The 115,343-nt window shown below is 40.6% G+C and carries 98 protein-coding genes, 1 tRNA gene and 2 rRNA genes (1 of these 101 running past the window's edge); 63 read left to right on the forward strand and 38 right to left on the reverse strand.

Translation table 11 applies throughout. The features are described from left to right. Both L0657_RS00005 and rrf read left to right on the forward strand, forming a co-directional pair. Positions 1–139: ribosomal RNA gene (locus L0657_RS00005) — 23S ribosomal RNA — on the forward strand; the annotation flags it as partial. 131 nt (positions 140–270) lie between these two features. Beyond that, positions 271–382, forward strand: a 5S ribosomal RNA gene (rrf, locus tag L0657_RS00010). A gap of 215 nt (positions 383–597) precedes the next feature. Here the strand turns inward: rrf and L0657_RS00015 are convergent. Both L0657_RS00015 and L0657_RS00020 read right to left on the reverse strand, forming a co-directional pair. Beyond that, on the reverse strand, positions 598–1,020 hold the full coding sequence (locus tag L0657_RS00015; protein ID WP_235150406.1) for a secondary thiamine-phosphate synthase enzyme YjbQ: 423 nt from the start codon (positions 1,018–1,020) through the stop codon (positions 598–600). A gap of 346 nt (positions 1,021–1,366) precedes the next feature. Further along, positions 1,367–5,935 carry a carbohydrate-binding protein gene (locus L0657_RS00020; RefSeq protein WP_235148273.1) on the reverse strand — a complete coding sequence of 1,523 codons (4,569 nt, stop codon included), beginning with the start codon at positions 5,933–5,935 and terminating at the stop codon, positions 1,367–1,369. Between the two features lie 346 nt (positions 5,936–6,281). Between L0657_RS00020 and L0657_RS00025 the strand changes: the two genes are divergently transcribed. The 5 genes from L0657_RS00025 (at position 6,282) to L0657_RS00045 (ending at position 10,450) form a co-directional block, all read left to right on the forward strand. Continuing rightward, the gene (locus L0657_RS00025; RefSeq protein WP_235148274.1) at positions 6,282–6,863 is read left to right on the forward strand and encodes a hypothetical protein; all 582 of its coding nucleotides are present in this window, start codon (positions 6,282–6,284) and stop codon (positions 6,861–6,863) included. A 144-nt stretch (positions 6,864–7,007) separates the two neighbouring features. After that, positions 7,008–7,430: a response regulator gene (locus L0657_RS00030; protein WP_235148275.1), complete on the forward strand. Its 423-nt coding sequence runs from the start codon at positions 7,008–7,010 to the stop codon at positions 7,428–7,430. Positions 7,431–7,444: 14 nt separating this feature from the next. Then, positions 7,445–7,990: an O-acetyl-ADP-ribose deacetylase gene (locus tag L0657_RS00035; RefSeq protein WP_235148276.1), complete on the forward strand. Its 546-nt coding sequence runs from the start codon at positions 7,445–7,447 to the stop codon at positions 7,988–7,990. 163 nt (positions 7,991–8,153) lie between these two features. Then, positions 8,154–9,413, forward strand: coding sequence for an MFS transporter (locus tag L0657_RS00040; RefSeq protein ID WP_235148277.1), 1,260 nt, complete (start codon positions 8,154–8,156; stop codon positions 9,411–9,413). Between the two features lie 113 nt (positions 9,414–9,526). Beyond that, a complete protein-coding gene (locus L0657_RS00045; RefSeq protein WP_235148278.1) occupies positions 9,527–10,450 on the forward strand; it encodes an alpha/beta hydrolase in 924 nt (307 codons plus the stop codon). Between the two features lie 79 nt (positions 10,451–10,529). Here L0657_RS00045 and L0657_RS00050 read toward each other — a convergent pair whose 3' ends face one another. Continuing rightward, a complete protein-coding gene (locus tag L0657_RS00050) occupies positions 10,530–11,342 on the reverse strand; it encodes an alpha/beta hydrolase family protein (RefSeq protein ID WP_235148279.1) in 813 nt (270 codons plus the stop codon). Between the two features lie 252 nt (positions 11,343–11,594). Here L0657_RS00050 and L0657_RS00055 point away from each other — a divergent pair, with 252 nt between their 5' ends. Then, positions 11,595–12,368: an SHOCT domain-containing protein gene (locus L0657_RS00055; RefSeq protein ID WP_235148280.1), complete on the forward strand. Its 774-nt coding sequence runs from the start codon at positions 11,595–11,597 to the stop codon at positions 12,366–12,368. Between the two features lie 99 nt (positions 12,369–12,467). On the opposite strand, the gene L0657_RS00060 is transcribed toward L0657_RS00055, so the two are convergent. The 4 genes from L0657_RS00060 to L0657_RS00075 all read right to left on the reverse strand — a co-directional run bounded on the left by L0657_RS00060 (position 12,468) and on the right by L0657_RS00075 (position 15,917). Next, positions 12,468–12,941, reverse strand: coding sequence for a PA2169 family four-helix-bundle protein (locus L0657_RS00060; RefSeq protein ID WP_235148281.1), 474 nt, complete (start codon positions 12,939–12,941; stop codon positions 12,468–12,470). 186 nt (positions 12,942–13,127) lie between these two features. Then, positions 13,128–14,093, reverse strand: a complete 966-nt coding sequence (locus L0657_RS00065) for a lipid A deacylase LpxR family protein (protein ID WP_235148282.1) — start codon at positions 14,091–14,093, stop codon at positions 13,128–13,130. A gap of 55 nt (positions 14,094–14,148) precedes the next feature. Then, complete coding sequence (locus L0657_RS00070) at positions 14,149–15,252, reverse strand: DNA topoisomerase IB (protein WP_235148283.1); 1,104 nt, start codon at positions 15,250–15,252, stop codon at positions 14,149–14,151. 218 nt (positions 15,253–15,470) lie between these two features. After that, positions 15,471–15,917, reverse strand: coding sequence for a response regulator (locus L0657_RS00075; protein ID WP_235148284.1), 447 nt, complete (start codon positions 15,915–15,917; stop codon positions 15,471–15,473). A 311-nt stretch (positions 15,918–16,228) separates the two neighbouring features. On the opposite strand from L0657_RS00075, the gene L0657_RS00080 reads away from it, so the two are divergent. The 17 genes from L0657_RS00080 (at position 16,229) to L0657_RS00160 (ending at position 33,337) form a co-directional block, all read left to right on the forward strand. Further along, a complete protein-coding gene (locus tag L0657_RS00080; RefSeq protein ID WP_235148285.1) occupies positions 16,229–16,792 on the forward strand; it encodes a DUF4142 domain-containing protein in 564 nt (187 codons plus the stop codon). 201 nt (positions 16,793–16,993) lie between these two features. Further along, positions 16,994–18,430, forward strand: coding sequence for an NAD(P)/FAD-dependent oxidoreductase (locus tag L0657_RS00085; protein ID WP_235148286.1), 1,437 nt, complete (start codon positions 16,994–16,996; stop codon positions 18,428–18,430). A gap of 25 nt (positions 18,431–18,455) precedes the next feature. Then, entirely contained in the window at positions 18,456–19,535 is a 1,080-nt protein-coding gene (locus tag L0657_RS00090) for a formylglycine-generating enzyme family protein (protein WP_235148287.1), read from the forward strand. A 184-nt stretch (positions 19,536–19,719) separates the two neighbouring features. Beyond that, positions 19,720–20,274, forward strand: a complete 555-nt coding sequence (locus tag L0657_RS00095; protein WP_235148288.1) for an alpha/beta hydrolase — start codon at positions 19,720–19,722, stop codon at positions 20,272–20,274. Between the two features lie 152 nt (positions 20,275–20,426). Further along, complete coding sequence (locus tag L0657_RS00100) at positions 20,427–21,035, forward strand: YceI family protein (protein ID WP_235148289.1); 609 nt, start codon at positions 20,427–20,429, stop codon at positions 21,033–21,035. 220 nt (positions 21,036–21,255) lie between these two features. After that, on the forward strand, positions 21,256–22,407 hold the full coding sequence (locus tag L0657_RS00105) for a glycoside hydrolase family 130 protein (protein WP_235148290.1): 1,152 nt from the start codon (positions 21,256–21,258) through the stop codon (positions 22,405–22,407). Between the two features lie 143 nt (positions 22,408–22,550). Next, entirely contained in the window at positions 22,551–23,111 is a 561-nt protein-coding gene (locus L0657_RS00110; protein WP_235148291.1) for a fasciclin domain-containing protein, read from the forward strand. A gap of 397 nt (positions 23,112–23,508) precedes the next feature. Continuing rightward, positions 23,509–24,270 (forward strand): DUF1080 domain-containing protein, encoded by a 762-nt coding sequence (locus L0657_RS00115; protein ID WP_235148292.1) that lies wholly within the window; start codon positions 23,509–23,511, stop codon positions 24,268–24,270. Between the two features lie 63 nt (positions 24,271–24,333). Then, positions 24,334–25,185 (forward strand): sugar phosphate isomerase/epimerase, encoded by an 852-nt coding sequence (locus L0657_RS00120; protein ID WP_235148293.1) that lies wholly within the window; start codon positions 24,334–24,336, stop codon positions 25,183–25,185. Between the two features lie 104 nt (positions 25,186–25,289). After that, positions 25,290–26,117: a sugar phosphate isomerase/epimerase gene (locus L0657_RS00125; RefSeq protein ID WP_235148294.1), complete on the forward strand. Its 828-nt coding sequence runs from the start codon at positions 25,290–25,292 to the stop codon at positions 26,115–26,117. 154 nt (positions 26,118–26,271) lie between these two features. Next, entirely contained in the window at positions 26,272–27,090 is an 819-nt protein-coding gene (locus tag L0657_RS00130) for an alpha/beta fold hydrolase (RefSeq protein ID WP_235148295.1), read from the forward strand. A gap of 86 nt (positions 27,091–27,176) precedes the next feature. Beyond that, positions 27,177–28,253 carry an aldose 1-epimerase family protein gene (locus L0657_RS00135; RefSeq protein WP_235148296.1) on the forward strand — a complete coding sequence of 359 codons (1,077 nt, stop codon included), beginning with the start codon at positions 27,177–27,179 and terminating at the stop codon, positions 28,251–28,253. 22 nt (positions 28,254–28,275) lie between these two features. Next, positions 28,276–29,490, forward strand: coding sequence for a class I mannose-6-phosphate isomerase (locus L0657_RS00140; protein ID WP_235148297.1), 1,215 nt, complete (start codon positions 28,276–28,278; stop codon positions 29,488–29,490). Positions 29,491–29,639: 149 nt separating this feature from the next. Further along, complete coding sequence (locus L0657_RS00145) at positions 29,640–30,674, forward strand: sugar phosphate isomerase/epimerase (protein WP_235148298.1); 1,035 nt, start codon at positions 29,640–29,642, stop codon at positions 30,672–30,674. Between the two features lie 39 nt (positions 30,675–30,713). After that, positions 30,714–31,874, forward strand: coding sequence for a Gfo/Idh/MocA family protein (locus L0657_RS00150; protein WP_235148299.1), 1,161 nt, complete (start codon positions 30,714–30,716; stop codon positions 31,872–31,874). A 171-nt stretch (positions 31,875–32,045) separates the two neighbouring features. Further along, positions 32,046–32,498, forward strand: coding sequence for an IS200/IS605 family transposase (gene tnpA / locus L0657_RS00155; protein ID WP_235148300.1), 453 nt, complete (start codon positions 32,046–32,048; stop codon positions 32,496–32,498). Between the two features lie 263 nt (positions 32,499–32,761). Next, positions 32,762–33,337 (forward strand): DUF4136 domain-containing protein, encoded by a 576-nt coding sequence (locus tag L0657_RS00160; RefSeq protein ID WP_235148301.1) that lies wholly within the window; start codon positions 32,762–32,764, stop codon positions 33,335–33,337. Positions 33,338–33,407: 70 nt separating this feature from the next. On the opposite strand, the gene L0657_RS00165 is transcribed toward L0657_RS00160, so the two are convergent. Together L0657_RS00165 and L0657_RS00170 are read right to left on the reverse strand one after the other, a co-directional pair. Continuing rightward, entirely contained in the window at positions 33,408–34,211 is an 804-nt protein-coding gene (locus L0657_RS00165; protein WP_235148302.1) for a DUF2490 domain-containing protein, read from the reverse strand. Between the two features lie 169 nt (positions 34,212–34,380). Beyond that, a complete protein-coding gene (locus L0657_RS00170; protein WP_235148303.1) occupies positions 34,381–35,841 on the reverse strand; it encodes a hypothetical protein in 1,461 nt (486 codons plus the stop codon). A gap of 240 nt (positions 35,842–36,081) precedes the next feature. Here L0657_RS00170 and L0657_RS00175 point away from each other — a divergent pair, with 240 nt between their 5' ends. Beyond that, positions 36,082–39,033: an FAD-binding and (Fe-S)-binding domain-containing protein gene (locus tag L0657_RS00175; RefSeq protein WP_235150407.1), complete on the forward strand. Its 2,952-nt coding sequence runs from the start codon at positions 36,082–36,084 to the stop codon at positions 39,031–39,033. On the opposite strand, the gene L0657_RS00180 is transcribed toward L0657_RS00175, so the two are convergent. Further along, complete coding sequence (locus tag L0657_RS00180; RefSeq protein ID WP_235148304.1) at positions 39,034–39,288, reverse strand: hypothetical protein; 255 nt, start codon at positions 39,286–39,288, stop codon at positions 39,034–39,036. A 217-nt stretch (positions 39,289–39,505) separates the two neighbouring features. Here L0657_RS00180 and L0657_RS00185 point away from each other — a divergent pair, with 217 nt between their 5' ends. Then, positions 39,506–40,270: a hypothetical protein gene (locus tag L0657_RS00185; protein WP_235148305.1), complete on the forward strand. Its 765-nt coding sequence runs from the start codon at positions 39,506–39,508 to the stop codon at positions 40,268–40,270. A gap of 88 nt (positions 40,271–40,358) precedes the next feature. On the opposite strand, the gene L0657_RS00190 is transcribed toward L0657_RS00185, so the two are convergent. Both L0657_RS00190 and L0657_RS00195 read right to left on the reverse strand, forming a co-directional pair. After that, positions 40,359–41,819: a SusD/RagB family nutrient-binding outer membrane lipoprotein gene (locus L0657_RS00190; protein WP_235148306.1), complete on the reverse strand. Its 1,461-nt coding sequence runs from the start codon at positions 41,817–41,819 to the stop codon at positions 40,359–40,361. Positions 41,820–41,843: 24 nt separating this feature from the next. Next, positions 41,844–44,987: a SusC/RagA family TonB-linked outer membrane protein gene (locus tag L0657_RS00195; RefSeq protein WP_235148307.1), complete on the reverse strand. Its 3,144-nt coding sequence runs from the start codon at positions 44,985–44,987 to the stop codon at positions 41,844–41,846. Positions 44,988–45,637: 650 nt separating this feature from the next. Here L0657_RS00195 and thrA point away from each other — a divergent pair. The 6 genes from thrA (at position 45,638) to L0657_RS00225 (ending at position 51,390) form a co-directional block, all read left to right on the forward strand. Then, the gene (gene thrA, locus L0657_RS00200) at positions 45,638–48,094 is read left to right on the forward strand and encodes a bifunctional aspartate kinase/homoserine dehydrogenase I (protein WP_235148308.1); all 2,457 of its coding nucleotides are present in this window, start codon (positions 45,638–45,640) and stop codon (positions 48,092–48,094) included. Between the two features lie 43 nt (positions 48,095–48,137). Continuing rightward, complete coding sequence (locus L0657_RS00205) at positions 48,138–48,488, forward strand: nucleotidyltransferase domain-containing protein (RefSeq protein ID WP_235148309.1); 351 nt, start codon at positions 48,138–48,140, stop codon at positions 48,486–48,488. Then, entirely contained in the window at positions 48,485–48,877 is a 393-nt protein-coding gene (locus L0657_RS00210; RefSeq protein WP_235148310.1) for a HEPN domain-containing protein, read from the forward strand. Before L0657_RS00205 ends, L0657_RS00210 begins: the two co-directional genes overlap by 4 nt. Beyond that, the gene (locus L0657_RS00215; RefSeq protein ID WP_235148311.1) at positions 48,874–49,812 is read left to right on the forward strand and encodes a homoserine kinase; all 939 of its coding nucleotides are present in this window, start codon (positions 48,874–48,876) and stop codon (positions 49,810–49,812) included. Before L0657_RS00210 ends, L0657_RS00215 begins: the two co-directional genes overlap by 4 nt. Positions 49,813–49,924: 112 nt before the next feature. Continuing rightward, complete coding sequence (locus L0657_RS00220; RefSeq protein ID WP_090342161.1) at positions 49,925–50,251, forward strand: iron-sulfur cluster assembly accessory protein; 327 nt, start codon at positions 49,925–49,927, stop codon at positions 50,249–50,251. A gap of 239 nt (positions 50,252–50,490) precedes the next feature. Then, positions 50,491–51,390 carry a sugar phosphate nucleotidyltransferase gene (locus L0657_RS00225; protein ID WP_235148312.1) on the forward strand — a complete coding sequence of 300 codons (900 nt, stop codon included), beginning with the start codon at positions 50,491–50,493 and terminating at the stop codon, positions 51,388–51,390. A gap of 76 nt (positions 51,391–51,466) precedes the next feature. Here L0657_RS00225 and L0657_RS00230 read toward each other — a convergent pair whose 3' ends face one another. The 4 genes from L0657_RS00230 to modA all read right to left on the reverse strand — a co-directional run bounded on the left by L0657_RS00230 (position 51,467) and on the right by modA (position 54,588). After that, positions 51,467–52,144, reverse strand: coding sequence for an SGNH/GDSL hydrolase family protein (locus tag L0657_RS00230; RefSeq protein WP_235148313.1), 678 nt, complete (start codon positions 52,142–52,144; stop codon positions 51,467–51,469). 92 nt (positions 52,145–52,236) lie between these two features. Further along, positions 52,237–53,127, reverse strand: coding sequence for an ABC transporter ATP-binding protein (locus tag L0657_RS00235; RefSeq protein WP_235148314.1), 891 nt, complete (start codon positions 53,125–53,127; stop codon positions 52,237–52,239). Then, a complete protein-coding gene (modB, locus tag L0657_RS00240) occupies positions 53,108–53,782 on the reverse strand; it encodes a molybdate ABC transporter permease subunit (protein ID WP_235148315.1) in 675 nt (224 codons plus the stop codon). The genes L0657_RS00235 and modB overlap by 20 nt, the downstream gene beginning before the upstream one ends. A gap of 59 nt (positions 53,783–53,841) precedes the next feature. Further along, positions 53,842–54,588, reverse strand: a complete 747-nt coding sequence (gene modA, locus L0657_RS00245; RefSeq protein WP_235148316.1) for a molybdate ABC transporter substrate-binding protein — start codon at positions 54,586–54,588, stop codon at positions 53,842–53,844. 231 nt (positions 54,589–54,819) lie between these two features. Here modA and L0657_RS00250 point away from each other — a divergent pair, with 231 nt between their 5' ends. From L0657_RS00250 to L0657_RS00260, 3 genes are all read left to right on the forward strand, one after another. Beyond that, positions 54,820–55,977, forward strand: a complete 1,158-nt coding sequence (locus L0657_RS00250) for a pyridoxal phosphate-dependent aminotransferase (protein WP_235148317.1) — start codon at positions 54,820–54,822, stop codon at positions 55,975–55,977. 63 nt (positions 55,978–56,040) lie between these two features. Then, entirely contained in the window at positions 56,041–56,898 is an 858-nt protein-coding gene (locus L0657_RS00255) for a prephenate dehydrogenase (protein ID WP_235148318.1), read from the forward strand. Between the two features lie 54 nt (positions 56,899–56,952). Then, positions 56,953–57,519, forward strand: a complete 567-nt coding sequence (locus L0657_RS00260) for a Uma2 family endonuclease (protein ID WP_235148319.1) — start codon at positions 56,953–56,955, stop codon at positions 57,517–57,519. Positions 57,520–57,590: 71 nt separating this feature from the next. Here L0657_RS00260 and L0657_RS00265 read toward each other — a convergent pair whose 3' ends face one another. Beyond that, complete coding sequence (locus L0657_RS00265) at positions 57,591–60,068, reverse strand: YfhO family protein (protein WP_235148320.1); 2,478 nt, start codon at positions 60,066–60,068, stop codon at positions 57,591–57,593. Between the two features lie 318 nt (positions 60,069–60,386). On the opposite strand from L0657_RS00265, the gene pfkA reads away from it, so the two are divergent. Further along, positions 60,387–61,361 carry a 6-phosphofructokinase gene (gene pfkA, locus L0657_RS00270; RefSeq protein ID WP_090342129.1) on the forward strand — a complete coding sequence of 325 codons (975 nt, stop codon included), beginning with the start codon at positions 60,387–60,389 and terminating at the stop codon, positions 61,359–61,361. A 98-nt stretch (positions 61,362–61,459) separates the two neighbouring features. Here pfkA and L0657_RS00275 read toward each other — a convergent pair whose 3' ends face one another. Beyond that, positions 61,460–62,230 carry a YdcF family protein gene (locus tag L0657_RS00275; protein WP_235148321.1) on the reverse strand — a complete coding sequence of 257 codons (771 nt, stop codon included), beginning with the start codon at positions 62,228–62,230 and terminating at the stop codon, positions 61,460–61,462. A 104-nt stretch (positions 62,231–62,334) separates the two neighbouring features. Between L0657_RS00275 and L0657_RS00280 the strand changes: the two genes are divergently transcribed. After that, complete coding sequence (locus L0657_RS00280) at positions 62,335–63,744, forward strand: TlpA family protein disulfide reductase (protein WP_235148322.1); 1,410 nt, start codon at positions 62,335–62,337, stop codon at positions 63,742–63,744. Between the two features lie 89 nt (positions 63,745–63,833). Here L0657_RS00280 and L0657_RS00285 read toward each other — a convergent pair whose 3' ends face one another. Then, on the reverse strand, positions 63,834–64,937 hold the full coding sequence (locus L0657_RS00285; RefSeq protein WP_235148323.1) for a lactonase family protein: 1,104 nt from the start codon (positions 64,935–64,937) through the stop codon (positions 63,834–63,836). A gap of 286 nt (positions 64,938–65,223) precedes the next feature. On the opposite strand from L0657_RS00285, the gene L0657_RS00290 reads away from it, so the two are divergent. The 11 genes from L0657_RS00290 to L0657_RS00340 all read left to right on the forward strand — a co-directional run bounded on the left by L0657_RS00290 (position 65,224) and on the right by L0657_RS00340 (position 76,210). Beyond that, positions 65,224–67,461 (forward strand): heavy metal translocating P-type ATPase, encoded by a 2,238-nt coding sequence (locus tag L0657_RS00290; RefSeq protein WP_235148324.1) that lies wholly within the window; start codon positions 65,224–65,226, stop codon positions 67,459–67,461. Between the two features lie 74 nt (positions 67,462–67,535). Then, positions 67,536–68,750 carry an alginate lyase family protein gene (locus L0657_RS00295; protein WP_235148325.1) on the forward strand — a complete coding sequence of 405 codons (1,215 nt, stop codon included), beginning with the start codon at positions 67,536–67,538 and terminating at the stop codon, positions 68,748–68,750. Positions 68,751–68,860: 110 nt separating this feature from the next. Further along, positions 68,861–69,448 carry a Uma2 family endonuclease gene (locus tag L0657_RS00300; RefSeq protein WP_235148326.1) on the forward strand — a complete coding sequence of 196 codons (588 nt, stop codon included), beginning with the start codon at positions 68,861–68,863 and terminating at the stop codon, positions 69,446–69,448. A gap of 145 nt (positions 69,449–69,593) precedes the next feature. Next, entirely contained in the window at positions 69,594–69,806 is a 213-nt protein-coding gene (locus L0657_RS00305; protein WP_235148327.1) for a heavy-metal-associated domain-containing protein, read from the forward strand. A gap of 77 nt (positions 69,807–69,883) precedes the next feature. Beyond that, positions 69,884–70,348, forward strand: a complete 465-nt coding sequence (locus L0657_RS00310) for an HYC_CC_PP family protein (RefSeq protein WP_235148328.1) — start codon at positions 69,884–69,886, stop codon at positions 70,346–70,348. 83 nt (positions 70,349–70,431) lie between these two features. Continuing rightward, a complete protein-coding gene (locus L0657_RS00315) occupies positions 70,432–72,666 on the forward strand; it encodes a TonB-dependent receptor (protein WP_235148329.1) in 2,235 nt (744 codons plus the stop codon). 58 nt (positions 72,667–72,724) lie between these two features. Beyond that, the gene (locus tag L0657_RS00320) at positions 72,725–73,306 is read left to right on the forward strand and encodes an AraC family transcriptional regulator (RefSeq protein ID WP_235148330.1); all 582 of its coding nucleotides are present in this window, start codon (positions 72,725–72,727) and stop codon (positions 73,304–73,306) included. A 26-nt stretch (positions 73,307–73,332) separates the two neighbouring features. After that, a complete protein-coding gene (locus L0657_RS00325; RefSeq protein WP_235148331.1) occupies positions 73,333–73,578 on the forward strand; it encodes a heavy metal-binding domain-containing protein in 246 nt (81 codons plus the stop codon). Positions 73,579–73,608: 30 nt separating this feature from the next. Further along, positions 73,609–73,953 carry a heavy-metal-associated domain-containing protein gene (locus tag L0657_RS00330; RefSeq protein WP_235148332.1) on the forward strand — a complete coding sequence of 115 codons (345 nt, stop codon included), beginning with the start codon at positions 73,609–73,611 and terminating at the stop codon, positions 73,951–73,953. A 16-nt stretch (positions 73,954–73,969) separates the two neighbouring features. Beyond that, the gene (locus tag L0657_RS00335; RefSeq protein ID WP_235148333.1) at positions 73,970–75,367 is read left to right on the forward strand and encodes a hypothetical protein; all 1,398 of its coding nucleotides are present in this window, start codon (positions 73,970–73,972) and stop codon (positions 75,365–75,367) included. Between the two features lie 99 nt (positions 75,368–75,466). Then, positions 75,467–76,210, forward strand: a complete 744-nt coding sequence (locus L0657_RS00340) for a class I SAM-dependent methyltransferase (protein ID WP_235148334.1) — start codon at positions 75,467–75,469, stop codon at positions 76,208–76,210. On the opposite strand, the gene L0657_RS00345 is transcribed toward L0657_RS00340, so the two are convergent. The 3 genes from L0657_RS00345 to L0657_RS00355 form a co-directional block, all read right to left on the reverse strand. After that, positions 76,211–76,732, reverse strand: a complete 522-nt coding sequence (locus L0657_RS00345; protein WP_235148335.1) for a YeeE/YedE family protein — start codon at positions 76,730–76,732, stop codon at positions 76,211–76,213. A 28-nt stretch (positions 76,733–76,760) separates the two neighbouring features. After that, entirely contained in the window at positions 76,761–77,336 is a 576-nt protein-coding gene (locus L0657_RS00350) for a YeeE/YedE family protein (RefSeq protein ID WP_235148336.1), read from the reverse strand. Positions 77,337–77,414: 78 nt separating this feature from the next. Next, positions 77,415–78,806 carry a rhodanese-like domain-containing protein gene (locus tag L0657_RS00355; protein WP_235148337.1) on the reverse strand — a complete coding sequence of 464 codons (1,392 nt, stop codon included), beginning with the start codon at positions 78,804–78,806 and terminating at the stop codon, positions 77,415–77,417. Positions 78,807–79,234: 428 nt separating this feature from the next. On the opposite strand from L0657_RS00355, the gene L0657_RS00360 reads away from it, so the two are divergent. Further along, positions 79,235–84,616: a S8 family serine peptidase gene (locus L0657_RS00360; RefSeq protein ID WP_235148338.1), complete on the forward strand. Its 5,382-nt coding sequence runs from the start codon at positions 79,235–79,237 to the stop codon at positions 84,614–84,616. A gap of 108 nt (positions 84,617–84,724) precedes the next feature. Here L0657_RS00360 and L0657_RS00365 read toward each other — a convergent pair whose 3' ends face one another. Continuing rightward, a complete protein-coding gene (locus tag L0657_RS00365; RefSeq protein WP_235148339.1) occupies positions 84,725–86,110 on the reverse strand; it encodes an MATE family efflux transporter in 1,386 nt (461 codons plus the stop codon). Between the two features lie 333 nt (positions 86,111–86,443). Between L0657_RS00365 and hflX the strand changes: the two genes are divergently transcribed. The 4 genes from hflX (at position 86,444) to L0657_RS00385 (ending at position 89,927) form a co-directional block, all read left to right on the forward strand. Further along, positions 86,444–87,694 (forward strand): GTPase HflX, encoded by a 1,251-nt coding sequence (hflX, locus tag L0657_RS00370; RefSeq protein WP_235148340.1) that lies wholly within the window; start codon positions 86,444–86,446, stop codon positions 87,692–87,694. A 79-nt stretch (positions 87,695–87,773) separates the two neighbouring features. Further along, a tRNA-Arg gene (locus tag L0657_RS00375) sits at positions 87,774–87,845 on the forward strand. Positions 87,846–88,032: 187 nt separating this feature from the next. After that, positions 88,033–88,851, forward strand: coding sequence for a hypothetical protein (locus tag L0657_RS00380; RefSeq protein WP_235148341.1), 819 nt, complete (start codon positions 88,033–88,035; stop codon positions 88,849–88,851). A gap of 509 nt (positions 88,852–89,360) precedes the next feature. Continuing rightward, the gene (locus tag L0657_RS00385; RefSeq protein WP_235148342.1) at positions 89,361–89,927 is read left to right on the forward strand and encodes a hypothetical protein; all 567 of its coding nucleotides are present in this window, start codon (positions 89,361–89,363) and stop codon (positions 89,925–89,927) included. A gap of 19 nt (positions 89,928–89,946) precedes the next feature. On the opposite strand, the gene L0657_RS00390 is transcribed toward L0657_RS00385, so the two are convergent. Continuing rightward, a complete protein-coding gene (locus L0657_RS00390) occupies positions 89,947–90,306 on the reverse strand; it encodes a hypothetical protein (RefSeq protein WP_235148343.1) in 360 nt (119 codons plus the stop codon). A 56-nt stretch (positions 90,307–90,362) separates the two neighbouring features. Beyond that, positions 90,363–90,770, reverse strand: a complete 408-nt coding sequence (locus L0657_RS00395) for a hypothetical protein (protein WP_235148344.1) — start codon at positions 90,768–90,770, stop codon at positions 90,363–90,365. Between the two features lie 184 nt (positions 90,771–90,954). Here L0657_RS00395 and L0657_RS00400 point away from each other — a divergent pair, with 184 nt between their 5' ends. Further along, positions 90,955–91,668: a YqjF family protein gene (locus tag L0657_RS00400; RefSeq protein WP_235148345.1), complete on the forward strand. Its 714-nt coding sequence runs from the start codon at positions 90,955–90,957 to the stop codon at positions 91,666–91,668. Positions 91,669–91,704: 36 nt separating this feature from the next. Here the strand turns inward: L0657_RS00400 and L0657_RS00405 are convergent, their stop codons facing one another. From L0657_RS00405 to L0657_RS00415, 3 genes are all read right to left on the reverse strand, one after another. Continuing rightward, positions 91,705–92,130 (reverse strand): hypothetical protein, encoded by a 426-nt coding sequence (locus tag L0657_RS00405; RefSeq protein WP_235148346.1) that lies wholly within the window; start codon positions 92,128–92,130, stop codon positions 91,705–91,707. Between the two features lie 461 nt (positions 92,131–92,591). Beyond that, entirely contained in the window at positions 92,592–93,284 is a 693-nt protein-coding gene (locus L0657_RS00410) for a DUF2461 domain-containing protein (protein ID WP_235148347.1), read from the reverse strand. A gap of 10 nt (positions 93,285–93,294) precedes the next feature. Continuing rightward, on the reverse strand, positions 93,295–94,194 hold the full coding sequence (locus tag L0657_RS00415; RefSeq protein WP_235148348.1) for an EamA family transporter: 900 nt from the start codon (positions 94,192–94,194) through the stop codon (positions 93,295–93,297). A gap of 291 nt (positions 94,195–94,485) precedes the next feature. Here L0657_RS00415 and L0657_RS00420 point away from each other — a divergent pair, with 291 nt between their 5' ends. Further along, a complete protein-coding gene (locus L0657_RS00420; RefSeq protein ID WP_235148349.1) occupies positions 94,486–95,679 on the forward strand; it encodes a L,D-transpeptidase family protein in 1,194 nt (397 codons plus the stop codon). Here L0657_RS00420 and L0657_RS00425 read toward each other — a convergent pair. Further along, positions 95,637–96,422: a murein L,D-transpeptidase catalytic domain family protein gene (locus L0657_RS00425; RefSeq protein WP_235148350.1), complete on the reverse strand. Its 786-nt coding sequence runs from the start codon at positions 96,420–96,422 to the stop codon at positions 95,637–95,639. The two genes, L0657_RS00420 and L0657_RS00425, sit on opposite strands and share 43 nt — an antisense overlap. A 416-nt stretch (positions 96,423–96,838) precedes the next feature. Here L0657_RS00425 and L0657_RS00430 point away from each other — a divergent pair, with 416 nt between their 5' ends. The 4 genes from L0657_RS00430 to L0657_RS00445 all read left to right on the forward strand — a co-directional run bounded on the left by L0657_RS00430 (position 96,839) and on the right by L0657_RS00445 (position 99,966). Next, positions 96,839–97,516, forward strand: coding sequence for a response regulator transcription factor (locus L0657_RS00430; RefSeq protein ID WP_235148351.1), 678 nt, complete (start codon positions 96,839–96,841; stop codon positions 97,514–97,516). A gap of 114 nt (positions 97,517–97,630) precedes the next feature. Next, complete coding sequence (locus tag L0657_RS00435) at positions 97,631–98,146, forward strand: hypothetical protein (RefSeq protein WP_235148352.1); 516 nt, start codon at positions 97,631–97,633, stop codon at positions 98,144–98,146. A gap of 130 nt (positions 98,147–98,276) precedes the next feature. Further along, entirely contained in the window at positions 98,277–99,041 is a 765-nt protein-coding gene (locus L0657_RS00440; protein WP_235148353.1) for a 5'-nucleotidase C-terminal domain-containing protein, read from the forward strand. After that, entirely contained in the window at positions 99,013–99,966 is a 954-nt protein-coding gene (locus L0657_RS00445) for a bifunctional UDP-sugar hydrolase/5'-nucleotidase (RefSeq protein ID WP_235148354.1), read from the forward strand. Before L0657_RS00440 ends, L0657_RS00445 begins: the two co-directional genes overlap by 29 nt. Positions 99,967–100,044: 78 nt before the next feature. On the opposite strand, the gene L0657_RS00450 is transcribed toward L0657_RS00445, so the two are convergent. Next, complete coding sequence (locus tag L0657_RS00450) at positions 100,045–100,356, reverse strand: EthD family reductase (protein WP_235148355.1); 312 nt, start codon at positions 100,354–100,356, stop codon at positions 100,045–100,047. Between the two features lie 87 nt (positions 100,357–100,443). Beyond that, a complete protein-coding gene (locus L0657_RS00455; protein ID WP_235148356.1) occupies positions 100,444–101,673 on the reverse strand; it encodes a multidrug effflux MFS transporter in 1,230 nt (409 codons plus the stop codon). Positions 101,674–101,871: 198 nt separating this feature from the next. Here L0657_RS00455 and L0657_RS00460 point away from each other — a divergent pair, with 198 nt between their 5' ends. After that, the gene (locus tag L0657_RS00460; protein ID WP_235148357.1) at positions 101,872–104,013 is read left to right on the forward strand and encodes an ATP-binding protein; all 2,142 of its coding nucleotides are present in this window, start codon (positions 101,872–101,874) and stop codon (positions 104,011–104,013) included. Positions 104,014–104,084: 71 nt separating this feature from the next. Then, complete coding sequence (locus tag L0657_RS00465; RefSeq protein WP_235148358.1) at positions 104,085–106,874, forward strand: DUF5686 and carboxypeptidase regulatory-like domain-containing protein; 2,790 nt, start codon at positions 104,085–104,087, stop codon at positions 106,872–106,874. Between the two features lie 9 nt (positions 106,875–106,883). On the opposite strand, the gene L0657_RS00470 is transcribed toward L0657_RS00465, so the two are convergent. The 4 genes from L0657_RS00470 to hxlB form a co-directional block, all read right to left on the reverse strand. Beyond that, complete coding sequence (locus tag L0657_RS00470; protein ID WP_235148359.1) at positions 106,884–108,005, reverse strand: ATP-binding protein; 1,122 nt, start codon at positions 108,003–108,005, stop codon at positions 106,884–106,886. A gap of 100 nt (positions 108,006–108,105) precedes the next feature. Next, positions 108,106–108,315 carry an alkylphosphonate utilization protein gene (locus tag L0657_RS00475; RefSeq protein ID WP_235148360.1) on the reverse strand — a complete coding sequence of 70 codons (210 nt, stop codon included), beginning with the start codon at positions 108,313–108,315 and terminating at the stop codon, positions 108,106–108,108. Between the two features lie 184 nt (positions 108,316–108,499). Next, positions 108,500–109,129, reverse strand: coding sequence for a 3-hexulose-6-phosphate synthase (gene hxlA / locus L0657_RS00480; RefSeq protein WP_235148361.1), 630 nt, complete (start codon positions 109,127–109,129; stop codon positions 108,500–108,502). Between the two features lie 44 nt (positions 109,130–109,173). Beyond that, a complete protein-coding gene (gene hxlB, locus L0657_RS00485) occupies positions 109,174–109,773 on the reverse strand; it encodes a 6-phospho-3-hexuloisomerase (protein ID WP_235148362.1) in 600 nt (199 codons plus the stop codon). 220 nt (positions 109,774–109,993) lie between these two features. Between hxlB and L0657_RS00490 the strand changes: the two genes are divergently transcribed. Next, positions 109,994–110,854 carry a helix-turn-helix domain-containing protein gene (locus L0657_RS00490; protein WP_235148363.1) on the forward strand — a complete coding sequence of 287 codons (861 nt, stop codon included), beginning with the start codon at positions 109,994–109,996 and terminating at the stop codon, positions 110,852–110,854. A 4-nt stretch (positions 110,855–110,858) separates the two neighbouring features. On the opposite strand, the gene L0657_RS00495 is transcribed toward L0657_RS00490, so the two are convergent. From L0657_RS00495 to L0657_RS00505, 3 genes are all read right to left on the reverse strand, one after another. Further along, entirely contained in the window at positions 110,859–111,197 is a 339-nt protein-coding gene (locus L0657_RS00495; protein WP_235148364.1) for a DUF6984 family protein, read from the reverse strand. A 14-nt stretch (positions 111,198–111,211) separates the two neighbouring features. Further along, positions 111,212–112,249, reverse strand: a complete 1,038-nt coding sequence (locus tag L0657_RS00500; protein ID WP_235148365.1) for a hypothetical protein — start codon at positions 112,247–112,249, stop codon at positions 111,212–111,214. A gap of 180 nt (positions 112,250–112,429) precedes the next feature. After that, a protein-coding gene (locus L0657_RS00505; protein WP_235148366.1) for a HEAT repeat domain-containing protein crosses the window boundary here: on the reverse strand, positions 112,430–115,343 show its 3' portion. Its footprint extends 503 nt past the window's final position; 2,914 of the gene's 3,417 nt are visible here — the last part of the coding sequence; the start codon falls outside the window, past its right edge; it ends in the stop codon at positions 112,430–112,432.

The following is a 115,343-nucleotide window of genomic DNA, read 5'->3' on the forward strand; positions in this document are numbered from 1 at the left end:
AAGCATCTAAGTGCGAAACTAGCCCGAAGATGAATCTTCCACACAAGGGTCGTTGTAGACTACGACGTTGATAGGCTGCAGGTGTACGTGTAGAAATACATTCAGCTGAGCAGTACTAATTACCCAACAGCTTGCACAACTTTTTTCTCATTCTCTTTTGCTTCCAATATGACATGAAATTCAATGTCGAATGATATAATGAGTGAATGATAGAATACATTCAAAATTCACTCATTCAAAATTCAACCATTGTACACTCACAAAGATCTTGTTGGTGACTATTGGCCTGGTGTTCACCTCTTCCCATCCCGAACAGAGAAGTTAAGCCCGGAACCGCCGATGATACTTGGGTCAAACCTGGTAAAGTAGGTAGTCGCCACAATACTATTAAAACTAATCCCATCTTCACAAGAGATGGGATTTTTCGTTTATCGCCACCGCCTAAGGGACGCGCAGTCACAGGCTTCGCGGACTGGCTACGTTCATTGCCTAAGCGCCGGGATTCCACTCTGATTTTACCTCTTTTGCGACTCTGAGTTTAGTAGGAATGGTACAGCTGGTTTTGAAACATCCATCTTATTAAATATTCATGGTAATTTAAATACCCCAAGCCGAAACAACTATACTTCGTGAGCCACCAAAATCCCGATGCTCGCACAGATATATCCCCTGCCATGTTCCCAACGCTAACCGTCCATTTTGAATTGGAATTATGACTGAGCTGCCCAGAAGAGAAGCTTTTAAATGAGCTGGCATATCGTCAGAACCTTCATAATCGTGCTGGTAATCCGTATCATTTTCCTTAACGGTTTTATTGAAGAACATTTCAAAGTCTTCTCTAACCGTAGGATCTGCGTTTTCGTTGATAGTCAGTGAAGCAGAGGTGTGCTGAATAAAAACCTGAAGCATGCCCATTTTTATTTCATTGATCCCCGGCATTGCCTGAATAATTTCCCTCGTAATCAAATGAAAACCTCTTCTTTTCTCTTTTAAAGCAATAATCTCCTGGAACATTTTCATACCTTCTGATGCTTGCAACTTTATTGTTAAGTAATTCTTTAATTACGATTACAGGTCATTTACAAAAGAGTAAGTCTCTTTGCTACTTTTTGTACCTGAAATTAAAATTTTATAATTACTGAGGTATCCTTAACGTGTCCCGATCTCAATTTAATCAAAGCAGGCCTAAATAATTGATACAGTAATTTTATTTGTGTTTCATTTATCCATGTTCGATCACCATTGCTTTAAGCAGGGCAATTTAGTAAAGTTGTTAGAAGCACAGTGATATAATCTAACTTTTTATAACACAAAACGGGATTCCAGATTTTAATTTCCGAAATCCCGTTTTTGATATAAAAAAATATTATATACCCTTCACAATCTTCCTGAAAGCACGATCATTTCCTTGTTTGATTTCAAGAATATAAATGCCTGTTGGTAAGGTTGAAATGTCGATTTTCTCTAACTCAGAGGCACTTCCAGTCTGAATATGTACTTTCTTATGAAGCCTCCCAACTCCGGCATCAAATAAATTGATTTCGATCGGAACGTTGTTCTTATTTTTCATATTCACTGTAATATGGTTTACCGTTGGATTTGGATAAACGGTCACAGAATTGTGTAAACTGAAAGGCTTTTTTTCCGTAGCAAGGGGATTTACCGACAAGGCGGAATCAACAGCGGCTTGTCTGGCATTTGAGACCGATGATGGCATAATAAAAGTTGGCGTTTCCGTAGCAGAAATGGATAAATTTCCACCTAAGGCTTCGACTTCTTCCATATCCATATTATCGCTTCCAGCTTTTGGACGGTAAACTTTGGCACCATTAAAATCACCAATATTTAATGTATAATTCGCAGTTCTGCCTTTTTCATCAGGAACCGTCAAAATGTAGAGCGATTTTCCATTTAGTTCATAACGGTCAACAATGGGGTCCTGATTCGTTGTTTCTCTATAAGCATACTCGCCGAACAGTTTGTTCACCTGATGAAAATAATCAGCAGCGGGCCGGCGGGACAGATCTCCATTGATAAGTCCGGAAGTGCCAAACATTCCTCCTGAGTTATTGTCATCATACATTTGATAAAAGAATACCTTAGAAATACCATGACGAGCTGAAAATAAAGAAGTTCTCAAGATCCAGTCACCTTGCGTTTCCATAGCTGTTTTATTCCCAATCGGAATTGCTTTTAACGGGCTACTCTGATGCACGTCATAACCTGCCTCTGTGATCCAAACAGGCATATCTTGCGAGACGTCATGGGAAACCTCTACAAATTTATCAAGGATCGTGTTGGCATTGGTTACTTCCGGCGCCGCGCCACGTGTGGAAGTTCCACTTTGGGAAGATGACGCGTCGTCAGTATATAAATGGAAGTTTACAATATCCCAGCATAAGTTGACCGATCCATCCGCCTTGTATCCGCGGAATTGTTTACACCAGTCTACCATTCCTTTTACATAATCTGAACCTGTTACCAGCCCTGCAATAACGACTTTCATATTTGGATCAGCATTTTTTACACCAACAGCCGTACCCATCGTATTTTTGTGCCCATCATAAAATGCCGATAGGTTTGCGGCATATTCTCTCGCAGTTTGATATCCTTTACGACCCTTCCACCATTTATCCCGCTCGTTGTCACACTCGATATATTTAATCAGGTTCAAACCTATTTTGACAGAATTAGGCGTATCTCCAAACCAACGAGGCGTTGTGTGAACACTCAGCAAAGCAGGATCCACGTTCGTATTGCTTCCATATCGCGCTGCGTATTGAAATGCAATTTTTGCCTGTTCGATATAGGATAAAGGGTCTGCAAAATCTTTCCCAAATCTAACTGGTACGTTTTCGTTGTCTTGCTGGTCAGCAGGATATGTTTCTTTCATCCATCCCGGAATCGTTTTCAAATCAGCCAAAACTTCGATGTTGGCAGCTTTACAACGTTCGTAAATGGCGTCGTAATTCCAACCACCGCTAAGCGTAGGATTATATGAAAACACTCCTTCCGATGGTTCAAGTTTTTCCCAGTCCATGTAATGTCTTATGCCGGTAAAACTTTTGGCGACATTCATTTTGTCCTCGTTAATCTGCCATGGACTATTGCCATCTTCAAAATTCCATTCATAGGCATTTACACCGAACATATCCCGAAGTCTGATATTTTTTGCTGGGATTGGCGTAACAGGTTTTGTTCCGCCCGAATGAGATCCATACAATTCAATTTCAGTTGGTAATCCGCTTTTAATGTTGATAACCAGGTAACGGATATTGGAAACAGGATGATCCAAATTAAACTGGGCATTCCCAGAGAGATTTCTATCCGGATACGGCCCTACCCAGCCATTGTAAACCTGCCCTGTGAAAGTAGCAACAGGAATACGTTCCCATTGATCTGTAATCACAGACAAGGTCATTGGATTTTCCTGGAAATTGCCTGTGAAGTCGAAAAATTTCAGACTTTCCAACGTTATTTGCTCTCCATCCAACAAGGGATAGTAGGCATCCCATGAACTTAATGCCAAACCCCATCCAAGCTGAACCTCTGTTTGGGTATCGCCGTCAAAAAGGCCGTCCATACCTCTGGCAGTATTATTCAACTGATACCAACGTTTTGGATCCAAAGTAATCTTTTCTCCTTTTAAAGGTACATCAGGTGCAGAAGCAGGTTGAATTACCTGGTTTCTTGTCACATTTCCAGCAGCCAGAAAGTTGGTGCTTTCAGCCTGTGAAGCTGAAATAGTTACCGTGCCTTCCGTATGAATGGTGGCTTTCCAACTCCCTGATTCATTAGATACTGAAACGATTGCCGGATTTGAAGAAGTGAAAATGATCGGTGTTTCGTTATTTGTACTATTTGCCACAAGATCGAAGACCCCTGATCCAGCATTTCTTGGAGGAAGTTCTGCGAATGTGATTACAGACTGTGTTTTTTCCGGCGCAGATTCATCTGTTGAAACTTCAAACCAGTTGAAATTAAAAGCACCTTTATTTGCATAAATTCTCAGGATCTGGCTTCCGGCATTTAAGTTTGCAGTTGTACTAAGCGTAATATAAGATTCCCATCCGCCGGTACGCGGCACATTTACGTGACCTAATACACTTCCTAGAGAATTTTTTATTTCGATTAGCCCATCGCCGTAACTATTCGCAACCCGAAAGTTGAAAGCATAAGTGCCAGAAGAAGTTACGTTGACATTATAATCCATAAAATCTCCATCGTCAATATAACTCACATTTTTTCCACCGCCGATATCCCCGGTATCATCTGTTCTGATATCGCTGGATAGGTCATAATTTTCTGCTTCGATTTTTCCAGGCAGAGGTTTTGAACTTACCGATTCAAACCAGTTCAGGCTAAAAATTCCCTTTTTTGCATATACGCGGATTACCTGATCTCCCGCTGGCAAAGATGCGGTTAAATAGGACGTGCCCCAGCCTTGCATCCCTCCCGTACGCGGAAGGTTATTGATAGTTCCTAAAACAGTTCCATCAGCGGCGCGAAGTTCAAGTGACGCATCATCACTAAATCCATTTGCAATCCGGAATTTGAAAGAGTAAATCCCAGCTGTTGCTACTTTTACATTATAATCCACCCAGCCATTGTCGCTGATCCAGCCAACATCCAGTCCTCCGTCTGCATCAGCAGTTTGTTCTGTTCCTGCTCCACTTGTTGCAGAAAAATCTTCTGCTTCGATTTTTCCTGGAATAAGATTGGCCTTTTTAATATCCAGCCAATTAAAATTGAAGGATCCACGATTTGCATAAATCCGAATAACCTGACTTCCTTCTGTCAAGGAAGCCGTTGTGCTTACATTAATATACGTTTGCCATCCACCGGTGCGAGGTATGTCGACACTGCCAAGGACAGCTTCGGTAGCATTTTTTATCTGGATGTTGCCATCTCCCCAGCTGTTGGCAACTCGAAAATTGAAGGTGTAATTTCCGGCAGAAGTCACGTTGACATTGTAATCCATGTAATCGGCATCATCGATATAGCTGACATTTTTTGCGCCGTCCGCATCTCCGGTATCTTCTGTTCTTACGTCGCTAGACACGTCAAAATCCTCTGCCTCAATCCTGCCCGGTATAGATTTAGAGCCTTTTGCTTCAAACCAATTTAAGCTGAAAACTCCTTTTTTTGCAAAAACACGTAACGTTTGCGTGCCTGCTGGTAACAATGCAGTCAGGCTGGCTTGTCCCCAACCTTGCATACCGCCTGTTCTTGGAAGATTGTTTATTTCGCCTAATACTGTTCCATCTGATGATTTCAAAGAAAGCGAAGCGTCGTCACTGAATCCGTTTGCAACACGAAACTTGAAAGTATAAATTCCGGCTGTTAATACTTTTACTTCATAATCCATCCAGCTATTATCACCGATCCAGCCGATATCCAGTCCACCGCCGGCATCTTCAGTATTTTCTGTATTCGCGTTATATATTTCAGAATAGGCTTCGGCCTCAATTTTTCCCGGAATGAGGTTTTCCTGAATAGCTTCAAACCAGTTAAAATTAAATAGACCACTTTTAGCAAAAACTCTGATGGTTTGAACACCAACAGGCAGTACCGCTTGTGTGCTGATGGTAATGTAGTTTTGCCAGCCGCCTGTTTGTGGAATATTTACCTGTCCAAGCACTTCGCCAGCGACATTCCTAAGTTCTAAAATTCCGTATCCATAACTGTTGGCAACACGGAAATTGAAGGTATATGCGCCAGCTCTGGTAACGTCAACTTGATAATCCATCCAGTCGCCGTCTTCGATATAACCAACGTTTTGTCCGCCGCCGGTATCTCCGGATGTTTCAACTACCACTCCATTCATTTGTGTAAAGCTCTCTGCTTCCAGCCTGCCTGGGAATGAGGAGATTGTCTGAGCAAAACTCAGAGATGCAGCAAAAATAAGTATTACGCAGAGCAGAAGTTTTTTCATAGATGATCTGTTTAATTTTTTTTCTAAGAGACTCTTATTTTTGAATTTTTGTAGACAATATTACGTATTTGTAGAAAGAATTCGCTATGTCGAGTAAAATAAATGCATGATTTAATTCATCAAACGGCATGTGACGAAACCAGACGCTTTTAGGATTTATACTTGGAGATCAAAACCTGAGATTTTATTATTTTCAGACAAGCGTTTGCAAATAATTGGCAGTCTTTATTACCAGTATTTGACGCTATTATATGTCCGTATGCGGATCAAATGTATAGGAATTTACAGCCATAATTTTTGCCGCAGAAAGGTTATCTTTGTAAAAAATTTTGAAATTGAATTAACTATGCTATTTAAACAAAAACACCTCGAAGGAATTAAGGCAGGCACTATTTCAGTAGCGTTCCGTAAGTGGAAAAAGCTGACTGCAAACGCTGGAAGCCTGATAAAAACCAGCGTTGGTGTGATTAAAATTATTTCAGTTAAGGATATATCTTTAAATGAAATCACTGATACTGAGGCAAAAAAAGCTGGCTTTGCTACCGCGCAAGCTCTGATAAATCTTTTAGAAAGTCAGAAGGAAGGATTGATTTATAAAATTGAAGTTGCATTTGATTCTGAAGACCCTCGAATTGAACTTAGAGAAAATGTAACACTGGAAGAGGAAGAATTTGAAACGCTTAAAGCGACGCTTGAGAATCTGGACAAATTCAGCAAAGTGGGTAAATGGACCACCAAAACGTTGCAGGTCATTCAGGAAAATCCAAAGATGAAGGCAGCTGATCTTGCCGTTAAAGCGAAGAAAGAAAAAGAATGGCTCAAATTAAACATCAGGAAACTAAAAGGACTTGGACTCACGATTAGTCATGAGCCTGGTTACACATTGTCGCCAAGAGGTGAAGAATATTTGAGATTAATAAGCCAATAATTGTGAAGCCGGATTTTGTTCGGCTTTTTACATTTATATGAATAAACGTAATTGAGTTTCTTTTAATCTGATTTTAATTTGGAATGGTTATTTTAAGTATCAAATCATAAATGGTTCTGATAACTTAATTAAACATGTCAGGGTATGAATAATGACGGACCGATAATAGTCATTGAGGATGATTTGGAAGACCAGTTTTTAATAGGAGAAACATTTAAGAATTTAGCATACACGAATCCGGTTTTGTTTTTTGAGGATGGTGTGAAGGCACTTAATTATTTAAATGAAACTGATGCAAAGCCGTTATTGATTTTGTCGGATATTAATCTGCCGAGGATTAATGGTATGGAAGTGCGGGATCAGGTGAAGCAAAACGATCAAATTGATGTGAAGTGTATACCTTATTTGTTTTTTACAACTTCCCCAAATCATAAAATAGTAGTTGATGCATACTGTTCTTCGGTGCAGGGTTTTTTCCAAAAGCCGGCTTCTTTTCAGGATTTTGAGAAGACAATACAAATCATTGTAGATTACTGGAAAGTTTGTATCCGACCAGACGAATGTTAATCAATCAGCGCACTATGAAAACATTAAGTTCCAGAATTGAAATTATCCAAGGCGACATCACAAAGCTTGATGTGGACGCAATTGTTAATGCGGCCAACTCGTCGCTCCTGGGTGGAGGAGGCGTGGATGGAGCCATTCATAGGGCAGGCGGCTCAGAAATTTTGGAGGCTTGTAAGAAAATTGTCTCCGAACAGGGCGGCTGCCAGACTGGTGAAGCGGTTATTACCTCAGCCGGAAACCTGCTATCAAAGTTTGTTATCCATACCGTGGGGCCCGTGTGGCATGGAGGAAAAAATGGCGAACATGATAAGCTGGCTTCCTGTTATATCAATTCACTACAACTGGCGGTCATAAACGATTGCAAGTCAATCGCTTTTCCCAACATTAGTACCGGAGTTTATGGATATCCCAAGGCACAGGCCGCACAGATTGCTGTTAGTACTGTTTCTGGTTTTCTATCAAAAAATGGTGAAATTGAAAAAGTAATTTTTGCCTGTTTCGACGAAGAAAATTATCGCCTTGTTCAGCAGCAATTAGACGTGTTAATCATGTATTCCTGATTATTATATTTTTTTATTGATTTTTTGAACTATAAAAATATAATTCCTGAAAACTGTTTGACAAACAAAAACAAAGCGAAAATCAAGAACTCAGATTGATTATTATTGTTGTTTAAATATAGGTTAACCAATTTATATTCAGGTTTGCTTTTATTTAAACAATTTGAACGACACGTTGAAATTACCCGAAAAACACGACGCATACTCCGCACTTCGTTTTCCCGAATTCCGTTATTTTCTTGCCAATAGTTTTTTATACCGTTCTGCACTTCTTATTCAGGAAGTTATAATTGGCTATGAACTTTACCGATTAACCCATGATCCGCTGGCTCTGGGAATGATTGGTCTGGCAGAAGTCGTACCGTTTATTACAGTTTCGCTTTTTGGAGGTCATGTGGCTGACCGTTATGACAGGAGGATTATTCTTCGTATCAGTTTGTGCGTGATTATCGCCGGTTCTGCTATTCTGTATTTTTTATTCCAACCTGAATGGCTTGCAGCGCTCAATAAAAACCAGCATTTATGGTCCGTTTATGCCGCATTTTTTCTGATCGGACTGGCAAAAGGATTTTATTCTCCTGCTTCCTCTTCTTTAAAACCGTTTCTCGTTCCGCGGGAATTTTATTCGAATTCATCTACCTGGAGCAGTACTTTTTCGCAGGCAGGCGCAGTGTTAGGGCCAGGTATTGCCGGATTTCTATATGTGTATCTCGGCTTAACGGAAACGCTTTTGGGCATTATGCTGACCATGGTGTTTTGTCTGGTATTAATCACACTTATAAAAACGAATCCGGTCAATATTCGTAATGCAGGAATTTCGATCTGGGAAAGTCTTCGTGATGGTCTGAGGTTTGTTTTCAGGACCAAAATCATTTTGTATGCGCTTTCGCTCGATATGTTTTCGGTATTATTTGGCGGGGTAATTGCTATTCTACCGGTTTTTGCTGAAGATATTCTTCACGTTGGGCCAGAAGGTTTGGGATTATTGAGAGCCGCTCCGTCGGTTGGTGCTTTGATCACCATGTTTGCCATGGCGCATTTTCCACCAACCCATCAGGCATGGCGCAATATGCTGATCGCTGTGGCAGGTTTTGGTGTTTTCACAATCATTTTCTCCTTATCGACAAATTTCTGGCTGTCTTGCGTCGCGCTTTTCGCGACCGGTGTCTGTGACAGCATCAGCGTAGTGATTCGCCAAACAATCATGCAGATTTTTCCTCCCGATGAAATGCGCGGGCGAGTTGCCTCAGTGAGTGGAATTTTCGTAAGCTCTTCTAATGAGCTGGGTGCTTTTGAATCCGGATTAGCTACGAAAATTGCCGGTCCGATTCCCACTGTTTTTGCAGGCGGGGCGATAACACTTCTGGTTGTTACCTATGTGTATTTAAAGTCGAAAGATTTGTTTGCAATGCGATTGACGTGATTCAGTTTATATCCTAATTGTATGAAATTTTATCGTTGAGGAGAATCAATGATACAGATCGAATATCGCCAAAATAAAAATTCCACATTAACGTAATGCAAATCAGCCTGAGAATGAAGAAAATGCTGCTATTCGTGACGCTGCTTTTTACCGTTTATTCTGTTTCAGGACAGAAAATATACATCAAGACTTTTGGCGATAAGAATAATAAACCTATCATATTTATTCACGGCGGCCCCAGTGGAAACGCCGTGCAATTTGAAGCTACAACTGCTAAAAAACTAGGTGAAAGAGGCTTTTATGTGATTGTTTATGATCGAAGAGGAGAAGGGCGCTCGGTTGATGAAAATGCTAAAATCAACTATCAGGAGGCTTTTGATGATTTAAATAATCTTTACAAAAAGTATGGACTCAAAAAGGCAAATCTGATAGGATTCAGTTTTGGGGGTTTGGTAACCACGCTCTATGCAGAAAAATATCCGGAGAAAATTAATTCGATCATTCTGGTTAGTGCGTTGTTTAATCAACAAGAATCTTACGACCACATTTTAAGTTCAGTCAGAAAAATATATACGGAAAAAGGTGAAACTGAAAAGCTTAAAAAAGTTGCCGAAGTAGAAAATTTGGATAAAAATTCGGCTAAGTACCGTGGAGAATGTTTTGCCTTGGCTTCGGAAAATGGATATTTTAAAGTTGTAAACCCTGATAAAGAAGCAGTAAAAATTTATAATGACTATGAAACGGGAGACTTATATAAAAGCAATATTAGAAATAAAAACGCACCTGGGCTTTTCTACAAAAATGAACCGAAGAATAACATTAATGTAAAACCTGTTTTAGAACACCTAAGGAAAAAAGGTATGGGTATTTATGCATTGTATGGCAAACAGGACGGTATTTTTTCGCCGTCACAAATGATAGGTATAAAAAATCTGGTTGGAGATAAAAATTTCAAATTCTTGAATAATTGCTCCCATTACCTTTACGCTGATCAACAAATGACGTTTTTAGATAGTATTGAAGGTTGGTTGAGGTAGTGTTTTCAATCAGAATTGATTACGATAATACTGAGGAACCAGCTCCTGTAAGGTTCTACAAGAGCTGGTATATGTCTGATTAGGAAGCTTTAAAAAACTTCGAAAAGAATAAAACCTGGTAACCAATCGCGTTGCTCCAATATTCCCAGTTGTGAGCCCCTTTGCGGCTAATGAAATCATGTGGAATATTTGTTTCCAGAAGTTTGCTGTGCAATTTCACATTGACAGGATAAAAGAAATCTTCCGAGCCGCAGTCAATAATTAATGGCAATGTTTTAGCAGTCAGTAAATGCGTGAGATTAATGACGCTATTATTATCCCATCGCTCAGGAAATTCTGAATAAGATCCCAGTCTTTTTGAAAGTTCCCAATTTAATGGAAACGGCCTCAGATCTACACCTCCGCTCATACTTCCTGCTGCTCCAAAAATATCCTGATGTTTAAATGCCAGATACAATGCACCGTGGCCGCCCATGCTCAAACCTGTGATTGCGCGTCCGGAAGGCGTATTATTCGTTTTATAATGTGAATCAATCCACGCCGGAAGTTCAGTGCTGACATAAGTTTCATACTTCCAGCTTTTGTCAACCGGACTGTCAAAATACCAGCTTGAAAAATTCCCATCCGGGCAAACAATGATCATTTTATATTGATCGGCATAATCTGCTACGGTTTTTACTTTACTGATCCAGTCGGACTGATTGCCGCTGTAACCATGAAGAAGATATAGAACCGGTAGTTTTTCGCCCGAATTTGAAACGTCTGGTGTAATGACGACAGCCTTAATACTTTTCTTCATAGAATTGCTATATGTCATCACGGTATCAACTTTGGATGCGTTGGCGGAAATGAAACCGGATAAGAGGAATACGAATGCAATCAGTCTTTTCATTTTAAATGTATTGATTAGGGATAATGAAAGTATAAAAATTTTATTTGAGTATTTGTTTTAGGTTCAACCTGGAAATGTAAAGAAAATTAAAGTTTTACCACCTAATAAGGCAATCATTTATGGTAGATTGAAATCATTCCCACAAAGTCGAATTTTAGTGTTTGTCTATTAAAATGTTAAGCAACTTATTCAAATGGCACCATTTTTGATGAACTAAACTAATAGTATTGTTTAAGTTAGATAAAAATGAATATGAAATCACTCACAAAAGAAGGCGAGAAAAAAATAGAAGATATAGCGGCCCGGTATGAATTGAGTCAAGACAGCGTAAAGTCATTGTTAGACGCGATCATTCAGGGAAATGCTTCTATGGCTCAGTTTAATATCCCCGAACTTGGCGGTCACGGTCAATGGATGAAAGGTGGAATGACAATGGTTGGAGACATGTCTAATCGGTCACTGAAAATCACGGTTGATGCTCTTTGTACTGAACTTGCAACTTTGGTAACGACGGAAATTCTGTTTGAAAAATCGGAAAAGTTGGATAGTTTAGATAAGACTGAAATTAAATCGGCTAAGCCTTGGCCATCTGTATTTGGGACGCCAACAACCAGCGGTTCACAGAATAATTTTCGATACGCGTATTTTGCACAGGTTCATCGCTTAATTATTGAGAAAGACGGAACTCGTTCAATTTATGATACGAAACATCATCAGATCTCAGGGGTTTCGCAACAACAAGGTTCCGGGCAATCATTTGTTTTGTCAAGCCATGATGGACCGGTAGACATTTCGAGTTTGACCCTAATTTCGGAACCAGGAACCTTGGAGCAGCCAACGCCGGAATTGCAATATGATGTGGTGAAATCTTCGGGAGCGAAGGAGGATAACACTAGACAATCTGCGCCAATTTCAGAAGATGATATTTTTGCGAAGATCGAAAAACTTTCTGGCTTATATGAAAAAGGTCATATTACAGAAGAGGAATATAAAACGAAAAAATCAGAGCTACTTGCTAGGTTATAAGAACAGAATAGTCTGTCTGTTTTTATAAGTGTTAGAATAATAGTTATAAAAAAAGCGCCTGGCTGATAAATTCAGCCAGGCGCTTTTACTTATTTATTGTTACAAGCTATTTACAGCCTTATGTGCATCACGGTATTTTTTAATAAGATTGTGTGATGTAAGCAATGATGCTTTCTGATCAGTGATCATTTGTCTGATCGAAACTGGCAGATCTGCATCAGTCGCTAGTGCGTCATCGTATGCTTCCTGTGCAGCATCTTCTCCATATTCACAACTCTCAAGAACCGATTGTCTGTCGTGACCTGAGAATGTCGCTTTGATATCCATCCATACGCGGTAGATTTTACCAGAATTTGTAGTACCAGTCGCTACATCTCCTCCAAGACCAGCAACTTCACTTGTTAATTCAGACACGTATTCGCGGCTTTCATTTGCCATTTTCTGAAATAAACCTTGAAGGTCTACATCAATATCATCAGTCTCCTTAATCGCTTTTTCATAACCGTCAATACGGTCATTGTTAATACGGATAAGGTCATTTAATGTTTCTATAAGATTTTCGTTCGTTGACATGATATGTGTAATTTAAATGAATAATAATCAGATACTTAAAAACTCTATGCCATATTATGATAAGCGAAAAAGTGCCATTTTTTAGAGTTATCGGATTCAAAGTGTTGCTGATTTTTCCCGATGATGCGTAATCCGTGCGCTTCTCGTGTAAGTCATTCCCGGGGAAGAATTATCACTTATTCTTTTTTAGAATGCCAGGCCAATTCTCACGCCACCCCACTGGTGTGGCATACCTTCCTTGAATTCTTTGCTAAGGAAAACATGATTAAATTCCAGATAAATATTTCTGAAATTAAGTACAGCTCCAATCGAATTTTGGTAGACCAATCTGTTAATCTCGTTCGCTTTTAAAGTGTATGGGCTATCCCGATTGAATACGCCGCCCTGCATTGTAGCATCGTAACCTACCAGATTGATCAGCGGCTGAAAATAAAGATATAGTTGGAAATTCTGTTTTGTTAGCTTCTCTCTTGCTTCAAATGGAGAATCAAATTTTCCCAGTGTTAGCGTTGCACCGGCTTGTAGTTTATCAGAGAGCGTTCCTAGGCGAATCTGGGAATTTGTATTTAGCGAAATGATGTTGGGAACGTTAAATAATTCTTTTTCATAATTAACCTCATAGTTAATTGCAGCATCATTTTTAATCTGGAATTGCCAGCCCATTGGTTCATTGTCACCCGTCCAGCTGTGGATTTTCTTTTGCATTGGTCCGGCAAAAGCGACGGGCCCGATCATACCAGTGCTCAGCACAGAGGATAATCGGGAACGATGAATTGTATCAACAGAAATGGAGAAACTTTTTAACAATATAACACCTGCATACGGACGATCTTTATACAAAATCGAGCTGCTTGCTATAATGGTTGGGGTAAATCCGTAATGTTCAAGTGCAATACCATATTTTACCCTGCTGTTTTTAAGCTTTAACAAGTTATGAGCAAGCGGATTGTTTTTTAAGGCCGGGTTTACAAATTCCAGATTATATCCCTGTGTATAATAATAGTCAGATTTCCCCCAGAAATCGTTATCATAATGGAGTCTGATATATTTTTCTCCGCTGATATTCCTGAAAGAGACAAGATTGTCTATTCTCTGCCCTGACGACAGCAGTGGAAATAAAAATAGCAGCAATCCTGAAATGAGTTTTCGCATATTTGATATACGATTTCAGGATCACTGCGGATTGTTATCTAACTTTTTAGGTTAATTATAATGTCGGGTGGGCAAGTAGGGATTTTACATGTTGCTCATTTCCTGACAGATAAGGAAGGTCGCTCACCTCTTTGTTCAGAATTCGTTTTAATTTCCCTTTTTCATAGGCCAGAAAAACAGCGGGATGGACATAATATTTTTTGCAAACTGTCCGCGTATTCCCCAAGTGAGCAGCCACAGCATCCAGACATGTATTTACTGTTTTGGTATATTCCCGTTTCGTTTTATATTCCAAACGCTCGCTCAGAAATTCGAAAGCGGTTACTGTGCCCATCCAGGTTCTGAAATCTTTCGCAGAAAAACTCGCGCCCGTATGAATCCTGATATATTCATTAACGTGACTTGCCGATAAAGCACATTTTTCACCATTATCATTGACATATTGAAAAAGTCTGCGGCCCGGCATTTCCTTACACTGTTTCACCAAACGAGCTAGCTGAACATCCTTTAAGGTAATATCCTGCTTGATTCCCTTTTTGCCTGTGAACATAAACCGGATCGTTTTGCCTTTAATTGTAGCATGCCGTGCATCCAAAGTCGTGATTCCCGAAGATCCATGCTTAATTTTATAACGCTGATTTCCAACACGGATACAGGTTTTGTCCATCAACTTAATGACCAAAGCTATTGCCTTGTCCATATCAAAAGTATGTCTTCGCAAATCGGCTTCCACTCGTTCACGAAGTTGGGGAAGAGAGTCAGAGAAAGTAAGCAAACGGAAATATTTAGCCTGGTTTCTCACGAGATTCCAGTGTGGATGATACCGATATTGTTTGCGCCCAGCTTCATCAATGCCTGTCGCCTGCAAATGACCGTTTATATCTTTGCTGATCCAGACTTCCTGCCATGCCGGAGGCAATACCAGAGATTTTATTCTTTTAATTACATCTTTATCCTTACACCTGCTTCCGTCTTTGTCGGTATAATAAAATTTGGGTGCTTTTCCTTTTCTCAAATATCCCGGAGCATCACTGCCAGATATATAGTTGAGGCCCGCAGCAGCAGCAGTGAGTGCAGGATCTTTTTTTAACTTTTTAAATTGTCTTGGAGAAATGACTGGCATTTCTGTCAATGTTCCTACGGATGCGGATACAGACATGATTTCGGTACATTTATTTGAATTACTAATATGTACCAAATCAATACCAAATGAATAATTTAAAATGAGTAAGCGTTTTTATTATAGTAAGTTCCAGTTTATCAACATATTATATATAAAATCAGAATTTTTAATTCTAAATAATCTTCGGTAATGTGTTGCGCTTGCGGAAGTATCTACTCAATATTTAAAAGTGGGGATTTTAGAAAGTCAAACTTCTATTCATTTGAGATTAGAAATTCCGACAATTCCGGTCTGTTGATCAAGCAGCTTTTTTTTAGCAGACATTTTTTTAAAATTGTCACGAGATTAGAAAAACTTGTGGGTTTTTGAATGTAGAGGTTTGCTCCTGCATTGTAAGCTTCTTCAAGCAGATAACCCGCTATCGATGTGGAAAGAATAACAACCGGCGTTGCGTCGTATGAAGTTGAGCTGCGTAATTCCAGTAGACATTCCAGACCATTTTTAACAGGCATGTTCATATCAAGAAAAATGAGATCTGGCACAAGTGCTGAAGATCCCAGCTTTCTCATCAGCTCCATCCCATTTTCAGCAATTATCAGTTCGGTCGGTACAGGGAGTTGTCCAAGTGCTTCTTTGAAAAGAAAAGTATCATCTTCGTCATCATCTGCCAAAAAAATATTGCAGGTCTCGTTCAAGTTCATGGTTTACGTATTGGATCGTCTTTCTTGTCAAGTATGAGTTAAAATTAATACAACTTTTCTCAATAAAATATTCCAGGCTTGACTTTATGCGGCCTTAACAATAGAATGCTGTACTAAGTTAATCAAGATTTGCGTGAAGTTCTTGTTCATTTTAATGCTGAGATATATCAACACTGTGGGACACGGAATATTCATTTAGGTAAATCATGAAAAGTGTATGACTGCTTGATTTTGGAGTATGGTCATATTTGAGGGTTTGGCACAACTTTTGTCTATATCTTAACATAATATCACCTAAAATGAAAATAATTATGAAAAAGATAACATTAAGTGCCCTATTTCTTGCGAGTATAATCACTTTTTCATCTTGTAACAGTACAGAGAAAAAGGATAGTACAGAAGTTGCTGAGGATTCAAATGAGGCTAAATTCGATGATTCAAAGCTAGAAGACGATACTGAATTCGCAGTTGCTGCGGCTGACGGTGGAATGTTCGAAGTAGAATTGGGAAAACTTGCTGAGAAAAACGCAGTTTCTAAGGATGTAAAAGATTTCGGCGCTATGATGGCGAAAGATCATTCGAAAGCCAATGATGAGTTAAAGGCTTTGGCTTCACAAAAAAATATAACATTACCAGATTCGCTTAGCGAAGACAAACAGAAAAAATATAATGATCTGGCTGAGAAAAAAGGCTCAGATTTTGATAAGGCATATGTTTCTCTAATGGTAGACGACCATAAAGAAGATATTAAAGAATTTGAAGAAGCTTCGAAAGACGCAAAAGATGCGGAAGTGAAAGCTTGGGCAGCTGGTAAATTGCCAACGCTTAACCAACATCTTGAAACGGTTCAGGCCTTGAAAGATAAATTGAAGTAATAGATAGATAGCTTCAAATTGGAAAAGAGGGACGGTTGAAAAACTGTTCCTCTTTTTTGTGTTTATGCGTCAGTCAGGAGTTTTACACAAAATAAAATTTGTTTTTTGAAGGCATATCAATTTAATTTGTCTACTACTTTTATAGAGTATTGTTATGCCTGGTTTTGTCATAACATGCTTGACATTTGAATTGATGTAATTGTGCGAAAAACGGAATATGACGCCATTGTAATAGGTTCAGGTCCAAACGGATTCGCGGCTGCTATTACATTACAGCAACAGGGACTTTCGGTCTTGCTGATAGAAGGTAAAAAAGATATTGGTGGCGGAATGCGGACCAAGGCCCTGACTTTACCCGGGTTTATCCATGACGTTTGTTCGGCCGTTCATCCAATGGCTGTCTTATCGCCGTTCCTGAATAGTTTGTCGCTGGAAAAGTTTGGTCTGGAATTAATTCAGCCAAAATATGCCGCGGCGCATCCTTTTGATGATGGAACGGCTGGCATTTTGCATGGTTCTGTGGAGGATACTGCCAATGGACTTGGCGAAGATAAAGAGACATACCTGAAATTTATGGGGCCGGTTGTTCGTGACTTGCCCAAACTCTTACCTGACGTGCTGGGGCCATTTCCGATACCGAAATATCCGTTCGCTTTGGCTGAGTTTGGCCTAAAAGCACTGCCCTCGGCGACTTGGATAGCCAAAAGATTTAAAACAAAACAAGCCCGTGGATTATGGGGTGGAATGGCTGCACATGCCATTCAGCCTCTTGAAAATCTGACTACTGCGGCAATCGGATTGATGCTTATGGCAGGAGGACATGTGGCCGGCTGGCCAATTCCCAAAGGTGGTTCCCAATCTCTTGCCAATGCTTTGGCAGCCGTATTTGTAGGTTTGGGCGGAGAAATTCAAACAGATTTTATGGTAAAATCTATCGATCAGTTACCTTCATCGAAAGTCGTTTTATTTGATACAACACCTAAGCAATTGGTGGCCATTGCAGGCAATAAACTAAGCTCTTCTTACATTAACAAGTTGAGTAAATACCGGTATGGAATGGGTGCTTTTAAAATTGACTGGGCTTTAAGTGAGCCTATTCCTTTCACCGCAGAAGCCTGCCGCAGTGCCGGGACAGTACATTTGGGAAATACCATTGAAGAAATCGCTGCGACCGAAAAATCGACATCCCAGGGAAAACAGTCGCAAAACCCTTATGTGTTATTATCACAGCCCAGTATATTTGACAAAACGCGTGCGCCTGAGGGAAAACATACAGTCTGGGCATACTGCCATGTTCCTAACGGCTCAACCGAGGATATGACGCAGGCGATTGAAAATCAGGTAGAGCGTTTTGCTCCAGGATTTAAAGATCTCATCATTGGCAGGAGTACGATGAATACCGCTCAAATCGAAGCGTATAATCCCAATTATATCGGTGGTGATATTAATGGAGGAACCCAGGATATTTACCAATTATATACCCGTCCTGTTTTAAGCGCATCTCCTTACAGAACTTCCGCAGATGGCATTTATATTTGTTCGTCATCAACGCCTCCGGGTGGTGGGGTTCATGGAATGAGCGGATATCATGCTGCAAAACAAGCGCTTAGTGATGTTTTTAAAATTAAATTGAAATAAAAAATTCATAGCAAGACATTGTTGAATGAGGCTTTTTCTTAATTTTTTTATTCTGTTTTTGCTTGCGGCAGTAAGTTTTAATTGCAAGAAAAAACAAACAGCGGCGGAAAAAACTGCGGATAGTTTGGCCCATTGTATTGCAGACGGTATGCCGTCCAGAGCTTCTGCAATTCTGGCTAGTCAGAACGAAATCATGAAAGGAAAAGGAGATACCACGGATATGGTATGGATCAGCGGTGGTAAATTTCTGATGGGCTCTGATGATTTTCCTGACTCCCGTCCTATGCATCAGGTAACTGTTGACGGTTTCTGGATGGATTCGCATGAGGTTACGAATGAAGAATATATGCGCTTTGTTGCAGCGACAAATTATAAAACGGTTGCTGAACGTCCCTTGAATCCGGCAGACTATCCGGGAGTTCCTGCTGATAAACTGGTCCCTGGATCGGCGGTTTTTACACCGACAGTTCAAAAAGTATCATTCGAGAATCCGTTGCAATGGTGGAATTATGTTCCTGGTGCCAGCTGGGACCATCCGGAAGGAAAAGGCAGTTCGATAAAAGGACGCGAAAATTTTCCTGTCATCCATGTATCTTACGAAGATGCTGCCGCTTATGCAAAATGGGCTGGCAAACGTCTTCCAACAGAGGCAGAATGGGAATTTGCTGCTCAGGGCGGCAGAGGAAATCATACTTACTATTGGGGAGACCAGTTAAAGCCGAACGGAAAATGGGTTGCCAATATTTATCAGGGAAGTTTTCCGGACAACAATCTGAAAGAAGATGGATATTCCGGCGCGGCTCCGGTAAAAACTTTTCCAGCCAATCCCTATGGTTTATATGATATGGACGGAAATGTTTGGGAGTGGTGCGAAGACTTGTATCGTCCGGATTATTATCAAAAAAGTCCCGCCAAAAATCCGACCGGCCCTTCGGACAGCTACGATCCTGATGAACCAGGAGCGGTAAAACATGTGCAGCGCGGTGGATCCTTCCTATGCAGTGATGAATATTGTATCCGGTATAAGGCAGGGAGTCGTGGGAAAGGTGAGACTTCCAGTGGAAGCAATAATCTCGGGTTTCGTTGTGTAAAATCCTTTAAATAGTGGTTTTGTTAGTTATTTAATAGTAAGATAATTGCGTAACAAAAAAAAAGATTAGAACTTGATGCTGAAAAGATTAACTTGATTTTATTAATCTATTAAATAAATAGACTTTGTGTACTATTGTTTAATTCAATTTTAAAACATTACTTTGTGAGATAGCAATTGATCGTAAGTTATTAAAAACATGAGCACTAGCTTTCTGACAGTTCCGGGCTTGGCAGGTTCAGGTCCACAACATTGGCAAACAATTTGGGAAACGCAGCATCCTGATTCTTTCAAAAGGATTGAACAGGATAATTGGGACTGGCCGAATCGCGATCAATGGGTTGCCAGGTTGCAGGAAATCATAGGCCAGCTAACAGAGCCAACAATTTTGATTGCGCATAGTCTGGGCTGCATGACCGTCGCGCATTGGGCTGCCCAGTTCTCGTCACCATGGATTGAAGGTGCGTTGCTGGTTGCCCCGGCAGATGCTGAATTATCAAAAAGATTAAATTTTGTTGAAGGATTTACGCCAATCCCAATATTGCCTTTTCCGTTTAAAAGTATTGTCGTTGCAAGCACAAATGACATATATGCAACGATTAAACGCTCAAAGTTTTTTGCTGATTCCTGGGGTAGCGAATTTATAAATCTCGGAAAAAAAGGCCATATCAATGCTGTATCAGGTCTTGGAGATTGGCCGGAAGGCAAAGCAATATTGAAAAGTCTGGTAAGTTCAGAACTTGCAGGTTTTTAATATTGGATAGTTAAGGTTCCGGAGTTTTTATTTAAGTAGTAATTGGGCTAGTACAGTGTATCGGGCATGAATTTACGTGCCCGTTTACCTTTTAAGCATACGATTTCATATATTTATACAATTCTTTAATCCATTTAACGTCGAACGAAATCATGAGAAAAATTATTCTATTTGCATTGGTCGGTCTGTTTGTAAATTCTGCTGTAATCGCCGGTCCGGATAAAACAAAAACTGCGGATAAAACTTTGGCAGTTGATGCAAAAACAAGCAAAATTACCTGGGGAGCTAAAAAAGTCACAGGTACGCACGCGGGCGAAATTCCACTTGAAAGCGGTTCCCTGGTTGTCGATGGCGCGAAATTAAAAGGAGGCAGTTTTGTATTTGATGTAAAAAACCTGACTGTTACTGATATTAAAGATGCAGAAATGAATGGCAAGTTGACGGGCCATCTTAAAAGTCCTGATTTTTTTGCTGTTGAATCTCATCCGCAAGCGAAATTTGTGATTACTTCCGTGACACCAAAAGGTGGAGATATTTATGATGTTGCCGGGAAATTGACAATTAAAGGAATTACTGACGAGGTAAAGTTTCCTGCGACTGTAAAAACCGACGGCAAAAAAGTTGTTGCTGACGCTAAAATCGTTGTCGACAGAACGAAATATGATATCAAATTCCGCTCAACTAACTTCTTTGAAAACCTTGGGGACAAAGCAATTTCTAATGATTTTACACTTGATGTTAACCTTGTAGCTAATAAATAATAAAATCCAGTTTAAGTCAAAAAAACTTTTTTTACTTAACGTTTGAAGAAATCCTGCCTGAAATGCATCAGGCAGGATTTTGTTTTTTGTATTAGGGCGAGTATGATGTGAAATCTAAATTTGCACTATCTGACCTAAAATTTAATTTTTAGCCCGGGCAGAAGGGTAAGGAAAGTTTGTAACTTTCTTTACTTATTTAGGCTATCATCAAAAAACAGAAATGAAAAATTCAATGAAGGGATTATTACTGGGATTACTTTTTATAGGATTTCAGGCAAATGCGCAGACTGAAAATAAACTTCCCGATTGGGCTTTTGGAGGATTCAAAAGACCGGCAGGTGTAAATCCGGTTATTTCGCCGGACACCAGTTCCAGGTTTTTCTGTCCGATGAATAAAAGAATGGTGGATTGGGAATCGAACGATACTTTCAATCCTGCCGCGACTATTAAAGATGGGAAAATTGTAGTCCTGTATCGCGCGGAAGATAAAGCCGGGAAAGAAATTGGTTACAGGACTTCCAGATTGGGTTATGCTGAAAGCACAGACGGGATTACTTTTAAGCGCAAAAAAACGCCGGTTTTTTATCCTGATGAGGACGGCCAGAAGGCGAATGAATGGCCCGGAGGTTGTGAAGACCCGAGAGTTGCTGTGACGGAAGACGGGACGTATGTTTTAATTTATACCCAATGGAATCGTGATAAAGCCCGATTGGGAATAGCAACTTCCAAAGATCTTATAAAATGGGAGAAACACGGACCAGCTTTTGTCAAGGCATACAACGGAAAATTCAATAATATCTGGTCGAAATCGGGCTCGATCGTTACCAAACTGGTGAATGACAAACAGGTTATTGCCAAAATCAATGGAAAGTACTGGTTATATTTTGGCGAAGCGAATGTCAATGTAGCCACATCAACCGATCTGATAAACTGGACTCCGCTGGTAGACGAAAAAGAAAACCTGATCAATTTGATTTCACCAAGAAAAGGTTTTTTTGATAGCAACCTGACAGAATGCGGGCCGCCGGCAATTGTTACGGATAAGGGAATTGTACTATTATACAATGGAAAAAATGACGCAGGAGCAAATGGCGATTTGCGGTATACACCTAATTCGTATTGCGCCGGTCAGGTGCTTTTTGACAAAAATGATCCTTCGAAACTTATAAGTCGTCTTGATGTTCCTTTTTTCAGACCCATGGAGCCGTTTGAGAAAAGTGGTCAATATGTAGCCGGAACTGTGTTTATTGAAGGGCTTGTCTATTATAAGAAAAAATGGATGTTATATTACGGCTGTGCCGACTCACGGGTTGGTGTTGCAGTGTATGATCCAAAAGATAAGAGACTTGCAGATTCAATACCTGTTAAATAAAATAAAGTCTTATAAGAATAATATCACTTTGAGAACATTTAAACTTATCTGTCACATAAATATTTAAAAAATACTTTCATCCGATCGATCTAAATCATTTTGTTTAACGTATGTTCATAAACCTTAAACAAAATATGATCATTATGAAATCTTTAAAAATCAAATTCACAGGATTGCTTGCGGTTGCTTTGTTAACTACGTTTGGGGCGTTTGCTCAAAAAGAAAAAACAGTAATGGTGGGTGGTGCTGAAATGTATCCTTCGAAAAACATTATTGAAAACGCAGTAAACTCAAAAGATCACACAACACTTGTTGCAGCAGTGAAAGCAGCAGGATTAGTTGAAACTTTGTCAGGAGCTGGTCCATTTACGGTTTTTGCTCCTGTAAATTCTGCTTTTGCAGCGTTGCCGGCAGGAACAGTTGACAATCTTTTAAAACCAGAAAACAAAGCTACGTTAACTTCTATCCTTACTTATCACGTAGTTCCTGGAAAAGTGGATGCTAAATCTGTGATGAAAATGATCAAAGATGGCGGTGGAAAGGCAATGGCAAAAACGGTTCAGGGAGAAGAATTGACATTCTCTTTGCAAGGTAAAAATGTTATTGTTACTGATTCAAAAGGTAACATGGCGAAAGTAACAACTGCCGATGTATTGCAGTCAAATGGTGTCATCCACGTGATTGACAAAGTATTAATGCCATAGTATCAGTGTTGGATGAATAAGTGGTGAGTGTTGATTTTCAGCCTCTTTTGCAGATGGAAAAATTTCCGGATCGCAAAAGGGGCTGATTTTTTTATAAATGATCATTATAAAACGTTGAAATCAGTCTTAAAATGGATGTAACCGTTAAAATACAACTGAAAAATACGTTTTAAGTGGAAGTATACTTCACACAAAGTATCTTAATAAACACTTTGATAAGTTTTAAATATAACAAAGCAGGCTAGTACAGGATAGTGTGGTCAATAATTTTAGGAATTTTTGGATATTATTTTCTTCTTTTTAAAGAGTATTATCGTTAAAATACGTCTTGTAAGAAAGAAGGCGTAAGGGTATTAATTCATTCAGAAGTCTAAAAACGTATAAAATGTTGTCTAAAATGAGTTCCAAATTGAATATCGCCGCAGCTGCGATCCTTGTAATAACCCTGCTTTCAGGCCAGAGTTCATGCCTTGCCCAAAAGAAAGAAAAAGGATTCGTGCAGATTTTTGATGGTAAGTCTTTGAAAGGCTGGGAAGGCGATACGAAGTACTGGCGGGTGGAAAATGGAAATCTGGTAGGGGAGATTACTCCGGAAACTCTGTTGAAAACAAATTCATTTATTATCTGGAAAGGCGGCGAACCTGGTGATTTTGAATTGAAAGGATCATTTAAGATAACAGAAAAAGGGAATTCCGGAATTAATTACCGCAGCGATCAGTTAACGGACGTTCCTAATGCGTTGAGAGGTTACCAGGCAGATATCGACGGAGCAAACCGTTATACAGGACAGAATTATGAGGAGAGAAAAAGAACGACGTTAGCATATCGGGGTGAAATTGTTACCATAAACGAGCCGACGGATAAATCTCCGGAAGCATTTAAGGCAAATCTTAAAAATAACGCCTGGCTTGGCAGAACTGTAACAGGTTCTCTGGGAACTTCCGATGAGTTAAAAACCAAAATTAAAGGCGAAGAATGGAATGAATTTCATCTGGTAGTAAAAGGGAACCGTTTGCAGCATTATATAAACGGCGTTTTGATGAGCGATGTAACGGATAAAGATACTGTGAATGGCAAATCAAAAGGACTTTTGGGCGTGCAGGTACACGTTGGTCCGCCGATGAGAGTTGAATATAAGGACATTCGAATCAAGCAATAATGGTCTAGATTTAAATAGCAGGTGACTATTTATTCTCTGCTAGTTGCCAATAGCTAAAAATTTATGAATAAAATAGGATTTAATGTGCTTGCCTGGACGGCAGCGGTGTCTGACGATTTATTTCCGGTCATTGACAGATTGAAGAAGATCGGTTACGACGGAGTGGAATTTTATCTTGGTGCACCTGATACGGAAGCTTACAAAAGAATGGGTGATTATACCCGCGATCTTGGTCTGGAAACGACAGCTGTGATGACTGTGGGCGTTGATGATAATCCTGTTAGCGAGTCGGTTGCGGTCCGCGAAAAGGCACTGGATAAAATTAAATGGGGAGTTGATCGCGCGCACGATTTGAATGCTAAAATTATTTGCGGCCCTTTTCACTCGGCTCATACGGTTTTTGTAAACCGGCCGGCTATTGATAGGGAATATGCGTTGGCAGGCGAAGTACTGAATGCTGGTGCAGAATATGCGGCGCAAGCCAACATCGTTTTTGCATTGGAAGCGCTCAATCGTTTTGAATGTTATTTATGCAACACGATGGAGCAACTAGTGAAACTCGTTAAGGCAGCGGATCATCCAAACGTCAGAGCAATGTTTGACACCCATCATTCTAATATTGAGGAAAAGAAATATGCGTCGGCACTGGATACGATTGCTCCTTTTCTGGCTCATGTGCATATCAGCGAAAATGATCGGGGGACGCCGGGAGAAGGACAGGTTTTATGGGATGACGCGTTTTCCTCTCTTGCAAAAATAAATTATCAAGGCTGGCTCACAATCGAAGCTTTTTCAAGAAACGATCCCGATTTTGCGAACGCAATTGGCGTCTGGCGTGAATTTTCAGACCCATGGGATATCGCTGAAAAAGGTTACAATTTCATTAAAGAAATGAGCGAAAAACACAACTTATAATGCGAAAACCCAGTCCGAAGGACTTACTATCTTAGCCCAGGGCAACGCCCTGGGGCTTATGGTAACGGGAATACCTAAACCACATCATCAAAAGATTAGAAACAATGTCAGAAAAACTCCCATTCCGTTTCGGTTCAGAAGTCTACACCTGGTTTATGAGTAACAACGGACAAACCCATCAGGGGCGTCTTGGACATATGATTGAAGTTATATCAAAAGCTGGTTTTACAGGAATCCAACCCATATTTACCTGGATGGGAGATTTGATTGACCCAAGCCTTCTGGAAGCAAAATTAAAAGAACAAGGAATCGAATTAGCTGCACTGGCACTTGCCTTAGACTGGAATGAAGCAGAAGAAACAGAGCGTGAAAGAGAAGTAGCGGATCATGCCATAAGCGTATTGCAAAAATTTCCGGGAGCGGTTTTGAATACAGTGCAAATACCCACCGGCAGGCATAATCTTTCGGAGAGGCAACAAAACTTAATCAACATAGTCAATCGGGTTTCAGCGAGAGCGGCTGAGAAAGGAGTGCCTTGCAGCTATCACCCAAACTCACCGCATACCTCCATCATCCGAACAGCTGAGGATTACAAAATTGTACTGGAATCTTTGGATTCGTCCGTTACAGGATGGACGCCGGATGTTGGGCATATTATAAACGGCGGTATGGACCCGCTGGAAAAAATGAAAGAATATCAGTCGCTTATCAACCACGTGCATTTTAAAGATTGGGATGGAAACCCGGAATTTACTTTGATGGGAAAAGGAAAAGTAGATCTTGTGGGTGTAACACAGTGGCTGAAAGATATAAATTATAATGGATGGATAATCTGTGAGGACGAAGGGGCGGAAGCATTGGAAGATCCTGACTTTGTAACATTACACGATGGTAAGTGGATACAGGAAGAGTTGATACAAGGACTTCGGTAGAGATAAGCTTTCAGGCTATGAGGGATTAGCTTTTAGCCTTTCTATATCGCACAAGTTTGTGATTTCCGTTTGCAACAAAGCGTACAAAATACATTTAAGTAGTATCAATTTTCAATCGCTAACAGCCAACAACTAAACGCTAACAGCCAAAAAAATGCCAACAGTAAAAACCAATGGAATTCATCTGCATTATGAAGAGCGCGGATCCGGAGCTACTCCTGATGACGTGCCATTGTTGTTGATCATGGGAATAACGGCTCCCGGCTCTGTGTGGAATGTTCATTTGGCAGACTGGCAGTATCATTTCAGATGTATCATCGGCGATAATCGCGGTGTAGGTTTATCTGATAAACCGGCCGGGACTTATTCATCTGAACAAATGGCGGACGATTATGCAGGATTACTAGATGCAATTCAAATTGATAAAGTCAGGGTTGTAGGTTGTTCCATGGGGAGCACAATCGCTCAGCAATTAGCAATCCGGCATCCGGATAAGGTGCATTCGTTGGTACTAATGTGTCCCTGGGCGAGATGTGATCATTATGCAAAATCACTGTTTCAGCATATCATGAACTGTAAGGCACGGTTCCGGCCGGAGGAGTTCAGCTTATACATTCAGCTGCTTATTTTCTCTAAATCAAGCTGGGACGATGCTGAAAAACATGAAGAACTTGCGACTGGAAGGAAACAGGATGGTGCCAATCCTTTCCCACAACCACTTCATGGACTGGAAGGTCAGGCTGCGGCTTGCATTTCGCACAATGCCCTGGCCGATCTTCATAAAATTGAAAAACCAACATTAGTCATTGGCGGCAGACAGGACATTTTTACACCCGTCTGGATGGCCGAGGAAGTCGCAAACGGAATTCCAGGATCAGAACTTTATTTATACGATAACCTGGGTCATGCATTTCATTTTGAAGATACAGCAGACTTTAATCCAAGAATCAGAAACTGGTTGCTGGCTCATTAAGGTTGTTTCTAAATAGTAAGTCAGATTAAATCAGGCGTGATATTGCCTATTTTAATTAGGATAATATTTTTAATTAATAAAAAGAAATGAAGGATTCCGTTAATGTAAACCAAGACTGGAAGGATAAGATATCTAATCACACACAATTGGGTGGAATTGAAACTTCTGTGATCGATAACGGTGCCGGGCGGGGAACGAGGATTGCATGGATTAATACAGGAACTGGCCTGCGCTTTAAAGTTGTGATTGACCGTGCTATGGATATTGCCGACGCGTTTTTTAATCAGCACAGTCTTGCCTGGATAAGTCACGGAGGTATAACCTATCCACAGCCGTTTTCTGACAAAGGAATTGACTGGCTCAGAACTTTTGGAGGCGGATTGCTTACAACCTGTGGCTTAACACATGTGGGCGGACCGGAATCTGATGAATTTGGCGACAGAGGTCTACACGGGCAGATTAGTAATTCACCAGCAGAAATTGTATCCATCATTCAGCCGGATCCCAAGAGAGGAAATTTGGAAATGAGTATTACCGGCATAATCCGGGAAACAAAACCATTTGGCCCAAGCCTGGAACTTAGGCGGACAATATCTGCTACGCTTGGTAAGGCTACAATACATATTCACGATGAGGTAATTAATAAAAGTAACACACCATCTCCCCATCTTCTGTTATATCATTTCAATTTCGGCTGGCCGCTTGCTGATGAAGGAGCTGATATTTTATGGAAAGGAAAATGGTCGCCGAGAAATGGTGAGGAAAATGCAAAAATATTTAAGGAAGGTAACGATTTTAAGAAATGTCAGGCACCGTTGGATGAGCATTCAGGTGGAGGCGAAGAGGTTGTGCTGGTTGATATTGAAGCGGACATTTTCGGACAAAGTGTATGCGGGATCTCCAATCCAAAGATTGGTCTGGCTGTTACATTAAAATTTAATAAGGACCAATTGCCCTGGTTTGCCAACTGGCAGCATTGGGGAAAAGGCGAATATGTAACAGGTCTGGAGCCAAGTACACATCCGTTGACAGGGCAGGCAAAAGCCAGGGAAGATGGAACGCTTATCTTTATTGAACCGGGAGAAAGTAGAATTTATGAGCTCGAACTGGATGTTTTACACGATATAGAAACGATTAAAGAGTTTTTAATAGATTATAACTAAACCAAATTTTCAATATCAAACAATGGGACTTTCAAGTATAGCTGAAAAAGCATTAGAGCAGGGAAAAGGAATATTGCGTTTGGCTCCGACATGGGTGCCGAGGTCATTTTGTGTACCCGGCCGCAGAATAAAATTGCATCCGGATGATTATTATGTTCTAGGCGGAGAGCGCGGCGGGATTGATGAACGCTGGCTGTCTTCGACTACTCCGGCAGAAAACGGTCCGCTTACCGGCGAAAATGAGGGTTTGAGTCAAATCGTTTTTGAAGATGAGTCAGGTGTTCAAAAAGTCACACTGAAGGACGCGGTAAATGAGCTGAAAGGTGAAATTATCGGTGACAGACTTTGGGATGAATACAAAAGCTGGCCAATGTATTCCAAGTTTTTTGATAATATGGGTCCATTGCCTCACCATATTCACCACAGAGATGAGCACGCTGCTATGGTTGGTCAGAACGGAAAGCCGGAAGCATATTATTTCCCTCCGCAACTTAATAACCACGGCGGCGATTTTCCATACACATTCATTGGTATAGCTCCCGGCACCTCGAAGGAACAGATAAAGGAGTGTCTGATGAACTTTACCAAGGGTGATAATAAGATTACCAACTACTCGCAGGCGTTTCGTCTGGAGCCTGGAACAGGGTGGGATGTTCCTCCTGGAATGCTGCATGCGCCCGGCAGTTTGTGTACTTATGAGCCTCAAAAAGCATCGGATATTTTTGCAATGTATCAATCGCTTGTCAATGAGGCGGTTATTCCGGAGGAATTGCTTTGGAAGGGAACTCCGAAAGACAGAATTGGTGATTACGACTTGTTAATGGAAGTGATCGACTGGGATTTGAATGTGAATCCTAACTTAATGGAAAAGCACTTCATGCGTCCTAAACCGGTAAAAAATGTCGACGAGATGGCAGCAGAAGGATATAGCGAAAACTGGATTTGTTATAAAAACGAGGCTTATAGTGCCAAGGAGCTTACCGTTTTTCCAGGACAAACCGTAACCATCAAAGATGCAGCCGCTTATGGACTGATCGTGATGCAGGGCCATGGAAAATTAGGTACGTGGGATATCGAAACGCCCGCTTTGATCCGCTACGGGCAATTGACTTACGACGAATTTTTCGTAAGTGAAAAAGCGGCACAGGAAGGTGTTTTAATTAGCAATCCTTCGGCTAATGATCCGATTGTAATTTTGAAACATTTTGGTCCGATGAACCCGGATCTGGTATTGTAAGCTGTCGGCCATCGGCAGTCAGCTATCGGCTTTTCACCGCTGCCGAAAGTCAATGTTTACATAAGCAATATCAAGTTTTATGTATCTAGTTGTTTTCCTAACCAAACAAAGCTGATAGCTTACAGCTAACAGCTAAATGCTACTAAACCATGCCAGAAAATAATTATCCCAAACTCCACAATGCCACATGGCCTGGTATTGTAGGAAAAGGTTCTGATTCAGAGCCGGTTATTTCTTTTGATACAATGCTCGAAAAAACTGCCGCAGCGGAGGTGAACGGCATTAAGTTTGACGGCGTTGATTTAGGCCTGTTCGATCCTCATATTGATTTGGATATGAGCGATGAGGGTATCAAAAAACTGGTCGATAAAATTGGCGGGCTGAATCTCGAAATTGGCAGTCTGGTTGCTCCGATCTGGAGTGGTTCTGCGATGGGAAGCAAAGATGCCCGTGATGAGTTTGTCAATCAGGTAAAAAAGGCCTCCATTTTTGGTCAGAAACTTAGAAAGTTAGGTATTCGTCCAAATGGAATTATTCGTATCGACTCGTCAAGCAAGCCCGAGGATTGGGCTTTGGATCCTGTTAATAATACAAAACTGATCGCTGAAACTTTCAGAAGAGCCTGTGATGTGGCGGCAGAATATGACGAAAAACTTGCAGCAGAAGGAGAAATATGCTGGGGAGGTATGCAAAGTTGGAAAACAATGATCGATACGTTGGAACAGGTGAATCGTCCGAATATTGGTTTTCAGGCAGACATGTCTCACACATTTCTTTATTTGTTAGGATATAACCGACCCGAAGACCGCGTTCTCCCGGTCGATTTTGAATGGGACGATCGTGCTGCTTTGGAAGAAGGTTTGAAAAAAATGACAAGTGCTCTGCGTCCCTGGACAATCGATTTCCATGTAGCTCAAAATGATGGAACAGTTCATGGAACTGGTTCCCATGATAAAACAGGCCGTCATTGTTTGGCAACCGATCCGAACGGAAAACTTGATATTACGCATGATGCTGGTTACTGGCTTCGTCATGAAAATGGGGAACTAACCAAAGCGTTCCGCCATATCTGCTGGGATGGATGTATGTTCCCAAATTCGGTCATGACAGATCAGCAAACCTGGAATGATATCCTCGCTGCAATGGTACGGGTGCGTCAGGCGCATGGCTGGTATGAGGCTTAGGAGTTGTAAAGTCAAATTGAACCAAAAGCATTTTACATTATGTCAAGAAAGAAAGAACTTAGAATTGGATTGATCGGTACCGGTTTGATGGGCCGCACGCATTCTAATGGATATAACAGAATTGATAACTTTTTTCCTGAGCTGGAATATACCCCGGTCTTAAAAGCAGTTTGTTCCCGGAATGCGCAAAAAGTGCAGGAGTTCGCTGATCAATGGGGGTATGAATCCATTGAAACAGATTGGAAAGTTTTAGTCGCTCGGGAAGATATCGATGCAATCGACATTTGTACGCCAAACGATACGCATGCCGAAATCGCTATCGCCGCTGCGGCAGCAGGTAAGATGATTCTATGTGAAAAACCTTTGGCAAGAACTTTGGCTGAGGCACAAACAATGGTGGATGCCATCGAAAAAGCCGGGGTAAAAAATACGGTCTGGTATAACTACCGCCGCGTACCTGCTGTGACTCTGGCGAAACAGATCGTTGATTCTGGTAAACTGGGACGGATTTTTCATTACCGGGCAAATTTCTTGCAGGACTGGACGATTAATCCGGATGTGCCACAAGGTGGCGCTGCGACATGGAGGCTTGATGCCGAAGCTGCCGGTTCGGGTGTTACTGGCGATTTGCTGGCCCATTGTATTGATACAGCCATGTGGATTAATGGTGGAATAAAAGACGTTTCTGCTGTCACAGAGACTTTTATCAAAGAGCGTGTGCATCAGGAGAGCGGACAGGTTCAAAAAGTTGGAATTGATGATGCTTGTATTTTTCATTGTCATTTTGATAATGGCTCTTTGGGGCTTTTTGAATCTACGCGTTATGCCCGTGGACACAAAGCGCTATACACTTTTGAGATTAATGGCGAACATGCGTCCATCCGCTGGGATTTACACGATCTGAACCGTCTGGAATATTTCGATCATTCGGATGATTCGGTAGTTCGTGGTTGGAGATCTATTCTTGTTACGGACTCTGATCAGCCTTATATGAAAAGATGGTGGATTCCAGGAACCAGTATTGGTTACGAGCATTCATTTATCCATCAGGCAGCTGATTTCTTTGAAAGTTTGCAAACCGGAAAGGATTGCAGTCCGACTTTTAAAGATGCTTTGGAAACGCAGAAGGTTTGTGAGGCTGTGCTGGATTCGGCTAATTCGAAGAGCTGGAAGGATACCGGGGTTCAATGGGAGGGATGATTTCGTGAAACATTCGGCGTCGTTATCGAAAACATAGGGCGGTGCCCTATGCTAAGATAATAACCCTTTCAGGGTGGTGTTTTGTGCGACGCCCTGAAAGGGCATAATATTTCAAGATAGGGTATCACCCTATTTTTTACACACACTATAAGCCTCCGGGCAAAAACAAAAATGCCGCAATCATTATCAAAAATCTGTACACACATCGTGTTCAGTACCAAATACCGTCAGCCGCTGATTGACGATAAAATCGAGGCTGAACTTCACCGCTACCTGGGCGGGATTTGCAAGAAATTCGACTGTCTACCTATCAAGGTGGGAGGTTATGTTGATCATGTCCATATTCTCTGCGTTTTATCCAGAAAGATTGCAGTGATGAAACTGCTTGAAGAAGTTAAGAAATCTTCTTCGAAATGGATCAAGACACAAGGCCCCGACTATGCTAATTTTTACTGGCAGGATGGGTACGGAATATTTTCAGTTAATCCTTATGAGCTGGATGTTGTGATCAAGTACATTGAAAATCAAAAGATGCATCATGAAAATAATACCTTTCAGACGGAGTATCTCGGATTTTTGAAAAAATATAATGTTGAATACGATGAGCGTTATGTCTGGGAATGATAGTCAACTCAGTTAGGTTGGTCAAGTCAGTAGGGCGCAAAGATATGCCGCCCTTTCAGGGCTTTTTTGTTGAAGTATGGATGACGATATTATTCATAATACCAGCCATCTCAATGCCGGCTCGAAGTTATAACAAATGAAATTTTTATCCCAATATATTAATTGAAGGCATTTTTTAGTTTAATAGATATCTGAAAGCAGGAATTAAACCTTCCCTTATAAATGTTGTCAGATATACCGTAAACTAAAAATTTATCAACAGTATGAAAAGGATAGTGAAAGTGACAAAATCCATCGTGATGATGGTTGTGGCGGGGGCGTTAATGATAGCATGTAGTCAGGCACTTCAAACGAGTTATGATTATGACTCATCCGTAAATTTAAAACAGTTCAAAACCTTTAACGTAGAACCTGAAAGCAAAAACGAACAGGATCCATTGTTGGGAAGTGAGCTGAATAAAAGAAGATTGAAAGATGCGGTAGTTGAAGTGATGCAGGCGAAAGGTTATAAACTGGATAATAATCCTGAAATCGTTGTTCGGTTTATGACTGACGTGAAAGAACGCCAGCAAGTGCGCTCTAATAATATGTATTCGCCATATATGTGGTGGTATGGAGGTGGAAACAATATCTCTACTTACAACTACCAGGAAAGCAGATTTATTCTGAATATCTACCAAAGAAACAGCGACAGAATGATCTGGCAGGGATGGGCATCCGGTAAGGTAAAAGCACCTTCTAAAAAGGATGATCGCGAAACGATGGTAAAAAACACCATGGCAGATATTTTGAGAACTTTCCCGGAAGCGACGCTTGACACTTATAGCAGAAAGCAGTAGTTTTTAGGTTGATAAGTATGCATGAAGAAGTTACAGCACCATTCGCTGTGACTTCTTTTTATTTACTGATCTAATTAATATGTCTGGAAAATGGATTCTGGAATATTACATCAAAACAGGCATAGGAAACAGGATCCATATGACCGCCAGCTTTGAATTGTTCCATTATACCTAAATTTACGATCATATCCGCTTTCTTGAAAACGTGACGAAAATAGGCAGTAAACCGATCTTCCGTAAAATGATAATTTGACCACGTATGATGGCGGTCAGAGGGAATGCTCGATTGATATTCGTCCACAGCAGTCAAAATTTCGTTTCCTCCAATAATGATATTCGTCTTGTCCTGATTTAAAGGAATACTTGCCGTGGCTTTCAAGCGGATACGAAGTTCAAACGGGTGGGAAGACGGATCCCAGTCAGAAGAATAAAAAGTTCTTGCTTCCGGCCGAAATGCATAATTAAGTGCTACTTTTCTAAATTGCTGCCGGTAATAAAGCCGTCCATAATATCTCAATTCATAACGGTAAGAAGGATCTTTTGCTTCATAAGGAGACTCTTCCGAATATAGGTTCTGCAAACGGAAGCTGTTTGCAAAAGAGACCTGCCATTTTTTACTGAATTTGTAAAGTAATTCCTGGTTGTAAACTGCAATACCCTGTTTTTCGGCAAGAGACCAGCTATCAGGATTGCTCATTCTGGCTGCGCCGCCGTAAACTGTCAGGTTTAGCTTTTTATTGAGGACCTGGCTAAAACCAACAACTCCCCAGGAAACTGCCTTGGTTCCATCCATTCCGGGAGGAGATATCTGAGCGAAGATTAGAGAAGCGTGTAGAAAAGAAAATAGTGTTAAGTAATACTTTATAAATTTCATAAATCTTAATAGTTAGCTGTAGAATATTCATTTAATCATATTCTCTGCAAAACTATATTTGAATTCTGGAAACATCCGGTAATAAAAAAATCTGCAAGGTGAATTTTGACAATTTACTTTGCAGATTTTTTCAATGATTGGAATAAGGAATACGGAAAGATTCAGTCAGTTACTTACCTATTGCCTTTATAATATCTTTCTCCAAAGTTTTATTATTGGGAAATTCCTGAGGTATCCATCGATCAACAATTTTTCCGGAGGCATCCAATACTACAAAAGGATAACGGATATCAACTGCGTAATTTTGTTTCAGTAACTCGGTGCTTTCGTCTGACGCCCATAAATGTTTTACACCATTTCTAGCCTGCGTGTAAGGCTTCCAGCTTTGAAAAGGCATCCCCGAAATCATCGTGATATAGGCAAAATTTACTTTATCAGCATATTTAGCTTCCATTGCTTTCATGGTAGGTTCGTGTGCGCCAATGTTGAATGCAAAAACCATTACGGTTGGTTTTCCTGCCAATTGTTTCAGAAAAACGGCAGCGCTATCGCGGTCTAGCAAAGTGAAATCAGGAGCAGCTGAGCCGGTTGTCAATTTTGACTTAGCCGCCATAAGCTTCGTAAAATAATCCGTATACTCCGATTTTGGATATGTAGTTTTATAATCTGCCAATAAAGTCTGACTTGTTTCAATGGTAGGAATTGCGGTTGCTGCATAATTGAGCCAATAGGTCAGCAGGTATTCCTGTTGTTTTGGATGACTTTGCATTTTTTCTTTACTGAAATTATAAACGTCAGTTATGGCCTGCGGACTCAATTCATAACGTGTCGCTGAATCCAAAGGAAATTTTCTTGTTGTTGGTATCAACGCCCAGTTTCTCAGTTCGTCACGATAAGACTGACTTAATAGTGCTTCGTCCGGTAAAATTTTGAAATTGCTCAAAGTCAAATCTTCTAATTCTTTTTGCTGTGCTGGTTCAAGCTTTTTCGCTCTGTTTTTCCGCATTATCTTTTCCTGCAATAACCTGTGAATAACGAAAGGCTCAGTCGTTGTCGTTGCGTTTACATAAGCGTCGAAGGCTGGAATCGGAGCATTTGCAGTTTTAAAAGTTGCATAAGCATTCTGGCGAATTTTCTGTAAACTATCACTTTGCTGAGCGACACTTTTATTATCAATTTGCGATGGCTTGTAACCAAAAACCGGCAGGTACTGATATTGGTTTTCCAGAAAATAGGTTCTCAAAAAGTCCTGATAATTAGCATTTTTTCCTGAAAACGCAACGTTTGCTCCTCCTGAAAAAGTAGCTGTCAGATCGTCGCCGGGCTGCACGAACAACATCCAGGTTTTGTTCACTCCGCCGCCGCTATACTGTAAACGCAGAATTTTCGGTTCGCTTATAGGTGCATTAACTTTTTCAGTAGTTTTTTCCTGGAAATTAATCATTGCCAAAGGTTCCAGTTTGGTGTCTGCCAGGCCAATGCCCAGGTTGGGGTGAAAGTGGACATCTTCAAGAACGAGCGAAACAATGGCTTGTTCGGGCTTTGCCGTCGTTAGCGTGATGGTAGAAGTCTTTTGTGCAAAAGATAACAGACTGGAAAGGAGAAAAATAAGTGTGGTAATTTTTTTCATAGTAAACAGTGATGATTTTGTAAGTCGTTCGACGAATAATGAATTAATATTCAAAGGATTATAGCTTAGATTTATTGAGGTGATAATTAAATAATTATGCCAATATCGGATTTCTTTCCGTGAATACGTTTGATCTGCGGATGATCGTTCTGTTTTTCATACGGTAAGGTTATCTTTGAACGAGAAAACCGGATTTCTGAACGAATAGAAAATACTTGCATCTGCAAGTGCTGCATAATGATGAACCGCATTGCCTTATTAGATTTTAATTCTCTTAAAAACGGATTTGAAGGAGAGCTTTATTACGACGACTCTACTGTCCATACCGCCCAAAGACACATTTATGCAACAGATGCCTCGGTATACCAGGAAATGCCGGTTGCCGTTGCTTTGCCGCGAACGGTAGAGGATATCCGGAAGCTTATAAAATTTGCAGGAGAACAAAAACTGACGCTGATTCCTAGGGCAGCTGGTACGTCATTGGCCGGACAGGTTGTTGGAAAAGGTATCGTTGTAGACATTTCCAAACACTTTGGCGCAATTCTCGAAGTGAATGCAAAAGAGAAATGGGTGAGGGTTCAGCCTGGTGTGATCCGCGATGATTTAAATAAACATCTTGCTCCTTACGGATTACTTTTTGGTCCGGAAACTTCAACAGCCAGTCGTGCTATGATTGGCGGAATGATCGGAAATAATTCTTGTGGCTTGCATTCCATAACGTGGGGAGCGACTCGGGATCATTTGCTGGAAGTGAAAGCCTTACTGTCTGATGGAACAGAAACCGTTTTTAATAATTCTTCAACGGATGACTATGTTAAAAAAGTTGCTAAATCCGGTTCGGGAAAGCGTGAGCAGGCAATTTACGCTGGTATGTGGGGAATACTTTCGAATCCGGTTGATCAGGATTTGATTAAAAAACAATTTGCAAAGCCAACAGTGACGCGCAGGAATTCGGGTTATGCGCTGGATGCATTGGTTGAAAATTTTGAAAAAAACCAGGTAAATCTCTGTAATCTGATTGCTGGCTCGGAAGGTACTCTATGTTTTGTGACCGAAGCAAAAATCGCTTTGGTTGATGTGCCTCCGGCTTCGGTCGGTGTTGTTTGTGTTCATGCCAATTCGCTTGCTGAATCGCTTCATGCAAACCGCGTCGCTATGAAACACAATCCGAAAGCATCAGAATTGGTGGACCGATACATTATGGATTTTACCAAAGGCCATCATATTTATTCCAAAAACAGATTTTTTCTCGAAGGTGATCCAGCGGCTTTGCTAATGGTTGAATTTTGGGGGAATTCGGACGATGAAGTAAAAGTACAGGCGGATGCATTGGTCAAGGATTTGCTTGAAGAACAGTTGGGATATGCTTATCCGCTGTTATTTGGTGACGAAGCAAATAAGGCATGGGAAATCAGGAAAGCTGGTTTAGGATTAATTCGAAATTTGCCTGGTGATACCCAACCTGTCAACCTGATTGAGGATTGCGCTGTTGCGGTTGAGGACTTGCCGGCTTATATTGATGACCTTGAACAGTTACTTGAAAGCCATGGTTTGCACGCGTCTTATTATGCACACGCTGGTGCGGGGGAGCTGCACGTCGAGCCGATGATTAATCTCAAAACTTCCGAGGGAAAACAGAAATTCAGGCAGGTGCTGGCGGATACTGCGGTTCTTGTGAAAAAATATAAGGGTGCGCTTTCCGGAGAACATGGAGACGGCCGTCTTCGTGGCGAATTTATTCCCTTTATGATGGGGGAAGAAGTCTACGAGATTTTCAGGCAGGTGAAAAGAATCTGGGATCCGAATGGCATTTTTAATGCGAACAAGATCGTCGATACGCCACCAATGAATGAATTTCTGCGGTTTGAACAGGATAAGGAAAAGCCCGCTATCGCAACCACCTTTGATTTTTCAAAACATGAAAGCATGTTGCGCCTGGCAGAAAAATGTAGTGGATCCGGTGACTGCCGCAAAACTGAACTGACTGGCGGAACAATGTGCCCGAGTTATATGGCAACGCGCCGTGAACGCGATACCACCCGGGCGAGAGCCAATATTTTACGACAATATCTGACGCCGGGAGCGGCACAGGTTGAAAGTGCAACCACACCGGAAATGGTTAAAGAAGTATTGGATCTTTGTCTTTCATGCAAAGGTTGTAAATCTGAATGCCCTTCGAGCGTTGATGTTGGGAAGATGAAAGCGGAATTTACCCAGCAATATTACGAAACGCACGCTATTCCTCTGCGAACAAATCTGATCGCTAATTTTGGCAAACAGATGAAACTGGCTTCGATAGCCCCCTGGGCTTTTAATGCTGTTTTCGGAACTTCTACTTTAAGGAAAGTTGCGAACAAAATGGTTGGTTTTCACCCTGATCGTACTATGCCTTTGCTTCATAACACCACGCTGAAACATTGGTGGGAAAAGCATAACAGGAAGAATTCGAGTAAAGGCTCACATTCAAAAGTTTATCTTTTTTGTGATGAATTCACTAATTATAACGATGTTGAAATTGGGAAGAAGGCAGTAATGCTGCTGGAAAAGTTAGGATATGAAGTGATCATACCCAAACATGAAGAGTCAGGAAGGTCCTATCTATCTAAAGGTCTGGTGAAAGAAGCGCAAAAGTTAGCGATTCGAAATGTTGAGTTGTTGAAAGACATCATTTCTCAAAAAACGCCTTTGATCGGTATTGAGCCGTCAGCAATTCTTTCTTTCCGTGACGAATATATTGACCTCGTTCCAGAAAATTTGAAAATTGAAGCACAGAATATTGCGTCACACGCACTACTGTTTGAGGAATTTATATCAAGGGAGATTGATGCAAAAAGAATAACGAAGGAAGCGTTCAATACTAATGAGCAGTTGATTAAACTTCACGGACATTGCCATCAGAAAGCATTATCGTCACTAACAACCTCGAAGAAAGCATTGTCGCTTCCAGAAAATTATAAAGTACAACTTATTCCATCCGGTTGCTGCGGCATGGCTGGTTCTTTTGGATATGAAGAGGAGCATTATGATGTTTCAATGCAGATAGGAGAATTAGTTCTTTTCCCGACGGTGCGCCAACAACCCGAAAATGTAATTATTGCCGCACCTGGAACCAGTTGCCGGCACCAGATTAAAGATGGCACCGGTCGTAAGGCTAAACACCCTATTGAGATTTTATGGGAGGCGCTGAACTAATTATTCAGTGCCTCTTACACTTTTCATAATGGTATCCGGGTGAACTTCCATTGTTGTGTCGGATGCTACTGTGTCTGCATTCATAGTGGCATTTTCAGATGGTGTTTCTGCTTCACTGAAATTTTCATCGTGATTCAGAAAACCTCCCCAAAATGCAATTAACATCAGTACAATACCTACTCCCAAGATCCATTTCCAAACGTTCTTGGTATTTTTAGTTGCTTTCGCTTCTTTGTCTGTTTCTCCTCTGTCCATGATAGTAGTGATTTAGTTTGGCCGACACAATACCATTTTTGTACCATATCAAAATGTTACCATTTAATAAGGTTGACGTTAAATTGTGTTGAAAAAATTACCCTAAAATGCGCTAAATCGAACGAATGGTATACTAAAATACGTTGGTTCAATGTTTAGCTTCATAGAATTATTGGAAATCCACAATTATAAGTTTTTTTATAAAATTCACTCCCGTATGATAAAGCCTCTTTTTTACTTTGTTTCGTTAACATCGCTATTCTTAATACTTCAAACGGAGCGTGTTAAGGCGCAGGATACCAAAAACTTTTTCTCCGTAACCGGCGGCTACAGCTTGCCGGTGGGCGAGCTTGCAACGGAAAAGTTAAATGATCCGCTTGCTGGTCTGCCCGGTTCGGGTTATTTTGGACAGGTTAGTTATGATCACAGAATTGCGCGATGGTTCGGTATCAAATTATCTGGCAGTTATAATCAAAACACGACCAACTCCGGCCCTATCATTGACAAAGCCAATTCGTATGTTGAAGCATTGGGAAGAACTTACGCCTGGGACAGCAATGTTTCAAAGTGGAAGTTGGGTGCGGCTTTAATAGGTCCTGCTATTTACCTTAATTTTAATCGGGTACAATTTGAGGCACACGTTCAGGGTGGCATTGTGAAAGCTACAACGCCGTCCGTATTATTGACAGGTCGCCGGCTTAATTCCGATGGGCAAATTATGGAGGGATCCAGCGAAATTCAGGTAAGTTTAGATCGGAAGATTGTTAATCCTATTGGTTTTGGAGCAGGGGCAAGTTTGCGTCTTCCTATCGCAGGTGCATTGTTCTTTCATGTTAGTGGCGATGTGATCGGTGCAAAAGCGGAGGTAAAGGATCTGGCTATAAAAGCCGTAGGTGAAGGTTTTGATCATAGTGATCGGATCAATGAAAGCAGATTTATTGGTGTTGTAAATTTAGGAGCAGGTCTGGGAATTGCCTTTTAAGACGTTAACTTAAATTTTATTTCATAAAAAAGAGGATACCCGCATTTGGCAGGTATCCTCTTTTCGTTCATGTACTTCGGTCAGTTGTTTATTTTGCAAACCAGAGTTTAAGTTTCATATCATTTTTTCCACCCTGGTTTTTCAAAGCAGCGTCGTAGTTCGCGAAGTTCAATGATTCTTCTGAACCTGGATAAGGAAGACGCGTTGGAAGAACATTTTGGTTTGTGTTATTTGTAGGCGTTACAAGTGCCGGAATTCCAGTGCGACGATATTCTGTCCAGGCTTCCAAACCCTGGCCGTACAAAGCAATCCACTTTTGTTCCATGATCTGCGTAAATCCATCTGCTCCGCTTTTCAATGCATTTGCTGCAAGGTATGCAGTCGGCGCCGGCAACTTGTATTGTGCGAATGAAGCAGTTATCCCAGCCGCATAATTCGTAGCTGCATCACCTGCCGAAGTTACGCCTTTGTAGGCAAATTCAGCTTTCAGAAATAACAATTCAGCATAAGTCATAATAACACCAGGAGCCGTAGCGGATGTAAAGTAAGTCCCAACTTTTGAAGTTTTTGTTAAACCCAAAGCATTAGCATCAGAAGAAGCCAGGCCATTCGGCACTCCTTTATAAGTTCCGCCGTCTGCTGGCAAATTCGCATAAATTGCAAGTCTGTCATCATTCATGGCTGCCAGTTTATTCACCAAAGTGGCACTTACACGGTGGTCATCACGTGTTCTGCGATTTACGAAAACCGGGTTCTGGTTGTTTGTTGCGTCCAGATAGTTAAGCTGAATATTTTCAGAAACAGAAGTAATAACCGGATATTTTGCAGGATCGCCCAGAATTCTGGCAATCTCAGATTTTACATCGATCGGTGCATCTGCCTTATCAATCATTCTGCTCAAAATGCGAAGGCTAAGCGTGTTTGCAAATTTCTTCCATTTGGCCATATCGCCGTTGAAAAGAATATCGCCGCCAACAGGCATGGAAGTGTTCGCTGTATTGATAGATTCACCTGCCGCTTTCAGCTCTGCTACCAATCCTGCATAAACATTTTTCTGAGCGTCGTATGTTGGAAGCAAAGTTCCTTCCAGTCCTTGAATTGCAGTTTTATAAGGAATATCTCCGTAAATATCTGTCAATAGTGAAAACACCCACGAGCGCAGAATAACGGCAACAGCCTGATAATTGGTATTTCCGCTTTCTTCTCCAAGTTTATAAATACGGTTATAGTCAGCGAGCGCTTCGATGTAAAGTCCCTGCCATCCTGCGTTGTAAACATCGGCAGAAACTGTATACTGATCAATATCGGTATATTGAATACGAGCCCAGTGCTGCGAAAATCCCTCACCGATATCCATACCCAATGTGCCACCCGACTGAATATCAACGGCACTCTGGATTCCATGTGGCATAAATAGATCAGCAGTTCCGGAAGACGCACTGTTTGGGTTGGTATTAAGTTCATCAAAATCTCCGGTGCAAGCGGAAGCACACAAGAAAGTGGCTGCTAGTAATATTTTGGAGCGGAATGAATATTTAAAACTTTTCATATAAGATCAATTAAAGAAAATTACTTAAAGATTGAAGCTGATGTTAAAACCGATTGATCTGGTTGTCGGAATCTGACCATTTTCTATACCTTGTAAATTGCCATCGTTGTAATAACTTGTTTCAGGATCGATGTGAGGAAGATTGCTTTTTAGAAGAGCCAGGTTTCTGCCTACAACCGATACTGCGATATCGCGGAATGGAAGTTTTTTGATCGCTTTTCCTGAGATCATATACGTAAATTTCACTTCGCGAAGTTTTACATAACTCGCATCGAAAATGGTGTTTTCGTTGTTTGTCAGCAAGTAATATTTGTGGTGGTATTCCTCAGAAGAAATACTTTTCGCATTAGGAACATAGTTTGGAGCATCAGCAGTACCTGTGTTAACCACACCCTGACCGACAATACCAGTTTCGCGACCAAGCGTCGTTTCTTTCAAAACACCTGTGTAACGTCCAACGTTAATTGATTGCGAGAAGATATCGCCACCATGTTTGATATCGATCAAAGTACTTAGCGAGAAGTTTTTGTATTTAAAAATATTAGAAATACCGCCAATCCAGTCTGGTGTGAAGTTTCCTAATACTCGGCTAACCGGATCAAGCATTGGATATCCTTGTGCATCGTAAACAATTTGTCCATCAGGAGCGCGTAAGAAACCTTTTCCGAAGAAAGTACCGTATGGCTGACCAACGCGTGCTTCAACGGATAATCCACGGAAACTGTTTGTCGAGGTCGTCTGAGTCAATGGGTTGTAGCTTGTGTTTAGCTGGTAAGTCGTCAGGTTGTCGGCAAGTGAAACCACTTTGTTTTTGTTACGAGCCCAGTTCAAATTAATATCCCACTGGAAGTTTCCAACTTTAACAGGCGTTGTCGTCAACTGGATTTCGATTCCTTTGTTTGTGATCTTTCCAGCGTTCAAAAGTTTAGATAAATATCCTGATGCATTTGAAACGTTTACGTCAAGGATCTGATCTGTTGAAGATTTGCTGTAATAAGTAACGTCTAGTCCAACACGGTTTTGCCAAAGTCTGATATCTGCACCGATTTCATAAGAAGTCGTGATTTCTGGCTTTAACTCAGCATTTAACAGCGCATTATTTTCAGACAAACTTGGTGTGCTTCCCCAAGGGTTTTCATATTTGTATGTACTGGCCAAACGATATGGATCAGTATCATTACCAACCTGCGCAAGACCAGCTCTCAGTTTTGCGAACGATAAAACGCTTGATTTTATGTCAAACATATCCGAAATGATCGCACTTACAGCAGCTGACGGGTAGAAATAAGATCTGTTGTTTGCAGGCAAAGAGCTTGACCAGTCATTACGGGCGGTAAGATCAACAAACAAATAATTACGGAAACCTAAGTTCGCCGAGGCATATAAACTGTTTACCGTTTTCTCGATATAAGAGTTTTCTACAACCGGGCGCTGGCGAGAGTTACCCATGTTCCAAACTCTTGGGATCGCAAGTTCGGTCGCTCCCATGTAATTTCTTTGTGCAAAGTTTGAGCGGTGGTTGCCGCCGATGTTGGCCGTAATATCAAACTCACCAAATTTCTTTGTCGCATTCAATAAGAAATCAGAGTTGGATTCCCGAACAAAAACCTGCTCTTCGTTATATGCATCGTAAAGTTGCGTAGTTCCAAGTCTTGCCTGACGTGCAGCTGTTCTTGTTTTACGACGATCTTCATAAAAGTCAGTACCCGAGCGACCTGTTAAAGTAAGCCAGTCAGTCAGTTTGTAAGTAGCAGAAATATTTCCATACAAACGATCACGCTGGTTTTCTCTTGTGCTGTTGTTTAGGAGGTAATAAGGGTTTGTCCAATAGTTATCATTCCAGTTGTTCTGGTAAATGCTTCCTGGTTTCGTATAATTCGTAAGGTTATTCATGTTAACCTGACGGCCGAACCAGATAAAATAAAGTCCGAAATTGTTACGGTTGTCGCTACCATCTTTTACATAATTGACAGTCGCTCTTACGTTTAGTTTTGGCGTAAGGTTCCAGCCGGCGTTTAATGAAACCGTCTGGCGTTTGTAATCTGTGTTTGGTAAAATACCGTTTTGTTTCAGGTTAGTGAAAGACAGACGGAAATCCGCTTTGTCGTTTCCACCGGTTACGCCAATGTTGTTGGTATATGTTTTACCAGTCTGATAAAATTGGTTTACGTTATCAGGATTTGCAACCCAGGGAGTAGGTGTTCTTGTGCCGTCAGCTGCAATCGGTGAGTCAAACTGTGGCAATAATCTTCCGTCTAATCTAGGGCCCCAACTTTCATCCACGCCGTCATTCACGCCGCCGCCTTGTCCGTCTTTATATGAAAAAAGACCTTTTGCACCTTGTCCGTATTCATTTTGCCATTCCGGCTGACGGAAAACTGATTCAAAGGAAGTATTGGTATTAAAAGAAACACCTACTCCTTTTGAACCCTTTCCGCTTTTAGTAGTGATCAAAACAACACCGTTGGCTCCACGTGAACCGTAAAGTGCGGCAGCACTCGGTCCTTTCAAAACGTTGATAGACTCAACATCGTCCGGGTTAATGGAAGCAGCGGCGTTACCATAATCTACACCGGTTCCAGAACCGAAATTGCTATTGTCGATCGGTACACCATCAACAACGAAAAGTGGCTGGTTGTTGCTTCCAATTGAGCTCGCACCACGAATGATCATACGTGAAGAAGCACCCGGAGCTCCGTTTGAATTGGTAACCTGAACCCCTGCTAATCTTCCTGAAAGTGAATTGATTAAGTTAGTTTCGCGAGCCTGAGTCAAAGCCTTTCCGCTCACTTCCTGCACTGAATAACCCAACGCTTTTTTCTCACGGGCGATACCAAGTGCGGTTACTACAACCTCATTAAATTGTGTTGCGTCTTCTTCCAGTGATATACCGATGGTCGTTTTAGCTCCAACAGGAACTTCAAGCGACTTAAATCCTATAAAGGAAACAACCAGAACTGCATCAGAAGCAGCGTTAATTGTGAATTCTCCGTCTGCATTGGTCGTACTTCCGCGGCTTGTGCCTTTAATTAAAACACTTGCACCCGGCAAAGCTCCGCCGTCACCTTTTGATGTGACCTTACCTTTAATGGCTAGCTCCTGTCCAAAACTTGCTAAGCTCAGCAGCGTTAGAAGCGACATGAAACTCAGTGTAAAAAGTTTTTTCATCAGTTAGATTTTTAAGAGTGGTTAAATTGTAATATTTAAATAAAATAAGAGTGAAAATTATAAGTAATACAGTATTAAAAATCGGTCTTTTAAGTAGTAAATCATATTTAAATCAAATATTCAGGTTGTTTTTCGGTAGTTATTAAAATAAGATTAGCTAATTATTAAGAATTCAATATTCAAAGTAAAGTAATTTATTTCAGAATAATATTCTTTAAAAATAAAATATTTTAAAATTAAAACCTGTAAAATGTGATTAACTGGCAATTTAAATTAACTGAATACTATAATTTTAAAATTAAATTTTAATAAATCTTGGAATTGTATAAGTTTTATAGCTTGTGTGTTTATAATTGTATTTTACCAATTGTAATTAGTGGAGTGAATACAGATATTTAGAGCTCATCAGAAGGCTGGCAATAAATAATTCATATGATGTTTAGAAGATTTATCATTTGCATTGCTAATTCGTTTTAGTTTTGAACTTTGCTCATGTAGACTATTTTAGAATCTTGAAAATTATATCCTCAAACTGCTTTTCATTCTTAAAATCAACCTTCAAGGCATTTGAATTACTATATTTGCAACCCGGCGTCCGCAGGTGTCGGCTTAGTGCACATATCAATTTGATTAATTCGTAATAGCTTTAAATGAAGGTTCTTAAATTTGGTGGCACATCGGTCGGTTCGGTCGATAGTATCAAGCAGGTAATCGGTATTCTTGAAAATAATCTGGCAACTGGCGAAAAGATCGCCGTCGTTTTTTCTGCAATGGGAGGTGTTACAAACCGCCTCATTGAAATCGGGAAAATGGCAGCATCCGGAAACAGCGAGTATACGGAATTTCTGAAAGTCGTTGAGGAACGTCATTTTGTGATCGTGCGCGGACTAATCAATGTCAAAAATCAGAGCAGTACGTTTGCTGCTGTGCGTGGACTTTTTAATGAATTGGGTGATATTCTTAAAGGAGTTTCCTGGATTCGCGAGTTGTCGACCCGCACCATGGATCTGATCATGAGCTTCGGAGAACGGCTTTCCACACTTGTTATCACGGAAGTTTTGAAGAGCAGAGGTGTTGCCGCGGAGTTTTGTGATGCCCGCCAAATAATCCGTACCAATGATACATACGGTATGGGCGATGTCAACTTTGAAATTACCAACCAGCTGATTCTTGAATATTTTGCAAAGGTTAATGCCTTGCAATGTGTAACCGGATTTATTTCTTCAACAAAAGAAGGTATCACAACTACTCTTGGCCGCGGAGGCTCTGATTACACCGCTTCGATTATCGCAGCAGCTTTGGATGCAAATTCCATAGAAATCTGGACAGACGTTGATGGTATGATGACGGCCGATCCGCGCAAGGTTACCAATGCCTTTACAATTCCGTCTATTTCTTATTCGGAAGCGATGGAGCTTTCGCATTTCGGAGCGAAGGTGATTTATCCGCCAAGTTTGCAGCCAGCATTTGCAAAAAATATAACGTTGAAAGTTCTCAACACTTTTAATATAGGCTTTGAAGGGACGTTTGTTCAAAAAGTTGCTAATAAAAAAGAGTTTCCGATTACCGGGATTTCGTCCATAGATGAAATTGCGCTGGTCAATATTCAGGGAAGTGGGATGATCGGTGTTGCCGGTATTTCCGGTCGGCTTTTCACGGCTTTATCCAATAATGCAATCAGTGTTATTCTAATTTCCCAGGCATCTTCGGAACATTCTATCTGTTTCTCAATAGATCCGAAAGATTCCCTTAAAGCAAACGAAGTGCTTAATCAGGAATTTGCTTCGGAAATTGATCACGGATATATTGATAGCATTACGATAGAAAAAAACCTTTCCATCATTGCCATCGTTGGAGAAGGCATGAAAAAAAGTACGGGTGTGTCCGGTAAGCTTTTTTCTGTTTTAGGTAAAAATGGTATCAATGTTGTAGCTACGGCCCAAGGCAGTTCCGAGCTTAATATTTCTGTTGTCATTTCAAAAAGTGACTTATCGAAGGCGCTGAATGCCATTCACGGCGTTTTCTTCCATTCCGAAACCCGTTCCCTAAATTTATTTGTGGTTGGTGTCGGACTTATTGGGAAAACGCTTTTGGAGCAAATAAAAAATCAGACGAAATATTTGCGCGAGGAAAAATTCCTGAATCTGAACATTGCCGGACTTTCCAATACGAAAAAAATGCTGCTCGATCCGGATGGAATAGGGTCGGAACAATGGAAAGAAAGAATAGAAGGTGAAGGTGTAAAAACAAGTTTGCCAGCTTTTGTTCAGCGTATGATTGAGCTCAACCTGCCAAACAGTGTTTTTGTGGATTGTACTTCTGATAAAGATATAGTGCAATATTACAACATGTTGCTGGATGCAAGTATATCGGTTGTTACGCCTAACAAAGTAGCAAATTCCGGAACCTATGCCGAGTATATTTCATTGCAGAGAACTGCATTGAAGAGAGGCGTGAAGTTTTTATATGAAACCAATGTTGGAGCTGGTTTGCCAATTATCAACACCATACAAGGCCTTATGTCGAGTGGGGATAAATTTCTGAAAATAGAAGCAATTCTCTCCGGAACATTATCCTATATTTTTAATTCGTTCGGGCCGGGAATTCGGTTTGTGGATGTTGTTAAGGAGGCAAAAGCGAAAGGTTTTACCGAGCCAGACCCGCGCGATGATTTGAGCGGTGCGGATGTGGCGCGAAAAATATTAATTCTAGCACGTGAGGTAGGTGTTCCGCTGGAATCAGAAGATGTAAAAGTTACTCAGCTTTTACCTGAAAATTGCTTACAGGCACCGACAGTGGAGTCATTTTTTGATGAATTGATTATCTCGAATGATTATTTCGCTACACTTCAGGCCAATGCAGAATCAAATGGAGAAGTGCTCCGGTTTATTGCAACTTTGGAAAATGGAAAAGCGGTTGTAGAGCTCAGAACTGTAAATCAACAGCATCCTTTTTATACCTTGTCAGGAAGTGACAATATCATTTCTTTTACAACAGAAAGATATAAGGATCGCCCGTTGGTAATTAAAGGCCCGGGCGCTGGTGCGGAAGTTACTGCCTCGGGAGTCTTTGCGGATATCATGAGCATTAGTAGTTATTTGGGGTAGAAGGTTTTAAATTGGTGGAGATTTCTAAACAGCCATTTCAATCATGAGCAACAGCATGAGCAACAGAATGATTCCAGAATCGGTAGCCAGATTAACTGAGGATTTTAAAACTCATGTTGAAAAGTTATACGGCAAAAGATTGGATAAGGTAATCTTATACGGATCTTATGCCAGAGGAGAAGAAAGGGTTGATTCAGATGTGGATTATCTGGTTATTTTGAACGATGATGAAATCCGGACTTTTAAAGAGATAAGTAATTTGTCTACTGTAACTTTTGAATTATCGCTTCAATATTTGGTTTCGGTATCTGCTATTCCAGTTTCTAAGTCCAGGTTTACAGAGGAATGGTCGCCATTATACCACAATGTTCGTACTGACGGAATTGTGCTATGAGTGAGCATTCGATTGTCAATATCATATCAAAGGCTTCTGATTGTTTGGATGATTCGATGTTGTTGCTAGCTGAGAAAAGTTATGATGCGGCGTTGAATAGGTCATATTATGCGATGTTTCATAGTATTCAAGCCCTGCTGTTTGCAATAAATTTTGCGGCAAAATCTCATTCGGGAGCACATAATGCTTTTCATAAGCATTTTATCTTAAGTCAAAAACTCCCGCGTGATTTAGGTCTGGCACTCAAAAGGACTTTTGAGAAGCGACAGTTCGGAGATTATGATTACGATGAAGTTTTATTTGAAGATGCGGAAGAATCCGTGGAAGATGCCAGATATTTTTTTGAAGCAACTATCCAATATTTAAAGGAAAATAATTTTTTAAAGTGAATTATATAAAAGCATTTGCCCCGGCCACAGTTGCCAACGTTTCTTGTGGATTTGACATTTTCGGTTTTGCAATTGAAGAGCCAGGCGATGTGGTTGAAATTCAGCGTCGCGATGAACCCGGAATTATTATAAAAGATATTTTTGGTGACGAAGGAAGATTACCTCGAAATCCTGAAAAAAATGCAGTAACCGGCGTGATGATTCATTTGCTGAAACATCTTGGTATAAAAGATTTTGGCTGCGAGGTAACGTTACATAAAAACATGCCGCTGGGCAGTGGTATGGGGTCAAGTGCTGCCAGTGCCGTTGCAGGTGTTGTGGCTATGAATGAGCTTCTGGATTGTCCTTTGACAAGAACGGAACTTCTTCCTTTCGCGATGGAAGGAGAGCGTATTGCCTCGGGTTCTGCTCATGCAGATAATGTTGGGCCTGCGCTTTTGGGTGGTTTTGTAATTATAAGGAGTTATAATCCGCTGGATGTTTTTTCAATTCCGGTTCCAAAAGATTTGTACTGCACCTTGGTGCATCCGGATATTGAGATCAATACCAAAGATGCCAGGTATATCCTTCGGGATGAGGTTTCGCTTAAAAATACTATTTCTCAGATGGGGAATGTAGCTGGTTTAGTTGCCGGACTTATGAAGGAAGATTACGATCTGATCAGCCGCTCAATGGTTGACGTGATCATCGAACCGGTTCGTTCTATACTTATTCCTGATTTCGATAAAGTAAAACAGGCCGCTCTGGAGAATGGTGCTTTGGGGTGCAGCATTTCAGGTTCAGGCCCATCCATGTTTGCATTGAGCCGTGGAATCGAGAATGCAAAAAAAGTAGGGGAGGTTATGAAAATGACATTCGCTGAAGCCGGGATTGAATCAAGTACGCATGTTTCGCTGATAAATCAGTTAGGTCCGTTGATTATGGATAAGCGATAGACTGCTAGTTCACAAATAATTGGCGAAATGGCAGCATTCAAACTTATCTTTTCCTGAACTTTCTGCGTTATTTTATACGTTACATAGTCCATAAGAATTAAATAAAAAGATCATGGTTACTGTAAGTGATACTGCGAAGAATAAAATCATAGAATTACGTAAGGCTGACGGACACGAGGATGATTATCAGATCCGTGTTGGTGTTTTAGGAGGAGGATGTTCAGGTTTGACCTATAATCTTGAATTTAATTCTGATACCAACCCTAACGACATGGTTTTTGAAGATAAAGGCGTTAAAATTATTGTAGATAAAAAAAGCATTCTTTACCTGGCAGGCACTACATTAGATTTTTCTGATGGCCTGAATGGAAAAGGATTTCAATTTGTGAATCCAAACGCCACGCGTACTTGTGGCTGTGGCGAAAGTTTTGCCGTATAAATTTTAGATTTTGTGGATAATAGTAAAAGCGTTGTGACTTATCACAGCGCTTTTTTTATTTGTAGCTAAAATGCCGGAAGCAGTATATTTTCCTTATTTTATTGTTTTTTTGTGCAAGGAAACGTTTGTCAGATATCCGTATGTTTCGATTCTTGTTGGAAGTGGCATAATAGTTATTCCAAATAAATGGCAGGTCGTTTTCAATTTTTCACTTTCACTTTCACTTTTCAACCTAGTAAATGAAACCAACTCTTTTAATCTTGGCTGCCGGAATAGGAAGTCGTTATGGAGGTATTAAGCAACTTGACCAATTCGGTCCCAATGGTGAAACCATTATTGATTATTCTTTATATGATGCAATTCGAAGTGGTTTTGGCAAGGTGGTATTTATAGTCCGGAAGGAAATCAAGGATGAGTCGGAAGCTTTGTTTGCTCCAAAATTAAAGGGAAAAATTGACTATGATTTTGCGATACAAGGCGTGCAGTCTTACGTGCCGGAAGACCTTGGAACGGTTGAGCGCGTGAAACCCTGGGGAACGGGCCATGCAACACTATGTGCCTGGGAACAAACCGATACTCCTTTCGCTGTGATCAATGCTGACGATTTTTATGGGTTGGGCGCATTCGAAACAATGTCAAAGTTTTTAAGCACGGATACCAATGACAAGCAGCATGCGATGATTGGTTATGAAATTAAAAGAACCTTGTCAGAAAACGGAACTGTTTCAAGAGGGGTTTGTATTGAAAGAGAAGATCAGAACCTGGCTTCCGTCGTAGAACGTACCAAGATTTTTGAGGAAAACGGAACTATTTATTTTGAAGAAGACGGTGAAAAAACAGAATTAGCGCCTGAAACACCGGTTTCAATGAATTTCTGGGGTTTTAAACCATCTATGTTTCCGATCACAAAAGAGTTGTTTGAAGAATATGCCCGCGTTAATTCGAACACGCCAAAAGCAGAATTTTATATTCCAACGGTGATGTCCTATATCATTGAAAACGGTCTGGGCGATTGCCGGGTTTTCCGCAGCTCGTCTGACTGGTTTGGGGTTACTTACCCGGAAGATAAACCGAAAGTTCAGGCATCCCTATCTGCTTTGCACGAATCAGGAGATTATCCTGCTAGGCTTTGGGACTAGAATATGTATTTACAAAAGCAAAAAGTCAGGTTTCGAAAACCTGACTTTTTGCTTTTGTAAATAAAAAAATCGTAACCTATTTTTTCAACAACGCTTCCATCATTTTCTCAGCCAGGAATTTGTTTCCGGTTTCATTTAAATGGACGCGATCCGTTGTCAGAATTTCTTTTTCTTTGTTTTCAGGATTGTTTTTCAATTCATATTCCTGGAAATACTTTCTCAGATCGCAAAGCTGAAGATTATTTTTGGTCGCGATATCTCTTATCAGTTTTGAATAATAATTCAGATCGCCATCCTGCATATTTGAATTGTCGTTTCTTTCGCCAATTACAGTCGGTGTACAAAGGATCACACGGATATTTTGTGCTTTCATTTTTTTGATAAGTGCTTCATAAAACTTCACATATTTGTCGGGATCAGTTCCTGTTCCCATTGAACTTTTGTGCCACACATCATTTATACCAACATAAATAAAAACGACATCCGGTTTTTTAGAAAGCACATCATCTTCCAGACGCAAATACAGATCATACACTTTATTTCCTCCTATGCCTGCGCCCATCAATTCAAACTGCCCACTTTGGTTATTGGTTTTAAGCATTTCGGTCATCATCGTGATATAACCTTTTGGTCCCACACCAGCCTGCGTAATAGAATCACCAAAAAATATAACCCGTAATGGTTTGTCCTGCTTCATGGCAAGCAATGGAAATGCGACAAGTGCAATTTGTAATAGTCGAAAAATAATTCGCATGTGATTGAAAAGATTAGTTTTTAAAAGAAAGACATGGAGATATAAAAATTACCCTTAAAAATGCCAGGGTGGTTTTATTGGAAAAACTATGGTTATTTTATCAATTCGATTTCAGGAGTATCGAGTGAATAACGCAGGGCAAAAGCGCGTCCGGGTGACATATCCGGAAGCCACAGCAATGGTAATTTTAAAGTGCGGACTGTTTGCTGGATCAGCGCAGTTACGAGTAAGTGATCATCAAAAACAATACAGGTTAAGACTTCTCCAAACAAAACCAATTGTTCATCCGTTTTCTGTTTTGGTAAATATACCTCTGACGGCGTTCCCTGAGTGATAATCTGTCCATTTTCAATAACGATAACCTGTTGAGCCATTCGAAAAATCTCGCCGAAGTCATGGGTTACGATAATCATTGTAAAACCGTGTAGCTCTTGTAGTTTCAACAAATATTCCTGCAAACGTCGCCGCATGTTATGATCCAGCGCAGCAAGCGGTTCATCCAGTAACAGTAAATCAGGTTTCCTTACCAATGCGCGTGCCAGGGCAACACGTTGCTGTTGTCCGCCGGAAAGCTGATGCGGTTTTCGCTCAGAGAGTTGAATAAGCTCAACTGCATTTAGCAAGTCATCCACAATTTTTTTATCAGCACTTTTATCAAGCGCAAACAGGAGATTCTCTTTTACGGTAAGATGTGGAAACAATGCATAATCCTGAAAGACAAAACCCAAACTCCGATTTTGAGGTGCGAGGGAAAATTTAGCGGATGTGTTCAGCCAAAGATTTTCTCCAAACTGGATATTGCCGTGGTCCGGATGGACTAGTCCCGCGATCTGCCGCAAGAGAGTAGTCTTTCCTGCACCGGAAGGCCCTGTAACCGCAGTGATACTTCCCTTCTGTGCAGAAAAAACAATATCCATCGGAAGTATTCCGCTGGCTGTTTGTAAAGAATGTCTGATGGAAATATCAAGAAGTTTGTCGGACACTTAATAAGCGATTGTTGATAGTATATACCAAAACTAAGATAATAAAAGTGATCGCAAAAAGTATCAGCGCATATTGGTTTGCACCGGAATAATTCAGCGCTTCCACTTCATTGTAGATAGCCACGGACGCGACTTTGGTAACGCCAGGAATATTTCCTCCGATCATCAGAACAACGCCAAATTCGCCGACAGTATGTGCAAATGTTAAGACAATAGCAGTCAGAATTGCAGATTTACAATTGGGCAAAAGTATTTTGTAAAACGTTTCAAAACGACTTTTTCCCAAAGTATAGGAAGCTTCGCGGAGGGATGCCGGAAGGGATTGCAAACCGGCCCGCAATGGATAAACCATAAAAGGTAAGCTGTAAATGATCGAGCCGATGACTAAGCCGGGAAAAGAAAATACGAGCCGTAAGCCAAAAATATTTTCAATCCAGGCACCAAACCAGTAAGACGGGCTAAATGCGAGTAACAAATAAAATCCCAGAACAGATGGGGGAAGCACTAGTGGCATGCCAATAATGGCCTCTACTAAACCGCGCCATTTAAACTTTGCGAAAGCCAGCCAATAGGCAAGTGGCAGCGCAACGATAAATAGGATAATCGACGTGATGATTGCCAGCCTGAATGTGAGCCAAAGTGGTTGCCAATCCATTTTAATTTTGAATGATAGAATGAGTGAATGATGGAATGTGTCGTAGGGTTCGGGTTTGGCTATTTGTATCCGTATTTTTTGAAAATCGCTTTTGCTTTTGGTGAAAACAGGAAGTCGTAAAATTTTTGGCTTGTTTCTCTTTTTGGCGAATTTTCACTGTGGCGAAGCAGCAACGCAGCCTGCGCAATAGGATTATACAATGTTGAGTCGATAACGGTGTAATGTCCTTTTCCTTTCATTTCTGGCGCCAGTATTACCGATAAGGCGGTGAATCCGGCCTCTACATTTCCAGTCGTGATATACTGAGCTGCCTGCGCAATACTCTCGCCATAAACGATTTTGCTTTTTATTGGCTCCAATAAACCTTGTTTTGTCAAAGCCTGAATTGCTGCTTCTCCATAAGGTGCGACCTTCGGATTTGGTAAAGCTATTTTTTTAACCTTATCAGAATTTAAAACATTTAGATTTAATTCATTTTCAGGAATCGTAAGAGACCATAAGGCTAACGTTCCATAAGCATAGATTTTAGGTTCGATATCAGAACCGCCGTTTTTAAAAATTTCTTCGGGATATTTTGTATCTGCTGAAACGAACACGTCAAATGGAGCACCTTCCCGGATTTGTGCAGTTAATTTTCCAGATGAACTGACAACAACTTCAATTTCCTTGCCGGATTCTTTCTCGAATTCGGCCTTTAATTCTTTCATCACATACTGCACGTTGGCAGCTGTGGCAACGATAATTTTTTCTGATGGTTTTGTGCAGCCACTCAGAAGAATCAGAATTGGAAGAAAAATACTTTTCATGTTCATTTTGCTAATTTAACGTATTAGACCGGATACACACAAAAAATCCAAACGCATTAACCATCTAGCCCTGAATGGGCGCCATATCTTAGCATAGGGCATCACCCTTTGGCTTCGGGCGTGGAAAGTTTTGGATCGTTTTATGTCAATTGCGTTCGTTGCGTTTAATTATCGTAAATTGCGTCCCATTTTGATCGGCATAGCCGAAAATAATAATTAATGCATTAAACAATGATAATAGAAACTGCCCAGCGTACCCGGCAAACGTCGGAGTATTACTTTTCAGTGAAGCTGGCCGAAGTAAGAAACTTAGTAGCCGAAGGACACGACGTGATCAATCTTGGAATTGGAAATCCGGACATGATGCCTTCTGAGCAAACGCTAACAGCACTTTCAGAGGCGGCTTTAAAGCCTCAGGCACATGGTTATCAACCTTATGTCGGGACTGTTTCTTTTCGGAATGCAATTGCAGAATATTATCAAAGAACCTATCATGTAACGCTAAATCCTGGCACAGAAGTTCTTCCGTTAATCGGATCGAAAGAAGGGATCACACATATCTCCCTTACTTTTTTAGATCCGGGAGATGAAGTGCTTGTTCCAGAATTAGGTTATCCCGCTTACCGTGCTGTCAGTCAAATGGTTGGAGCATTTGTTAAGGAATATCCGTTGCGTGAGGAATTCGGTTGGCAACCCGACTGGGAAGTAATGGAAGAATTGGTAACACCAAGGACAAAAATATTGTGGCTGAATTATCCGCATATGCCAACGGGAGCTCCTGCAACCATAGAATTATTTCAGGCAGCAGTAGCCTTTGCGACAAAGCATAAGATTCTGCTTTGCCATGACAATCCTTACAGCCTGGTTCTGAACAAAAAGGATCCCATCAGTTTATTGTCAATTGAAGGTGCAAAAGACGTTGCGATTGAGCTAAATTCGATGAGTAAATCGCATAATATGGCAGGCTGGCGTTTAGGCTGGCTGGCTGGCGTGAAGCCCTATATTGATGCCGTTCTGACAATAAAAAGTAACGTTGATTCCGGAATGTTTTGGGCTTTGCAAGAGGCGGCGGTTGCGGCGCTTGGAAACTCTCAGCAATGGCATAACGATAGAAATGCTGTATATCAAGGCCGTTTAGAAGCATCTGAGGCATTTTTAAACGCGGTTGGTTGTACCTGGGATAAAAAACAGGAAGGTATGTTTTTGTGGGGAAAATTACCGGATTCAGTGGAGTCAGCTGAAATGCTGGTAAATAACCTGTTGACTGAAAAACATGTTTTCATTGCGCCTGGATTTATTTTTGGTCCCAAAGGACAACGTTATATTCGACTCTCTCTTTGTATGCCAAAAGAAAGAATCTGGGAAGCTGTTGAGCGCCTTAAAAGTTAATTTTATTCTACTAAAATCTCATATCCTGCAAGACAATTTCTTGCAGGAAAATTTTCAATATACATGATAATCAGCATTATAGGAGTTGGCCTGCTTGGCGGCTCATTCGCATTATCGCTTCGGGAAAAATACCCGAATATGAAATTTGTTGGTGTTGACCAATCCATTGTCAACCAGAAAATCGCGCTCGCGAAAGGAATTGTCGATGAGATTATGACACTGGAAGAAGCGTTGCAGGTGGCAGAATTAAATATTTTAGCGACACCGGTTGACGCGATCACATCACTTTTGCCAAAAATACTTGATCAGCTTCCGGAAGGCAGAACATTAATGGATTTCGGTTCCACAAAAGAATTAATTTGTAAAGTGGCCGATGAGCATCCAAAACGTGCGCAATTTGTGGCAGTTCATCCGATGGCTGGTACCGAAAACTCAGGCCCGGGTGCTGCTTTTAAAGAATTGTTGCCAGGGAAAAACGTCATCATTTGTGATAAGGAAAAAAGTAATACCGACTGTCTGACATTGGCAGATACATTCCTGCGTGATATCGGGATGAAAATTCATTACATGACCCCTGTTGAACATGACCTTCATTTAGCTTATGTTTCGCATTTAAGTCATATTAGCTCATTTGCTTTGGGGCTTACCGTGCTTGAAAAGGAACGGGATGAAAAGGCAATTTTTGATATGGCTAGTACCGGATTTTCTTCGACTGTTCGTTTGGCAAAAAGTTCTCCGCAAATGTGGGCACCAATTTTTGATCAGAATAAGCGGAATGTTTCAAAAGCACTTGGTGATTACATCGAGTTTTTGAAAAAATTCAAAGAAGCCATTGACAGTGAGGATTTAACAACTAGTCTTGATTTTATGTCAAAGGCAAACGATATTGGGAGAATTTTGAGTGGTATCGAAAAAAAGTAAATTATCCGTTGCCCTAAATTTGTTACATTTCGTAATCACTAGTCATGTAATCGCATGGAATTACCGTTAATCATACGTCCGATGGCCGGTCTTACTGAGGATATGTTCTTCGATCTTTGTCAGGCGAATGAACAGCTTTTGATGGAGCGCGATAAAGATGGAAATATTATAGTCATGGCACCGACGGAATCTGATACCGGATTTTACAATTCAGATATTAACGGACAGATTTGGTCATGGAATCGTCTGACCAAAACCGGGTTTGTTTTTGATTCGTCAACCGGTTTTACATTGCCAAACGGTGCGGTCAGATCTCCTGATGTTTCCTGGATTGTCAAGTCCCGATATGAAGCGTTAAGTGCCAGCGACCGCAAGAAATTTGCCCCTGTTTGTCCTGATCTGGTTGTTGAGGTTCGCTCTCTGAGCGATAATTTAGTTGATCTGAAAGAAAAAATGGAAGAATATCGTGACAATGGAAGCAAGCTGGGATGGCTTATCGATCAGATTGGAAAGAAAATTTATATCTATCGGGAGAATGGCGTTAATGAAACAAAAGATATCCCTGCTATATTAAGTGGAGAGGAATTACTTCCCGGATTGAATGTGGAGATAAACTTATGATCTGAGCTATAAACAAAAACGTCCGGCAAATTTCGGTTTGCCGGACGTTTTTGTTTATATAAATCTATTTTTTAACTCTTCTTCCTCACTTCAACAACCACTGCGCCGATCACCAAAGCAATCAAAAGCAGCGAACTTACCAGATCAATTTTACTTCCAACGACGATCGAAACTGGCTCGAAACGGAATTTGATGGTATGCTTTCCGGCTGGAATACGCAGCGCACGAAGCACATAATTCGCCCGGATCATGTCAGCAGGTTTGCCATCAATCGTCACTTTCCATTCGTTACGAACGTTGTAATAAATTTCCGAAAACACTGCCAAACCTTCATTTTTTGCATTGCTTTCATAAATCAATTCATTCGGTTTGTAAGTGATCAGACTGATCTTATCTGTCGAATCTGGCGCCGGTTTTAATCCTGTTAATTTATCTGCAAAACGCTGATCAATTACGGCAGTTTCTCTCGGTTTTAAAGAATCAAGTGCAGCCATTTCTGCGTCTGCATTGGGTACAATTTTATATTCGCTGACAAACCAGGCATGCCCGAATGCGTCAGGATTTGCCTGCGCTATTTGTTGTCCCTGCTGATCAACACTCAAAATATATTTAGTGTTAAGCATATTTAGGATTCCCGGATTCGCATTTTGTTTTGCAATCTGGTGCTCAAATAATTCCTGGTAACGTCTCAGTTTCGCTCCATGGTATCCCCCCAGAGACTTGTGGTAATAAGATGCATCCGCACTGTTAAAAGTACTTCTTGAAACATCCAGAACTTTATAATCAGGATCGGGGTCAGCCATGATCTGTTCATCTGCCGGACTTGGTGCAAGCGCTGCCTGCGTGGCACTTTTGCTGATAAAATCGGCGTTGTTCAGGTACCTTTTGTCAATACCGAACATATCAAAAATCATTAATAAAAGTAAGATCGGATAGAGCAGAGCAGTTTTAATCTTGTCTTTCATCCACATCCAGATCAAACCCGCTGTTACCACAATAAAAAATAAACTTCGGAAAGCATCGGTACGCATCAGGCCTGCACGGTCCTGAACGATGGAATTTAAAATTTGCTGACCAAAAGCCGGATCTTGTGTTTGCTGAGAATAATTGGCAGCAATTGCCTGATCATTTAAGCCCTGAAAGCTAAAAAAGACTGTAGGCATCAAAGCCAGAATTAAGGACAATCCACCCGTTATACCCAGACTTATCAAGAAAGGACGTTGTAGATCTTTCCAGGAAATCTGTTTTTTAGCTATTGTATTTAATGCCAGAACAGCAATGAAGACCATCAAAAGCTGTACAAGTGCGAGTACCATCGTGATAGCTCTGAACTTATTGAACATTGGGAAATAATCGTAGAATAAGTAATTAAATAAGGCAAAGTTTTTTCCCCAAGCCCAGAAAACATAAAGCACAATTATACCCGCTGCCCAATTTTTAAGTTGGCTTCTAACAATAAATAAACCTAAAATAAAAAGGAAAAGGATGATAGATCCAGCATAAACCGGTCCGCTTACAATAGGCTGATCTCCCCAATATAAAGGTAGCTGCTGAACAATGCTGCTTGCGTTTGCTGCATCAATACCACGATTGACAAGTGTTTTATAAGTTTCAGAAGTAATAGAAAGTGCGCCAGGATTCGAACCGCCGTAAGCGTTTGGTATCAGCAACGTAAGTGTTTCTCCAATTCCATAACTGTAAGAAAAGGCATATTCCTTGTCTAAACCACTTTGTTTTTCATCCGTTTTGACACCATTCGAAACGCTCAGTTCCGGTTTTCCGCGTATCGTTTCGTTGCTGTAATCATATCCGTTCCACAAACGTGTTGTATGAGTCCCGACGGCAACGGCAGCTGAGAAAGCCAGCCCGATGATGATAAACGAAAGCTTTTTGATTTCACCACTTTTTATCAAAGGCAAACTTTCAATAATTACTAAAATTATAATTCCGATTCCTAAATAATACGTGATCTGGACGTGGTTTGCATACAGTTCAAGTGACAGGAAAATGGCTGTAACTGCCGCTCCGGCAAGCCAGTTTTTCCGGAAAGCTAAAATTACGCCAGCCAAAACACCCGGCGCATAATAAATAGCCAGCATTTTGGAAACGTGGCCAGCTTCGAGGCTGACCAGATTCCAGGCTGCGAAACCAAAGGAAATCGCTCCCAATGCAGAGAGCCAGATTCCCGCACCTGCGACAAGAAAAAGGATATAGGCACTTACGCAGCCGATCAGAAAATAATTGGCAGGAGCAGGCAAAATTTTATTCACCGCCTGCCCGATTTTTGTCGAAATACTTGTTGGGTAATCTCCGGCAATCATATAGGCTGGCATTCCGGCAAACATGCTATTGGTCCAGTTTGACCATTCACCTGTTTTTTCGTGATAGGTAACTACCTCACGCGCAGCAGCTTTTGCTTGTACATCGTCATGTTGGTTCAGTTTTTTGCCTTCCAAAACCGGAAAGGCGTACATCAGTGACAAAAACATGAAACCTACGACTGCAACCAGATGCGGCCAGATTCGTTGCCAGGAGAATAAATTTTTCATTTTGATAATAGTAAACCGAAAGGGTATTAAAAATGGTGATGTTATAATATCAATAATACGTACAAATGTGACTTTTCTTTCACAATACTCCCAAAGATCATTTAACCTTGCACGTTAATTTTTTGTTAACAAGCGCAAATATAAAAGTATTGATATATGTTTGGGATGTAAAATTTGATTCTGTTTTTGGTATTTTTTTGATAGAAATCCGAAATAGGACGTAAAATTTCAGAAAATACCCGATAAATTTGCAGAAATTGTGCCTTCAAGTTAAATCACAACTGAAATAGGATTGATTAGTAGTAACCCGATATATAAATGAAAAGAATTGGAGTTTTTACCTCAGGAGGAGATGCACCCGGAATGAACGCTTGTATCCGTGCTGTTGTGCGCGGTGCTGTGTACCATGGAATCGAAGTGTACGGAATCCGCAGAGGATATAGTGGAATGATTGCTGGTGATGTTTATAAAATGGAATCGCACTCGGTGAGTAATATCGTGCAACGAGGCGGAACAATACTTAAATCTGCTCGGAGTAAAGAATTCATGACGCCGGAAGGACGTAAAAAAGCTTACGATCAACTCAACGAACATGGTATTGAAGGTTTAGTTGCTATCGGAGGAAACGGGACGTTTACCGGTGCAATGATTTTTGGTAACGAATATGGAATTCCTACCGTTGGTGCGCCCGGAACAATTGATAACGACTTATACGGAACAGATTACACAATTGGTTTTGATACCGCAGTAAATACGGCATTGGACGCAATTGACCGCATCCGTGATACTGCAAGTTCACACGACCGGATCTTTTTTATTGAAGTAATGGGTCGTGATTCAGGTTATATTGCGGTACAATCGGGTATTGCCGGTGGCGCAGAACTAGTTATGGTGCCGGAAGTTCTTACGCCATTATCCGAAGTTGTTGAAACTTTGAAACAAGGATGGAGTCGCTCAAAATCTTCTTCGATTATTGTTGTTGCGGAGGGTGATGAAGCCGGAAGTGCAGTAGAAGTTGCAGAAAAAATCAAATCTCAGGTTGATGAAAACGCGGATATCCGGGTAACAACTTTGGGACATACCCAGCGTGGAGGTTCTCCTTCTGCTTATGACCGTATTTTGGCCAGCCGCTTAGGTTTAGGAGCTTTGGAAGGACTAATTGGCGGACAGAAGAATGTAATGGCGGGGATCATAAACAATGACCTTGTCTATACACCGTTCGAGGATACCATCCGTCTTCCGAAACCAATCAGCGACGATTTGTTGAGAATGGTTAAAATATTGAGCGTTTAAAAAAAAGGATATTTGTAGTCAGGAATAGTCACTTGTTGTTATACATTGATGATGGTAACAATAAATGACGATTACCTGGCTTGCGTCAGGAGCGACTTTTAACAGTAGCCCATGATTTTATAAATCACGATGCCTACCAGCTCTCTGAACAAAAGCTGAGAATATCCGAGTACTTCCGGGCTTGGAATAAAATATTCCTTGATCTGTGTATCATAACTGTTGCCATAAAAATCGGCAGGGAATTGATCTGTTTTAATGCCTGCTTTTTCAAAACACCCCACAGAACGGCGCATATGGAAAGCTGATGTGATCAGTAAATAATCTTTTCCTGGGAATTTCCGGTTTAGTATTTGAGCCGTAAACAACGCGTTTTCTCTCGTGTTTCTTGCTTCCTGTTCCAAAATAATGTCCTGCGGATCCACTCCCCATTGCACTAGAAACTTTGCTGTTTGCTGGGCTTCTCCTTTTCCGATATCAGTAAATTGTTTTCCGCTGGCTCCGGTTATAATTATTTTTTTGATTTTTCCTGCTTTGTATAACTCGTAAGTTTGCAAAATCCGGTCGGCATGAAGTCCTAAGCCAGCATCAGAAGATAGCTCAGGAATGTTTATCAATCCGCCGGTGAGCAAAATACCGACGTCATAGGTTTTACTTACTGCGTTTACCTTGACAGGTTTATATTCCCACCAGACAAATGCCTTATTGATCAGAAAAGAATTGGATATTAAAAACAGAATTACAAAAGAAAGAATGAGTGCATTTTTTTTATGTTTAGGTTTGTTTGTTCTAAGCGCATAAAGTAAAAGTATAAGACTGATGCTTAGCGGCATCAACAGGAAATCGATTGTCTTGGATAGAAAAAAAAACATTTGGGTACGAAGCTGGTAGAAGTAAGCGTTTTGATTTTAATTTTGTGTTCAGGTCACGATTTAGCTTAATAATTAAACAGTTCATAATGATCCCTCATTTTCAAATGAAAAAAATAACGCACACAGCAGTTTTTACTTTGTTATTTATTATAAGTTCAGTCATATACTCTTTTGGTCAGGGATACCGCATCGAGGCGACTTTGAAAGGTGTTAAGGATAGCTCTTTTGTTTTAGGCCATTATAGTTACAGCAACAAGCAATTTGTTGCGAAAGATACCGCGAAGGCTGATGCCAACGGCCACATGGTCTTTGAAGGTAAAACAAACCTGCCTGGCGGTCTTTATCTTTTGCTTTTTCCTGGAAATCAGAAGTGGATCGAGATTGTTTATTCAGGAAAAGAGACAAGCTTTTCCATGGAAACGGATACCGCGAGTTTGGTTGAAAGCATGGTTGTTAAAGGCTCAAAAGATAATCAGCTTTTTTATGCGTATCAGAGAGAGTTGAAAAAAGGAGTTCAGCAAATGGAGGCGCTGAATAAAAATAGTTCCGCTTATGGACCTGCAAAAATGAAAGCGGCACAGGATAATTTTAAGGCGTATCGGGATAAATTTTTTAAAGAAAACTCCGATTCTTTTACTATCAAATTGTTCAAAATGTCGAGCGAGCCGGAGGTTCCTGCTGCGCCAAAACTGGCAAATGGAAAAACGGATTCCCTCTGGGTTTTTAATTATTATAAAAAGCATTATTGGGACGAGATCGATTTTGCGGATGATAGAATTTTACGTACTCCCTTTCTGGAAGCAAAAATTGATCGCTACATCAAAAACCTGGTTGTACAAACGCCTGATTCTTTAATCAAAGATACCGACTGGCTGGTGGCAAAAGCATCTGCGAATAAGGATGTGAAATCGTATGTTGTATTTTACATAATTAACCAATATGAAAATCCTAAGACGGTAGGAACTGAGGCACTCTGGGTTCATATGGCGAATAAATATTATCTGTCAGGTGATATGGGAATTTCTGACGATGCTAAAAAACGTATCTCCGATAAGGTCAATACGCTAAAAGATGTATTGGTAAACAAAACTTTCCCGCCTTTGCCGATCACGGATGCAACAGGAAAAAAGATCAATTTACAGGCAATCGATGCGAGTTATACGGTTTTGTTTTTTTACGCGGCTACATGCGGACATTGCAAGGAGGCTTCTCCGGTATTGAAATCTTTTTATGACAAAAATAAAGCAGACGGTGTGAAAGTCATAGCCATCGATACCGAACATAACCAGGACGAATGGAAATCATTTGTAAAAACATATCATCTGGAAGAGCTCATCAATGGTTTTGATCCGCTTAACCAAGTTGATTTTAACAAAAAATATGATGTGGTAACGACGCCGACGATTTATGTTTTAGATAAAAATAAAAAGATCATTGCCCGTAAAATGCCCGTGGAGCAGCTGGACGATTTCTTAAATTATTATAAGAAAAAACAACTGGCTTCTACCAAATAATATAACTTTTGAAAACAAAGAAACTCCGCAAAATCTGGTTTTGCGGAGTTTCTTTGTTTTTGGTCGAATCAGATTTTTACCAACTCTTTTTATAAAAATGCGATACAAATAGGCAGTTTCACTGATATGCTTTCATGTTTGAAAGTTAGCTTTCCTGTTTTAGGATTGATCTCATAGACCACAAGATTATCCTTGTCCTGATTCGCTACAATCATATATTTTCCCGACGGATCAATATTAAAATCCCGCGGCGTTTTAATCGACTGTGTTTGTTCATCGACTTTTTGAAGTGTTCCATCCCCTTTTATCTGGAACGCACTTATGCTATTATGGCCGCGGTTTGAAGTGTAAACAAATTTCCCATTGGGATGGAGCCTAATTGCTGCACTCGTGCTCGGATCTTTAAAATCTGCCGGAATTGTTGGATAACTTGCGATCGCTGTGATCACGCCGGCACTGTTCAGCGAACAGGCTGTCACGGTCAGGTCCAGTTCGTTCAGGATAAACATATTTTTTCCTGACTGTGTGATTACAAAATGTCTTGGCCCGGAGCCTGGTTTTGCTTCAAAAGCTGCCTGGGCCGGATTAGGTTTCAACTCACCTGTTTGCGTATTAACAATGTAATTCATCACATGATCTGTCCCCAAATCCACCGTATAAACATATTTTCTGTTTGGTGAAGCAGCGGAGAAATGCGCATGTGCTTTTTCCTGACGTTTTTCGTTCGGGCCTTTTCCGGTGAATTGTTGCGTAAAAGTGGGTGGATTTACTTTCCCGTCGGCCGCCAGCATATAAGCCGTAAAACTTCCGCCGGTATAGTTGGAGACAAAAGCCATCTTCCCGGACGGATCGACTGAGACATGACATGGATTCATTCCTTCTGAAGTTTGGCTATTTTGGTAGGTTAATTTGTGATCTGCACCGATGGCAAAAGCAGAGATTTTATTATCACCAGTGACCGCATACAGATTTTTCTTGTTGGGAGAAATACTGACATATCCCGGCGCAGGACCAGTCTTGAAAGCTTCTTTCAGCGTAATTTGTCCCGTTGCCAAATCGAGTTCAGCCAGTGAAACGGCAGCATTTTCAGATTTGTCTTGTGAACCAATATAAAAAAGTACCGTTTTATCTTTAAACGAGAAAGCGGAAAGACCCGTCACAAGGGTCAGTGCCAGGCAGAATAATTTTCTCATAAAGTATCGAATTGATTATGTGGAATATTCAGCAAAAGGGAAACGGGCTTCGTTTTTAATGTAGAAATCAGTTTTATAAATCAGAAAAGAAAATATTATTCAGTTAAGTGAAAAATAATGGAGGAAATTACCTGACGGAGAGGTGATTCTGGCGGTAGCGGACCAATTTTTCGAATAGAATAAAGCTTGCCTAAACCTTTCATAATCATGTAAGTCCGGGCTATAATTGTGTAAAATTTTCGGCCTTGGTAATCCGTACCTTTGACAAATAGAATATAGAAATCTCATGGAAGCGGATCATAAAGTATTGAATACTAAAAAAGTCACATTGCCTGTCACAGGAATGTCTTGTGCGGCCTGTGCAGTAAGCGTGGAATCCATGCTGAAAAGTACGTCCGGAGTCGCCGACGCCGGTGTTAATTATGCAAATCAATCAGCCTGGGTTGATTTCGATCCCAAAGCGACGGATTTGCCAGCTTTGGATAAGGTTTTGCAAAGTATCGGCTACGGATTTATTATCAATGATGATGAAGACGAAGGCATTGCCGAGCAGGAAAAATTAAAACTGGAACATTATCACGACCTGAAAAGAAAAACAATCTGGACAGGAATTCTGGCTATTCCGGTTGTCATAATCGGAATGTTTTTCATGGATATGCCCAACGGCAATTATATTATGCTGGCACTGACCGCGCCGGTGTTATTTATTTTTGGGAAAGATTTCTATGTAAATGCCTGGAATCAGGCCAGACATGGAAAATCAAATATGGATACGCTGGTAGCTTTAAGTACCGGTATTGCTTTTTTATTCAGCACTTTTAACACTTTTTATCCTCAGTTCTGGCATGAAAAAGGAATGCATCCGCACGTTTACTTTGAAGCGGCGGCGGTGATCGTATTTTTTATTTTACTTGGAAAATTACTGGAAGAAAAGGCTAAAACCAATACATCGGATGCATTGAAAAAGCTGATCGGTTTACAGCCCAAAACCGTGAAAGTAATCCGGAATAATGCTGAAATTGAAATTTCTGTTAAGGAGGTTTTGCTGCTCGAAGAGATAGTAATTCGGTCCGGTGAAAAAATTCCTGTGGATGGGAAAGTAATCAGTGGAAGTTCTTTTGTGGATGAGAGCCTGATGACAGGCGAGCCGATACCTTCCGAAAAAACTGCCGGAACTCAGGTATTTGCAGGAACAATAAATCAGCAGGGAAGTTTTACTTTTGTTGCGGAAAAAATAGGCAAAAATACAGTACTCGCGCAGATCATTAAAACCGTTCAGGCGGCGCAGGGAAGCAAGGCACCGGTTCAGAGGTTGGTGGATAAAATAGCTGGAATTTTTGTTCCCGTGGTGATTGGTATATCCGTTTTGACATTTGTTGTCTGGATGTTTTTCGGAGGCGAAAATGCTTTAACGCAAGCACTCTTGGCCGCGGTTTCTGTTTTGGTCATTGCTTGTCCGTGTGCGCTCGGTTTGGCAACCCCGACTGCGATTATGGTAGGTGTTGGAAAAGGTGCCGAGAATAATATTTTGATCCGGGATGCAGAAAGTCTTGAAAAAGCGCACGAGGTAAATGTTGTCATTTTGGATAAAACCGGAACATTAACGCAGGGACACCCACAGGTTACTAACTGGAAATGGAGCGTAAATTTATCAGATCAGGCAAAACACGCCGTTGCTGTTAAGCTTTTAGAATCGCGATCTGAACATCCATTGGCTTTGGCAGTTGTAAATTATGTGCAGGAAAATGGTAATTCGAAAATTGAGCATTTCGAATCTGTTACCGGAAATGGGATTAATGGAATCGTTGACGGCAATGAATATCTGATTGGTACTTTGTCGTTTATGCAAAAAGAAAATGTAAAACTTGATGCGGATCTGGAAAAACTGGCAGATGTGCAAAGAGAAGCGGCGCAGACTGTTATTGGTGTGAGTTTGAATAAAGTTCAGATCGCTTTGATATCAATCGCGGATCAGTTGAAAACAACTTCTGCTGAGGCAGTTCGGAAATTGCAGGAGCAGGGAATTGAGGTATATATGCTGACAGGAGATAATTCGCAGACAGCCGCTGCGGTTGCACGCCAGCTTGGTATCAAAAATTATATGTCCGAAGTGAAACCGGATGATAAAATGCAGTTTGTCAAAAAATTGCAAGCAGAAGGTAAAATTGTAGCAATGGTCGGAGATGGCGTCAATGACTCACAGGCCCTCGCTCAGGCCGATGTTAGTATAGCTATGGGAAAAGGGTCTGATATAGCAATGGACGTAGCGAAAATGACATTGATAACTTCCGATCTGATGGTGCTGCCGAAAGCTTTGAAACTTTCTAAAAAAACAGTAGCCACGATCAGACAGAATCTCTTTTGGGCATTTATTTATAATTTAATCGGAATACCTGTCGCAGCCGGAATTTTGTATCCCTTCAACGGGTTTCTATTAAATCCGATGATTGCAGGAGCAGCCATGGCGCTGAGTTCTGTATCTGTCGTGACCAATAGTTTGAGACTGCGCAGTGCAAAATTGTAGTTGATCAGTAGGGGGAGAACAGGCTGTCGGTTGTCTTTTAGTAGAAGCAGTTCAATCCATTAGCCAGATTAACAATGACCGAATTATTTCTTTCGCAATTATATCGAAACCAAAGACGTAACCGAATGGGCGCGTCTTTGGTTTTTTGCTTTATACTCTTTGTTAATTTAAGTTTTGGACAGAAAAATTCGGTCGAGTCAGAAGTGATCTGGACACTGCGAACCCATATTATGACCGAAGCAGGCTGGGCGATGATGCAGGAGCCTATCACCGTGACCGCAGAAACAAGTCCAAGAAGTAAGGGCGGGAAACATGATTTTTATTCAGAAGGCGATTACTGGTGGCCTGATTCACTGAATCCTGACGGTCCGTATATTCAGCGCGATGGCCTGACAAATCCGAATATTTTTACTGCACATCGGTTGGCCATGATACGATTCAGTAGAATTGTTGGCGCACTGGCCTCGGCATACAAACTAACACGTGAAGATAAATATGCAACCCAGGCATTTCGGCATATTAACGCATGGTTCGTCGACAGCGAAACAAAAATGAATCCCTCATTGCTTTTTGCCCAGGCTATTAAAGGGCGGGCTGCGGGACGAGGAATTGGGATTATTGATACAATTCATTTAATGGAAGTGGCGCAGGGAATAATTGTGATGCAGCAAGCAAAATCTGTGAATAAGCAAGATCTTGCGCAAACGAAAAACTGGTTTGCTGAATATATTAACTGGCTGATGACGCATCAGTACGGCAAAGACGAAATGGAAGCCAAAAACAATCATGGAACGTGCTGGGCTATGCAGGTGGCATCTTTCGCCAAATTAACTGAAAACAAAGAAGTCCTCGATTTTTGTAGAAACCGGTATAAAACAGTCTTTCTGCCGTATCAAATGAACGCAAATGGAAGTTTTCCTCAGGAGCTAAAAAGAACAAAACCTTATGGTTATTCTATTTTTAATCTGGATGCAATGGTGATGTTATGCCATATTTTGTCTGATAAAGAAAATAATCTATGGACGTATCAGACGATAGATGGACGGAATATTAAAAAAGGTATTTCCTACCTCTATCCCTTCATTGCAGATAAGAAAAAATGGCCATTGAAGCCGGATGTTATGTATTGGGAAAACTGGCCTGTTGCTCAGCCTTTCCTGGTTTTTGGTGCTCAGGCTTTCAAAAAAGATGACTGGTTTAGAACCTGGCGGAAACTGGATCATAATCCCAAAGAGGAAGAAGTACTTCGGAATTTGCCTGTGAGAAATCCGATTATTTGGTTTGAGTGATATTTGAGTTCGGGAATTATTCAAATTCGGAATAAAGCACTATTTGTGTTGTGATCAAGTTTTTAATAGTTTAAATTTGATAATACCCACGCACTTGATAAAAGCTTTTTATGCAAACAGCAACACTTGTGACGCACGAAGAATACTTTGACCTTTTAGCAAAATCTGATCTAAAACTGGAATATAATTCCGGAGAAGTAACTGCCATGGCCGGTGCACAGCCTGCTCATAACAGGATTTGTGTCACATTATCTTTCGCTTTGGAGAATTGTTTAGGCACAGGCGATTGCCTCATTCTTAGTAATGATCAACTTATTAAAGTTGAAGGATGCGACAAATACACTTTTCCGGATTTGGTGATTATTTGTAAACAGCCGCTCTACGAAAAATCGGGCAGAGGTTTAGAAGCATTGATGAATCCTGAAATAATAGTAGAGGTATTGTCGGATTCTACCGAAGCGTATGACCGGTCAGAAAAATTTGATTGCTACAAAACAATTCCATCTTTCAGAGAATACGTATTGGTTTCCTCAAAAAAGAAAAAGATTGAGGTGATCAAAAAAATAAATGAAGCCGAATGGTTAAGTCATACTTACACTGAAAAGGATGAATATGTAATGATCGGTGAATGTTCTATTGCTCTGGATAAAATTTACAATAAAGTTGATCTGCCGGATTTAAAAACCATTGGTTTTTGAACTGAAAATTGTCATTGAATTTCTAAAAACCAAAAACTCTGTAACGCCGCTCCCTAATTCTGTAATGATCATCCCGGGTTTCCTGCCGACCTTTGCAAAGAGATAACTATTAAGGATTGTCTCAATTAAAAAATCGTTAGATCAAATGGAAACTTTAAAATTCAAAACCAATATTAAATGCGGAGGTTGCATAGCCGCCGTGACTCCCTTTTTAACTGCTGAAAACGGTATTGATAAATGGGAAGTCGATCTTCAAAATCCTGACCGGATTTTGTCTGTGGAAACTGATAAGTCGGCCGGAGAAGTGGCTGAGGTTGTAAAAAAAGCGGGATATGTCGCAGAGCCGGTTGCATTCTGATAGACAGGTTAAAATAAGAATAACTTGTTGAATCAATCCGTTTGTTATTGCTTCAATAAGGTTTTACTTTTGTACACATGGAAAACAAATTTCATAAATTCATCACCATCTTCATGGCCACGCTTGTGCTCGTTAGCAGCACAGGATTTGGGCTGATAGAGCATCAGTGCATGATGCGGGGGATGACTATGAAATTTGTTTCTGAGAAAAAAGCAGATTCCTGTGAGAAAAAAGTGGTTTCTTCCTGCTGTGCGAAAAGTAAAGCGTTGAAGGAATCAGGCAAAACCTTTTTCAAAAAGACAGATTGCTGCAAGGATCAACAGAAATTTGAAAAGGTTGATGTTGTTTCTTCACTGGCACAATTGCATGCCAAAGCAATGAAAATGATTGCTGACGGTGATCTTTGGTCTGTTCAGTCTTTTGTATTTCTTTCTCAGGAATGGGTTTATCCGCCTGCCCATTCATCTTCCGATACCATATCATTCTCTTCTCTTTTTCATGGGAGGAGTATGCTCTCTTTCGTACAAACTTTTCTGATATAAGTCGCTGATTGTTAAATTTTTAATGTGTTTGTGGGGTTATTCTCCCGACGCATTGGTATTTATCAAATCATGACTTAACACTAATGAAAAGATATTTAATCGGAGCAATCTTGCTTCTCTGCACGCAATCTATCTTTGCGCAACGTATTACCGGAAAAGTTTATGAACAACTGGTAAACGATAAAACACTCAAACCACTAACCGGCGCCAATGTTTATTGGACAGGCTCCACGCAGGCATCTTCAACGGATTCCAGTGGCCGGTTTTCAATTCCCCGAATTACGCAGTCAAATCAACTGGTTATCAGTTTTGTCGGATTTAAAAACGATACCATCAAGATTGGTGCCGAAAGCGAGCTGGAAGTGATTTTGAAAAGCGACCAGACTTTGAATGAAGTTGTGGTAAAAGCAAACGCGAACTCGATCGACCGGTTATCTCCGCATCAAACAGAAATTATAACTACACGAGCACTTGCAAAAGCAGCCTGCTGTAATCTATCGGAAAGTTTCGAAACAAATGCCTCAGTTTCCGTTTCTTACAGCGATGCCGTAACCGGCGCAAAACAAATCCAGATGTTGGGTTTGAATGGCACCTATATCCAGACAAACATTGAAAATATTCCAACAATCCGTGGCTTGGCTTCAACTTTCGGGATGAATTTTGTGCCCGGGACCTGGATTCAGTCTATTGATGTTGGGAAAGGTGCAGGTTCTGTGGTGAATGGATATGAGTCGATGACTGGCCAGATTAACGTGGAACTTCAAAAACCGGATACGCAGGAAAAACTTTATTTCAATACCTATGTAAATAATTTCGGCCGGGCCGAAGTGAATCTAAATTTGGCCCACCAATTAAATGAAAAATGGAGCACCGGTTTATTGACTCATGCGAGTACGCTCCGAAACAGAATTGATAAAAACGGCGACGGGTTTCTGGACCTTCCCTTATATACCCAGTACAATGTGATCAATCGCTGGAAATATCAGAGCAATCGAATGATGGCGCAGTTTGGTGTAAAAGCTTTGCATGAAGATCGTTTAGGCGGACAAGCTGATTTTCGTGAAGAAATGAAAGGGACAACCAAGGCTTATGGGTTCGGGGCGAAAGTCAATCGCTATGAGTTTTTCTCAAAAATCGCCAGACTTTATCCTGATAAACCTTACAAAGGTTTGGGGCTGATTGTGAATGCATCTGTTCATGATTCAAAGTCATATTTTGGACTAACAAATTATAACGGCCGGCAGGAAACTTTGTACGGAAATCTGATCTATCAATCGATTCTGGGAAATACAAATCATTCCTATAAGGCTGGCGTAAGTTATATGCTGGACAATTATAACGAAAAATACAAAGACACAACCCTGCTGAGAAGAGAATCTGTTCCTGGTGTTTTTGTGGAATATACTTACAATAATCTCGACAAATTTGTGCTTGTCGCTGGTTCCCGTGTCGATTTTCACAACTTGTATGGAACACAGTTTACGCCGCGTCTGCATTTGAAATATAGTCTTTCCAATAACACCACATTACGTGCCTCGGCAGGAAGAGGTTTTCGGGTGGCAAATCCGCTCGCAGAATATTATGGTAACCTGGTAAGCTCGCGTCAGGTATTATTTCTGGAAAAACTTCGCCCGGAAGTTTCCTGGAACTATGGAGTAAGTCTGACGCAGGAATTCAAAATAGGTGAAATGAACGGTACTTTTGTTACTGATTTCTATCGGACAAACTTTGAAAATCAGCTCGTTGCCGATTTGGAAAACCCGAAGTACATCCGTTTTTATAACCTGAATGGAAAAGCCTATGCGAACAGTTTTCAGGCTGAGGTAAACCTTACGCCAATCAAACGTTTTGATCTGAAAATGGCTTACCGTTTGTTTGATGTAAAACAGACTGTTTACGGACTTGCTGATGAAAATGTTTTGCTACCGAAAATGTTGGTGAGCCGGGACAGAATTCTTTTCAACGCGGGTTATGCTTTGCCTTACGATAAATGGAAATTTGATGTCACGGTACAGTGGAATGGAAAACGCCGGTTGCCTAGTATGGACCCTATGTATGGCATGTTAGGACATGGTGATATGACGTCCGAAGTTTCGACGGAAGCACCTTCTTTTTATAATCTGAATGCCCAGATTACCCGTACTTTTCCTAAGTGGGATATTTATCTCGGAGGAGAAAATTTGAATAACTTCCGCCAGAAAAATCCGATTTATGCGGCTAACAATCCTTTCGGAAAAGAATTTGATGCAGGTATGGCCTGGGGACCGGTTGTGGGAAGAATGATTTATGCAGGTGTGAGATTCAAAATCATCAGATAATTGTTGAATACTTAAGCCAGGGAAATTAACAATTCATCATTAACCATTAACAATTAAAATGAGGTTATATATCAAAAATATGGTTTGTGATCGCTGTATCAAGGTTGTCAAAGAAGAGCTGGGCAAAATTGATATCAGTTTGAAACATATTGAACTGGGAGAGGTGGACACGGAATCTGAGCTGAACGAGGCAAAAATTTCGGAGGTGAAACATATTCTGGAAACGAATGGATTTGAATTGTTGGATGATAAAAGGGCAACGCTGGTTGAAAATATAAGAACGCTGATCATTGAAGAAGTTCAGTATCTGAAGGGACATAAGGCTGCGTCGCTGAACTTCTCAGATTATCTTTCCCAAAAAACAGGGTATGAGTATTCTTATCTGAGCAACCTGTTTTCTTCTGAAACCGGACAAACCATTGAGCAATATATCATCGCCCAGAAAGTTGAAAAAGTGAAAGAATGGCTTTCCTACAACGAGTTAAGTCTGAGTGAAATGGCTTGGAGGTTATCTTACAGTAGTGCGGCACATTTAAGTAACCAGTTTAAAAAAGTAACAGGAATGACGCCAGGCGAATTTAAAAAAACGAATACGCTGCCAAGAAAAACCCTTGATCGGGTAGGGGAAACTAAAATTTGAAACACTAGTACTAATCAAAATAAACGATGAGAAAGATTCTTTTTGCACTACCATTAACATTGCTTTTCGCTTGCTCAGGAAACCAGGATAAGACCAAAGATTCAGACGCCAAAACTGAGACGGTATCAACAGCAGATGCTAAAAAATATGCTTGTCCGATGCAGTGTGAAGGTGATAAAACCTACGCACAGGCGGGGAAATGCCCGGTTTGTAAAATGGACTTACAGGAAATAGCACTGGCTGAAACGGATTCTACCGCACATAATCATTAATTATTAACCAAAACAATCAAAAACACAATCATGAAAAAGACGATCATTTTATTCATAACAGCCCTGTTTCTATCCGTAAATTTTGTCCATGCTGACGGAAAAGATAAAGAAGTGAAATTTAAAACTTCGGCGATCTGCGAAATGTGTAAGGCACGAATTGAACGCAACCTGGGATTGTCCAAAGGAGTGAAAGAGTCAAATCTTAATCTTACTGACAAAGTGGTTACGGTAAAATATAATCCGGATAAAACGACAGAAGCTGCAATTAAGGCTACGATCAACAAAACCGGATACGATGCAGATTTGTCGCCTGCCGACCAAAAAGCGCATGATAAACTGCCAAGCTGCTGCCGAAAAACTGCTGCGGCACACTGACACTAAATTTTAACTGATGTTTTTAAAACAAACAATATTTTTCGTTGCGGGTAGTTTGCTCGTTACGACGGTATCTGCTTTTGCCCAGCATAACCACATGGATATGCCTGCAAAAAAGGATACGGCTAAACATGAAATGCATGATCATGCCGCGCATGACATGGATTCCAAACAAAAACCAGACTCCATGCCTCAAATGAAAATGCATATGAGTCATGCATTTTCACTAAGTCTGCCAATGAACCGGAACGGTTCAGGGACTGGATGGCAGCCGGATGCAACGCCGATGTATGCATATATGAAGCATGGCAGTAAATGGAATTACATGCTGCACGGAAGTTTGTTTCTGAGGTATACGAGCCAAAACTTAAATAATGATGGCAAACGAGGCGCTTCTGCCAAAGTCAGCGCACCGAATTATGTTATGGGAATGGCGCAGAGACAAGTTGGAAAAAATGGATTGTTGACAGTGCGTTCCATGATTTCGCTCGACCGTATTTTTGATGGCGGCTCCGGATATCCTTTACTTTTTCAATCCGGAGAAACCTGGAAGGGCAAGCCGCTGATTGACCGTCAGCACCCGCATGACCTGATATCAGAGTTAGCCGTTGGGTATACGCATAGGATCAACAAAAAAATGGACGTCAGCATTTATGCAGGTTACCCTGGCGAACCAGCATTGGGTCCGACCGCATTTATGCATCGCATGTCTGCTTTCAACAATCCGGACGCCGTACTCGGTCATCACTGGCAGGATGCGACACATATTACTTTTGGCGTTGTTACAGCTGGCGTTCGTTATGGGAAATTTAAAGCGGAAGCTTCCGGTTTCACGGGCCGTGAGCCGAATGAGAATCGTTTCAACTTTGACAAACCACGTTTTGATTCTTATAGTTATCGTCTGTTGTTTAATCCTTCTGCAAACTGGGCAATACAGGCATCCCGTGGTTTTATAAAAAGTCCGGAGCTGAATCATGCAGATGAAAACGTGAACAGAACAACGGCTTCTGTCCGGCATAGTAAGAATTTGAATTCGGAAAACCACTGGATTTCTTCATCAATTGTATATGGTCTGAACGATTCGGGAGAGGGGCACAAAGAAAGTTCGTTGTTGGCCGAGTCAAATCTTCAGCTGAATAAATGGTCCGTTTATGGGCGATATGAATGGGTGGAAAAAAGCCAGGAAGAGCTGGATTTGACTTTGATTAATGCTTCACATGATCAGAAATTTCCGGTTTCGGCTTTTACACTTGGATTAAACCGTCAGCTCTTCTCGTTTTCAAAAACATTGTTACAGGCAGGAATTCAGGCAAGTGTCTTCTCGATTGGTGACGACCTGCGGGCTGCTTATGGAAAAATCCCGGTTTCCGGTCAGGTGTATCTTAGGCTCACGCCGGGGCTTATGCGCATGTAACTTTGAGCAAAATCCAACTATTCAAAAACGGATAAAAAACACCAGGCGACCGTTTAAATTTTTTTAAACTACTTTTGTGGAAATTAAATCTTCCCCACATTGGCCTGGTATCATACATATTTTAATGGTTTGCCTCAAATCGCCTGGAAATTAAATCAGGACGAAACGTATACGGAATACGAAGTCGATTTTCTTCGTGACACATTGGAGCTGAAAAACGGAAGTAAGGTTTTGGACATCATGGCGGGTTACGGCCGTCATGCTTTGCCACTTGCTGATCTTGGTTCTCAACTTACCTGTGTTGATCTGTCATCCGAGTATTGTGAAGAATTGCAGAAAATTTCGGCTCAGGAAAATTTACCGCTTACTGTCATCTGTGATGATATACTGACACTTACTTTCGAAGAAAAATCGTTCGACGCTGCCTATTGTTTTGGTAACAGTTTTAGTTTTTTTCCCCGCGAGGATATGCAGAAATTTTTGCAGAAGATTTCTGACCTGCTTGTCGACGGCGGATTTTTCAGTATTCATACAGAAAATTTGGCGGAAAGTATTTTTCCTAATTTTCAGACGAGAAACTGGATGCCTGTGGGGAACGACATGATCTATCTGGCCGAAAATGATTACAATCCTGAGGAAGGATATATTGAAGCTGAACAAACTTTCATATCTGGCACCGAGAAAGTTACGCACAGTGTTCGACAACATATTTACACCTTGGGCGAATTAAATTTTATGTTTAAATCAGCAGGCTTTCAGGTTATCGGTGCTTTTGGGAATTTGGAAGCTGATCCGTTCATGCTGGGAGACGAACAATTATATCTTGTCGCAAAGAAAATATAATCAATGCGGGAGTTTGGAACGGAGTAATCCATAAGTCCAGGTTCCCGCAATTGCGCTGAGCAGTGTGATGATAACGACAAAAAAGCCGCTGCCGATTTGTGCGAATAATGGTCCGGGACAAGCGCCCGTTATCGCCCAACCTAAACCGAATAAGAATCCGCCATAAATTTGTCCTTTGTTAAATGTCTTTGAAGGTATATTAATTTCTTCCCCACTTCTTGTTTTGATATTAAAACGCTTAATGATCTGTAAGGAAATCAGGCCGGTGACCACTGCTGACCCGATAACGCCATACATGTGAAACGAATCCAGCCTGAACATTTCCTGAATTCTAAACCAGGAAACGATTTCTGCTTTCACAAAAACGATTCCGAAGAATAAACCGACAAGCAGATATTTGAGATTTGCGCCAAAACCTTCTTTTTGAGATTGCTGATTTGTTCCGTCGTAACTATCCGCATCCTGATCTAATTGATCTTTCAAATTAATTCCGGAAACGGTCTTGAATTTAGTAGTAGCCATAATCAGAGAAATGCGAGTTTTTTAAAAGTTAGTTAACTAGCTGAAATAGCCAGGGAAGAAGAATCCAGGTCGAGAAAAAGCCGCCGATCATGAAAAATATGGTTGCAACCAACGATGGCCATTGCAGATTGGAAAGCCCCATGATCGCATGGCCGGATGTGCATCCGCCGGCATAACGGGTTCCAAAACCAACAAGAAAACCGCCAAGCACGAAAAATATCAATCCTTTTAAAGAAAATATGTTTTCAACAGCAAAGATCTCAGCGGGCATCAGGCCGGAGAAATCTGTAATGCCAAGCTGTGAAAGGCTGGTTTGTGTCTTCTCCGCGATCATGAAAGATTCCGGATTGGTTAGTAAATAGGTAGCGATAAATCCGCCTATCGTGATACCAGCTACAAAGAATAAATTCCAAATTTCCTTTTTCCAATCGTATTTGAAAAATGAAATATTAGCCGGAATAACCGCCGCGCATATGTGTCGCAGAGAAGACGAAATCCCAAAAGATTTGTTTCCAAGCAACAGCAGGACCGGCACTGTCATTCCGATAATAGGCCCGGCAACATACCAGGGCCAAGGTTTGCGGATCATCTCAAATAAGTCCATATTGAAATAATTTATTAAGGTCTGTCCATGATCTTGATTTAAACATCTATTCCTGATCTAAAAGCTTTAACGTCGCTCCTATACTAATCGGCCAAGAGGTACCTCTGTTTTTTGAATTTCTCCGAAACCGCCTTCAATGTTGATTACATCGTCGAATCCTCTTGCTTTTAAAATTGAAGCAGCGATCATGGAGCGGTATCCGCCAGCGCAGTGTACATACAATGTCTCGTTTTTTGATAAAGAAGACATGTTGTCATTGATCGAGTCCAGCGGTATGTTTTCTGCTCCTTCCACATGTCCGGATTCAAATTCGTCAGCCTTTCTGACATCAACAACTTTTATATCAACTTCACTATAACGTTCTGCAAAATCTTTGGCTGGAAGAGAAATGATTGAATCAATTTCTTTTCCGGTCTTTTTCCAGGCTTCAAAACCACCGTCCAGGTATCCGATCGCGAAATCATATCCAACTCTGGCTAGTCTGGTCACAACTTCTTCTTCACGGCCAGGCTCAGTGATTAGTAAAATATTTTGCTTTAAATCCGGTATGAGGGCGCCAACCCAGGGTGCAAAACCGCCATCGATTCCGATATTAATTGAGTTTGGAATAAATCCCTTTGCAAAATCTTCCGGTTTTCTGGTGTCCAATATCAGGGCACCCAAAAGATTTGCTTTCGATTCGAACGCATTCGCAGATAAAGCCTGGTCGCCACGTTCTAAAACATCATCGATACTTTCGTATCCATCACGGTTCATTTTAACATTTTCAGGGAAATATTGAGGTGGTTCAGTCAAGCCGGCGGTTACCTCTTTTATAAATTCGTCTTTAGTCATATCCGCGCGCAGTGCATAATTGAATTTTTTCTGGTTACCCAGCGAGTCACTTGTTTCTTTGCTCATGCTTTTTCCGCAGGCCGACCCCGCGCCGTGGGCAGGATAAACGATGATATCATCTGGCAAAATCATAATTTTCGACCGAAGACTGTCAAACAATATTCCGGCAAGATCGTCTTGCGTCACGTCTCCATTCTGAGCTAAATCTGGCCGGCCAACATCGCCGATGAAAAGCGTATCGCCACTAAAAATAGCTATTTCTTTTCCGGTATGATCTGAAAGTAAATAACACGAAGATTCCATCGTGTGCCCAGGCGTATGTAAAACTTTAATTGTAATTTCTCCCAGTTTAAATATCTCGCCGTCTTCGGCAATGTGCGCCTCGAAGCCGGTATTCGCCTTGGGGCCATAAACGATTTTTGCTCCGGTTTTTTCGGCGAGATCAATATGCCCGGATACGAAGTCTGCGTGGAAATGTGTTTCAAAAACATACTTGATGCTGACATTCAGTTTTTTCGCTTTTTCAATATAGGGTGCGACTTCCCGAAGAGGGTCAATAACAGCAGCTTCATTACCGGATGTAATAAAATATGCTCCTTGCGCCAGGCAGCCAGTATAAATTTGTTCGATTTTCATATGGAACTAGTTGTAGTTTGTTCGCAATCCGTTTATCGAATAGATTGCCGATTTTGGGCTTTTTTACGGTTTTTTTTACCGTATAATAAATTCGTTGTCATTATTCAAAGATAACTGTTTTAGTCGCGCATTTAGTTTCCTGACGGAAAGTATGGATTGCAGAGAATGCACGCTGTTTTGCTCTCAATGCGATAAATGTCTACAAATCTTTCTAGTGTCGTGTCGAAGTGATTCTAGGTCCTCTCGCTTGATTTTGTACTAATTTCGTAAAGTAGGAAAATTAACAAATAGAAAATTTTTGACGCCTAAAAAGCGCGTCATGAGACACTATTTTACTTTCCTAACAAATAATTCAAGATTCAATTTGACACCGAAAAAAATTCATAAACCTAAAATAATACCATCCCAAGCTATCCTTCTCGCAAGTCATGTATGATAATAAATTTTACGCATATTTTCTTCTACTTTTCATTTTTATTATCGGGCCGGATGCCATTGGTCAGAACAGTCCCGACTATAAATTATACCTCAAAACAGGTACAATTGTTCCAGATAAGAACGTTACAAAAAATGTTGGTAAATCAGGATTAAAAGTCTCCGGCCAGGGCCAGAAGTCGCTCGTTATATTACAATTTGAAAAACTGCCGGATGAGTTTCAGCGCGCTGAACTTAGGCAGGCAGGCATTGAGCTGCTCGACTATATACCTGATAATGCGTATATGGCTACCGTTAAAGATGGGGTCGACTATGCTTTACTTTCAAGAGTTCGGGCAATATCAATCTTATCTTTGAGCCCAGAGCAGAAGATGCAGGCGGCCTTAGCCAATGGTAACTTTCCAAAACATGCAGAAAAAGTTTCCGGTCAGCTGGATGTCTGGATGAATTTTCCAAAGTCTTATTCGTTCGACGAGGTAAAAAAAGAATTGGACAAAAGTAAGATCCAAATCATCTCTGATAATCTTAAAGCCTATCAGATTATCGAAGTTCGTGTTGCAAAAAGCTTTTTAAAAGAACTTGCCAGTTTGCCATTCGTACAATATATACAGGCAATTCCGGGAGAAGAAAAACCTTCTAATTTTAGAAGTATAACAAACTCGCGTGCAAATATTCTTCAAACTGCGTCACCTGTTGGTTTCAATTTACATGGTGAGGGGGTAACGATCGGGATTGGTGATAATGCAGATCCCCAGCAGCACATTGATTTTAAAGGTCGGCTGATCAATCATTCCGGTATCAAAGGAAATTCGCACGGCTTACACATTATGGGTACCGTAGCGGGTGCCGGAATTGTTGATGAAAGATATAAGGGATACGCACCAAAATCCAGAATTATCTCACAGATCAACAGCAATATCTGGGCCAACGCGGCCATGTACGTGAGGGATTATGGGATGGTAATTACCAACAATTCCTATGGCGTTGACGCTGGGTCTTGCAGTGATTTTGGCGATTATAATTTAACGTCCAAGGTTTTGGATCAGCAGGCTTTCGATTTTCCTTATCTCCAGCATGTTTTCGCAGCAGGAAACAGCGGGCAGGTAAGTATGTGTGTTGGAATGCCTTCCGGTTTTGGTAATGTGTTAGGAGGATATACTGCCGCAAAAAATGTGATCACGGTCGGTAATACTTATGATACCGGAATTCTAAACAGTTCTTCAAGTAAAGGCCCAACAAAAGATGGCAGGATCAAACCTGACTTGACAGCTACCGGTTCTGCGGTCACATCCACCACGCCGACAGATCAATATGGAATTGGAAGCGGAACGAGTATGGCCACTGCATCTGTATCCGGCGGACTTGTATTAATGTATCAGAGATACCGCCAGCTGCATAATGGAGATAATCCTCAGAATGCACTCATGAAGGCACTTTTATGCAACGGAGCGATTGACCAGGGTTTGGCAGGGCCGGATTATGGAAATGGTTTTGGTGGGTTGAATTTGCTGCGTTCGTTGCAAATGCTTAACCAGAATAGTTACCTGGAAAGCCAGATTTCTAATGGTGCAGTAAACCAGCATGCTATAAAAGTACCGGCAAATACTGCGCAGCTGAAGATTATGCTGTACTGGAACGATCCGGCTCCTTCGGTTTTAAGCGGTAAGGCTTTGGTAAATAATCTGGATCTGCGCGTGGTTTCACCAGAATCACCTGAGTTGCTTCCACAATTATCAGACCCTAAAAACATTTTATCGCCGGCTGGAAATGGAGCTGACGATACAAATAATATGGAGCAAATTGTTATCGACAATCCGGGCGCTGGCGATTATAACATTTTTATTAATGGGACGACCGTCACTCAGGGTAACCAGAAATATGTCGTTGTTTATGATAATATTCCCGTTTCCACCACCCTGACTTATCCCGTTGGACAGGAACGTTTGGTAAAAGGAGAAGATCTTTATATCAGCTGGGATGCATATGGAAACAATACCAAGACTTTTAAAATAGAATATTCCTTAAATAACGGAAGCTCGTGGACTTCTATTAATGATGCTGTAAGTGCCGATCTGCGACAGTTGAAATGGACTTTGCCCGCAGCCGCTACGGGTGAAGCGAAAATTAGGATTAAACAAAATGATACTGCAATTGTAAGTGAAAGTGCTCCGTTTACCATTTTGGGCTTGCCGGCCGTATCCTTATCTCCGTCACAGTGTGAAGGATATATCGCCATTCAATGGCCAGCTGTTGATGGGGCTTCAGAATATGAGGTGATGACGCTTCAAGGTCAGGAAATGTCGCGTCTGGCTACCATGAGGAACACCAGTTATACATTATCCGGTTTGTCAAAAGATTCCACTTATTATGTGTCTGTCAGAGCGATCATTAACGGTCATCCCGGCAGACGTAGTACTGCGATCATAAGGACGCCAAATCAGGGAAATTGTGCTGCAAATATCTCCGACAACGATCTGGAAATTGAAACCATAATCTCCCCGGCTCAGTCTGGCCGAGTGCATACTTCTTTGGAGCTATCATCCTCACATCCAGTTACGATTCGTATAAAAAATCTTGACGACCAGGTTTCAGATCAGGATATTCAGGTTGGATATTCTATCGGAGATGACAATAGCGTTATTCTTTGGGAAACGATCAAACCTTCCATCCAGGCAGGCGCTTCCTATGATCATACTTTCGCGACTACTGCAAATCTGGCAAATGTTGGTTCATACCGTTTTCGGGTTTTTGTTAAAAAAGCAGGTGATCCTGTTGAAGGAAATAATTCGATCACACAGGTTTTCAAACAACTTGATAACACACCGCTAAGTCTTCCGTTTTTAGAACAATTTGAAAATTATCCTGTCCAACAAGCAACTGCCCGGCAGGTCGGTTTGGATGGCGGTGACCGTTTTGACCTGACTGCTTCAACCAATTTCGGACGACTTCGCACCTATGTCGGTTCTGATATGGCTTACTCAGGAAACCGAGCTCTGACATTGGATGTACTTAAAAACGTGACTGTTGGGAACGTGAATTATCTGGTTGGGACCTTTAATCTGGCACAATATAATCCCGCAACTGACGATTTGCGCTTGTCTTTCTGGTTTAATAATCACGGACAGTATCACAATGAAAATGATAAGGTTTGGATTCGGGGAAAAGATACTGATCCCTGGATTGAAGCTGACAACCTTTACGTTTATCATAGTTCACCAGGCGAAGGATACAAACGTGCGATTATTCAATTGAGTAAAATTCTTACTACGAATAACAAAAGTTTTTCTGAAAGTTTCCAGATCCGTTGGGGTCAATATGGTGAAAGGGTGACGGCAAATCAGTATGGTGGAGCAGGTTATAGTTTTGATGATATTCAGATAACAAGAGAATCAAACGATATTGAATTAACGAGGATCATACCTCCTGTTTCTAATAATCTGGTTTATAATAATCAGAGAGTAAGTGTAATTGTTAGAAATAATTCTGTTGGTGATGTTTATGATATTCCTGTGAAGATGCAGATTAACAATGGGGTAGTGGTCAGACAAAATATTTCGTATATCAGAGGTGAATCGTCTACAACCTATCAATTCCCGGATATCATTAATTTTGCATCCACTGGCATTTACTCTATCAAAGTTTGGACGGAAAAAGATTGGGATTCAAAACCGGAAAATAATTTGGCGCAATTCGATATTGTCAGCTCACCCGTCATATCTTCTTTTCCATATTTACAAAACTTTGAAACAGAAGCTGGAAACTGGCAAAGTGTGGGTGAAAACAGTTCCTGGGCCTATGGAAATCCTCAGTCCGAAAAGATCAACAAAGCAGCAAGTGGAACGAAAGCCTGGAAAACGAATTTAACGGGGTCGTATAACTCTTCGGAAAAATCCTTTTTGTATTCACCTGGCTTCGCAGTTGAAGGCATGGCTCAGCCGACGCTAAGTTTTAGTCTTGCTATTGATTTGAAAAAATGTCCCGATAAACTTTGTGATTTTGCGTATGTAGAATATTCAACCGACGGAAATATCTGGACTAAATTAGGATCATCTGGTACTGGCACAAATTGGTATAACGTCAAGTCCGATTCAGATCTGTGGAGTGTGGAGGATTATACAAGATGGCACGTGAGCACCGCAGCAATTCCGACTGGCCTGAAAAATGTTCGTTTCCGTTTTGCTTTACGCAGCGACGAAAATGATAACAGAGAAGGAATAGCTATTGACGATGTGCATGTATACGATCTGGTTAATCAAATTTATTCTTCCGGACCACAATCTTCATCGGTTTCAAAAACGGAGGTAAGTGGAACGAACTGGATCAATTTTACGGAAAATAACAAGATAATTGCTTCCATTCAGCCTAACCAGGATCTGGGAAAAACGGTTGTGCAGACTTATCTGAATCAAGGAACCGTGCGGAATAACAATGGTCAATATTACCATGATCGAAATTTTACGATTAAATCCGAGAGTTCTTCTTTTTCAGAATTTGCAGTAATCCGGCTTTATTTTTCTGATACGGAAACAGAAAGATTGATTGCTGCGACGGGATGTGCGGGGTGTGCAAAACCTGCATCCGCTTATGAGCTGGCAATCTCGAAATACAGCGACTTTCAGAAAGAACTGGAAGACGGCAATATTTCTAATAATGCCACTGGCAGCTGGTCGTTATTGGCTGCGACGGATATCGTAAAAGTGCCCTACGACGACGGATATTATCTCGAATTTAAAACAAAAAGTTTGTCAGAATTCTGGTTTTCAAAAGGTGGTCTTCAATCTTCAATTCCTTTGCCTGTCGAATTAACCAGGTTTACGGCTAAAAAAATAGATCCCACAGACGGTTATAACAGCGTTTTGCTGGAATGGGCAACAGCCTCGGAGAAAAATTTCAGTCATTTTGAAATTGAAATGGCTTCCGGTGAAACGGACCTGCATAAGAATTTATTTGCAAAAATCGGCGAGGTTGACGGTAAGGTAAATTCTTCTTCAACGACGAGATATCAGTTTGCAGACCAGCAGATCTCAGGTTTTGCGACGCGTTATTATCGGTTGAAAATGGTTGATACGGATGAGACATTTACTTACTCGGCCATTCGTTCTGTGACGTTTTCAGATCAAGCGGCATGGAAAGTATATCCTAACCCATCAAACGGAGTATTTAATGTAGATTTTCAGGCAGACAAAAATAATCCGGTGAATGTTACTGTGATCGATATCAGCGGGAGAGTTCTGGAAAAACGGACGGTACCTTCCTCCGGTTCTCTACAAACGCAGCAAGTCAATATTTCGGGAGCTGCTGTGAAATCGGGTATATATTTTCTTGAAATAACATCCGGGCCACAGAAACAGGTTTTTAAGGTTTTGAAAGAATAACCTTCTTAAAATTTAACGCCAGCCTCTAATTATTCAGCCACAAATACACGAATTTTCATGAATCTGAAATCAGATATTAGTGAAAAATTCGTGCATTCGTGGCTGTTTTTAAACCTTCACAGTTTTCCAGTTTCCCTTTCTGAACTGCCATATACCTAACAAAGCTAGAAAGGATTCTGCAACCGGGACGGAGATAAATACGCCAATTGGTCCGAGATTAAATACAATCGCTAGCACATAGGCCAGCGGAATTTCGATCGCCCAGAAACAGATCAGGTTCAGTACTGTCGGAGTTTTGGTATCGCCGGCACCGTTCAGCGATTGAATCACCACCATACCGTAAGCGTAAAATCCATAACCCAGACATAAAACCCGCAAAGCTAATTTTCCGGTGTGGATCGCTTCAACATTCGGGCTGAACCAGCCGATGATATGTTCTGCGCCAATGAACATAAAAACAGAAAGTCCAACGAGAAAATAGAGATTATACGAAGCGCATTTCCATACTGAAAGCTCGGCGCGGTCTGGTTTTTGTGCACCCAGATTTTGTCCAACCAAAGTCGCAGCGGCGTTGGCAAGTCCCCACGCCGGTAAAAGGGTGAACATGATCACACGGATCGCAATGGTATATCCGGCAACGACATCACTACCAAATTCAGCAAGAATCCTGGTCAGGAAAATCCAGCTCGCGGAAGATATCAGAAATTGGACCGTACCGCCCGTGGCAACCTTGATCATGGCCTGAATCGTTTCCCGGTGCGGCCTCAAATCCCGTAAGACGAATGCCAATGCAGTATTGACCCTTGTAAGTGAATAAAGCTGATAACTTACACCGATGGAACGACCAAGTGCCGTGGCAATGGCTGCACCTGCCACGCCAAGTGCCGGAATAGGACCTAATCCAAAAATTAGTAGCGGCCCTAAAACCATATTAAAACAATTTGCGACGATGAGCGAACGCATCGCAGTAGCCGCAGCACCGGCCCCGCGCAATGCACCGCTTAACGAATAAAGCAATATGACAACCGGCGCGCTCAGAAACTGGATCTTTGCAAAAATTGTCCCCGTTTCGATTACTTTGGGATCGGCGCCCATGATGGCTAGAACGTCGCCGGCAAATACAAAACCAAGTACGGCAATAGGGAACGAGATGGCCAGTGAAATCAATACCACCTGTCCGATTGCGCGGCGTGCCTGGGCCGAATTTCCTTCACCAATTCGCCTGGCGACAGTCGCAGTGGCGGCAGTACTTAATCCGATCGCGATAGAATAAACGAGCGTAATTACGGATTCGGTAAGTCCGACGGTAGCGACTGCTTCAATACTTATTTTGGAAACAAAGAAAATATCTACAACGGCAAATAGCGATTCCATGACCATTTCCATGATCATCGGTACGGATAAAAGAAAAATTGCCCGGTTGATACTTCCGTCGGTAAAACTTTCTTCAGAACCGCGCAGGGCCTGACGAAGTAGTTGAAACCACTTTTTCATTGGTAAAAAATAAAGTCAGAGTATAATAATTTAGTGAACGCATTTTATCGAAATGCGTAACGAATATCCCGGAATCTGGGACTGGAAAAGACGGATTGGCTTAAAGTAAGCCGGAGACGAGCACCAACATAGGCTTTGAATATTTCGACAAAAATAAAAACTGTTTTTTAATATTCAAATAAAAAAATGGAATACCAACAGGTAAGTTGTAACTTCATCCCGGATGTGCCTGAACTTTTGACGGCAGTATTCCGTTTTCTAACTACCCTTTTTGTATAGAAAAAGGCTTGTTTCTTACTAAAAAGAGAAACCTGAACAATAACATATTATTGAATGATCGATAAAAGTAAATTATTCTCAACCGCTGTAAGACCTGAAACTGCAGTACTCGTAGCGGTGAGTACGCAAAAACAAACCAGTGCAAAAACCAAAGAATATCTGGACGAGCTCGCTTTTCTGGCGACGACTTTGGGTGTTGAAACCATTCAGAAATTCACTCAGAATCTGGAACGGGCTGATATAAAGACTTATGTAGGAAAAGGTAAACTTGAAGAAATAAATATATTCATTACTGCGAATCCGGTTGATATGGTCATTTTTGATGATGATCTTTCGCCTTCACAGGTACGTAACCTTGAAGTCATTTTTAAAGATATTAAGGTACTGGACAGAAGTCTCCTGATCCTTGATATTTTCGCGATGCGTGCGAAAACGGCACAGTCCAAATTACAGGTGGAGCTTGCACAATACCAATATATGTATCCACGGCTTACAAGACTTTGGACTCACTTAAGCCGCCAGTCTGGTGCTGGTGTCGGTATGCGCGGTCCGGGTGAAACCGAACTTGAAACGGATAGACGTATTGTAAAAGACAGGATTGCGTTTTTGCAGGAAAAGCTTGAAAAAGTGGACCGCCAGAGCATGACGCGCCGCAAAGAACGTGACCGTCTGGTACGTGTTGCCATTGTGGGTTATACCAACGTAGGAAAATCGACTTTGATGCAGAGCCTTTCGAAATCGGATGTTTTTGCAGAAAACAAGTTGTTTGCAACCGTGGATTCAACTGTTCGAAAAGTGAATATGGAAAATGTTCCGTTCTTGCTGACCGATACGGTAGGGTTTATCAGAAAATTGCCAACGACACTGATTGAATCTTTTAAGTCTACTTTGGATGAGGTTCGCGAAGCGGATATTCTGGTTCATGTTGTTGATATTTCGCATGAATCTTTTGAAGAGCATATTGAAGTTGTAAACAAAACGTTGGTGGATATCGGCGCGGCCGACAAGCCGACGATCCTGGTATTTAATAAAATTGATGTTTACAAGCCTGCGCCACAGGAAGAAACGTGGGAAGGTGAGGATGAGCCAGAGATGGAGGAAGTTACTCCGGAAAGCACTTTGAGCCAGTTGAAGAAAAGTTATCTTTCGCACAAAGCGGATCAGGTTGTCTTTATTTCAGCTGAGAAAAAGGAAAATATGGAAGAGTTGCGGAATACATTATTCTCGCTTGTGAAGGCAAAACACTTTGCGATCTATCCAAACTGGCTGGACCTGGGTTATTCTCCGGTACAATCCGAAGAATAAGCACTTGTAATTGAACCGGAATTTTTTCAATTTTGCACCCCGATTGGTATTCATAGGAATATGGATACCAATTTATTTTGACTGCGTAGTTCAACGGATAGAATAGGAGTTTCCTAAACTCTAGATATGGGTTCGATTCCCGTCGCGGTCACTTAGTTAAGTTGATGGATGTAAATATTTGATTTACATCCATTTTTTTTTGTGAAAATCATTAAGTTTTGGGGTTTGTTTTAATTCATAAATTCGAGGTCTGTGGAGACACAGACTAAGGAATGGGATAGGGTGGAAGTAAGAGATATGTAAAATGTTGTATTGTCTTTGGAATAGATTGATGAGAAATGATAAAACGAGCTGATAAGAGGAAGTTAAGTGACAATTGTTGTTTATGCCAAAACGAGCGCTCTACAAAGAAAAATTCTCACATTATTCCCAAATTTATGGGGAAAGTTCTTTTTGAGAATAATGATAAGCGTCAGATTTTTGGAGTAACTGCTAAAAACATTGACAAACCATTTATTTACCAAGACACTGCGAAGGAAGATTATATTTTTTGTCCATCTTGTGAATCTTATCTCTCGGTACTAGAGGGATATTTCGCCCAACAAATCCATAACTTAATTAAGAGTAATCGTGGCCCAGTTTATTTTGAGTCTTTATTTGATAACGTTGGTAGCCAATTCCTTAAAACAAAATTGGTTGAACCTAGGCTTGTTTACCTTTTGATCGATTCGATTTTATTCCGATGTCATATCGCTTCTATTTTTCCATTTGAAAGGTTTCTTATTGATAAAAATTTACTTGAAAAAATCAGATTGCAACTTCTTCGGTTCAAAGGAAATAATACAAATGAAATTTTTACGACCTTAAATCAAAATTCAGATTTTGAGTACAGGACATTCATGCTCGGAACGCCACTTAATTGGAGTGAAAGCGTTTCTGCCGCGCGAGTTAATGTAAATTCTAATACTAACCCAGTAATTATTCTAACCGGCTTCTATTTAATAATGATCCATTTAAATGAACAGAAGCCAAGAGAGCAAGTATATCTAAATAATGGCTTGACTGGGATCAAGATTACCTTAATGCCAGATTCGTTTTGGAACATGATTCCTGATACAATTCTGAGGCAACTCATAAAGCGCATTCCAAAAGTTTAAATATTCTTCAATAATTGAAGTATGGGATCTAGAAAGCAAGTGTTGGATTTCGCTAAGAGTTTCAAGATAAATATGAAGGGAGTTGGCTGGTGTCGGTAATGCCTATTTGTCTAGCAAACCGGCCTATTTACGAAAAAAATATCCTTCACATCTTTTTTTAAGCCTTTGCTATGTTTTGTTTGTAAAGTACAAAGATTAAACTTTCGCTAATAACGGTCATTTTGGGCACAACTTAAAATCGGAAAACAAGATTTACTCAGTGACGTTGGGGATTAACGGTTGATTATCAGGGATACCTAATTTTATGGTGACGATTTTATCGTCAAACCACAATTTTCGCGGTGTGGAATTATAACTATTTGGTTTACACATATACCGTATTTTAGGTTACATGCATCAATATATAATTTGGGCGAAAAGTTGTATATAATTTGTGAGCTAAAATTGCTTTCTACATTGACAACTTATGAACAGAATGCTATTTTTCGTTCGAAACCAACCCGAAACCCATGATCAAATACCTAGTTATTTTTAGTCTGACACTGCTCATAATTGGAACTGGATTTCAAATTTCGGAGCCAAATCCAACAAATTTCAGTTTTGCTGGGCAACAGTGGTATTTTCCTTCGACAGTTCAGGAAGCGGTAAAAAAGCATAAATTAAATTATAAGCCTCCGGGTTATTATTATCAAAAGAAAACTGATGATTTAGAAGTGGTTTTAGATTTCCATTATAAACCGGGAGATTTTTATAATGAGTACCAACCGAAGGAAATTTTATTTCCCAGGAAGCTCCACTCGTACATTTTTATTTTCGAAGAGCGAGCGGGAGTTTATGATTCTTTGCGCCTAAATCTGGAAAAAACTTTTAATAATAAGTTTCATCTGGTAAAGGGCATAAAAGATGCTCCCCTGGCAATTGAAAAGGAATTTGAGTTTGACTTTTTAACCGTGAGTCCAAACTTGACCATTGGAATAAAAAGAAGTCCTCCCGGCAGGGTAAAAAAGACAATTACTTTACGATTTATGTACAATCTTCCGATAAATAAGATGGGTGTCTATATGGGGAGTTATTAGGTTGCGGAAGCTTGAATCTTTATTTTTTTATTACAACATGAATCCCCCTCAACCACCTCCTCAAATTCCAATGCGTCAGACAAGCTCCCCCAGATGCAAACAGCACAACAAAGTACAAAACACTATTTTGCACCAACGTTTCGTAACCCAGCAAATAAGTCAAAACGATGAAACTCGTGAAAAGAACGGAACAGGCGAAGGCTTTTGAAAGTGCTCCAATGGGCGTGTCCCAGCGTTTGTTGTCAAGACCTTCAAGAGGTGGACTCTGTTCTACGGCACGTAATTTTTTTCCAAGCCATGCTGGAACAGTGCCTTTAATTACATGGTAAAAGTTGTAGCAAAGGTAAGTAAGGCTGAGAGCGAACAGGAAAGTATACATAACCAGGAGCGTTTTAAGTAGTTACTAAGTTATGAATATTTCGTGAATTAGTAAAATTATTTACCCGGATCTACGCACTCCATTAACTTTTTTCTAGTGATTTCTTTCGATCGAATTTCTTCCTGAATTCCTTTACAATCCGTAACGTATAATTTTTCCAGATCTCGATAAATAAAGTCAACCATCAGTTTTGGTTTTCCGATGTTAAAAGATTTAGCGCCTTTGTCGGGATATTCGCCAATCAGCGTGTCGAGTATTTCAGCGCCGTCAAATTCCAGGCATTTTAGTGTGAAATGGTTGCCTTCGCCATCCCAGTTGAGGTAAAGCAGATATGGGTAATGGTCAGTGATTTTGAAATAAAAGTTAAAACGCCGGTGCAGAGCAAAATAGCTCGAAAGTTGCAGTTCGTAAGATTCCGTAAAATGTGATTTTATCTCTTCTCTTAAATAATCTATGGCTTCCATTCTGTTGAGTTGTATTTTGTTCTGAGATTTTATCACTTAGACAAATATATCAATGATGATTTTAATATTCAACGAATTGCTGAGTAAAACATATTCTCCACTGATATAGTATTATTTTCATATCTTGCTTTTTGTATTATTCATTTACTCCAAAGTAATTTCAGGTTACGAATTCCATAACGTTATGACTGATTTTTTAAAAGCGAAGTGGGAAAATCTTGTGATGGCCAATTACAGTGTTCCGCCTGAGCTGTTATTACCTTACCTGCCAAAAGGCGTTGAGCTGGATTATTTTCAAGGCGAAACATTTGTCAGTCTGGTAGGATTCCTCTTTAAAGACACGCGTATTTTCAAAGTCCCGATTCCGTTCTTCGGCACTTTTGAGGAAGTGAACCTACGTTTTTATGTCGTTCGAAAGGAAGGAAATGAGATCAAACGGGGCGTCGTATTTATCAATGAAACGGTTCCCAGCAAAGTCGTGGCGTTGGTGGCGAACTATTTATACAAAGAGCATTACGTTTCTATTCCCACAAGACATCACTGGGAAATCAGCAGGGAAATTAAGAAAATTGAGTACGAGTGGAAGATCAATCAGGAGTGGAACCGGATTTATGTAGAAGCGTCGCCGGTGAGTTCTCCAATGAAACCCGACACGATCGAGGAATTTATTTTTGAACATTATTACGGATATACCAAAATTGATACAAATTCTGCGGAGGAATATAACATCCGGCATGGGCGCTGGAATGTGAGCGAAATAATAAATTACGAGATTACCTGCAATTTCGAGACGATGTATGGCAGCGACTTTGCGTTTCTAAAAAATAAAAAACCTGACTCGATCATGATCGCCGACGGCTCTCCGGTTTCTGTAAAATGGAAAAGAAATCGTTTTTAATTATTAAAATCCTGAATGGGAATTTGCCGGCGATCGTTAAAAAACTTCCGCCAGACCTGCAAATTCAATATAATCCGATTTGACAAAATCAATGATTGCCTCAATCTGACGTTTGTACATATTTTTTTGCTGCAATTTAGAAAACAGAATAACTACTGAATCGTCTTCGCTCAATTCGAGTTCTCTATCATAAGAAATGACGTCGTTATGTAGATCAAAAATCTGGAAATGAATCCTGAGCAATGCTGCTTTTGGCCACGCGGCAAGTGAACGGAAATTGATGGGTGCAAGAATGATATCTTCCGGTTTGTCAAACTTGAAAGCCAGAATCGGTACATCGCACATGGTATGCAGTTCGAAACGGAAATTATTAAAACTTACTTCCTCGCTGCTATTCGTACAAACTCTGACAATTATATTTTCTTTGTTTGGGATAATTTTAATGGTTTCAATGCTGATCATGTCGATTAAATTTTCCGTTTAGTAAAATAATATTTCTATATTATTGACAATAAGCAGTTAATAAATATTATGATATTTTTAGTATCAATTTAATTTACTAATCTGGTATCAATAATACCTGAATTTTTTCGAAAACACAAGCGTCGAATTCAAATCTTCGCAACTTATTTAATGGGGAAATTTACTTTCGTAGTTAACCAACTGGAATAAAACGCACTGCGTTTAAAAAGTGAATGAGCCGCGTAGTAATACGGCTCATTCACTTTTTCTCAAAAATATTTTGTCATTTTTGAAATTCTGTTGGCACTGCTTCGAGTACCCCAACATCCGAATCCTCAACGCCGGTTTCAACGCGCATGACAGCAAATACTCCCGGATGCATTTCCAGGACAGATCAAAAGCAGTAAATCAAGATTGTCTTCTAAATGATTGCCAAAATACAAGTTGATATCCTCAGGAATTCAAAGTGCCAGCCCGTCCTGGTCAGTCGATAATACTTCACTCATGTAATTAAAAAACGGTCGCATGTTCTTAAATGCTTCGCTTGCTGCTTTCAGGAATGACGAGCTGAGCACTTCTTCGTCAGAAAAGTTTTTGATCAACAGAAATTGTTTGTAACGAAGCAGATCCATGGCCTCGTCATTTTTATCAAAACCTTTTGGGGTGGTTTTAATTTGTTCGCCTTTCAGGCTTCCAAACGTATCAACGAAAGATTTACTGTTTAAAATTTTTCTTATCGGTGCTGGGTCAAAACTGAAATCTTCACGGATACGTTTTAAATCTTCCGGATTAGGTGCCTGGAAACCTCCCGCAACAAAACTATTTCCTGGCTGAATATGGAAATAATATCCACCTCTTAACTGTTTCGTCGCACGGGAAAAGCTTCCGCTCCAATTAATTTTATACGGGATTTTTTCCTTTGAAAAGCGCGTATCTCTATAAATTCGGTGCAGGCTTTTTTTGCCTGACAGTGTTTCTATCAGGTCAGTTTTGTTAAGTTCATCTAACAGCGCATCAGCGAAAATTTCGATATGCTTCTGTTCTTCCAAAAATTCATCTTTGCGGGCGTTAAACCAATCGCGGTTATTATTTTCTTTTAAAGATTTGAGAAAGTCAAGGCTGGATGCCGGGATTTTTATTTGCTGAGTGGACATGGAATGGCTATTAAGCTGTTTCAATATTTCTTGTTTTGAACAGATGATGTTTATTGAACAAAATAATGGCCAGTAAAATCAGTCCATAAGCCATAAATTGCAGCGCAGTGATTTCTTCTTTAAAATAAAAAACCGCAAACAGGAATCCGATTAAAGGATTGATATAAAGCAAAATACCCATTGTTGAAGAATTTACGCCTTGCAGGGCATACAAATTCATGAACAAAGGCATGATCGTAAAAACCACAGCAATCATGGCAATCATCATGTAAAAGAAAGACCCCGTTGGAACGGCGGCGCTGTATACTGGGTAAAAAGGAAGGAGAATCAAAGCAGAGAACAGGATTTGCAAAGTCAGTAAAATGAATTTATCAAAACCGAAGTTTTTACGCTGACTGACCAGATATAAGGCATAAGTTGAGGCGATGATCAAACTGTAAAGCAAGTCTGCCACATGGTTTATTGACAATAACATACAGCTGAAAGCGCTGATCGCAACGGCAATCCACTGCCAGCGACTGAGTTTTTCCTGCAAAATGAAGTAAGCCAAAACTGTCGTTAGGATAGGACAGACCAGATAGGCCAGTGCGCCTGCTTTCACACTGATATGGTTGACTGCATATATGAAAAAGAACCAGTTTGCCGTAAGCAATAGTCCGCCGGACAAGGCCAGGATAATGGCATGCTGTTTCTGTTTTCTGGTCAATTTTTTGAAGATCCCGATATTTTGCTTCAATACTTTTGTCCGAAAAACTAAACCTATGATCAGCATGATAACTGCGCAAAAGAAGACACGGTAAAAGAGTATATCAAGAGAAGCATAACCATGCAAAGCTTTCAGGGCGAGACTGAAAAATCCCCAGATTGTAAAAGAAGATAGCGCTGAAACGTAATATTTTGACAGATTCATTAGTCATGATTCATTGATACATAGAAAAAATAAAAGAGCCTGACGGGCTAATAAGTTCCGGATCGTTCATTGATTTTGGAAAGGTATTTTGATACTTGCGGAAAATTGTATGAATCCGTGAAGGTCGTGTTTATTTATTTCCCCATTTTTTTAAGGATAAGCACGTTCGTGTGAAATGGTAATATGTGTTAACTTGCTAATAAATAATAATTTAATTACAGGTTGAGCCGTTGTGGATGCCTAGCACACAATTTTATTATTGTAAACTGTACAAATCTTAGATTATCGAACATGCAATTATTTTCAGGCGTAACCCGAGCCAAATATTTTTCTCTGATCGTTCTTCTCTCTTTTTCTATTTTTCAATCATGTAAAAAAGATGCCGGGGAGATGAGCCGGGAAGAACTTTCGCAGGAATTGAGTAAGGAAAAGTATTATAGCAAGATGCTGGAATATGCTTCCAGTGCAGGTATCAAAACAGACAAATTTTCTTCTGAGGAATCTGCCCGTGTTTTTGCACTACTTGAAGAAGTCGGTTTTGGGCATAAGCCTGCTATCCGATATATTAATAAAAAAGTTGCCGCAGATACTACCATTTTAAGAAAAGCAGCGGAGGATATGCTAAATGGTACTGACGTTGCAATGGTGATGGAGTCTCTGGAACCGGAATATCCTGTTTATAGTAATCTCAAAAAACATTACACACGTCTGATTGCAGAAAACAAAAAGGACAGTGCCGCCATTGTCGCTGAATCTCTTAATGCATATCGCTGGATTCACCGCCAGGCGAATGGCGCTCCACGTATTGTGATGGTAAATATCCGTGGCGCATATCTGACAGGTATGGATGCAACGGGAAAGGACCTGATCACGATGAGAACCATTGCCGGAAAAAGGGATACGCCAACACCGACAATTGATACTTATGCTACCAGTATCGTGACCAATCCCTATTGGAACGTTCCAAAAAGTATTGCGATAAAAGAGATTTTTCCAAAAGCAGCGAAGGATGCTGAATATCTTGTAAGAAACAAAATTGAGATAATTAAAGGAAAAGGGGAAGTAGTTGACCCGGCTGATATCGATTGGGAAACAATGACTGCGGCAGAATTTCCTTATCGTTTTCGCCAGGAAACAGGCGGAGATAATTCACTCGGATTGCTGAAAGTTGAGATTAAAAACCCGCTGGCTATTTACCTGCATGATACCAATGCAAGATATTTGTTCGCCAGCGATCAGCGTTGGAGAAGTCACGGATGTGTGAGAGTTCAGCGTCCGACTGAGCTTGCCAATTTCATGGCAGGAGAACAATTACTTGAAAACGATTCTTTGGCCGAACCTGACACCGTTTCAATTCCTCCAAAATGGCACAAATTGAAAAAGCGAATTCCGGTATTTTTATTATACCTGGGAGCTGATTGCAATGAAAACGGCGATCTGCTTTATTTTGCAGATGTGTATAAAAGAGATGCACCAAGCGCCTGACCTTTTTCTTTCATAAGATTAAGGCCTGCCAACAAGGATGATTTTTTGAAATAATTCTGGTTTTGAGAGTATATAAATAGTCCCGCTCCGTTGTACATAAGCTGAATCAATTTTTTGTGATCAGCGATTGATACAGCGGGGCAACCTTGACTTCTTCCCAAACGACCTGTATTTTTAATAAAATCCTCGCTTACGTAGTCAGCACCGTGCATAACGATTGCACGTTCAAACGCACGGTCATTAATACCTTTTTCGACACCTTCCAGTCTTAATGAAAGGCCATGTTTGCCCTGATAAGTACCGAGCGTTTTATAAAATCCTAAACTCGACTGAAATGATGAATTATCGTTTGAGAAATTCTTCGCATACTCCTGACCCGAGTTTCTTCCATGTGCAACGAAGGTGTTCAGCACCAATTTCTTTTCCAGGAAATCAATTACATATAACCGCTTTTTGCAGGAAGACTGGCTGAAATCAGCAATAGCCAGAATATGTTTTCCAAGATTCATTTTTTTATAACCATACCACGCATATTGAAAGGCAGCTTCTGATAACCCCTTGTTTTTCAAGTCTAAGGAATCATAAACCGCCATCCATTCTGGTGTAGAAACAGAATCCTGACTGGCAGTTAAAGTATCAACTGAAAGAGTGTTGGTATGAAAAAGTGGAGTGATTTTTTGAAAGCCAAAGGAAACGCTAAGCGCAACAACCATTAATAAAACTACAACGTGTGCTTTTGTCATCTTGAATGCTTAAGGTTTTTAAATAAGATTCAGTAAAGAGGACCGGGTGTAAACTATTAATGTCAACGTAATTAGAGAAAAAAACTTGTGTTCCGGCGCCCCTTCTCTTTTTGTATCTGCGAGTTTAACTAACATCACTTGGATTAGAAATGGTTCCAATCGAAATTTCAAATGCTTGAAAGTCCGCCAATTATGGAGTATTCACCATAATTATTAAAATTTTTTAGGAAAAACAGTCGCTAATGAAATTTTAATACAGATATTTTCATCTTTTTGCGCATGTTTGTATTCTGGTCTGCACACATAGTTGAAATTTCGTTAGCTGCTCTTCGAAAATTATAGTGAATAAGTACTAAATTTAACCTTGCCACCTACTAAATTAGGATAGATTCCCCGGTCTATCAATGAGTAATACTATGAATAAGTGCAAAATCTTAATTGTTGACAACAGTACAATCGTGAGGGTTGGACTAAGTCAGGTAATCAAGGAGAATTTCAATTGCGAGATATTGTCTGAGGAGAGTTCGTCGCAGGGCGTTATTGATATTTTTCAACAAAAAATTAAATTTGATATCGTTATTATCGGAACAATTTCTGAGGAAGTTGAAGATCTGATTAATGAGATCAAGGAAAATAACAGCCATACAAGAATCCTGGTTTTTGCCAAAACTATGCATTATCCGCATGCTATGAGCTACCTTATCGCTGGTGCAAATGGATTTCTTACACAGTCGGCTTCCGGAGAGGAGATTGCGGCTGCTGTTGGTAAAGTTTTGAATCAGGAACGTTATCTATGTATGGAGTTGCTGGAGGCCATGGCGCAGGAGACTTTTCTGAGCAATGTTCACAGAAGAAAAAATTCGCCGCATAAAAGCAAGGAAACCACGCACCATGCTTTGAACGATAAGTTGTCAAGGCGTCAGAAGGAAATTGTTGATTATCTTATCAAAGGCGAGTCGTTATCTGCGATTGCCAATCATCTGGATATTAAGGTTTCCACGGTTGGAACACATAAGTCTATCGTTTTCGAAAAATTAGGCGTGAAAAATATTCTTGAGCTGATCGAGATTTATTACGGTGAGCTGATTGTCTAGACTATGGCCCGGTCATTTTAATTTCCAATTTAATGTCATGCCGCCGTACCTTTCTGGCATGATATTACTATACGTTATAGTTGAATTTACAAATCGAACTATAACCGTTATTCAATGGAAAATGAAATTACGCCTACCAAAAGGAAGTGGTACAAATGGAGATTTATTGGTCTGGCTATCGTCGCCCTGGCTATTTTCATTAAGTTTTTTGTAATGAAGGATGAGGAAGATGAAACACTTGCCCCAATTGTTCTGGTTGACCTGAGCAAAGTTGCCTTCAGAAGCGAAAAGGAAGTGGAAGCAGTATTGGGCAAAGGAACGCTGGACAGTTACTGGCGCGACGCAAAGGCTGGTTGTGATAAATGTCCGAAAATGATTTACAGAGAGGGCAAAGTTGAGATAATCTATATCAATGAAATCGCAGACAGGATTACAATCACGAATCTTTCAGATTTTTCGTTCAAGCCGAATGTGGTTCTGGGCATGCTGAATTTAAAACGGGATATCGCTCCAACATTTGAAAACGATGATGTAATGCGCTGGGATAACTATGAGAAGTATACAGAAATTGCAGCATTTGCAAAAAAAGATAATGTCGATTACCTTCTGATTAAAAGCAAATCAAAATAATATCAAATGTTCCGGTGCTTTACATAAGTGCCGGATTTTTTGTTATTTTAATTTTTCATCAAATTTTCCGTTACTGACGAAACCTGGAATAATTGCTGTTACTTTTGTAATTCAATTCGAACGTTTCGTTATGCTTTCTTCAAAAAAATACAGTAATATCACGTACAGCCTGATTTTTGGCGCATTATTTCTGACTTCCTGTAATCGTCATTTTACTGTTTCCGGCAATCAATACAAGCAATATGCAGTTACGCAGGATGCTGGCGTTGATTCATCAGTCGTAAATTATTATCTGCCCTACAAAAAACAGATGGACTCCGAAATGAGCCGTGTGATCGGGAAAACGGAAAGAGAACTTACTAAGCCTTCGGATCCTGAAACGCTTATGGGTGATTTCTTTTCAGACGCTATTTTAACGGAAGGATTAAAAAAAGATCCTACGATTCAACTGACACTGGCGACAAAAGGAGGTTTAAGAACAACTTTTCCAAAAGGAAATATTACAGTTTCACACGCTTTTGAATTAATGCCTTTTGAAAATGAGCTCGTTGTGTTGAAACTGACCGGCGCCAATATTCAAAAAGTGATCGATTTTATTGTGAAGTCGGATGGACAGCCCGTGGCAGGAATCCGGATGAAAATTAAAGATAAAAAAGCCTACGATGTGTTTATTGCAGGAAAACCTTTTGATATCAATCAAACTTATAATCTGCTGACCTACGATTATCTGGCCAATGGCGCGGAAGATCTGAGCTGTCTGGCAAACCCGATTGAAAGTAAGATCATTAATAAAAAAGTGCGCGATGCCATTATTGACTACATCAGTGATTTGACAAGTGCAGGAAAAACTATAAATACGCAATTAGATGGAAGAATTACTGTTGTCAACGACTAGTCGCCGGGATTTTCTGAAAAGCGGCAGCGCTGCTGCTGCTTTCTTCGCATTAAGTGCATCTCCGTTTGCGGCTTTTGCGAAGGATGAAACGGTGCAGCTGACCATTTTGCATACCAATGATGTGCATAGCCGTATCGAACCTTTCCCGATGGACGGATCCAGAAATCAGGGATTAGGCGGAGTTGCCCGTCGCGCAGCTTTGATCAAACAGATCAGAGCAGAGCAAGAGAACGTGCTGCTGCTGGATGCAGGAGATGTTTTTCAGGGAACTCCCTACTTCAACATGTTCGGTGGGGAACTGGAAATGAAGCTGATGAGTGACATGGGTTATGATGCAGGAACAATGGGAAACCACGATTTTGACAATGGAATTGCAGGATTTATAAAACAGCTTCCTCACGCCAATTTTCCATTTCTTGTAAGTAACTACGATTTTAATAATACCGACCTGAAAGGGAAAACTCAATCCTATAAAATTTTCAAAAAACAAGGTTTGAAAATAGGTGTTTTCGGTTTGGGAATAGAACTGGCTGGTCTGGTTGATAAGAAAAATTATGGCGATATTGTTTATCAGGATCCTATAACCAAGGCGAATGAAACGGCGGCAATCCTGAAAAATGATATGCATTGCGATCTTGTGATCTGCCTTTCCCATTTAGGTTACAGATATAAGGAAAACAAGGTATCTGATCAGATTTTGGCCAGTTCAACACGGAATATTGATCTGGTGATCGGAGGGCATACGCATACTTTCATGAAAGCGCCGGAAGATATTAAAAATCTGGATGGCAAGATTACGACGATTAATCAGGTCGGTTTTGCCGGTATCAATCTGGGGAGGCTGGATTATTTTTTCCAAAAAGGAACTGGTAAAAAAATGATGACGGCAGCTGTTTTTCCGGTGCACAATTATCTGCCTGCGTAAATTAATTATTGAGATTTTCACAAACAGAAAGGACTTAGTGCGAATCGTACCAAGTCCTTTTTATTTATAACATAAAATTTATTCAACACGACTGATTTGCATAATGGGAGTAACCGAGGTGAAGTTGGGTATATCGGCTATCAGAATCGGTCCTTGGGCATCCATACCAGTCTGCAATGAAACGAGATCGCTGAAAAAGATTCCGCAAATCAGTTCATAAGGTGGTTCTGAACCGGGAGCTGCGCCGGCAATTCCAACTTCAATATCCACTTTCACAAGCCCATAAGGCCCCAGTAATTCTTTCACCAACGGCGTATGAGAATCGATGTAATAGCCAATATTAAAATCATCTTCAGCAGCGCGCGGGTAAACAACAGTTATTTTGAACATTGGAGCTGTCAGTTAAGTGGTTATATATTTTTACTTTAAATATAAGTTACAAAAAAAGCTTTTATATCTGTTTTGAAAAGTTTGTCATTAATGAACAATCCCGCTTTCTGCGCCTGCTTCAACTTCCACTTGCTGAGAGATGGTACGTTTGCCCACCAGAAATACGCCAAGTGCGAGCAACGACGAACCTGCCATGGCGGAAGCCATCGGAAATGTGGAAGGTTCTTCGAAAAGGCTGATCACAACGGAAATTAAAGCACCCATACCCATCTGGATCGCCCCCATTAATGCAGAAGCGCTGCCTGCATTTTTCGAGAAAGGCGCAAGCGACAATGCCGCTGCGTTGGGATTTATTAATCCGATGCAGCAAAGGAAAAAGAATAATAAAATGATGGTTGAAGTTAAAGTTAGCAGTCCATTAAACGATGCAAAAGCCAATGTGAAACTTATTAACAACTGGAAAATCAGCGCAGTATTGATGATCTGTTCACTCTTATATTTTCTCAGCAATAAGGTGTTTAATTGACTTGATCCGATAAATCCAACCGATAAAAATGCAAAAATCCAGCCGTAAACTTTTTCATCGATATGAAAAACTTCCATGAAAACCAGCGGAGATCCGGAAACGTAAGCGAATAAACCAGAAAAGGCGATGGCGCCAGTCAACGAATAGGTGTAAAATTGTGGTTCGCGGATCACAGATAAAAAATTCAGGATGATTGGTTTTGGTTTTAACGATAGTGTAGTGTCAGGTTTAAAACTATCAGGAAGCCATAATACCGTCGCAGCGAGAATAGCCACGCCCATTCCGGTTAATATCAAAAATACAGTTTGCCAACCAAAAGCTGCCGTTACGTAACCACCAACCGTTGGGGCGATCATGGGTGATGCGCCGACGACAAGCATTAGTAAAGAAAAAACTTTGGCGCTGTCTTTAACCGGAAATAAATCACGCACCATCGCAACCGATGCGACGGCAGCCGCACAACTTCCGATTGCCTGGACAAACCGCATGACAATCAACATATCAATACTGGTTGAAACAGCGCAGCCCAAAGAAGCCAAAATGTAAACCGTTAACCCGATAAAAAGGGGCTTTTTTCTACCAAAACGATCTAACAGAGGTCCATATAAAAGTTGTCCGGCAGAAATTCCAATGAAAAAGCCGGACAATGAAAGCGATACCTTGGAAGCAGTCGTATGCAAATCATTCGCAATGGCCGGGAATCCGGGAAGGTACATATCGATGGAAAACGGGCCAAGTGCGGTAAGACTGCCGAGTATTAAAATCAAAAAGAAGTAAGTTCTGTTGGTCATTCTGTTAGGTTGAATATTTATAATAAAAATAAGTGTCGTAATGTTTTATATGGTTTGGTCAAACTTTGTGTTACCAAATGAATGATTATTCGTACTAGTGATGTAGAAGTAACTATAATGACGAAGGTAATAAGTATGACTAAGTTATAGAAGTTCAACTATGCGTTCACTTTGATTTACCGAAAATAGCTTGCAGCTATGAAAAACGATATTAATACGGTTTCTTATAAGTTTTTTGCGTGGACGATCGTATTGATTTTAATACTGACCGCTTTCGTTTTTATCACGCTGATCACAAATTCAAAATCAGATGCTGTAAAAAATAATATCCGGATTCTTCAAACTGGTAATAACAACTATGCCAGGATTGATACTTGTATTTCTGTTTTGTACACAGCGGAAAATAATAGCCGGTTGTTTGCGGTAACGGCTGATTCGGCATACCTTGATAAGTACACAAGGCAGATGGAAACAGTTTCATCAATTCTGAGAGAATTTCAGGAAGAGAAGAAAAAACAGACTCTCTTTTTCAATTTATACCTTCCAAAGCTTCTTTTAGACAAACAGGTCAAAACTGACGAGTTTATTCGGTTACGGAATATGGTCGACAGTTTGCTTTTATTTTACACAACTGGAAAAAAGGTCAACGCTCCAACTATTGATTTAAAGCCCCATTCTTTTACAAATATTAAAAAATTTGCCCGGACAGAATCAGTACTGATTGAGCCGAAAAACAGGAATAAGAAGTTTTGGAAAAGAATAGTGGAAGCGGTTTCGAATAAATCCACTGATTCTGGAAATGTTCAGAAAAAAACAATACGGACGGTCACCACTATTGAAGATTCTGTAACAAGCTTACGGCAAAGAAACGACCATGAGCATGTCAGTAATATTAGGAATCTGGGTCAGGCAAGAAGTAGACTCAAAAAGGCGGAACTGGAATTGCTAACGGCGAACGCTCGGATTTTTTCAAATCTTCAATCCGCTTTAAAGGCATTGAGAAATGAGGAAATTAATAATCTGGAAACTTTACGAATGTCACTGTTATCGCAGACTTCCGACAAGCTTTCGGACTGGCACCAGTTATCGTGGGGTAATATTGCAGTCGTTATTATTTTGACGATTATAATTATCCGGAATATACTTCAATTATACCGAAATGAAGTTACCATCATTAAATACAGTAATCAGACGGTTATTTCTGCGAAGAAAAAGGGTGAATTTTTATCTCATATTTCTCACGAAATAAGAACGCCGCTGAATGCTATCATCGGTTTTTCCAGACAGATTGAAGAAAGTAAAACGGGTGATGATTTACGTATGAAAGTTGGCGCGATTAAAAACGCTTCCGACGTACTGATGATGCTGATAAACGAAATGCTTGATTTTTCCAGGTTTGAAAGTGGTAAGATAAAACTGGTCAATCGCCAGTTCAAGCCGCTTGGGATGCTTGACGATGTTGTTGATATGCTTTCCGTATTGGCTTTCAATAAAGAAATTTCGCTTACCAGACATTTTGAACTCGCACCAGGATTAATCTTACTTGGCGACGATTACCGTTTAAAACAGGTTGCGCTTAATCTGTTGACAAATGCTATAAAGTTTACACCTAACGGCGGAAGAATAAGCATTCTCGCTGAATATCGTAAAACGGATCAACCGTCGAATGGCGTCTTGAAAATTGTCGTAAAAGACTCCGGGATCGGTATTGCTCAGGAAAATATTGAAAAGATTTTCGACGATTTTACGCAAATCGAAACACCTTCGGAGGTGCCTCGTCAAACGGGTACCGGCCTTGGGCTTCCGATCGCGAGGAGGATTGTCGATTTATTTGGCGGAAAAATTAATGTCACAAGTGAACTTGGCAAGGGAGCCGTTTTTAGTGTGGAAGTACCAATGGTTAGTGTCGAAGGAAATATTGTTATGTCGCAAGAACCGAATACTGTCAAAGGAATTGGCAGTATTATGAAAGATAAGAGGGTTTTAATGGTTGATGATATAAAAATAAATTTGCTGCTTCTGAGTCGGATTTTGGATAAAAACGGAGTTTGTTATGATCTTGCTTCCGATGGCGAAGAGGCCTTCAAATTATTTCAATCGACATCTTACGACCTGATCATCACCGATGTCCAGATGCCAAAAATGGATGGGTTGGAATTGACCAGATGCGTCAGAAATGAAGTTAATAGAATTAAAGCCCGCATTCCGGTAATTGGGTATACCGCCAGCACATCTCCCGAAGAACGTTCTAAATATCTGGATTATGGTATGAATGATTTGCTTGACAAGCCGTTCACTGAAAATGATTTGGTTGAAGTTTTGGAGCGGGTAATTTTATAGTTATTTTCACTGCAAGCAACCATTCTTCCGAAAATGTCATCTCGGATATAGCCATGAAATCTTAAACATATATGCATTACCGTTCCATTTTGACGTTTCTTCTTATCATTGTGTTCTCTGCAAAAAACATTGCGCAAACCGGGAATATTTCGACGGGATTAAAGGGAACTATTAAAACCCAAAAAGGAGATCCACTTCCATTTACAGCAATTGTAGTAAAAGGGACTGAGATCGGAACCATATCGAACGAAGAGGGGAAGTACCAGCTTGACCTGAAACCGGGATATTATGAAGTGATTTTCCAGTATCTGGGATTTAAAACAGGCTTGAAGTCGATTACCATTGAAAACAAAATGGAAACTTTTGATCTGACCATGGAAGAGCAGGCTTATAATCTGGGTGAGGTCAGAATTGGAAACAAAGGTGAAGATCCGGCGTATACAATTATGCGGAGAGCAATTGCAAAGAGCCGATATCATTTTTTGCAGGTTGAAAGTTATACGGCCAAAGCTTATTCAAAATCGTCGTTTGTTATTACGGATCTTCCTTTGGAGTTTTTATACAAAAAGGAGTTAAAAGAAATTGAGAAGGAAACCAATTTCAAGAAGGGTGTGCCGATTTTGAATGAAAGTGTCTCGGAAGTAACTTTTCGCCAACCGAATACTTACAAACAGCGGGTGATCGCAGCACGCAATAGCCAGGACAAAAATTTTGCCAGTGCAAATCAGTATTTTCTGACCAGTTTTTATCAGCCTGAAGTGGTAAAAGCCGTTTCGCCTTTGTCGCCGCGTGCCTTCACTTATTACAAATTTGAGTATCAGGGCAGTTTTATTGAAAATGGTGTTGAGATAAATAAAATAAAAGTTACGCCAAGGTCTTATGGAGAAGGTGTTTACAAAGGAACGATTTACATTACCGAAAATCTATGGAGTATTTACAGCCTGAATCTTCAAACGGTAAATACGGGTTTTAACATTGATATAAAACAAGTTTACAGCCCTATCCAGGGCGTCTGGATGCCCATTAATCAGCAGTTTCACATCAATGGCGGTATTTATGGCATTAAAGGAAAAGGTGATCTGGTGATCTCGCAAACTTTTTCAAAATTAAAAATCAATCCGGCTTTTCAGGCTGATATAACCGTTGTCGATGGTAAAAAGGAAAAGGAGGAAGCTAAGAAAATTGGCTTGTCGAACCGTGAGATAAAAAGTCAGCAGCTGGATGAGTTGGTAAGCAAGCAGAAGGAGTTTTCTGCGAAGAACCTGAAAAAACTGATGAAAGAATATGAGAAACAAGACCTTAAAAAGAAGGAGGAAAAAGGAGAAGATATTGATTTGAACTTTTCCAGGAATGATTCGACTTCCGTGGATTCGCTGGCCAACCTGCGTAGTATGGCATTTTGGGATTCTATTCGCACGGTTCCGCTGACCGTGGCAGAAGTTAAAAGTTATACACGCCTGGATAGTCTGGTCATTATCAATGAAGGTACGCAGACGCAACGCGACAGCCTGAAAATTTCGAAATCCGATACCACTAAAAATAAAAACGGAGGCCCGGGTTTTCTTGGCGATTTATTAACGGGGCACACATTCCGGTTGGGAAAGAAAAGTCCCTGGCAACTGGAATATGTGAGTCCGCTTTATGGCTTGCAGGTGAATACGGTTGAAGGTTGGGTACTGAATGGCGGAGGTTTTAAATTAAAATATATCAAAGGTGTCCAAAAGAAGAATTTAGATCAGCTGGAAATTTCTAATAATGGTATCAAAAGAACAACTTATCGGGACCAGGGCAGCTGGACTTTCAGCGGGTTAACGCGTTATTCTTTTGCCAGAGAAAAATTGTTTGCCACCGGGGGAATTGACTATAACTGGAAACGAAATGTTATCAATTTTTCAGGCGGTAAAACAGTATCCCAGTTTAACCCGGAAAATCCGATGCACCCGATACTGAACAGTTTGACTACATTATTTCTAGAACAGAATTTTATAAAAATATATGAAAAAAACTTTGTTCGGCTGGACTTTAAAACGGATCAAAAAAATGAACATTTTGAGTTGAGAGCAAATATTGAGTACGCTGACCGAAGTGCTCTTCAAAACAGGAATAATACCAATCCTTACCGCTGGATTGATTGGAAGAAAAGGACTTTTACTTCCAACATTCCTTTTAATGAAGAATTGTCTGAAGAATCAGGAGTAACCTCTTTCGAAATGCAGCCGCATCAGGCACTGACCATCGGGTTGTCGGCTTATTATAAGCCATGGCAGAAATATAGAACCAAAAAAGGCAAGACGACATTTTATGAAGATGATTCGCCAAAAATATCTGCTGCCTATCGTAAGGGAATTAACAATGCGTTCGGAAGCGAAGTTGATTTTGACTTTGTCCAAGTAGGAATATCTCATGGATTTGATACCGGAATTCGAAGTAAATTAAGTTATAAAATAGCCGCGGGAGCCTTTTTGAATGATAATGCTGTTCAATTTCCGGACTATCAGCATTTTGCAGGAAATCAGTTTTTCTTCCAGTACGGCGATCCGGTCGGGACTTTCAGGATGCTAGATTATTACCGTTACAGCACTGCCAAAAGGTTCGTCGAGGCACATGCGTTGGCTGAACTTCGTAAATTTTTGTTGACGCAAATTACCTGGTTCCGGATTATGGGAATTAAGGAAAACTTCTTCGCGCACTATCTTGCAACACCAGATTCAAATAATTACGGAGAGCTTGGTTATGCCCTTGACGTAGGAATCCGATTTCCTTTTCGTGTAGAAGTAGCAAACAGCTTTGAAGGATTTAAGTATAAAAATACCGTCTTCCGGATTGGAACGACGATGAATTTTTCTTTTGGGAAAAAGTAGAATTTAGCGTTATAAAATAAATTCTTCGAAATTGTCCCGATGAATAACCTTAAACGCACTTTGAGGGTATGCGTCCGTGAATGTTTTTGAAATGGAAACTTTTGCATTAGGATTCCATTTGAACTCGTATGCATATAGTCTACCATCAGTATCTTCAAGATAATCTATCTCAGTTTGCTGCTTGGTTCTCCAATAATAGTTGTTGGTCCAGATTCCGTGATAATTGATAAATTTAACACGTTCAGATATGATGAAATTCTCCCATAAGGCGCCAATATCATCTCTGATTTCAGGTGGGCTAAAATTAGCAATTAGCGCATTTCTGATTCCGTTATCATAGAAGTAGATTTTTCGGCTGTTTTTTAATTCGTTACGCAAATTTCTGTTAAAAGTGCCAAGTCTAAATATTACGAAAACTTGTTCGAGTAAGTTTACATATTTTTCAATAGTCTTATTGTCAAGTCCACAAATTTGGCCCAATTCATTAAAGGAGACTTGTGATCCAACTTGAAAAGCCAGTGCTTTCAGCAATCTCAACAATTTATCAGGCTTTTGTATATTTTCCCATGTCAAAATATCTTTATACAAATAGCTGTCAGTCAGTTGTTTGAGGATATCTTTTTCAGAACCTGGATTATTCACAATATCAGGGTAATATCCATAAATAAGCCTTTCAGGTAGAAGGCGTTTTTCTTCAATAAGCCCATGGTGATGGACCATCTCTTCAAAAGAAATAGGGAACATTTTGTATTCCCATTTGCGGCCGGTAAGAGGCTCGTTTATTTTATTTGCAAGTTCAAAAGCAGAGCTTCCGGTAGCGACAAGTTGAACATTTTTAATATTGTCAGTAATCAATTTCAATTTCAGTCCAATGTCTGATATTCGTTGGGCTTCATCGATAATAATATTTTTTTTGTTGCCTAAAATATTTTTGAGACGTGAAGAAGTTATATTTTCAAATAGTGCCTGCACATCCGGTTCATCGCCGTTTAACCACATCGTGTCTTCTGCACGATCAAATATTTTATGCAAAAGGGTAGTTTTGCCAACTTGTCTTGCGCCTAAAAGTATAATGGCCTTGCCATCACGAAGCTTAGACTGAATTGTTTGTTCGAGAGATCTTTGAATCATATCAGGACTATTCTAGTCCAAATATATGACTTTTTGGGAATGAATTCCTGAAAAGTTATGACTTTTTAGGAATCCATTCCCAAAAAGTTAACTTCTTTGGTTACATCTTTTGAATAAACATCGTTTTCAGAACCATAACCGTTCTGTCAACTTTGCCTTCAATTTCCTCAGCATCATCAGTGAGACGAATATTTTTTACGACGGTTCCTCTCTTTAAAGTTGTTGAGGAACCTTTGACTTTTAGATCCTTTATCAGTTTTACCGAATCTCCTTCCGAGAGAAGCGTTCCATTACCATCTTTAACTTCCATGAATTGTTTATTTACTATTTTAATTTTTTCAATCTGTTGTAAAGGTAGGAAAAAGGGTTAAAAATGATTGGATAAGCGATTTGAGGTTAACGAAAACTGACGAAAGTCATATTATCAAACATAAAAAAAGCTGTCCCCATCTCTGAGAACAGCCAACAAATAAAGTCTCTTACTTAGAATCTGACTAAGCGTCCAACGCCTCACGAAGCGCTCTCGCCGCTGCTGCCGGATCTGCGGCGCCATAAATGGCAGCACCTGCTACGGCAACTTTTGCACCCGACGCTTTCACGGCGGCAATGTTACTTAATTTCACACCACCGGCAATTGATACCGGAACACCAGCGCGGGATGCTTCGTCTATCAAAACTTGAATAGAATAACCAGGTTGCGCCTGCTCGTCAAGACCGGCGTGTAATTCAACGAATTCTACTCCTAATGCAATGACTTCCTGCGCACGTTTCACCCGATCCGTTACACCGATCGTATCAACAACAACTCCTTTTCCATGTTTTTTAGCTGATTTTACAGCACCAATAATGGTTGCATCTCCTGTTGCTCCTAAAATAGTAATCAAATCTGCGCCTGCACCAAATGCCATATCTGCTTCCAGTTCGCCGGCATCAGCTGTTTTGAAATCTGCAAAAACAAGTTTATCCGGAAAGGCTTTTTTCATTGCCGTGATTACAGCCAGTCCTTCACTTTTAATAAGAGGAGTTCCCAATTCAATGATATCAACATAAGGAGCAACTTTTGTTGCCAATGCAATTGCGTCTTCTGTTGTCAATAAGTCTATTGCGACTTGTAATTTAGCCATGATTATGATTATTTATTATATAAAATACTGGTATTCAATTAATTCTATTCTAGGTTCGCATGTCTTTTCCAAAGTTCTTCTGCCGGCGTTCCATCCAGTTTCCATAATGTCTGGACGATTGCATCGGTAAGCAGCAAAACCGATTGTTCAAATAAACTTCCTGCGTATTGTTTTGAAATTGTGGCACCGTGGTCCTGCTTCTGTGCGGCGGGAAGTATCGCAACATGGTTGGATAATGCCGCCAATGGAGAATCTTTTGTCGTAGAGATCGAGATTACTTTTGCTTCTGCGGATACAGATTTTTCAGCGGCTTTGACGATACTGCTGGTTGTCCCCGAACCGGATCCAGCAATTAACAAATCACCTTTTCTTATTGCTGGCGTTGTTGTTTCTCCAACAACGAAAACTGTAAATCCGAGATGCATAAGGCGCATGGCAGCCGCTTTCAAAGCTAAGCCGGTTCTTCCCGCACCAACTATAAAGATGCGATCTGCATTTTGGATAAAAGGTATTATTTCTGCGATCTGGCTGAATTCAATTTGACTTGCCAGTTTCTGGTTTTCTAAAAGAATCATTTCCAGATTCGCTCGTATATCAGTTGATAAATCAATATTTGCTACTGAACTAATTATTTCACTTCCCATTTATTCAAATCATTAATAATCCTCTTAATCAAGAAAATCCTGTAAATCAAGATCACAAAGGTACTTGGGAGTTGCAGACGAGACATTATACAATCAGCGCGACATGTTGGACTATTTGCTAATAATTTCAAAATCGATTGCATTATTTGCTAATTTTGGTGCCTGATTCGGAATATATCACTGGGGGTGAAGATTTAAGTAATAATGTTATTGAAGGAAAATGGAAGAAAATAAGCTAAGTGTTGAATTAAATAAGACGCTCATCTATATAAGGAACCTGGATAATTGTCCACCCAGTTACCTGAACGATCCAAGCAGGAAAGAGTTTTTTGAGATTGTCTGGCTGAAAAATGAAAATGCCTTACATACTGTGAAAGGAGATGAATTATTGAAGGGTGACTGGATATACCTGATTCCGCCATATCGTGTTCATCAACTGAATAAAGCTGGGAAGAAAGGAATTTTATTATCCTTCAAAAAAGATATTCTGGATGATGATGTAAAGGAGTTTTTGCTCGACGTCTTTAAGATTTTCAATATCCAGGGAGAGTTTTCTTGTTTACAAATTAATGATGAAACAGCCGAACAATTAGGTAAAGTTTATCAATTGCTTGAAGAGGAATATCAGCGGGAAAACAACAGCCTGGTTATCATCAAGGCACTTTTAAAGGTTTTTTTGCTGCAATTGGTACGAATAAAGGAGCACAGTTTTACTGTTCAGGATATAAATCAGAAGCGAGTTTACGAGTTTATGGTCTTGCTTGAAATGAATTATCAGCACGTCAGAAATACTGATTTTTATGCAGGAAAGTTAGGGATCAGCTCAAAGCGGCTGAATCAGATTTTAAAAGAAAAACTGGATAAAACAGGAATGCAGCTGATTCACGATCGGATCGTACTTGAGGCCAAGAGGCAGATTATTCATAGCGAAAGTACAATCAAGGAAATTGCTTATGATCTGGGTTTTACGGACAGACCCTATTTTAGCAGATTTTTTAAACAGCATACCGGCTTATCTCCCGAACAATTCCAGAATGAAGCCAAGGCGCATATTGTGACAAAATTCAATACTTTATTCTGAGAGGTTATATTTCCCGTCTCAGAATAATTTTATCCGGCGTAGGATATTCCAGCAGTTTAGTAAAATCAACTTTCCAGAAATCAAGGTCTAAAAGGTGATTTTTGTCATCTCTGGTCAGGGTGATCACAACCGGCGTTTCATCTGAATCCACATATTCTACCTGAATTAAATCACCAGCGTAAGCGGATACGTCGCCGCCGAGACTTATGCTGCCCATTTTTCCGTCTTCGTATTCATCGACATATTCATCAACAGGGTAATCTTTCGGATCAAGATTTAGTTGTTTCAGTAGAAACTCAATTAAATCCTTTTCGTTCTGGCGGATTAATCTTTTTTCTCTCATTTTAAATCACAATATCAGGCAAGTTTCTTCTCCCGGTTTCTCCACTCTTCTGCTTTTTTACCAACAAACCAAAAAGAGATAGCAAGAATAGCAAAGAAAATTCCTTTGTTGGTCCTGTCCCAGAAATATTCGAAGTAGCGCGTGTAGATATTCAACAAGAAAAATACGAGACACATATCTCTCAAAACATCATTTTTGGTCTGGAATGCGTATGCCGTAAGTGCGCCTAAAACAATGGTATATCCAACCGCCCAATACCACAAAGTTCCCTGGCGAATAGCCGTCCACCGATCGAGATCATCATAATTTCCAAAAATAGAGAGTGTCCATGCAGCTAGAAGGAAGAGAAATAAACCGATCGAATAAGTTACCGGAGTGAACGACTTCAACGAATTAATTTTATCAACAACCCAGGAAAGCGACCAGATCACAAGTCCAAAAATGGTCATATTCAAAGGATAATTCATACCTGCAAAACGATAAGAACCACCCGTCCAAAAATATGTTTGAGCACCCCACCAACCTGCGATAGTTAGTAACATCACCGTCCAGAGAAGCTGGGAATTCAGGTAGGCAGCTGTAATAAAATAGGCGATGGCGGCTATCAATAACGGTCGCGCATAATTGCCGTCAAAATAAGCGAAACTTCTGGTCCAGTAGGCGATAGCGATAGCAACACTCAAAATAATGGTTATGGTATATGTTTCGTTGCTCGCTCTGGCGGTCGGGTATTTGATTCTTCTTCGTTTTGCCAGAATTACAAAAACAACGGCAACCAGGGAAAATCCGATCCCGACAACGGTTTCAGAAAAGCCCCATTTAGTACGTAATAATTCTATCCATTTTTCATCAATTACTAACGCGCCAAATGCCAGTAATCCGCAGGACACGGCTGAAATGAACGCATACCAGGTTATGGTATCGACATTCGAATTACGTAGCGAATAGCTGCCCCGCAGTTCATTAGCAAGTTCGGGAGTCACTTTTCCGGATTCCTGCCAGAATTGAATTGCGTTATTGATGACAGCAGCGTCTTTTTTATCCAGTTCCATTCGTTGATGATGCGTTTTCTTAAAAGTGTGTCACGGCTAATTTTTTTCAAATATACCTTTTTTACCATTTCATCATCAATATCATGCCGGTATGGAAATCTGGTTATTTTAAAAAATAAGCCAACTCAGGAGGTTCCTGGTTGGCTTATTTTTTATTTCAATATTTCTAACGGGTGATAATTATTTCAAACCAGATAAAAATTCAACGACATCACGAATCTCTCTCTTTGACATAATTGAACCCATCGGAGGCATACTGGACGGAACATTATCGCGTTTCGCAATTCTTGCCACAGGGATTTTCAAAGGCTCAGCTTCCGACGTTTTCAGAACAAGTTCATGATCATTTTCAGCAGTTAGAATACCCGCCGCCGTTTGACCGTCTTTTAACGTCAGGACAACCATACCAAAGCCTGGAGACAATCTCGCACTTGGTTCTACAAGCGCCTGAAGAATTTGTTCTCGTGTCAATGTGCTTCCGATTTTTGTTAAAGATGGCCCAACAGCACCGCCCTGGCCACCTACCGAATGGCAACGCGTACATTCTCCCTGCGAACTGGTCATGAAATATCTCCGGCCAAGCATTGCATTACCGCCATAAAGTGCTTCCTGATAGTCAGCAGCGGTATCGCCGGTTTTACGCATTGGCGCAAGTTTAGCAATAAGAGCACTCGATTTTGTAGAATCGATAGCTTCTCCTAGATCCAGCGCCAGATTATTTGGTAATTCTTTGGAAGCCATTTTGCTGATTAATCCATCAAAAATTGTTTCTGTTTTCGCCACGGGCAGTCCTCCCAGAACACGCAACATTTGCTGTTGTTCTTTCACGCTCCCCTTTTCAAAAATCACTTTTGAAATATCAGCAAGTGTTTCTTTTGACATATTGACACTGCTCATAAGGGCCAATGCCGATGTGCGAACGTCTGCATCCGAATCGCTCATTCCCTTCTTCATCGCCGCTTCCATATCCGGATATTTCAGGTCGTGCAAAGCAGTCAGCATAGCAGCTCTTACTTTCGGATCTTTATGATCGTTAAGAATTTTGGCGAGTGTCGCATTGTTGTCCGAAATTCCAAGTTCGCTCACCATTTGTCCGGTTGCGATCAGAATACTGACGTCGTCATCTTGCAATAAAGTGCTGATCTCAGGTTTGATTTTCGCTTTTACGACATCAGCATTTCGGGTAATTACACCACGGTAACGACCATCAACGCGATCTAAAACCGATGGATTTGCCCAGCTTCCCAAAGTTGCCAAAGCTTCTGCTCTTAACTCTTTGCTAACATCTTTTCTCTTTGCAAAGGCGATCAGATTATCCAGCTGCTCATTCCCGCCGACCCTTAAAGAAGCGTTAATTGCGCGGCGCAATAAGGGTTCAGAAGTAAATCTTTTTTCATTTAAAGTAGCAGCTAACGCAGGTAATGCTGGTTCAATCGACAAATCGTCATTGATCGCGCGAGCCGCTTCGGTAGCGATATATTCGTCTTTGTCATTCAGGAACAGACTAACTTTTTCACTGCTCAGTCTGCGCAATACCAGAACCGCCGCGGTACGAAGTGATTTGTTCGGGTTGTTTGACAAAGCCACGATCGGCTCCACATCTCCAATCCGTGACAGAGCTAAAACTGCTGCGTGTCTTAAATACAGATCTTCATCGTTATTCGCTTTGATCATATCAAGAAGCGCGGTAACTGACTGTTTTTCCTGGATACGACCCAACGCCTGCGCGCCAAAGAATTTCACGCGGGGATTTTTATTCGTTAAAAGAGGAATCAGAAGCGGACCTGCCTCAGCGATTTTTGCATCACCCAAAACCTTTGCCGCTTGTGCGATAATTTCAGGATCGGCATCTTTCAAAAGTGTCATTAAAGTATTTGCATACGCTTTGTCCTGTCTTGCCAATTGTCCAACACCCCAAATACCGTGGATCCGGGCCAGCTGGCTTCCGGTCGCGGTAATGGCTTTGTTCAGTTCAACTGCGCCTTTCGCACCACGCGATGCAAGTTCAAACTGCGCTTTAAGCCTTATACGCATATCCTGATTTGACAAAAGCGTGTACAGCATCGATTCGGATTGTTTGGTATAATCCAGCTGCATCAGGCGTTTTGTTTCAACTCTTATTGCTTTTAAATCATTTTTTGCATCGGTAACATCAAGTTTCCAGACACGGCCATAGTTTTTAGTATCCCAGCCATTAATCCAGTCAGCAACATACAGCGCGCCATCCGGACCGAAGCGGATACCCGTTGGCAAGATTCCGTTGAGAATATTTTTTTCACCATTCAAAACAAAAGATGCGCCTTTTGGTTTTAATCCAAATGACCAGATTGGTGAACGGGCTGGGTTTCCGACAAATTCGACAAGGAAAAACTTATTTTTCCACTCCGATCCCAAAGCTGTTCCCGGATTGTATTGCATACCCGTTGGACCATTATGGAAATTCTGGATCGGAGGAATGATATAAGCCGCCTGGCCATCCCAGCGCGGAACATAAAGTTTCTCATCCATCCAGACTTTATAGCTGTTGTTTTTTGGATCAGTATATTTACCATACTGCCAGTTTGAACGCCAGCCTGCGTCAGAGCCTTCTACAACGTGAACCAAACGTTCGCTTTCGCCGGGATGGTCACCGTCGTTATCAGAGCTAATCAGGTTTCCGTATTCGTCGAAAACAAATTCATGCGTATTTCTCAACCCGCCTGCAAAAATTTCGAAATCAGTACCGTCGGGATTTGATCTTGCTATAATCCCTTCGTTCGAACGTTTAAAATTGACACCTTCTTTTGTAGTAATATTCGCTCCAATATCGCCGATGTTCCAGTAAATTTTTCCATCGGGCCCTTCAATCGGATTGGACATACCATGGCCGCCAAAACCAATATGGACACCATAACCATGGCTGATCGATGTTTTTTCGTCCAGAAGGCCGTCTCCGTTCGTATCTTTCAAACGCCAAACATCCGGAGCGATTGCAACGAAAACATCATTCGCCCGAACCAGCAAACCGCCTGCGACATCAGAAACTTCTTCAAAAAAATCGCTGAGAATGCGCATAGAGACATCGGCGATACCGTCATTGTCGGTATCTTCAAGC

Source organism: Dyadobacter sp. CY345 (assembly GCF_021502725.1).
Taxonomy (GTDB): domain Bacteria; phylum Bacteroidota; class Bacteroidia; order Cytophagales; family Spirosomataceae; genus Dyadobacter.

Excerpts from the sequence above, each read along its gene's own strand:
- L0657_RS00015 (WP_235150406.1), bottom strand. The coding sequence starts at position 1,020 with ATGAAAATGTTCCAGGAGATTATTGCTTTAAAAGAGAAAAGAAGAGGT.
- L0657_RS00020 (WP_235148273.1), bottom strand. The coding sequence starts at position 5,935 with ATGAAAAAACTTCTGCTCTGCGTAATACTTATTTTTGCTGCATCTCTG.
- L0657_RS00025 (WP_235148274.1), top strand. The coding sequence starts at position 6,282 with ATGCTATTTAAACAAAAACACCTCGAAGGAATTAAGGCAGGCACTATT.
- L0657_RS00030 (WP_235148275.1), top strand. The coding sequence starts at position 7,008 with ATGAATAATGACGGACCGATAATAGTCATTGAGGATGATTTGGAAGAC.
- L0657_RS00035 (WP_235148276.1), top strand. The coding sequence starts at position 7,445 with ATGAAAACATTAAGTTCCAGAATTGAAATTATCCAAGGCGACATCACA.
- L0657_RS00045 (WP_235148278.1), top strand. The coding sequence starts at position 9,527 with ATGAAGAAAATGCTGCTATTCGTGACGCTGCTTTTTACCGTTTATTCT.
- L0657_RS00050 (WP_235148279.1), bottom strand. The coding sequence starts at position 11,342 with ATGAAAAGACTGATTGCATTCGTATTCCTCTTATCCGGTTTCATTTCC.
- L0657_RS00055 (WP_235148280.1), top strand. The coding sequence starts at position 11,595 with ATGAAATCACTCACAAAAGAAGGCGAGAAAAAAATAGAAGATATAGCG.
- L0657_RS00060 (WP_235148281.1), bottom strand. The coding sequence starts at position 12,941 with ATGTCAACGAACGAAAATCTTATAGAAACATTAAATGACCTTATCCGT.
- L0657_RS00065 (WP_235148282.1), bottom strand. The coding sequence starts at position 14,093 with ATGCGAAAACTCATTTCAGGATTGCTGCTATTTTTATTTCCACTGCTG.
- L0657_RS00070 (WP_235148283.1), bottom strand. The coding sequence starts at position 15,252 with ATGTCTGTATCCGCATCCGTAGGAACATTGACAGAAATGCCAGTCATT.
- L0657_RS00075 (WP_235148284.1), bottom strand. The coding sequence starts at position 15,917 with ATGAACTTGAACGAGACCTGCAATATTTTTTTGGCAGATGATGACGAA.
- L0657_RS00080 (WP_235148285.1), top strand. The coding sequence starts at position 16,229 with ATGAAAAAGATAACATTAAGTGCCCTATTTCTTGCGAGTATAATCACT.
- L0657_RS00090 (WP_235148287.1), top strand. The coding sequence starts at position 18,456 with ATGAGGCTTTTTCTTAATTTTTTTATTCTGTTTTTGCTTGCGGCAGTA.
- L0657_RS00095 (WP_235148288.1), top strand. The coding sequence starts at position 19,720 with ATGAGCACTAGCTTTCTGACAGTTCCGGGCTTGGCAGGTTCAGGTCCA.
- L0657_RS00100 (WP_235148289.1), top strand. The coding sequence starts at position 20,427 with ATGAGAAAAATTATTCTATTTGCATTGGTCGGTCTGTTTGTAAATTCT.
- L0657_RS00105 (WP_235148290.1), top strand. The coding sequence starts at position 21,256 with ATGAAAAATTCAATGAAGGGATTATTACTGGGATTACTTTTTATAGGA.
- L0657_RS00110 (WP_235148291.1), top strand. The coding sequence starts at position 22,551 with ATGAAATCTTTAAAAATCAAATTCACAGGATTGCTTGCGGTTGCTTTG.
- L0657_RS00115 (WP_235148292.1), top strand. The coding sequence starts at position 23,509 with ATGAGTTCCAAATTGAATATCGCCGCAGCTGCGATCCTTGTAATAACC.
- L0657_RS00120 (WP_235148293.1), top strand. The coding sequence starts at position 24,334 with ATGAATAAAATAGGATTTAATGTGCTTGCCTGGACGGCAGCGGTGTCT.
- L0657_RS00125 (WP_235148294.1), top strand. The coding sequence starts at position 25,290 with ATGTCAGAAAAACTCCCATTCCGTTTCGGTTCAGAAGTCTACACCTGG.
- L0657_RS00130 (WP_235148295.1), top strand. The coding sequence starts at position 26,272 with ATGCCAACAGTAAAAACCAATGGAATTCATCTGCATTATGAAGAGCGC.
- L0657_RS00135 (WP_235148296.1), top strand. The coding sequence starts at position 27,177 with ATGAAGGATTCCGTTAATGTAAACCAAGACTGGAAGGATAAGATATCT.
- L0657_RS00140 (WP_235148297.1), top strand. The coding sequence starts at position 28,276 with ATGGGACTTTCAAGTATAGCTGAAAAAGCATTAGAGCAGGGAAAAGGA.
- L0657_RS00145 (WP_235148298.1), top strand. The coding sequence starts at position 29,640 with ATGCCAGAAAATAATTATCCCAAACTCCACAATGCCACATGGCCTGGT.
- L0657_RS00150 (WP_235148299.1), top strand. The coding sequence starts at position 30,714 with ATGTCAAGAAAGAAAGAACTTAGAATTGGATTGATCGGTACCGGTTTG.
- tnpA (WP_235148300.1), top strand. The coding sequence starts at position 32,046 with ATGCCGCAATCATTATCAAAAATCTGTACACACATCGTGTTCAGTACC.
- L0657_RS00160 (WP_235148301.1), top strand. The coding sequence starts at position 32,762 with ATGAAAAGGATAGTGAAAGTGACAAAATCCATCGTGATGATGGTTGTG.
- L0657_RS00165 (WP_235148302.1), bottom strand. The coding sequence starts at position 34,211 with ATGAAATTTATAAAGTATTACTTAACACTATTTTCTTTTCTACACGCT.
- L0657_RS00170 (WP_235148303.1), bottom strand. The coding sequence starts at position 35,841 with ATGAAAAAAATTACCACACTTATTTTTCTCCTTTCCAGTCTGTTATCT.
- L0657_RS00175 (WP_235150407.1), top strand. The coding sequence starts at position 36,082 with ATGAACCGCATTGCCTTATTAGATTTTAATTCTCTTAAAAACGGATTT.
- L0657_RS00180 (WP_235148304.1), bottom strand. The coding sequence starts at position 39,288 with ATGGACAGAGGAGAAACAGACAAAGAAGCGAAAGCAACTAAAAATACC.
- L0657_RS00185 (WP_235148305.1), top strand. The coding sequence starts at position 39,506 with ATGATAAAGCCTCTTTTTTACTTTGTTTCGTTAACATCGCTATTCTTA.
- L0657_RS00190 (WP_235148306.1), bottom strand. The coding sequence starts at position 41,819 with ATGAAAAGTTTTAAATATTCATTCCGCTCCAAAATATTACTAGCAGCC.
- L0657_RS00195 (WP_235148307.1), bottom strand. The coding sequence starts at position 44,987 with ATGAAAAAACTTTTTACACTGAGTTTCATGTCGCTTCTAACGCTGCTG.
- thrA (WP_235148308.1), top strand. The coding sequence starts at position 45,638 with ATGAAGGTTCTTAAATTTGGTGGCACATCGGTCGGTTCGGTCGATAGT.
- L0657_RS00205 (WP_235148309.1), top strand. The coding sequence starts at position 48,138 with ATGAGCAACAGCATGAGCAACAGAATGATTCCAGAATCGGTAGCCAGA.
- L0657_RS00210 (WP_235148310.1), top strand. The coding sequence starts at position 48,485 with ATGAGTGAGCATTCGATTGTCAATATCATATCAAAGGCTTCTGATTGT.
- L0657_RS00220 (WP_090342161.1), top strand. The coding sequence starts at position 49,925 with ATGGTTACTGTAAGTGATACTGCGAAGAATAAAATCATAGAATTACGT.
- L0657_RS00225 (WP_235148312.1), top strand. The coding sequence starts at position 50,491 with ATGAAACCAACTCTTTTAATCTTGGCTGCCGGAATAGGAAGTCGTTAT.
- L0657_RS00230 (WP_235148313.1), bottom strand. The coding sequence starts at position 52,144 with ATGCGAATTATTTTTCGACTATTACAAATTGCACTTGTCGCATTTCCA.
- modB (WP_235148315.1), bottom strand. The coding sequence starts at position 53,782 with ATGGATTGGCAACCACTTTGGCTCACATTCAGGCTGGCAATCATCACG.
- modA (WP_235148316.1), bottom strand. The coding sequence starts at position 54,588 with ATGAAAAGTATTTTTCTTCCAATTCTGATTCTTCTGAGTGGCTGCACA.
- L0657_RS00250 (WP_235148317.1), top strand. The coding sequence starts at position 54,820 with ATGATAATAGAAACTGCCCAGCGTACCCGGCAAACGTCGGAGTATTAC.
- L0657_RS00255 (WP_235148318.1), top strand. The coding sequence starts at position 56,041 with ATGATAATCAGCATTATAGGAGTTGGCCTGCTTGGCGGCTCATTCGCA.
- L0657_RS00260 (WP_235148319.1), top strand. The coding sequence starts at position 56,953 with ATGGAATTACCGTTAATCATACGTCCGATGGCCGGTCTTACTGAGGAT.
- L0657_RS00265 (WP_235148320.1), bottom strand. The coding sequence starts at position 60,068 with ATGAAAAATTTATTCTCCTGGCAACGAATCTGGCCGCATCTGGTTGCA.
- pfkA (WP_090342129.1), top strand. The coding sequence starts at position 60,387 with ATGAAAAGAATTGGAGTTTTTACCTCAGGAGGAGATGCACCCGGAATG.
- L0657_RS00275 (WP_235148321.1), bottom strand. The coding sequence starts at position 62,230 with ATGTTTTTTTTTCTATCCAAGACAATCGATTTCCTGTTGATGCCGCTA.
- L0657_RS00280 (WP_235148322.1), top strand. The coding sequence starts at position 62,335 with ATGAAAAAAATAACGCACACAGCAGTTTTTACTTTGTTATTTATTATA.
- L0657_RS00285 (WP_235148323.1), bottom strand. The coding sequence starts at position 64,937 with ATGAGAAAATTATTCTGCCTGGCACTGACCCTTGTGACGGGTCTTTCC.
- L0657_RS00290 (WP_235148324.1), top strand. The coding sequence starts at position 65,224 with ATGGAAGCGGATCATAAAGTATTGAATACTAAAAAAGTCACATTGCCT.
- L0657_RS00295 (WP_235148325.1), top strand. The coding sequence starts at position 67,536 with ATGACCGAATTATTTCTTTCGCAATTATATCGAAACCAAAGACGTAAC.
- L0657_RS00300 (WP_235148326.1), top strand. The coding sequence starts at position 68,861 with ATGCAAACAGCAACACTTGTGACGCACGAAGAATACTTTGACCTTTTA.
- L0657_RS00305 (WP_235148327.1), top strand. The coding sequence starts at position 69,594 with ATGGAAACTTTAAAATTCAAAACCAATATTAAATGCGGAGGTTGCATA.
- L0657_RS00310 (WP_235148328.1), top strand. The coding sequence starts at position 69,884 with ATGGAAAACAAATTTCATAAATTCATCACCATCTTCATGGCCACGCTT.
- L0657_RS00315 (WP_235148329.1), top strand. The coding sequence starts at position 70,432 with ATGAAAAGATATTTAATCGGAGCAATCTTGCTTCTCTGCACGCAATCT.
- L0657_RS00320 (WP_235148330.1), top strand. The coding sequence starts at position 72,725 with ATGAGGTTATATATCAAAAATATGGTTTGTGATCGCTGTATCAAGGTT.
- L0657_RS00325 (WP_235148331.1), top strand. The coding sequence starts at position 73,333 with ATGAGAAAGATTCTTTTTGCACTACCATTAACATTGCTTTTCGCTTGC.
- L0657_RS00330 (WP_235148332.1), top strand. The coding sequence starts at position 73,609 with ATGAAAAAGACGATCATTTTATTCATAACAGCCCTGTTTCTATCCGTA.
- L0657_RS00335 (WP_235148333.1), top strand. The coding sequence starts at position 73,970 with ATGTTTTTAAAACAAACAATATTTTTCGTTGCGGGTAGTTTGCTCGTT.
- L0657_RS00345 (WP_235148335.1), bottom strand. The coding sequence starts at position 76,732 with ATGGCTACTACTAAATTCAAGACCGTTTCCGGAATTAATTTGAAAGAT.
- L0657_RS00350 (WP_235148336.1), bottom strand. The coding sequence starts at position 77,336 with ATGGACTTATTTGAGATGATCCGCAAACCTTGGCCCTGGTATGTTGCC.
- L0657_RS00355 (WP_235148337.1), bottom strand. The coding sequence starts at position 78,806 with ATGAAAATCGAACAAATTTATACTGGCTGCCTGGCGCAAGGAGCATAT.
- L0657_RS00360 (WP_235148338.1), top strand. The coding sequence starts at position 79,235 with ATGTATGATAATAAATTTTACGCATATTTTCTTCTACTTTTCATTTTT.
- L0657_RS00365 (WP_235148339.1), bottom strand. The coding sequence starts at position 86,110 with ATGAAAAAGTGGTTTCAACTACTTCGTCAGGCCCTGCGCGGTTCTGAA.
- hflX (WP_235148340.1), top strand. The coding sequence starts at position 86,444 with ATGATCGATAAAAGTAAATTATTCTCAACCGCTGTAAGACCTGAAACT.
- L0657_RS00380 (WP_235148341.1), top strand. The coding sequence starts at position 88,033 with ATGATAAAACGAGCTGATAAGAGGAAGTTAAGTGACAATTGTTGTTTA.
- L0657_RS00385 (WP_235148342.1), top strand. The coding sequence starts at position 89,361 with ATGATCAAATACCTAGTTATTTTTAGTCTGACACTGCTCATAATTGGA.
- L0657_RS00390 (WP_235148343.1), bottom strand. The coding sequence starts at position 90,306 with ATGTATACTTTCCTGTTCGCTCTCAGCCTTACTTACCTTTGCTACAAC.
- L0657_RS00395 (WP_235148344.1), bottom strand. The coding sequence starts at position 90,770 with ATGGAAGCCATAGATTATTTAAGAGAAGAGATAAAATCACATTTTACG.
- L0657_RS00400 (WP_235148345.1), top strand. The coding sequence starts at position 90,955 with ATGACTGATTTTTTAAAAGCGAAGTGGGAAAATCTTGTGATGGCCAAT.
- L0657_RS00405 (WP_235148346.1), bottom strand. The coding sequence starts at position 92,130 with ATGATCAGCATTGAAACCATTAAAATTATCCCAAACAAAGAAAATATA.
- L0657_RS00410 (WP_235148347.1), bottom strand. The coding sequence starts at position 93,284 with ATGTCCACTCAGCAAATAAAAATCCCGGCATCCAGCCTTGACTTTCTC.
- L0657_RS00415 (WP_235148348.1), bottom strand. The coding sequence starts at position 94,194 with ATGAATCTGTCAAAATATTACGTTTCAGCGCTATCTTCTTTTACAATC.
- L0657_RS00420 (WP_235148349.1), top strand. The coding sequence starts at position 94,486 with ATGCAATTATTTTCAGGCGTAACCCGAGCCAAATATTTTTCTCTGATC.
- L0657_RS00425 (WP_235148350.1), bottom strand. The coding sequence starts at position 96,422 with ATGACAAAAGCACACGTTGTAGTTTTATTAATGGTTGTTGCGCTTAGC.
- L0657_RS00430 (WP_235148351.1), top strand. The coding sequence starts at position 96,839 with ATGAATAAGTGCAAAATCTTAATTGTTGACAACAGTACAATCGTGAGG.
- L0657_RS00435 (WP_235148352.1), top strand. The coding sequence starts at position 97,631 with ATGGAAAATGAAATTACGCCTACCAAAAGGAAGTGGTACAAATGGAGA.
- L0657_RS00440 (WP_235148353.1), top strand. The coding sequence starts at position 98,277 with ATGCTTTCTTCAAAAAAATACAGTAATATCACGTACAGCCTGATTTTT.
- L0657_RS00445 (WP_235148354.1), top strand. The coding sequence starts at position 99,013 with ATGGAAGAATTACTGTTGTCAACGACTAGTCGCCGGGATTTTCTGAAA.
- L0657_RS00450 (WP_235148355.1), bottom strand. The coding sequence starts at position 100,356 with ATGTTCAAAATAACTGTTGTTTACCCGCGCGCTGCTGAAGATGATTTT.
- L0657_RS00455 (WP_235148356.1), bottom strand. The coding sequence starts at position 101,673 with ATGACCAACAGAACTTACTTCTTTTTGATTTTAATACTCGGCAGTCTT.
- L0657_RS00460 (WP_235148357.1), top strand. The coding sequence starts at position 101,872 with ATGAAAAACGATATTAATACGGTTTCTTATAAGTTTTTTGCGTGGACG.
- L0657_RS00465 (WP_235148358.1), top strand. The coding sequence starts at position 104,085 with ATGCATTACCGTTCCATTTTGACGTTTCTTCTTATCATTGTGTTCTCT.
- L0657_RS00470 (WP_235148359.1), bottom strand. The coding sequence starts at position 108,005 with ATGATTCAAAGATCTCTCGAACAAACAATTCAGTCTAAGCTTCGTGAT.
- L0657_RS00475 (WP_235148360.1), bottom strand. The coding sequence starts at position 108,315 with ATGGAAGTTAAAGATGGTAATGGAACGCTTCTCTCGGAAGGAGATTCG.
- hxlA (WP_235148361.1), bottom strand. The coding sequence starts at position 109,129 with ATGGCTAAATTACAAGTCGCAATAGACTTATTGACAACAGAAGACGCA.
- hxlB (WP_235148362.1), bottom strand. The coding sequence starts at position 109,773 with ATGGGAAGTGAAATAATTAGTTCAGTAGCAAATATTGATTTATCAACT.
- L0657_RS00490 (WP_235148363.1), top strand. The coding sequence starts at position 109,994 with ATGGAAGAAAATAAGCTAAGTGTTGAATTAAATAAGACGCTCATCTAT.
- L0657_RS00495 (WP_235148364.1), bottom strand. The coding sequence starts at position 111,197 with ATGAGAGAAAAAAGATTAATCCGCCAGAACGAAAAGGATTTAATTGAG.
- L0657_RS00500 (WP_235148365.1), bottom strand. The coding sequence starts at position 112,249 with ATGGAACTGGATAAAAAAGACGCTGCTGTCATCAATAACGCAATTCAA.